Consider the following 115,343-nt stretch of genomic DNA (forward strand, 5'->3'; position numbering starts at 1 on the left):
GTGCGCCAAAGATTTTCGTAGCGAATCTGGCAATTACGCTGCGGTACAGCGCGCAACCAGGCGATGGCGAAGGACAGCGGCGCGGTCTCAACACCAACAAACTGCGCCTGCGGATAATGGCGGGCCAAGCTCAGCAGCGTACCGGCAGGACCACAGCCCAGATCAATAAAACGAAACTGCGCAGGCTGCTGATCAAGGACAGCGCGCAAATGCTGACGCGCACCGGCAGCGGTCAGGTACAAGGGCACCCGCTCGCCAAAACTGTTCCAGTTGAGCAACAGCAGCAGGACAAAACCGCCGAGAAACACCCAGGACGGCAGCGGCGCACCACTGGCCAGCAACAACGCCGGAACGAACAGCAGGTTCAAGCCGCACCACCAGCGCGACAGCCCCAGATAACGCGCCAGCGTGGCAGCCAGCAAGCCTTGCAGCAGGCCGGCCGCCATTAAGGTCGGACGCCAGGGTGACAGCTGAGCGATCAGGTACAGCGCCAAACCGACCAGCAGGGTTGCCCCCAGCTGAGCAGACAACGCCAGCAACGCCGGATAGTGGCTAACAACGCGCAACATGCAGACTCCTCAACCATCCGACCGATGATGCGCCGCAGTTTAGCTGCGCCAGCAGCTCAATAGGCAGCCCGTGCTAGACTCGCGACCGTTTATTGCGCAATTCAACTCTCGGAAGACCCATGGCCAAACGCCAACTCAACCGCCGGCAAAACTGGCGTATCGAAAAAATTCAGGGCGAGCGTGCCGCCCGCGCCGCCAAACGCGAGTCGCAGGCTGTACAGATTCTTGAAGGTGGCGATCTCGGCCCGGAACAGACCGGCCTGGTCATCGCGCACTTCGGCATACAGGTCGAAGTAGAAGCGCTGGATGGCGAATTGGCCGGCCAGGTATTCCGCTGCCACCTGCGCGCCAACCTGCCGACCATGGTCACCGGTGACCAAGTGGTATGGCGCGCCGGCAACCAGGGCATAGGCGTGATCGTGGCACAACTGCCGCGCAGCACCGAACTTTGCCGCCCGGACACTCGCGGCCAACTCAAGCCAGTGGCTGCCAACGTCGACCTGATCGTGATCGTCTTCGCCCCACTGCCCGAGCCCCACGCCAACCTGATCGATCGCTACTTGGTGGCCGCCGAGCACGCCGGCATTCGTCCATTGCTGCTGTTGAACAAGACCGACCTGCTGGACGAACAGAATGCAGTGGCCCTCAACCGCATGCTCGGCGTATACCGCGAACTCGGTTATCCACTGCTGGAAGTGTCGGCCCACGGCGGCGACGGCATGCAACAGCTGCAACAGCAACTTGATGGCCACGTGAGCGTCTTCGTCGGCCAGTCCGGCGTCGGTAAATCATCGCTGGTCAACAGCTTGCTGCCAGAAGTCGATACCCGCGTCGGGCCGCTCTCCGAACTGACCGGCAAAGGCACCCACACCACCACAACTGCGCGGTTGTTCCACTTCCCCGGCGGCGGCGAACTGATCGACTCCCCTGGGATTCGCGAGTTCGGCCTGGTGCACGTGAGTCGTGATGACGTCGAAGCCGGCTTTATCGAGTTTCACGACCTGATCGGCCAATGCCGCTTCCGCGACTGCAAGCACGACCGCGAGCCGGGTTGTGCCCTGCTCAAAGCCCTGGAAGATGGCCGCCTGCACCCGCAGCGCATGGCCAGCTACCGGCATATTTTGGCCAGCCTGCCAGAAGCCGAGTACTAAAATGCACAAGGCCGCGACAATGCGCGGCCTTGTGCCAGCGGGGCATACTCACTCAGCGGGCTGATCGAACTGCAGCACGCCTTCTTCGAAGATATTCAAACGTTCACGCAATTGCCCATCCGGCAATGGATCACCAGGTGCGGCAGGTGCAGCCGCAGCCGGTGCTACCGGCGCAGCGCCAGGCACTGCAGGCGCTTCATCTGCCGTGGCATCGCTTTGCTCACCTTCGATGGCGCGCTGCGCCTTCTTGGTCAGTACAACAATATCGATGCGCCGGTTGACCGGATTGAGCGCGTTTTCGCGGTCAAACAACGCCGAGGACGCATAGCCCACCACGCGTGCGACCTGCTCGTCGTCATAGCCACCCGCAATCAGCACACGCCGCGCCGCATTGGCACGGTCCGAAGACAGCTCCCAGTTGCCATAGCCTCCACGCCCGACGAAGGGCGCCGCATCGGTGTGACCACTGACACTGATCTTGTTCGGCACCGCGGCGATGGTGTCGGTCATGGCCAACAGAATGTCTTCAAAATACGGCTGTAAGCGTGCGCTGCCGGAGGCAAACATCGGCCGATTTTCGGCATCCATGATCTGGATGCGCAGACCGTCCTGTGTGATTTCGAAGAGGATCTGGTCCTTGAAGTTCTGCAGCTGAGGATTTTCTTCAACCTTGTTCTGCAGCTCCTGCAGCAACAACTCCAGTCGCTCGCGCTCGACTTCTTCGGCGACTGATTCGGCCTGCAATTTGTCCACGTCGGCCTGGGCATCCTCGGCTGGGCTCTGCTCTTCCTGGGGTTCAGGGTTGAGGGTGCGATCAGGCGCCGGCGTTGGCGTGCCGCCCAGGTCAATCACATACGGGCTGGCGCTTTCCGAGAACCCCACAGGGTCCTGAAAGTAGCCGGAAATCAGCTTCTTCTGCTCAGGCGTCGCCACAGTCATCAGCCACATCACCAGAAAGAACGCCATCATTGCCGTGGCAAAGTCGGCAAAGGCAATTTTCCAGGCGCCTCCGTGATGACCACCGGCAACCTTCTTTACCCGTTTGACGATAATGGGCTGATTGTTTTCCATGCTATGACTCAGCCCCCACGCATGGCCTGTTCAAGCTCGCTAAAGCTTGGACGGTGCGCAGGGAACAGCACCTTGCGGGAGAACTCCACAGCCAGCGACGGCGGCATACCGGAGGCCGAAGCCACCAAACCGGCCTTGATCGCTTCATACACATTCAGCTCTTCCTTGGCGTCGTGCTCCAAGGCAGCCGCTAGGGGGCCGAAAAAGCCATAGGACGCCAAGATCCCGAAAAAGGTACCCACCAGTGCAGTACCGACTTTTTGACCAATCTCAGCGTTATCCGCTTCGGCCAAAATCGACATGGTAATCACAATACCCAACACCGCCGCCACGATACCCATGGCCGGCATACCGTCAGCCACTTTTGCGACGGCATGCGCAGGGTGCTCGATTTCTTCCTTGAGGCTGGAAATTTCCATATCGAACAAGCCTTCCAGCTCATGCGGCGCCATGTTGCCGGATGACATGATGCGCAGGTAATCGCAGATGAACGAGGTCATCTGCTGATCTTTAAGGATGCCGGGGTACTTACTGAAAATCGGGCTGACGGCTGGGTCTTCGACGTCAGCCTCGATGGCCATCATGCCTTCACGACGACTTTTATTGAGAATTTCGTAAAGCAGCTTGAGCACGTCAAGGTAGTAGGCATGCGTGAAGCGCGAGCTGAACATGCTCAGCGACTTCTTGAACACATGCATGAATGCACTGCCTGGGTTGGCTTGCAGGAAAGCACCCAAGGCAGCACCACCGATGATCAATATCTCGTAGGGGTGGACCAACGCCATAAACTGGCCGCCCGAGAGGATAAAACCGCCCAACACACAGGCGAATACAACAATGATACCGATGATTTTTGCCATAGAAAGAGACTTGCCAGAGAGGGTAGAAAGGGGCTTTGCAAAACAACCCTTCTATTTATCGGAAGTTTTGCGCGAGACTATAGCCAGTTAAGGTCAAAAGCCAGCTTGTCTCAACCCGCATGCTAAAGCCCGCCTCTTATCCGCGCACCCTGACAGACTGGCTCAAGCAGCTAGACAGCCAGCTATTGCCTGCGTCCAGTGATAGCCAGCAAAAGCTGCGCCGCGCCTTGGCAGACAGCAATCGCTCCATGCGTGAGCTGGCTGACTTGATGCAGAGCTGCCCCGCGCTAGCGCTCAGCGTGTTGCGCGAAGCCAACCGCAAGAGCAGCGGCCTCAGTGAGCAAACCGAAAGCCTGGAGGCCGCCATCAGCCGCCTCGGCATCAAGCGCACCGAACAGCTGCTCAACGCCCTCCCGGCAATGCCCGAGCAGGAACTGCCGAAAGCGCTACGGCAAATCCTGCTAATCAGCCAACACGCCAGTCACCAGGCAAATGGTCTATTTGCAGGCCGCCTGGCAAGGCTGTGGCAGGAGATACACTGGGGCAGCCTGCTGTTTCTGGCGCCAATATGGACGTTGCTTGCAGCGCACCCTGAACTGTTCGAGGTGTGGGAGCAGCGCGTTTTGGTCAAGGGCGAAGCCGCAAGCAAGGTTGAACAAGAGCTGCTGGGCGTACCGTTACTTAAATTGTGCTTGGCACTGAGTGAGCAGTGGCATTTGCCAGAATGGGTCATCCAGGGCTATCGACTACTGGTCAGCGACCGACGCCTGCTGGTCAAAGCGCTGCACATTGCCCGCGACAACGAACACCCACTGCACCAGCAGCAAATCCTCGACGCAGACAGCAACCTGCGCCGCTGGCTGACGCAGCCAGCCAACAGCATTCTGTTGGCTAACGGCCTGGCGCTTTCCGCGCACTACGCGTGGAATAGCCCGCACAGCCTGCGCTGGCAGCGTTTGACCGGTTTATTCCTGCAACTGCCGCTCGATAACGTACAACAGCTGCTGCACCAGAATGCTGTTAGCAGCGCCCGACAGATGCCCAGCACCGACCTCTGGCACCCCGCAGAAGCGCTGCTCTGGCCATGGCAGGCGCGGCACCTGCAAGCCATAGTCGAGCAACCCAAGTCCACAGTTATCAGTGAATGGCGCCAGCAATGCGCGCAACTGCTCGCCCAACCCAGCGCATTCAGCAATGTGCTGCAGCTCACCGCCTGCGCCAATCAGGCTATCCAGGCCTGCGGCATGCAGCGGGTACTGATTTTACTGGCCGACCGCAATCACACACGCCTGATGGCCCAGCAGCAAAGCGGCCTCGACAAAGCCGCCGCCAGCCTCAGTCTGGATCCGCAGCAAAGCCAGGTGCTGCGCCGCCTGCTCAGCGCCCCCGCGCAGCTAAAACTCAGCCCAGCCAACATCGCGCAGTTTTCCGCCATGCTGCCTGGCTCGCTGAAAAGTCTGTTCCCCAGCGAGCACTTGCTGATTCGCTCGATTGCCAGCAACAACCGCGTGGTCATGCTGATCTTCGCCGACCAGGGCGGCCGGGCGCTGAGCGATGCCGGCATGCAGGGCTTCGGCAAAACCATGCAATGCATTGAGCGCGCCCTGACCAGCTTTGCCAACCGCGGGCGCTAGGCTTTCCGCTACAATCCGTCCTTTCCTGTCAAAAGAGGCCTGGCATGACCGCCTTCGCTGAGCTGCCCCTGCTGATCGAACCTGCGCACCTGGCCAGCCGCCTGGATGCACCCGAGCTGATCCTGGTCGACTTGACCAGCAGCGCCCGCTACGCCGCCGGCCACATTCCGGGCGCATATTTTGTCGACCCCAAGCGCACCCAACTGGGTCAACCGCCGGCGCCAGGCTTGCTGCCAGAGCAGGCGCAACTTGAGCAACTGTTCGGTGAGTTAGGGCATAACCCCAACGCGGTTTATGTGGTGTACGACGATGAAGGCGGCGGCTGGGCCGGACGCTTTATCTGGCTGCTGGATGTAATTGGTCACACGCGTTACCACTACCTGGACGGCGGCCTGCATGCTTGGCTGGCAGAAGACTGCGAACTCAGCACAGCAGTCCCCGCGGTTCACACACAGCCCGTTGCGCTGCAACTCGACAGCGCACCAACCGCCACGCGCGAATACCTGCAAAGTCGCCTTGGCGCTGCCGATCTGGCGATCTGGGATGCACGCGCACCAGCCGAATACCGTGGCGAGAAAGCCCTGGCCCAAAAAGCTGGGCATATTCCTGGCGCGATCAACTTTGAATGGACCGCCGGCATGGACCCTGCCCGTGCATTGCGCGTCCGCCAGGATATCCAGGCGCAACTCAGCAGCCTCGGTATCACGGCCGATAAAGAAATCATCACCCACTGCCAGACTCACCACCGCTCAGGCTTCACCTACCTGGCTGCCAAGCTCCTTGGCTATCCGCGGGTCAAAGCCTACGCAGGCTCATGGGGCGAGTGGGGCAATCATCCGGATACGCCGGTCGAGCGCTGAACACCTGCCGACCGCCAGCCACCTTTAAGGAATGTTAATGAAAGACCGCCTGTTTATCCTCAGCCAGTACCTGCTGCCGCACCACCTACTGTCGCGCCTGATTGGCTGTGCCGCCGAATGCCGCGTCGGCTGGTTCAAGAATCGTCTGATTGGCTGGTTCGCCAAGCAGTACCACGTCAACATGAAAGAAGCCCAGGTCGAAGACCTTACTGCTTTTGCTCACTTCAATGACTTTTTTACCCGCGCCCTGAAAGATGGTGCCCGCCCGCTCGACAGCAGCCCTGGCGCCGTGCTCTGCCCGGCCGATGGCGCAGTCAGCCAACTGGGTAAAATTGAACAAGGCCGGATCTTTCAGGCCAAGGGTCACAGCTTCAGCGCGATCGAACTGCTGGGCGGCGACACGGAGCGCGCAGCAGCATTTATGGGCGGTGAGTTCGCCACTATTTACCTGTCGCCCAAGGATTATCACCGCGTGCACATGCCGCTGGCCGGCACACTGAAAGAAATGGTCTACGTGCCCGGTCGACTGTTCTCGGTCAACCAGACAACCGCAGAGAACGTGCCTGAACTGTTTGCCCGCAATGAGCGCGTGGTCTGCCTGTTCGACACCGAGCGCGGCCCGATGGCCGTGGTGCTGGTCGGCGCCATGATCGTGGCGTCGATCGAAACCGTCTGGGCGGGCCTGGTGACACCGCCAAAACGCATGCTGAAAACATTCAGTTACGATGAAGCCGCTCGCGCACCGGTCGTGCTGGACAAAGGCGCAGAACTCGGACGTTTCAAACTGGGCTCTACCGCCATCGTACTGTTTGGCCCGGAGCAGGTGCAGTGGGCTGAAGAACTAGCCGCCAACAGCCCCGTCCAGATGGGCCAACGTCTCGGCGCAGCACGCGGCTAACCCTCAAAACCCGGCCCTGTCCGCGCATGCGGACAGGGCCGTGACGACCGCTCAGAGTGAACCTCTGAGCATGAAAACCAGTCACAACAAAGACTTCCAGATGATTTGTGTGTCGCGCCAGCTTGGCAACCCAGCCAAGGACATGGCTGCGAGGCATGCGAGATGCTGCTAGAGTCGAAACATAATTCCTAGACTCACCTGCCTTGCCCGTGTGCTGGAGTATCCGATTTAGATGGATAAACAGAATTCTCACTTGCTACTGCGCGTTACCACGCCGGATAAGCAAAGCCTGTCATTCTGCGACGCCAGTCCTCGTGATCTGAAGAAATGGGTCGACGGCCTACCCAAAGCCAATATCGGTGAAACCGCACGCCAGCTTTACCAAGCGCTGGTCGAACTCAATCAACTGCTGACGCCCTCGGAAAATCGCCTGCAACTGCTGGAAATTCTCCGACCGGAAATCTACTTCGTCTGCAAACAGCTGGAAAAGCACTTCCTCAACCAAGCCATCGTGCTGGATGAACGGCCACGCAAAGTCGCCAACCTTTGCCAGGCCCTGCAAAACCACCTGGCAATTGGCTATAAACTGATCGTGGCACGCCTGGCCGCACAGCCTGGCCGCGAACGGCATCAATTGCTTGCCGTTGCCCTGCAGCGTGCAACCCATAGCCTGTGCGGCCCATTGATTCGTGCCAGCCAACTTTACTGCCCGGTTCCTGAAGGCCTTTGGCTTGAGCTGCATCAGCTTTACCAGATCGCCCTGACACGCAGCCTGCACAAGACCATGATTCGTGATACTCAGGCCCTGCGCACGCAAGGCCTGAGCACCGAACAAAGCTATCTGGTAGCTCTGCTGCTCGGCTGCGCGCGCTGCAACCAGATGCGCCAAAGCGCCATCGCACGCTTGGCAGAAGTGCTTGAGCCCTGGAGCGCGCTGGCCACCCTACAGGCTGGCGATGAGCCGTCCAGCCTGTTCGCTGTAGCCACGCAACTGGACGGTCCGCCCCGCTATATTTCGCTGTTTCAGCAAACCGAGCTGCACAAAGCGCTAGGAATCGACCCCAGCCAACTGGTCGACGCCATCAAAGAACACCTGCTGCTGCCGGCCGAAAATATTGCTCAATCACGCCTGACCGTGCCCGAAGGCTTCAGTCACGACATGCTGCAGCATCTGGCCGCAGCCTGGGGCGATATAGCCGAGCGCACCTTCCAGCGCAGCCAGGGCCAAGGCGCACTGACGCTGTGTATCGGAATGAGTGCGCTGCACTTCTACTTGGCGGGCAAACGTCCGTTCAACGAGGTGCTGCAAGTTCCGGTGACAACCAATGCGGCGGTCTTCAAGGCTGATACCGGCGCACCGGATATCTGGTCAAACGCTTTCGACGCCCAGAAGAGCAACCAGTGGGAAAACGGCCTGCCCTTCGAAGAGATTCAGTACAACAAGCCACATCAGTCCAATCAGCCCGACGAAGCCAATAGCCAAGAAAGCTACCCGACCTACGAAGTGGCTATCGTCAATATCAGCCCTGGCGGCTATTGCCTGTCATGGCCGAAAGACGTGCCGAACCAGCTCCAGGCTGGCGAGCTGCTTGGCGTACAAGGCCTGCCACGGCAAGGCTGGAGCATTGCTGTAGTGCGCTGGATTCGCCAGGTGCGCGGCGGTGGCACTCAGATGGGAATTGAACTGATTGCCCCTCATGCGCAAGCCTGCGGCCTGCAACTGGTGCGCAAAGCGGAGCAAAACAGCCAGTACCTGCGCGCCCTGCTACTGCCGGAAATCAGCGCCATCTCCCGCCCCGCCAGCCTGATTACCGCACGCCTGCCGTTCCAGGAAGGCAACAAAGTCAGTATCAACCTGAATGGCAATGAACACCGCGCAGTACTGAGTCGCCGACAGACCAGCACCGGCAGTTTCAACCAGTTCGAATACCGGGGTGTCGAGCAGATCGGCAGTGAGCAAGGGAAGCCCGTCACAGCGCCGAAAAGCCGCACGCCAGGCGGGGAGGAAGACTTTGACTCACTCTGGAAGTCGCTGTAGATTGCCGACGCACTCCCTTTTGTCGCCTTTTCGCGCCCGTTCGGCGCAGATTTGATACCACACCATGGCCATTGATAAAAAAACCATTCGGCTACTGATCCTCGAAGATTCGCAGAACGAGGCTGAACGCCTGGTCAGCCTGTTCCGCAACGCCGGACGGGCAACCCGCGTGCATCGTTTGACCTCCAGCGACGATCTCGCCGAGGCCCTGCAACAGAGCTGGGACTTATTGATCTGCGCCCCCAGCAGCGAACAACTGCCCCCAAGTGAGGCGATTGGCGCGATCCGCCGCCAGGCAAAAGACATTCCGATCATTCAACTGCTTGCTGATAATGACTCAGACAGCGTCACCGAAGCCCTGATGCTCGGCGCCCAGGACGCATTGCCGCAGGGTGAAGACGAACGCCTGATACTGGTTGCCAAGCGCGAGCTGGCCAACCTGGAAGAACGCCGGGCTCGCCGCGCCTCGGAAGTCGCCCTGCGCGAGGCGGAAAAACGTTGCCAGCTGCTACTCGACAGCTCCGTAGATGCCATCACTTACGTGCACGATGGCATGCATATTTATGCCAACCGCGCCTACCTGGAACTGTTCGCCTACGAGGATGCCGATGAGCTGGAAGGCATGCCGATGATCGATTTGATCGGCAGCAGCGACCAATCCAGCTTTAAGGACTTCCTGAAGAATTATCAAAGCGTCGAAGGCAATGTGGAGCTCCACTGCGCTGGGATCAAAGCCAATGGCCAGAGTTTCCCGGCACAGATGAGCTTCTCCCCGGCAACCTACGATGGCGAACCGTGCATTCAGGTGGTGATTCGCGCCGAGACGGGTAACGCCGAACTGGAAGAGAAACTCCGCGAGATCAGCACGCAGGACCTGGTCACGGGCTTGTTCAACCGCACCCATTTCCTTGAGCTGATGGACAGTGCAGCAGAGCGTGCAGTGAATGCGGGCCAGCCATCCTGCCTGGCCTATATCAGGGTTGACCGCTACGCCAGCCTGCTGGCCGACATCGGCCTGGCCGGCATCGACATCCTGCTCACCGACCTGGCTAATCTGCTGCGCGCGCATTTTGGTGCCGACGCACAACTCGCTCGCTTTGGTGATGATGTATTTACGGTGCTGCAGCCCGGCGTCAACCCGGAAAGCACCCGGGAGCTTCTCAACAGCCTGCTGAAAAAAGTTGAAGGCCACTTGTTCGATGTCAGTGGTCGTACGGTTCAAAGCACCCTGTCGATTGGTGTGGCTGGGCTCAACGAGAAGACCGCCAAGGCTCAGGAAGTGGTCGACCGCGCTCACCGTTGCGCAGACGAGCTGAGTGATGGCAACGCAATCAAACTGTTCAACCCAGCTGATGAGCTGGCCGCAGCGGCAAGCCGTGGCAATATCGTCGCCATGATTCAACAAGCGCTGGAAAAGAACAGCTTTCGTCTGCTATTCCAGCCGATTATCAGTTTGCGCGGCGACAGCTTTGAGCACTATGAAGCGCTGCTGCGCTTGGTCGGCCCGCAGGGCGAAGAGATTCCGCCAACAGAACTGTTCAATGCCGCGAAAGACGCGGGGCTTGCTGAAAAGATTGATCGTTGGGTCATCCTTAACTCGATCAAACTGCTGGCGGACCACCGCAGCAAAGGCCACAACACCCGCTTGTTTGTGCACCTTTCAAGCGCCAGCTTGCAGGACCCAACCCTGCTGCCTTGGCTCAGCGTAGCCCTGAAAGCGGCGCGTTTGCCCTCAGACTCGCTGGTGTTCCAGTTCAGCGAGCCGGATGCGATTGCTTACCTCAAGCAGGCCAAAGCCATCACCCAAGGCCTCAACGAGCTGCACTGCAAGTCGGCGATTACCCAGTTCGGCTGCTCACTGAACCCGTTCAACACCCTCAAGCACCTGCACATCGACTTCGTAAAGGTCGACAGTTCCTTCTCTCAGGATCTGAGCAGTGCAGAAAACCAGGAAGCCCTGAAAACCCTGCTGGCCAGCCTGCACTCTCAGGCCAAGCTGACCATCGTGCCCTTTGTCGAGAGCGCCAGCGTGCTGGCTACGCTCTGGCAGGCCGGGGTCAACTATATCCAGGGGCATTACCTGCAGGGCCCAAGCCAGTCGATGGATTACGACTTCTCGGCCGGCGATGAGTAAGGCTGCGCACTGACGCACTTGATGGGCGGCTGGCCATAAATAATCAGCACTAAAAAGCCGCCCTAGGGCGGCTTTTGTTTGCCGGTGTTTACTCCAGGCCGTCGCGGTCGCGAAAACCCAGCAAGTAGAGAATGCCATCCAGCCCCAGAGTCGAAATCGCCTGCTTGGCCGATTGTTTGACCAACGGCTTAGCACGGAACGCCACGCCCAACCCGGCAATGGCCAGCATCGGCAGGTCATTGGCGCCATCACCCACTGCAATGGTCTGCTCCAGGCGCAAACCTTCCTTGGCCGCCAACTCGCGTAATAAGTCGGCTTTGCGCTGGGCATCGACAATCGGCTCGACTGCGACACCCGTGACCAAACCATCAACGATCTGCAGTTCGTTGGCGAACACATAGTCGATGCCCAGTTTGGCCTGCAGCTGCTTGGCAAAGTATGTGAAGCCACCGGAAAGGATCGCCGTCTTGTAACCCAGGCGACGAAGCTCGCTGAACAAGGTTTCAGCGCCTTCGGTAAGACGCAACGAAGCGCCGATATCGGCCAACACGGTTTCCGGCAGGCCCTTGAGCAGCGCCAGACGCTCGCGGAAGCTCGCGGCAAAATCCAGTTCGCCGCGCATCGCGCGCTCGGTAATCTCGGAAACCTGCTCACCGACGCCCGCGGCTTTGGCCAGCTCGTCGATCACTTCGGCCTCGATCAGTGTCGAATCCATGTCGAACACCGCCAGGCGGCGATTACGGCGGAACAGCGAATCGCGCTGGAAGGCGATATCGACATTCAACTCCTGCGCCACACTAAGGAACTCGGCACGCAAGGCCGCAGGATCGGCCGGCTCGCCACGCACCGAGAACTCGATGCAGCCCTTGCCCTGTTCGGCCGGCATATCCAGCGGCATACGCCCGGAAAGACGGTCGATATGGTCGATATTCAGGTCATAACGCGCGGTAATGGCACTGACGCGCTGCAGCTGTTCGGCGGTGACCTTGCGCGTCAGCAGGGTGACGATATGCCGAGCCTTGCCCTGACCGCTGACCCATTGCTGGTAATCCGCCTCGGAGACAGGGGTGAAGCGCACCTGCTGATCGAGCTTGTAGGCGGTAAAGAGAATGTCCTTGAGCACCGAGGAGGCGCGCTCGGTATCCGGGATCTCCACCAGAATGCCGAACGACAGGGTGTCATGGATCACCGCCTGGCCAATATCGAGGATATTCACCCCGCCCTGGGCCAGCACACCAGTGATGGCGGCAGTCAAACCGGGGCGATCTTCGCCGGTGATATTGATCAGGACGATTTCGCGCAAGGCTCGGTCTCCAGTACAGCGTCAGGGGCAGCAGCTTGCTGAACAGGTCACAAGCCGTGGAAAAGGCGCACATTCTACCCATTTTCAGCGGCAAACAGCCACGCACGGCGCTTTGCCCACCGCAGGGGCGCCGCTATACTGCGCGCCAACTACAGTCGACATGAGCCGAGCTCTGTGAACCGGCCCACCCCCGTAAAACCCGATAATTTCTTCCTGCTGCTGTTCCAGGCCCTGCGCCAACGGCGTATTCCCCTTGCGCTGCGCATTGTCAGCCATAGCCTGCTGCTAGTGGCCCTGGCCCTGGTGATCTACGGCTGGGTGATCGGCATGCAGTTCAAGCATGCCATGCAGCAACAGGCTGAAGCCTTGGGCACCAGCCTAATCACCCAGACGGCGGCCTCGGCGACCGAGCTGCTGGTGTCCAACGACATCCTCAGCCTCAACGTGCTGCTCAATAACCTGGTGAAAAACCCGCTGGTGGCCCATGCCGCGATCTACAGCGTAGACAACCGCATCCTCGCCGAAGCAGGTTCGCGCCCCAGCCAGAGCATGCTGGGAGAGACCGAGGGGCTGTACTCGACACCCATCACCTTCCAGGAGGTGATCGCCGGGCAGCTGCGTATCAGCCTGGATATGCAGCAGTTCCAGCAACCAATGACCATCAGCCTGCAGAGCATGGGCATCCTCAGCCTGATTTTGCTGGCCCTGACCCTGTCCCTGAGCATGCGCCTTGGCCGGCATATTTCCACGCCGCTGCTGCAGCTGCGCGTGTGGCTGCGCGACCCGGACGACCCGGCGCCCGGCGCTGGCCGTCAGGATGAAATCGGCGACCTGGCGCGCCAGCTGCAAGCACGCCTGGTACCGGAAAAGCCCGCACTGCCAGAAGCTGAAGAAGAGCCGTTCTACGACGACGAGCCGGCCGCCCAGCACGATGATGACTACCTGCCCGAGTCGTTCGATGATGAGCCGGACTTCGAAGTCCGCGACCTGCGCGATGATCGCTTCGATGCGCAAGACGAGTTAACAGAACCGCTGCATCGCGATGACCAGCCCTACGCCGAGAGCGCAGTGGACGATCCGTTTTCCGAGCTACGCGATCAACCCGAGCGTGAAGCCGCGCCAGCTCCCGCGATTCGGCAGCCACTGCCCAGCGCCGTACTGGCGATCCAGCTGGGCGCACAGGAACAGCTGCGCCGCTTGCCGCGCACCCGTTTGATGGAGCTGCTGCAGCGTTACCGTGATTGCCTGGACCAGGCGGCCAGCCTGTATCAGGGCGAACTGCACACCTTGAGCGACGGCAGTAGCCTGATGTTGTTCCATCAACTGGATATTGGTGAGGACTACCTGACCCACGCCATCTGCTGCGGCGAGCTGATGCGCGCCCTCGGCCATGCCTTGCAGATCGAGGTTGCTGACAGCGGCATTACCCTGCAATTGCAGCTGGGCCTGACCCTGGGTGAAAACCTCAGCGACCTCAGCCAAGGCGATCTACTGCTCAGTGAAACAGCACAAAATGCCTTGGCGCTGTCCCAGCACAGCCGCAACTTGCTGCTGGTTGAACGCAGCATTGCCGATGACACCCTGGTCAGCCAGCGTGCGCGTATTCGCGCTATTGCCAGCCCGCAAGGTGCATGCTGCGTAGAGCGCTTGCTGGAGCCCTACCCGTCGCTGCTTGAGCGCCAACTCGCACGCATGCACGAGAGTCACTGATCACTCAGCATAAAAAAGCCCGCCAAACAGCGGGCTTTTTTGTGGCGAATGACCTAGAAGCGGAAAACTTCCCCTTCACTGCGAATCGGCTCGGCTACGGGAATACGCGGCACATCAGGTACCGCGGGTTTGGCCGGCGCCGGACGGCGAACCGGTGCGGGGGCGACTTGCGGGGCGGGCTTGCCATGGGTTTCCACTGCAGCGGCTAATTGCGCCACCAGTTGCTGCACCACCAGGCTTTGCGCACGCACCTGATCGACGATGCTGCCGCTGTGGGCCTCCTCCAGGCGCACCAGACGCCCGTCGAGTAGCTTGCCGTCGGCACCGGCCAAACGCCACTGCGCCTCCAGTACAGCCGGGCGCTGCGGACCGGAATCCAAGCGGGTGATCGACACGCCCAGACGCACCTGCGGTACAAAGCCTGCAGTCGCCGGTGCCAGTACCAGGCGCTGGCTGTTCAAGCGCGAGGCCAGCTGGCGCAGCAGCTGCTGATCGATATCCGCCGCCAAACTGCCGGCCCAACGCGCATCTTCGGTAGCGGTTAAGCTGCCATCGGCCTGGCGTTGCAACAGGGCTTCGCGCTGCAGGTAATCGGCAACCGCCACCGGCCCGAGCAGCACAGCAATGCCTTGCTCGGCAGCAGGTACACGGATTTCGCCGCTGTCGAGTTGATACAACGGCGCTTGCTGATAACGCATACAACCCGTCAGGCCAAGCGCACCGGCCAATAGCAAAATTCCGGGGAAACGCAGTGCAGTCATCTCACTCATCCAACCGGCCAGTCTGCCGGCGTGCATACACATTAGGTGCAGGCGGTTCACTTACGTGACCCGCCTTACGGCCGCGTATCATCCTTGAAAGCCGCTCACTACTCCAGCACAGCACTGTGCCGACATGCGTCTGGCGCCGCCTACCCCTGGACTTCGACCAGTAGGCTGTCGACCCGCTGGAAGCCGCGCGGTAGCTTGTTGCCGCGCCGTCCGCGTTCGCCTTTGTAGTGTTCCAGATCATCGGCTTTCAGTGACAGCGTACGCTTACCGGCCTGCAACACCAGCGTCGCACCAGCCGGCAGCACGGCCAGATCGGTGAGGTATTCCTCACGCGAGGCAACCCGCTCACCCGGAATGCCGATGATCTTGTTGCCTTTGCCTTTGCCCAGTTGCGGCAGATCGCGCACCGGGAACAGCAGCAGGCGACCCTCGGTGGTCACCGCGGCCAACCAGTCTTCTTCGCGATTGGCCAACGGCTTCGGCGGCACAACCAGCGCGCCAGTTGGCAGGCTAAGCAAGGCCTTACCGGCCTTGTTCTTCGCTTGCAGGTCTTCACCCTTGACCACAAAACCGTAGCCCGCGTCAGAGGCGATCACGTACAGCGCACTGTCATCCGGCAACAGCACACATTCGAAGGTCGCTCCCGGCGGCGGCGTCAACCGGCCGGTAAGCGGCTCGCCCTGGCCGCGCGCCGAAGGCAAGGTATGCGCCGCCAGCGAATAACTGCGCCCGGTGGAGTCGATAAACACCGCGTACTGGTTCGAGCGTCCGGGCGCAGCAACCTTGAAACCATCGCCAGCTTTATAGGACAGTCCGGTGGCGTCGATATCATGGCCCTTGGCACAGCGCACCCAGCCCTTCTCGGACACCACCACGGTGACAGGCTCAGTCGGCAGCAGCTCAGTTTCAGACAAGGCGCGAGCTTCGGCACGGGCCACAATTGGCGAACGGCGATCATCGCCGTAGGTTTCGGCATCCTTGATGATTTCGTCACGCACCAGCTTCTTCAGCTTGACTTCACTGCCGAGCAGGGCCAGCAGCTTGGCGCGCTCCTTGGCCAGCTCGTCCTGCTCGCCACGGATCTTCATTTCCTCCAGACGCGCGAGCTGACGCAGGCGAGTATCGAGGATGTAATCGGCTTGCACATCGGTCAGGCCAAAGCGTGCCATCAGCACCGGCTTGGGTTGATCTTCGGTGCGGATGATATGAATCACTTCATCCAGGTTAAGGAAGGCCACCAGCAAACCTTCCAACAGGTGCAGACGTTTCTCCACCTTGTCCAGGCGGAACTGCAGACGCCGGCGTACGGTGCCCACGCGGTATTCCAGCCATTCGCGCAGCAGCTGACGCAGGTTCTTCACCTGCGGCTTGCCATCCAGACCAATCACGTTGGTGTTGACCCGGTAGCTGGATTCCAGCTCGGTGGTGGCAAACAGGTGGGTCATCAGTTCATCGGCATCGACGCGATTGGAGCGCGGGATAATGACGATGCGGCACGGGTGCTCGTGGTCGGACTCATCACGCAGGTCGGCGACCATCGGCAGTTTCTTGGCCTGCATCTGCGCGGCGATCTGCTCCAGCACCTTGGCCCCGGAGACCTGGTGCGGCAACGCGGTGACCACAATGTCACCGTCCTCGATGCGGTACACGGCGCGCATGCGCACCGACCCACGACCGGTTTCGTAGATTTTCAACAGGTCGCTGCGCGGGGTGATGACTTCCGCCTCAGTGGGGAAATCCGGGCCGAGCACGTGCTCGCAGAGCTGCTCAACCGTGGCATCCGGCTGATCCAGCAGGCGTACACAGGCCGCCGCCACTTCGCGCAGGTTGTGTGGCGGCACGTCAGTGGCCATGCCCACGGCGATGCCGGTGGTGCCATTGAGCAGCAGGTTGGGCAGACGCGCCGGCAGCGTGGCCGGTTCATTCAGGGTGCCGTCGAAGTTCGGCACCCAGTCCACAGTGCCCTGGCCCAGCTCGGTGAGCAGCACCTCCGAGTAACGCGACAGGCGCGCCTCGGTGTAACGCATGGCGGCGAAGGATTTCGGATCATCCGGTGCACCCCAGTTGCCCTGGCCGTCGACCAGGGTGTAGCGGTAACTGAATGGCTGCGCCATCAGTACCATGGCTTCGTAGCAAGCGCTGTCGCCGTGCGGGTGGAACTTGCCGAGCACGTCGCCGACGGTACGCGCCGATTTCTTGTGCTTGGAGTCGGCGTCCAGGCCCAGCTCACTCATGGCGTAGACAATGCGCCGCTGCACGGGCTTGAGGCCATCGCCGATATGCGGCAGGGCGCGGTCCATGATCACGTACATGGAGTAGTTGAGGTAAGCCTGCTCGGTGAAGTCGGCAAGGGAACGGCGCTCTACACCGTCCAGGCTCAAATCGAGGGGTTCGCTCATGCGTGCCTCATTGCAAGGTGGATTGGCGCAGCATCAACGTGCCGCCGCGCTGGGTAAATTCGAGTTGTTTCAGGGCACTCATGCCCAGCAATACGTCATCGCCGCCCATGCCGGGGGCAATCAAAGCCTCTACATCGGTCAATACGATATCGCCCAGCTGCAAGCGCTCAAGCCGCGTGCGATGGGCCGTAGCGCGGCCATTGGCGGTGCTGATGGTGATCGCCGCACCGGCCTGTAAGCCCAAGCGCTGCGCCACTTCGATCGGCACCGCCACTTGGGTGGCACCGGTATCGAGCAGGAAGGTCACCTCCTCGTCATTGATCTTGCCCCCGGCCATATAGTGCCCCTGACGGCTGCTGGCCAGGTGCACTTCGACATAGCCGCTGCCATGCAGCGACTCAGGCGCGCGATTGGGATTGCGCTGAGCATCTTCCCAGTCACCAAAAAACTTGGTCGCCAGCAACAGCGCTGCGCCCCAGGCCAGCACCAGCATCACCCGTCCGGCACGCTTACCCGCAGGCTGCTCGCTCACGGCTTGCTGCCCCAGCCGCCTTTTGGTGCGGCAAAACGCCAGATAATCGGCCGCGACTCACCGTCGGCGCGGCTGAAGCTGCCGTTATCGACGCCGATCCAGGCACCGTCCTGATCCACCCACAGCGCTTCCGCCAGGCCATAGGACGGCGCATAGAGTCGCTCTGGAGTCAGGGCCTCGGCGGCAAACGACCAGCACTTCTCGACCTGGCCATTGTTCAGGTCGCGCCTACAGATACGGTGCGCCTGACGCTCAAGGGTGAAGAGCTTTTCGTTATGGAAGGCCAGGCCGGAGAAATCCCGAGGCTGCGGCTTGCCGCCCAGCTGCTCGGGACCCGTTTCCGTGCCCGCCTCGCTGAACAGCACGCAGCCGACGGTGCAACGCCAGATCGCGCGCTGTTTGTGCGCCACCAACAAACCGCGACGCATACGTTCGGCCGCCAGGTACAGGCGCTCACCAGCCGGGTCAACGGCAATGCCTTCAAACAGCGAGTTGTAATGCAGCGCCATGCCACTGGCGCGCGCCTGGCGCAGCAGGCCCTGAGGCAGCTTCAACCAGTTGGGTTCGCCGACCACAGGCAACTGCAGCACAGCCGCCTTGGCCTCACTGACCAGGTAACGGTTACCGGCGGCGTCACAGCTCAGCCCTTCGAAATCCAGCTCACCACCGCGTACCAGGCCGGCGACCCAGCCACGGATGCGCAAACCCCAGGGCAAACGCACATCTGGCGCCGGCGGTGCGACAAAGGCCTCGGCCGTAGCCTGCCAGTGCGACTCGTCCGACTGCAGGCGATAAAGCTGTTGGTCGTCACGGTCGGAAACCGCCCACAGCGCGTTATCGCACCAGGCCAATCCGGACAGGTTGCCGCCACTGACGCCGCTAACCGGTTGCTCATTGAGCAGTTTCAGCTCTTCCAGTGCCGCCGCGCTCGCCAGTAACGGTGAACAGGCCAGCAAGCAGGCGGCCAGCAGCCGCTGCATCAGAGCAACACCTCGGCCAGGTTGCCCTTGGACTCCAGCCAGGATTTACGGTCGCCGGCGCGCTTCTTCGCCAGCAGCATGTCCATCATTTCCTGGGTGCCGGGGTAATCGTCCAGAGTCAGCTGTACCAGACGCCGGGTATTGGGGTCCATGGTGGTTTCGCGCAGCTGCGGCGGGTTCATTTCACCCAGGCCTTTAAAGCGAGTGACCTGCGGCTTGCCGCGGCGCTTCTCGGCCACCAGGCGGTCGAGGATGCCGTCGCGCTCGCCTTCGTCGAGGGCGTAGAAGATTTCCTTGCCCAGGTCGATGCGGTACAGCGGCGGCATGGCCACGTAGACGTGACCGGCATCCACCAGCGGACGGAAGTGGCGGACGAACAGCGCGCAGATCAGGGTGGCGATGTGCAAGCCGTCGGAGTCGGCGTCGGCGAGGATGCAGACCTTGCCGTAGCGCAGTTCGCCGAGGTCCGCCGAGCCCGGGTCGACGCCGATGGCCACGGCGATGTTGTGCACTTCCTGGCTGGCCAGCACTTCGCCGACATCGACCTCCCAGGTATTCAGAATCTTCCCGCGCAGCGGCAGGATCGCCTGAAACTCTTTATCCCGCGCCTGCTTGGCCGAACCGCCAGCGGAGTCACCTTCCACTAGAAACAGCTCGGAGCGCATCGGGTCCTGGCCGGCGCAATCAGCCAGCTTGCCCGGCAACGCCGGCCCCTGGGTGATGCGCTTGCGCTCGACCTTCTTGCCGGCTTTGAGGCGGCGGTTGGCATTGCTGATCGCCAGTTCAGCGAGCTGCTGGCCCAACTCCGGATGACCGTTAAGCCACAGGCTAAAGGCATCTTTCACCACACCGGAAACGAAGGCCGCCGCCTCACGGGACGACAGGCGCTCCTTGGTCTGCCCAGAGAACTGCGCGTCCTGCATTTTCATCGAGAGAACGAAGGCGATACGCTCCCAGATATCTTCCGGGGCCAACTTGACCCCCCGCGGCAGCAGGCTGCGGAACTCGCAGAACTCGCGCATGGCATCCAGCAGGCCCTGGCGCAGGCCGTTGACGTGGGTGCCGCCCTGAGCGGTGGGGATCAGGTTGACGTAGCTTTCCTGCACCGCGTCGCCGCCTTCCGGCAGCCACAGCAGCGCCCAATCTACCGCCTCTTTATTACCCGCCAGGCTGCCGCAGAAGGGCTCATTGGGTAGCCGTTCAAATTCGCTGACCGCATCCACCAGGTAGGAACGCAGGCCGTCTTCGTACATCCACTCGACTTTCTCACCGCTGGCTTTGTCCTCGAAGCTGACCGCGAGCCCTGGGCACAGCACAGCCTTGGCTTTCAGTACGTGCTTGAGGCGGCTGACCGAGAACTTGAAGGAGTCGAAATACTTGGCATCTGGCCAGAAATGCACGCTGGTGCCAGTGTTGCGCTTGCCCACAGTGCCGACCACGGCCAAGTCGCTGGCTTTATAGCCGTCGGCAAAACTCATCTGGTACTCGTTGCCGTCGCGTTTGACCTTAACCACCACGCTGGTCGATAGCGCGTTGACCACCGAAATGCCCACGCCGTGCAGGCCGCCGGAGAACTGGTAGTTCTTGTTGCTGAACTTACCGCCGGCATGCAGTTTGGTCAGGATCAGCTCGACCCCTGGCACGCCCTCTTCCGGGTGAATGTCCACTGGCATGCCGCGACCGTCGTCGAGCACTTCCAGGGAGTTGTCCTCATGCAGGATCACCTGAATCGATTTGGCATGCCCGGCCAGTGCTTCGTCGACGCTGTTGTCGATGACTTCCTGGGCCAAGTGGTTGGGCCGGCTGGTGTCGGTGTACATACCCGGGCGTTTGCGCACCGGGTCGAGGCCGGAAAGGACTTCGATGGCATCGGCGTTGTAAGAGCTAGAACCTTGCTGGGCCATGGGGTCTCTTATTCGTCAATTGAGAGCGGAAAAGTCGATATCCTGCCACAGATGGCGAGGAATACCGGCGAAAGCGAAAAGCATCGGCAGACGCTCGGCAAAACCCTGAAAACCATGATCGCCACCGGCCTGGATACGCAGCGCGCAGGCCCGGTAATAGCGCTGGGCATCGCGGTAATCGAGGGTTTCGTCGGCGGTCTGCAACCACACCTGATAGCGCGCCGGGTCTTGCAGCATTGCTATATCTAGTTCGGCCAAGGCCGATACGTGATCGGCCGTCAGCTCCCAGGTCTCGTCGCTGTAATAGTTCTTCTGCGGGCCCAGGTAGCCGTCGAAACGCAGGTGCGGGCGCACGGCTGGATTGATCAACAACGCCGGCAACCCATGGCGTTCGGCCAAGTGGGTCGCATAGTAGCCGCCCAGCGAGCTGCCAACCAGCACGGGCCGACCAAGCTCGGTAATCAGTGCTTCGAGCTGGGCAATCGCCTGCCGCGGATGGTGATGCAGGGCTGGCACACGCAGCTGCGCGGCCAGGCCCAGCTGCGCCATGGCGCGCTGCAACTGGCTGGCCTTGAGCGATGCCGGCGAGCTGTTAAGCCCGTGAATATAGAGAATGGATGTGGTCATGGGGCGGGAGGCTAACCGGTTGCGGCGACCGGCTGCAACCGGTTAGCCGAGCGGCTCAATAGCCCTTGATGGTGTAATCGATTTCGAACTTGATCCCGGTAACCCGCGACACACCGGTTTCCAGGCGGCCATCATCGAACAGGCGCAGCCAGCGGTAGCCCGGCGCGGTTTTATCCACCTGAAACTCCTCGCTACCCGGGGCGAACTGTACGCAGGTCGAGGGTGATGCCAGCAAACGGATCGTGCCGCGCTGCTGATCGAGCTCCTGATGGATATGCCCCCAGAGCACCGCTCGCACCTGGCTGAAACGCTCCAGCACGGCAAACAGGGCATCCGGGTTGCGCAAACCGATGGGCTCCATCCATTTACAGCCGATGGACACCGGGTGGTGGTGCAGGCAGATCAGGTGATGACGATCCGGCGCTTCGCTGAGTGCGCGTTCCAGCAAAGCCAACTGCTGATCACTGAGGTAACCAGGTACGGCACCTGGGATCGAGGAGTCGAGCAGGGTCACGCGCCAGTTGCCCAGGTCGATCACCGGTTCCAGCAGATCACTGCCGACGCAAGCGGCCTGCATAGCGGGCACTTCATCATGGTTACCGGGGAACCAGCGCGCCGGTGCAGTGATGGCGGCGGTCATCTCGCGAAAACGCTGGTAGGACTCAGCGCTGCCGTCCTGCGAGAGGTCGCCACTGGCCAGGACCAGGTCAATCTGCGGCTGTTCCTGCAGCACACGCTCGATCACCCGCTGCAAGCTGTCCTGGGTATCCATGCCCAATAGCTTGCCTGCCCCGTCGGCAAACAGGTGGCTATCGGAGAGCTGCACTAGCAGTACCGAGCGATCAACAGCAGTGGTTTGAATCGGCGCGCCCGGCAAGACCTTCTCCTTGAGCGGAATGCATGAATTATGCTGGCTAGCCCTGCGGGCGGTAAACCCGCGAAAGGGGAATAGATCACAGAACGTCCGCTGTAAATCCAACACCCACCCTTAGGCTAGCGCGTATCGGAATAATGCGCCTGCGACTGATTATCGGCTGAGCGTGGAAAAACCTAACGCACGGGTGCCAGCTCGTGACCGCAGGCCAGGCAATGGCTCAGCCACTCACCGAGAAACAGGTTGAGCTGTGTCTTCTCATCCGGCTGGTGCATGGCTGCATTGGGATAGGGATAAATGCCGTGGAAGCGCCGGGCACTTTGCGTACCTACCACCTCGGCCATGCGTGCATCGTGGTAGACCCGCACTTCCAGTCGCGGCACCGGCAGCCAGGACAGGCTGTGTTCCTGACGCACCTCGATGGTTGAGGTGTACGGGCAGGTTTCCAGTACCTCCAGGGCCAACACGCCGAGCAGGTGCTCGCCTTGGCTGAGGGCCACACGGCGAACGTGCTGACGCCCACGCGCATCGTTGCGCATGTCCGGCAACAACTGCAGCAGGCGCACATAGTTGAGTTCGCAAGCAGTCTGCAGCTCGACTAGGTCGACCCGATAGCGCTCGCGCAGCAAGTTCATGACCACAGCCCTCGCACTTCGGCGCGATTCAGCGCCAGCCATTGCAGGCCGATGATGCTGGCGGCGTTGTCGATGCGACCATCCTTCAACGCATCCAGGGCATCTTCCAGCGGCCAGACGTGCACACGAATGTCTTCACCTTCTTCCGCAAGCCCGTGCACGCCACCGGCACCTTCGCTGTCACAGCGGCCAATAAACAGATGCACACGCTCATCCGAACCACCGGGCGAGGGATAATACTGGGTGATCGGCCAAAGCGAGGTCAGCGTTAAATTGGCCTCCTCAATCGCCTCGCGGCGTGCAACCTCTTCAGGCTCTTCGTCCTTATCGATCAATCCGGCGACCAGCTCCAGCAACCAGGGGTTGGCACTTTTATCCAGCGCCCCCACGCGAAATTGCTCAATCAACACCACACAATCACGCTGCGGGTCATAGGGCAGCACACACACGGCATCGTGGCGCACGAACAATTCACGACTCAGCTCCGGGCCCATATCACCGGCAAACTGGCGATGGCGCAAACGCAGGCGATCGAGCTTGTAGAAGCCGCTAAAGCAGGCCTCACGCTCCAGCACTTGCACATCCTCTTGAGCATTCATTGCGGACTCCAACACTCCGTACAACGGTTCACAGCGGCTGACCTGAACGGTCAGCGTGTTCGCCACAGCTTACACGTTGACCACTGAGCACTGACAAGCTGTCACCACGACCGTTCGGCTAACAGGCTTGGTTTTATACCGTGAGCATGACGACCGCCCACTGCTTCAACGGATCGCCGCCGCGCGCTTACGGCTCAGCTGCCCCAGCAGTAACTGTAGCCCCGCGGCCAGCAAGAACGCTGGCAGGGTGGCACCTATTTGCGGCCAATAATGACTGAGCAGGTGATAGACCACTACACCACAGCCCCATGCCAGCAAGGTATCCACGCGCAAGTTGCAAACGGGGGCCAGCTCGGCACGCCGACGGCGCAGGATAAAGTGGTCAACCAATACCACGCCAAACAGCGGCGCAAAAACTGAACCGATCAGCAGCAGGAAATTCTGATACTCGGCCAGCGGTGCCAGCCAGGCGATCAGGGTGCACAGCACGCCTATCGCCAGGGCCAACTGCCCAACCCGAAGCGGCAAGGCAATGCCGGCCGACACCGCCGCCGAATGGATGTCCGCGAAAGCGTTTTCCGACTCATCCAGCAAAATCAGCAGCAGCGGAATACCCAGACCGGCACCCGCCAGCGCCAACAGCAGCGCATTGGCCTCAGCCCCAGTAGCAAAGGCCAGGGTGTAAGCCACGCCCAGGCTCATCAACCAGACATTACCGAGGAAGAACCCCAGCGCAGTGCCGCCAAACACCCGCGCAGCGCTGCGGCCGAAGCGCGAATAGTCAGCAATCAGCGGCAACCACGACAGCGGCATGGCAATGGCGATGTCAAACCCCAGGGCAAATGGCATCGAACCATCCCCGGCACGTGCCCAGAGGCTTGCCAGATCCGCCTTGTCGAACAGGTTCCAGGTGAGCCACACGCAGGCACCCAGCAGCAGCCAGATGCCCCATTTACGTAACACTTTGCGCACGAAGGTCAGCGGCCCGGCGACTGCCAGCAGAGTCGCCAGCGCGCCAAAGAACAGTGTCCAGATCAGCGGATTACTCCACGCGGAGCCAGCACCGAACGCACGCTCGGCCAGCACACCCGCTGCGTCACGCATCACAATGATCTCGAAGGCGCCCCAGCCAATCAATTGCAGCACATTCAGCAAGGCCGGCAGCAATGCACCTTTGCTGCCCAGGCTAAGCTTCAGGGCGGCCATACTCGAACGACCAGTATCGCTACCGATCACCGCCACCGCCCCGAGCAACAGCACACCCACGGCCGTGCCGCAGGCAATTGCCAACAGTGCGCCACTCATGCCCAGCCCGGGCGCCAGTAAAGCACCCAGCTGCAAGACCATCAGGCCAATGCCGAGGGAGAACCACAGGGAGAACATGTCCCGCGCACCCAGCACGCGCTGGTCGCTGGCCACACTCTGGTGTGGGGAATAGGTGTGGTTTGTGCTCACGGTAATAGCCACCTCAGAAAATTAAAAACCACCCAGGGCACGCATGCCGTGGGTGGTGTTCGATCAAGCCGACTCGAGGTCTTAGACCTTGTGGTACAGCTCACTGCCTTGGGATTTGAACTCAGCGGCCTTGGCCTGCATGCCCAGCTCGGCCTCATCCAGTTCCAGCGCGGCGATACGCTGCTCTTCGGCGTAGACCCGCACCTCCTGGGTGATCTTCATTGAGCAGAACTTCGGCCCGCACATCGAACAGAAATGCGCGACCTTGGCCGAGTCCTTGGGCAGTGTTTCATCGTGGTACGAGCGCGCGGTGTCGGGGTCGAGACCGAGGTTGAACTGGTCTTCCCAGCGGAATTCGAAGCGTGCCTTGGACAGTGCGTTGTCGCGAATCTGCGCGCCCGGATGGCCTTTGGCCAAGTCCGCAGCATGGGCGGCAATCTTGTAGGTGATGATGCCGGTCTTCACGTCATCCTTGTTCGGCAGGCCCAGGTGCTCCTTGGGCGTGACATAGCAAAGCATGGCGCAGCCGAACCAGCCGATCATCGCCGCACCGATGCCGCTGGTGATGTGGTCGTAACCCGGCGCGATGTCGGTGGTCAGCGGGCCGAGGGTGTAGAACGGCGCCTCATCACAGCACTCCAGCTGCTTGTCCATGTTCTCCTTGATCAGTTGCATCGGCACGTGGCCAGGGCCTTCGATCATGGTCTGTACGTCGTGCTTCCAGGCGATCTTGGTCAGCTCGCCGAGGGTTTCCAGCTCGCCAAACTGCGCTTCATCGTTGGCATCGGCAATCGAGCCCGGACGCAGGCCATCACCCAGCGAGAAGCTGACATCGTAGGCCTTCATGATTTCGCAGATGTCTTCGAAATGGGTGTAGAGGAAGTTCTCTTTATGGTGCGCCAGGCACCACTTGGCCATGATCGAACCACCGCGCGAAACGATGCCAGTGACGCGTTTGGCGGTCATTGGCACGTAACGCAGCAACACGCCGGCGTGAATGGTGAAGTAGTCCACGCCCTGCTCGGCCTGCTCGATCAGCGTGTCGCGGAACAATTCCCAGGTCAGTTCTTCGGCTGCGCCGCCGACTTTTTCCAGGGCCTGGTAGATCGGTACGGTGCCGATCGGCACTGGCGAGTTACGGATGATCCACTCGCGGGTTTCGTGAATGTGCTTGCCGGTGGACAGGTCCATCACCGTGTCCGAACCCCAGCGAATACCCCAGGTCAGCTTGGCCACTTCTTCTTCAATGCTTGAGCCCAGCGCCGAGTTGCCGATGTTGCCGTTGATCTTCACCAGGAAGTTACGGCCGATGATCATCGGTTCCAATTCGGTGTGGTTGATGTTCGCCGGGATGATCGCGCGACCGCGAGCGATCTCGTCACGCACGAATTCAGGGGTGATGATCTTCGGCACGCTGGCGCCGAAGCTGTGGCCAGGGTGCTGCTGAGTAAGCAAGCCCGCTTCGCGCGCCACTTCCAGCTTCATATTCTCGCGGATGGCGACGTATTCCATCTCAGCGGTGATGATGCCTTTGCGCGCGTAATGCATCTGGCTGACGTTGGCGCCGGCCTTGGCGCGGCGCGGGTTGTTGACGTGGGCGAAACGCAGCTTGGTTAGCTCGGCATCAGCCAGGCGCTGCTGGCCGAAGTTGGAGCTCAGGCCAGGCAGGCGTTCGGTGTCGCCGCGCGCCTCAATCCACGGCGAACGCACATCGCCCAGGCCTTTGCGCACGTCGATGATGACCTTGGGGTCGGTGTACGGGCCGGAGGTGTCATACACCATCACCGGTGCATTGATCTCGCCGCCGAAGTCAGTGGGCGTCACGTCCAGACTGATCTCGCGCATAGGCACCAAGATGTCCGGGCGCGAGCCCTGCACATAGACCTTCTGCGAACGCGGAAACGGTTGGATCGACTGCTGGTCGACCTGGGCGGATTCACTCAGGATCGGATTGAGGTTTTTTTCTTGTGTGCTCATCGGCGGCTCTCCAGGGCTATATGTCGGAGCGAACCTGGACGGATGAGCGGCGTTGAGGCGCACCTAAGGCGGTGCCAGAGGCTCGCCAGGGGAATGGCGAGCGCATCTTGTTCCCTACGCAGGCCTTAACCTGATCAGGTTCAACGGGATCCGGCAGCTGCCAATCTCAGCCCCTCAATTGGGGCACCCCGACAAGAACGCGGCCAGTCTAATCAACCCCTGCCAATAAAACCAACCCAGGAGTCAAATATTCATGACCCGCGCGTCGGGTCGTGACGAGCACCCATTCACCGACGGATTGTTGCACCCAGGCAACATAGCTTGTTGCAAACTACACTACAGCCGCCATAACTGCCCTTGACCCTACTAGGCACGGCCCCTTAGCCTTGTCGATTACCGCCAAATTCAGGATTTCCCTAATGTTGCGCAGACTCTCTCTGGCTATCGCCGTGGCCGCCGCGTCCAACGCAATGGCCTGGGCTGAACAAGCCCCGCTGTCCACCAAAACTGACCTGGTCACGGTCTACCAGGAAGCCGCCGCCAACAACGCCGATCTGGCTGCTGCACGCGCCGATTACGAGGCCCGCAGCGAAGTGGTGCCCCAGGCCCGCGCCGGCCTGCTGCCTAATTTGTCTGCTGGGGCCAACCTGAGCGACACCCGCACCCAGGTCGATTCGCCAAGCACCACCAGCTCGCGTAGCGGCACCGTTTACCAAGCCAACCTGAGCCAGCCGCTATTCCGTGCAGATCGCTGGTTCCAGTTGCAAGCGGCCAAAGCCAGCAACGAACAAGCGGTGCTGGAGCTGTCGGCCACTGAACAGAACCTGATTCTGCAGAGTGCTGAAGCCTACTTCGCGGTACTGCGTGCGCAGGACAACCTGGCGTCGACCAAAGCCGAAGAAGCCGCCTTCAAGCGCCAGCTGGACCAAGCCAACGAGCGCTTTGATGTCGGCCTGTCGGACAAGACCGACGTGCTGGAAGCCCAGGCCGGTTTCGACACCGCCCGCGCCAACCGCATCATCGCCCTGCGCCAGGTGGAAGATGCTTTCCAGGCCCTGACCACCCTGACCAATCGCGATTTCAGCGCACTGGAAGGCATCGAGCACAGCCTGCCAATCCTCGCGCCGACGCCCAATGACGCAAAAGTCTGGGTCGACACCGCTGCCGCGCAAAACCTCAACCTGCAAGCCAGTAACTACGCCGTTGACGCGGCAGAAGAGACCCTGCGCCAGCGCAAGTCGGGCCATGCACCGACCCTGGATGCCGTGGCCAGCTACCAGAAGGGCGATAACGACAGCCTCGGTTTTAGCAACAACGCCGCCAGCGTCAACCGGTTTAGCGGCGATGTTGAGCAGCGCTCGATTGGCCTGCAACTGAACATTCCGCTGTACAGCGGCGGCCTGACCAGTTCCCAAGTGCGCGAGTCCTACCAGCGCCTGAACCAAACTGAACAGCTGCGTGAAAGCCTGCGTCGCCAGGTGGTGCAGAACACCCGCAACCTGCACCGCGCGGTGAACACCGACGTGGAAACCGTGCAGGCGCGCAAGCAGTCGATCATCTCCAACCAGAGCGCCCTGGAAGCCACTGAAATCGGCTACCAGGTCGGCACGCGCAACATCGTAGACGTGCTCGACGCTCAGCGCGAGCTGTACAGCTCGGTGCGTAACTACAACAACGCGCGCTATGACTACATCCTTAACAACCTGCGACTGAAACAGGCTGCCGGCACCCTCAGCCCAGACGACCTGAACGCCCTGGAGCAGTACCTGAAATCCGATTACAACCCGGACGAAGACTTCCTGCCGCCGGACCTGGCCAAGGCCGCCGAAGCCCAGCTGCGTGGCAACTCGCAGTACTGAGTGCTCCGCAACCAAAAAGCCCGCTGAATTCAGCGGGCTTTTTTATGGCGTAAGTCGTTACGGGACCAAGTGAGTACTCAATCGCTATGGCGACTCGACCTTCAGCAGCCGCGCCAAACCCGCCAACAGCCGTGCCAGGGCACCTTGGTTAGCCCGCATTACGGCCTGCCCAGCCGTCCGCATGGCCTCTGCGGTCGCTGGTTCGCGCCATAGCTGTGCAACCCGCTGCGCCAAACCGTGCGCATCCGCCACCTCGCTCAACGCACCGGCAGTGCGCAGCTGCGCGGCAATCTCCAGAAAGTTGAACAGGTGCGGGCCGCTCAGCACCGGCTTGCCCAGTGCCGCCGGCTCCAGCAGGTTATGCCCGCCATTGGCCACCAGGCTGCCGCCGACAAAGGCGATATCGGCCAAGGCATAGAGAAACAGCAGCTCGCCCATGGTGTCGCCGAGCAGCACCTGATCGCTCGCCAGCAGCGCTTCGCCAGTGGAGCGGCGCCGCGTGTTAAAGCCTTGCCGCTGGCACAACTCGAACACCGCATTGAAACGCTCGGGATGGCGCGGCACCAAAATCAGCAGAGCATCAGGGGTCTGCTTGAGCAGCTCACGGTGGGCGGCAAGAACGATCTCGTCTTCGCCAGCATGGGTGCTCGCGGCGATCCATACCGGGCGCTGCGTGGCCTGCCATTGCTGACGCAAGGCAGCGACACGGGTCAGCAGAGCCGGATCAATGGTCAGATCAAACTTGATCGAGCCGGTGACCTCAACACACTCAGGCCGCGCACCCAGGCTGCGAAAGCGTTCGGCCTCCAGCTCCGTTTGCACCGCCAACAAATCCAGCTCGGCGAGCATCGGTGCGGTGAGGTTGGCAAAGCGCGCATAGCCACGGGCCGAGCGCTCGGACAGCCGCCCGTTGGCCAGCGCCACCGGGATGCCGCGCTTGGCGCACTGGTGGATATGGTTGGGCCACAGCTCGGTTTCCATAATCACCGCCAACTTGGGCTGCACCTGATCGAGAAAACGCGCTGCCGCCCAAGGCAGGTCATACGGCAGGTAGCAATGCTGCACCCGACCCGCGTACTCCGCACCACCGAACATCGCCTGAATGCGCTCCGAACCCGTCGGCGTCATGCAGGTAATGGTGATCGGCAACTGCGGATAACGCGCCAGCAGCTCACGCACCAACGGCGCCGCAGCAATACTCTCGCCCACCGACACGGCATGCAGCCAGATACCGCCCGGTTTGAGCGGTGGCAGGCCAAAGGCAAAGCGCTCGCCAATACGCTTGGCATAAGCCGGCGCCTGCCAGGCGCGCCAGGCCAGACGCCCGGCCACCAGCGGCAGACCGAGATGAAACAGCAGGGTGTAGAGGCTTCTATTCATGGCGCGCAGCTTAACAGAGTAGTTGGGACTGATCAGCCGATGGCCTGCAGGTGCTGGGCAAAGCACTCGGCCAGCCACAAGGCCGCCGGCCCCAGCGCCTCATCACGCCGACAGACCAGCTCGACCACCAGCGGTGGCGGCACCCAATCGCTGTTTAATTCCACCAGTTGGCCTTGATACGTCGGGTACTGCACCACATGGCGTGGCAACCAGGCCCAGCCCAGGTTACGCATCAGCAGTTCGGCCATGGCGTAGAAACTGTCGGTGCGCCAGACCGACGGGCTGAGTTGCTCGCCGCCTGGGTACTGGCTGTCCTGCGGTGCCATCAGCAATTGCCGATGGCGCGCCAGTTCACGCCGATCGACATGCCCACCCCGCGCCAGGGCATGCCCCGCCCCGCATACGGTCACCATCTCGATGGTACCCAAGCGCTGGCGCTCCAGCGCATCGGGCATGTGTTCATGGTGAAACAGCAGACCGAGATCAGCGCGGTGCTCCAGCAGCTTGCGCGCCACATCGCCCTGGGCACCGCTGGCCAACTGCACCTCCAACAGCGGGAATTGCTGAGCCAGCGCCTCCAGGCTGTCGAGCACCGGCTGATAGGGCATCGCCTCATCCTGGGCCAGACGCAGGCGCACCTCTTCACCACGCACCAGGCCCAGTGCCCGCCCTTCCAGACGCTGACACTGGCGCAGCACCTCGCGCGCCTCTTCCAGCAGAGCCGCGCCGGCATCGGTCAGACGTGGCTGGCGGCCACTGCTGCGCTCGAACAGGCGTACGCCAAGGTCGGTTTCCAGCATGGCAATTGCGTTACTCACCGCCGATTGCGCGCGCTGTATTTGCCGCCCCACAGCGGAGAACGACTGACCATCCGCAACACTGACAAACAGGCGAATCTGCTCCAGGCTCCACTGCATAACCAATCTCCATTTCAGATAGGTAATGACTTTATCCCATCCGCATGATCACTAGAATGGCGGCCAGATCACTATGGAGGCCATATCATGGGCGGCTATCTCTACCTCGCTATTGCCATCACGGCCGAAGTCATCGCCACCACCTCGATGAAGGCCCTGGATGGATTCAACAAACCTCTACCCCTGCTGCTGGTTGTAGTCGGCTACGCCATTTCGTTCTGGATGCTCAGCCTGGTGGTGAAGACTATCCCGGTCGGCGTTGCCTATGCGGTGTGGGCGGGCCTGGGTATCGTGCTGGTGAGCATCGCGGCGGTGTTTCTCTACCAGCAGCGACTGGACCTGCCGGCCATGCTTGGCATGGGCCTGATTGTCGCCGGCGTGGTGGTGATTCAGTTGTTCTCGCAAAGCGTCGGCCACTGAGCCGAGGGAGGCGCGCTAGCGCGAGCCGGTTATACTGCGCGCCTGTTTTCCCGTTGAGTCACCTGCATGTCCCAGGCATTGAGCACTGATGTTTTGATCGTGGGCGGCGGCATTGCCGGCCTTTGGCTGAATGCGCGTCTGCGCCGCCAGGGTTTCGCCACCCTGCTGGTGGACAATGCCCGCCTCGGTGGCGGCCAGAGTGTGAAATCCCAGGGCATCATCCATGGCGGCGCCAAATACGCCCTGCATGGCGCGCTGACTGGCGCCTCCGAAGCCATCGCCGATATGCCGCGGCGCTGGCGCGAAGCACTGGTGGGCACTGGCGAGCTGGACCTGAGCGGCGTGCGCCTGCTCTCCGATGCCCACTACCTGTGGTCCCCCGGCAGCCTGGCCGGCAATATCACCAGTTTCTTTGCCAGCAAGGCGGTGCGCGGCCGAGTCGATCAGGTCAAGGGCGAGCACCTGCCACCCGCCCTGCAACACCCGAAATTCAAGGGCAAGGTCTATCGTCTGGCCGAATTGGTGCTGGATGTGCCGAGCCTGATCAGCCGTCTCAGTGAACTGGCTGGCGATGGTTTGTTGGCCGCCGAGCGCATCGAACCGCTGCGGGAAAACGGCACGCTGGCCGGCCTGATCATCGACGGCCGCGAGATTCGCGCACAACGCATCATCCTCAGCGCCGGGCGTGGCAATGCCGAGCTGCTCAGCGCCCTCGACCTCAGCCAACCCGCACAGCAACTGCGCCCGCTGCATATGACCCTGGTCAAAGGCCCGACACTCAAACCGCTGTACGCCCACTGCCTGGGCGGCGGACCCAAGCCGCGCGTGACCATCACCACCCACCCGGCAGCCGACGGCCAATGGGTCTGGTACCTGGGCGGCGATCTGGCCGAAGCGGATGGCGTAGCCCGCGACGAAGCGGCGCAAATCCAGGCGGCGAAAAAAGAGCTGAGCGAGCTGCTGCCCTGGGTCGATCTGTCCGCCGCGCAGTGGGCCACGCTGCGAGTGGATCGCGCGGAGCCGGCGCAGTCCGGACTGGCGCGCCCAGACAATGCCTTCCTACACGAGCAAGGCAAACTGCTAGTGGGCTGGCCAACTAAGCTGGCGTTAGCCCCGGACTTTGCCGACCGCGTGCTAGCGGCGCTGAGCCGTGATGGCGTTCAGCCGACCACACATGCGCCACTGCCCGCGCTGCCGCGCCCGAGCGTCGCCCCACCCGTCTGGGAGGAACTGTTCTGATGCATCCCCTGCACAGTCTGCACAACCTGCATCGCCCATTGGGCGCGACCGAGCTGCGGGTTTCCCCGCTGGGCCTGGGCACGGTCAAGTTGGGCCGCGACCAGGGGGTGAAATACCCCAACGGTTTCACCATCCCCGATGACGCCGCAGCCCGCGAACTGCTGGCCCAGGCCCATGATCTGGGCATCAACCTGATCGACACCGCGCCGGCCTACGGCACCAGCGAAACCCGCCTCGGCCCGTTGTTACGCGGCCAGCGCCAACAGTGGGTGATTGTCAGCAAGGTCGGCGAAGAGTTCGACAACGGCCAATCGCACTTCGACTTCAGCACGGCGCACACCCGTTTCTCGGTGGAGCGCAGCCTCAAGCGCCTGGAAACCGACTTTATCGACCTGGTGCTGGTGCATTCCGACGGTAACGACGTGGCGATTCTGCGTGACAGCGGCGTGTACGAAACCCTCGCCGAGCTTAAACGCGAGGGCAAGATTCGCGGCTTCGGTCTCTCTGGCAAAACCGTTGCTGGCGGCCTGCTGGCCCTTGAGCAGGGTGATTGCGCAATGGTCACCTACAACCTCAACGAACAAGGCGAACAGGCCGTACTCGACTATGCCGAACTGCACGGCAAAGGCATCCTGATCAAGAAGGCCCTGGCAAGCGGTCACGCCTGCCTGGCATCCGGTGTCGATCCGGTGCGCGCCAGTTTCGAACTGATCTTCGGCCACCCAGGTGCCTGCAGCGCGATTATCGGCACCATCAACCCGCAGCACCTGGCGCACAACGTCGCCACGGCCGCCGCTGTAATTCAGGATATTGCCTGACGGGTCTCGCCCGACGATCTGTGCCAAGCTCTCAGGCCATGCCAACGCCGACACCTGCGAGGAGTTGCCATGCCGCGCACCCTGATCCGCAAAGACCCCAGCAGTTTCAAGACCCTGCAATTGTTTGTCGAAGCCAGCCCGGAAGGTCTGGTTTACCAGAGCCTGGGCATGCCACTGAACTTCGCGCAGATGCTGGAAAAACGCAAACCGGTGACGGTGGCCGACAGCCAGCGCTTTGCCGTGGAGCTGGCCAACCTGGGGGTTTCGGTGCGGCTAACACTCAGCTGGCAGGGCCGCGAATACTGGATACTGGTGCGCCAGCGTCGCGCGGATCGCGGCGATGTGGTGCTCAAGCTGATCTCCGGCTACGTGCCGGCCCATGAGCTCAACCTGCCGCTGCTCACCGCGATTCAGGAAGTGGCCGAAGAATGCCTGCTGGAGACGCCGGAAGGCTGGCTAAGCGGGCGTTTTGGCGACACCTGGCTGCCAACGCCCTACCAGAGCAGCCTGCGCTACCGGGAAACCGCTCACTTCAGCCTTAGCCCGCTGTCCGGCGCCGCGCGCCCAGTGCAATGCGGCAACCTCAAGCTACTCGAACGCCCGCGCGCCTACGTGCACCTGCCGACCGCCTCGCTGCAGCTGGTCTACGACCTGCGCCTGGATTTGCCCAAGGAAACACGTCAACTCAGTCTGCTGCATGTCGACGAACACCTGGAAGACGGCCAACTGATCGCCCGCCTCAACCGCGCACGCCCCGACTTGTTTCTGATTCCGCTAGACCAGGGCCGGCCGACCGCCGAGCTGCTGACCCTAAAGCAGGGCCAGCTCTCACCTGCTAGCACTCGCGGTCTGTGGCTGGCCGAAAGCTTTGCGCCACAGGAAGGCTGGCTGGTACGCGAAGAGCGGATTCGCTGGAAAGATTGGATGGCGCAGACACAAAAAAGCCCCACCTAAGCAGGGCAAAAAAGGGATTTAAGGCAAGTAGGCTGGATTCACCCAGCACGTGTGAACAACTACTTCAATTCGCTGGAGCTCTTGCCCAGCAAGCGCCTGGCGACGATCAGCAGTTGGATCTGCTGAGTGCCTTCAAAGATGTCGAGAATCTTCGAGTCGCGCGCCCACTTCTCCAGCAGCTCATCTTCGCCGTAACCCAACGCGCCGGCCAGTTCGACGCATTTCAACGTCACCTCGTTGGCCACGCGCCCGGCCTTGGCTTTGGCGATGGAGGCCTCCTTGGAGTTGGGCAGTTTATTGTCGGCCATCCAGGCGGCTTTCAGGGTCAGCAGGCGTGCGGCTTCCCATTCAGCCTCCAGACGATAGAGCGTCGCCTCGGCATGGCTGACGCTGAGCAGCGGCGTGCGGTAATCCAGCTTGCAGACTTTTTTCAGCAGTTCACGAGTGCGGTCCAGCGAGGCCTTGGCCACACCGACCGCCATCCCGGCGACCAGCGGGCGAGTGTTGTCGAAGGTCTCCATCACCCCGGCAAAGCCCTTCTGCACCTCGACTTCCGGGTTGCCGAGCAGGTTGGCGGCTGGCACGCGGCAATCGCTGAAGCTGATCGCGGCAGTGTCCGAGGCCTTGATGCCGAGCTTCTTTTCCAGCCGGGTGACGGTCATCCCTGGTGTACCGTGCTCCACCACAAAAGACTTGATCGCTGCACGGCCGAGACTCTTGTCCAGGGTGGCCCATACCACCACGGCATCGGCACGCTCGCCAGAGGTGACGTAGATCTTCTCGCCGTTAAGCACGTAGTGATCACCATCCTTCACCGCCGTGGTGCGGATCGCCGCCGAGTCCGAGCCGCAGCCTGGCTCGGTAATCGCCATGGCCGCCCAAATGCCGCCGAAACGCGCCAACTGCTCATCATTGGCCACCGCGGCAATCGCCGCGTTGCCCAAGCCCTGACGCGGCATGGCCAAGAGCAGGCCGACATCGCCCCAACACAGCTCCATCACCCCGAGCAGGGCCGAGAGATTACCGCCATTCTTGATGCCTTCCTGTTGTTCGCGGGCCGCGCCGCGCTTGCTCGCCGAGGTGGCACCGATGGCGTCCGGCGAGCCGGCGTTCATGCCATCGAGCAGCGCCGCGAGCAGGTCCAGCTCCTTGGGATAGGCATGCTCGGCCTTGTCGTATTTGCGTGAAATAGGGCGAAAATAATTTTCCGCCACCTGATGGGCCTGATTAACCAGGCCACGGAATTTCTTGGGGATTTCCAGATTCATGTTGAGGCGCCCTTAAAGCTGGAGACCGCCGGCCATAATCGCCAGCGCACGCAGATCGCGATACCAGCGCTCGGCTGGATGTTCTTTGGTAAAGCCATGGCCGCCGAGCAGCTGCACGGCGTCGGTGCCAATCTTCATGGCCTTTTCGCTGCACAGCAGACGCGCCAGGTAGGCTTCGCGTTGGAACGACAAGCCCTGCTCGGCGCGCGAGCACGCGCGCCAGACCATCAGGCGCATGGCATCAAGCTCCACGGCCATGTCTGCGACCATAAAGGCCACGCCCTGGCGATGGCTGATCGGCTCACCGAAGGCCACACGCTCGTTGCAATACGGCACCACATAATCCAGCGCCGCCTGCGCCGTGCCCACGGCCAATGCGCACCACGCCAGCCCGGCATAATCGAGAAAACTCTGGTAGTTAAACTGCTCGGCGGCGAGACGCGCCTCAACCGGCACCTTGACCCCATTGAGCTGCACGCGCGCCGTGCTACCGGCTTTCAGCCCCATGGCCGGTTGCGGGCTGCGCTGCAGACCTTTGGCACCGGCTTCGACGATAAACAGCGCAGGGCCGTCCGCCGCTTGCGCAGCGACAATCAGCTGGCTGGCGTCCAGCCCGCGCAGCACCAGGCTCTTCTCACCGCTGAGTACATAGTGTTTGCCGCGTTTACGCGCACGGGTCGCCAGCTTATGCGGATCAAACAGCGGCGTCGGTTCATTTACTGCAATAGCCATTACTGGCGCGGGCGCCTCGCCGACAAAGGCTGGCAGCCAGCGGGCCTGCTGCCCGGCATTGCCCCAACGGCGAATGCAGTTGGCCGCCGACAAGGGCACCAACAAAGCAGCGGCCAGGGACAAATCGCCCTTGCCCAGGGCCTCGGCAATCAATGCATTGCTCAATGTGGTGCGCTCACCGGCCATACCGCCCTGCGCCTCACTCACCGCGTAGTGCGTCAGCCCCAGCTCGTGCGCCTGATTGAGCAACGCGGCCGGCAGCGCAGCCTGTTCATCGGCATCGTGGGCGAGCGGGCGCAGTACTTCACTGGCGAAAGCCTCGAGCATCTCCACCAGCATCTGCTGCTCATCGGAGAGGGATAGATCGAACAGCGCATCCGGGTCAGCCGGACGCGGCAATTTGGCAGTTTTGCCCGCACGCTGCGCCGCCGCGCGAAAGCTCGCACGGCTGCCCGTGTAGATCAGTTTTTCGAAGGGTTTGCGCAGTTTCAAGCGGTCCGGCCAGTCAGCCTGGGCGACTCGATTCAACACTGCCAGGGCACGGCCCTGTAGGTCGGAACTCATGGCATCTCACTCCATACGGGGGATGCCAAGGATCATGCGCGCGGTCAGGACAAGCGCCTATGACCGCGCCGACGCGAATGGCTGGCAAAGCAGCCAGTCAGTGTGAGGGTTACTTGCTGCGGATCTTCTCGACGATGGCGGTGGTCGAGCTGTTTTCCACCAGCCCCAGCACGCGAACTTCGCCACCATAGGCGCGGACGATATCGCCGCCCACCACGCCCTCGATGCCGTAATCGCCACCCTTGACCAGTACATCCGGCTTGACCGCCCGCAGCAGGTTTTCAGGGGTGTCTTCGCTGAAGCTCACCACCCAATCCACCGCGCCCAGCCCCGCCAGCACGGCCATGCGGCGATCCACTGCGTTGATCGGCCGGCCCGGGCCTTTCAGGCGACTGACCGATGCATCGTCATTCACCGCCAACACCAGCCGATCCCCCTGAGCACGCGCCTGCTCCAGGTAGGTGACATGCCCGGCATGCAGGATGTCGAAGCAGCCATTGGTAAAGACAATCTTCTCGCCATGGGCGCGGGCGTCTTCGATGGCCAACAACAGTTGATCGAGGCTCAGCACACCGCGCTCGGAGCCGGCATCACGCTGGATCGCGCGGCGCAGTTCTGGAGCGCTGATCGCGGCGGTACCAAGCTTGCCAACCACGATACCGGCAGCCAGGTTGGCCAGCGCCACCGCACAAGGCAGCTCCTCGCCCGCAGCCAGGCTGGCGGCCAGGGTGGAAATCACCGTATCGCCGGCACCGGTCACATCGAACACTTCACGGGCACGCGCCGGCAGATGCAGTGCCGGATGCTCCGGGCGTAGCAAGGTCATGCCGTGTTCGCCACGAGTCACCAACAGCGCGCCCAGCTCCAGTTCCGCCATCAGGGAGGCGCCCTTGGCCACCAGTTCGGCCTCATCACGGCAATGGCCAACGATGGTTTCAAACTCGTGCAGGTTCGGTGTAATCAGGCTCGCACCGCGGTAGATGGAGAAATCCTTGCCCTTGGGATCGGCCAGCACGGTAATGCCCTTGCTGCGTGCCAACTGGACCAGTGCCTGGTGGTTCTGCAGTGCGCCTTTACCGTAATCAGAAAGAATCATCACTTTGATGCCGTCCAGTTGCGCTTCGACGCTCGCAACCAAAGCAGCGCTATCGGTACGGAACGGTTCTTCGAAATCCATGCGCAGCAACTGCTGATGACGGCTCATCACGCGTAGTTTGACGATGGTCGGCTGGTCTTTGATCGCCTGAAAGAAGGTCTTTACGCCAACTGCCTGCAGGCTGTTGCGCAGACTTGCAGCAGCTTCATCCTCACCGGTCACGCCAAGCAAGGTAGCCGGTGCACCGAGGGCGGCAATGTTCAGCGCGACGTTGGCCGCGCCGCCCGGTCGGTCTTCAATCTGCTCGACCTTAACCACGGGCACCGGCGCTTCCGGCGATATCCGCGAAGTGCCGCCATGCCAATAACGATCGAGCATGACATCGCCCACCACTAGAACGGCAGCCTGGTCGAAACGCGGCATGGACACTTTCATAAACACTCCAGAAACGGCAGAACAGATTGCCGCGGATCATAACATTGGTAGGCCACTACGCTGGCTAGCCGCCGAGCGTACGCACCCAGAACAGTTCATGGCGGCGCACCGCCTTGCGGAAGAATTCGTCTTCACCGGTGGCAGGCCAACGCCGCCCTACCAGCGCACGCTGAATCCAGCGGCGGATGCGCCGCTTAAACGGCAACGGGCCTTGTAAATCGTGCTGCATGGCCAGCGCCATGGCTTTATCCCGCTGCTGCGCGGCATCCAGGTACGGACTCCACAGGCCATCGGCCGGCAATACCTCGATAGCCGGCGGCAAGGCGATACCAAACCCGGCCGGCCCCATGGGCCAACGGTCGTTGTCGTGCAGGTGATTGGCGTACAGCAGCAGGGTTTTCGGCTTCCAACTGCTCAGCTCAATCGCCTCTAGCAGCGCCTGAGTACTGGCGACGTGGTCGCTGTGCGGGTCCAGCTGCGGGTGCGGCGTGACGACGACCTCGGGCTGGTAGTGCTCAAGCGCCGCCACCAAGTCCGCCAGCAGATTGCGCCAGCTGGGCACACCATCGGCATCACCGGGCAACGGCAGGGCATTGTTTCCCCGCACGCTACGAATATCCGCTTCACCGGACTCACGCGAACCAAATACTTGCTCAGGCTGCACCTGCATCGCCGGCAACTGCAGGCAGTAGTAGCCAAGCTGCAGGCACTGGCTTTGCGGCACACCGCCCCACAGCGGTACCGCCAGGCTGTCCCAGGCACGCAAGCGACCCTTGAGCTGAGCGGCAGTCGCTTTATCCAACCCCAGGGACTGGTAAGCCTCGGCCTCAATTTCGCCCTGAGTCAGGGTCAGGATGCTGACCTCACGCGCCAGGCTGTACAGGCCAAACGCGGCCAGTTCGGCATCGTCGGCGTGCGGCGCGATAATCATCAAACGCTGCTCGGCATAGTCCGGGTTGCGCTGTACATGGAGTGTGACAAGCGGATCCAGGCGACAAAAACGGCCACGCAGAGACAGCTTGCCTTGCGCCAATAATTCGCCCTGCCCGGACAGATTCAGATAACGCCGCCCGTTCACGCCACGCTCAAAATCCTGACGATCATTGCCAATCAGCACATAAGGATCGAGCCAACGGCCCAGCCAGCTGGCGTTTATGTGCACTTGCAGAATCAGGGTATCCGCCGCCTCCAGTTCGCCTTCCAGCCTCACGTAGCCGGCATCAATGCGACCTTTTATGGCGCGGGTCGACTCGGAAAAGGCATAGCTGTAATCATCGCAGGGCGAATAGAACAGGTGGTCGGCAAACCAGGCCTCATGCGCTACCCAGCCCACCAACATAAGAATTGGCACCCACCACCAAGCTGCCAGAATACCGATCAGGGCCAACACAACAAGGGCCAACAGCAACGCGATACGCTTTTGTCGGCGATGGCGCTTGAGCAGGATCTGTTTACGGGCAGACATGATTACACCTGATAAACCGCAACGCGGTTACACCAGCGATCTTTGTATTCGCGATCAGCCCGGCCAAAGGAATAACGCAGGGGCTTACCCAGCGCGCGCGCCTCGCTCCAGGCAGTCTGCGTATTGATAAAACTCAGCACGCTGCCAGGGCTGAATTCGCGGTTTTGCGGATCAACCCCACCGTTGATGTATTCCAGACTGACCCACTTCGGCGCCTCGACGCGATACAGCACTTGAATCGCCACCGGCTTGTCGTTCAGATAAATCAGCGAGCCGGTCATAAAGTCGCGCATCAGGCTGAACACCTCCGTCAGATGCGCCTTTCCGGTGGCCTCAAAGCCCCAGCGTCGTTGAAACAGATCGGCATAAATCAGCGCCTGCTCGGCAGCGGAAAGCTCCAGCATCGGCCGAATCACTCCGCCCGCCTCTTCCAGCAAACGCTGCTCGCGACGCTGGTTGTAGCGAAACTTCTTGCTGTATTCCTCAGGTTCACGGGCCAAGGCCAGGCCCTCGGGCTGCTCACGCAGCGTGCTGATCGCACCGGCATTCAGCATTGAGATATAGCGACCGCGATGACGCAGCGAGACCTTGGCTGACGGCGCTGCCGGAAGAATTAACTCCGCATTACCCAGGTCGAACAGGCCGCGTTTACCCTGCTGTTTGAGCACATCCTTGGACAGCGCCAGATGCCGCCCCCAAGTCGGAATCGCCGCCTGCAACTCCCCGCCCGAAAACCAGCCCAGGTAGCGCACAGCAATCCCCGCCAGGTCAGATAACCGCTCCAGCACCTGCGGATGAGTGGCAACACTGCCACCGAAATGCTTCCAGGCTTCGGCATAAGCAGCCGCATCAATCGACGCCCAGCCTCGTTCACGCCAGACACGCAGATGGTTGAGCATCAGGTGTTCGGCCCCACGCTGACATCATCAGCCTCAACAAAGTCCCGAGCATGCAACCGCGCATAGTAGCCATTCAACGCCAGCAACTCGCTGTGCGTACCACGCTCGACAATATGCCCCTGATCCATCACGAGGATCAGATCAGCCTTCTCGATGGTGCTTAGACGGTGTGCAATGACCAGAGTAGTACGCCCCTTCATAACCTCATCTAGAGCACCCTGGATATGTCGCTCAGACTCGGTATCCAGCGCAGACGTGGCCTCGTCAAGAATCAGTATCGGTGCATTCTTCAGCAGTGCGCGAGCGATCGCCAAGCGCTGACGCTGGCCACCTGAAAGCAGCACGCCGTTCTCACCAACAAGGGTGTCATAACCTTGCGGCAGCTTCTCAATAAACTCGGCAGCATAAGCGGCTTCGGCAGCCTTGCGTACCGCCTCCAGCGGAGCTCCAGCCAGATCACCATAGGCGATGTTGTTGGCCACACTGTCGTTAAACAGGGTGACATGCTGGGTCACTAAAGCAATGTGCCGGCGTAGGTTGAGCAGCCTGTAGTCCTCGACATCTACTCCATCAAGCAGGATCTGCCCCTGCTCATGGTGGTAGAAGCGCGGAATAAGGTTGGCCAACGTTGACTTTCCACTGCCTGAACGCCCTACCAGCGCCACCATCTGGCCAGGCTCGACGGCAAAGGTGATATTGCTCAGTACCGGTTTTTCCGAACCGAGGTAACTGAAACTCAGGTCACGCACCTCGAGACGACCACTGATGCACTCGCGTTCCTGGGTTCCACCATCTGTCTCGGGGGTCTCATCGAGTTGCTCGAAGATACTCTCGGCACCGGCCACACCCTTCTGGATGGTCGAGCTGACTTCCGAAAGCTGGCGAATAGGCTTGGGCAGCAGCCCGGCCAGAGTGATATAGGCGATCAGATCGCCCGCGCTGGCATCGCCGCGCAACAACAACACCAGGAACATCAGCACCGCCATGGCGCTGTAAATCACCAGCTGCAGCGAAGGGGTATAGACCGCATTGGTCTTGACCATCTTCAACTGCTTGATCTTGTTTTCCTCACTAGCCTCGGCAAAGCGCTGACGCTCGTAATCCTCGCCGCCGAAGCTACGCACCACACGATAGCCCTGTATGGTTTCCGAGGCCACATGGGTGACATCCCCCATAGACACCTGGATCTTCTTGCTCTGCTTGCGAAACTTCTTGCTGGTGCTGACTACCATCAGCCCAATGATCGGCAGAATTGCCAACATCACCAGGGTCAACTGCCAGTTCATCCACAGCAGGGTCGCAAACAGGAACACCACTGTCATGCCTTCACGCACAACTACCTTGATCGCATCGGTGGCCGCGCCAGTCACCATAGTTACGTTGTAGGTAATACGCGAAATCAGATGGCCGGAGTTATTGTTGTCAAAATAACGGTTGGGCAAGGTCAGCAGATTGCAAAACAGGGCGTTACGCAGATCCTGAACCAATCCCAGCGACACCTTGGCCAAGAAATAGTTGCCAAGAAAGGAACCTACACCCTGCCACAGTGCAATCACCACAATCAGTAACGGCACCGTCTGCAAAAGTTTTAAGTGGGCCAACCAGGGGGCATGCTCCAGCAGCCACGGCATCCCCGCAAACAAACTCGCCTCGGGATTACTCAGACCATCAACGAAGTACTTAAGTATGTAACCGAGCATCGGCTGGGTGGAGGCGAAGATCAGGAAACCCAAAATACTGATGGAAAAAAGCCCCCAATAGGGGATGACATAGCGCAGCAACCGAAAGTAAATGCCAAGGCTGGATGCTTCTGACCCGGAATCATATCGAGCTTCGTTCATAGACAACTCGCAACAGTAGGTGACATCGCAGCAGGGCTATCTTTTTCACGTCGTGCATTCAACGCCATCACCAAACCAATCGGCAGCCACACCACAAACCACTCAGCCCTGGGCGTTTCCCACTGACTGCCTGTATCGAACTGCAAAGCGACCACGGCAACCAGTAACGTGCCAAGCGCCAACTGCCCCTCTCTGGTTCGTCGCTTGGACCATGCAGAAAAAAACGCAAGAAGCCAGACCCCCACCCAGAGCAAAAAGCCCACTCCGCCCAGCTCAATACCCGTGTGAGTGAAACTATTGTGGGCATGATCGAAGCCTGCCGAAAAGTTATACGGCACGACTCGATAATCCGAGCCGACCCCCACTCCTAACACTGGGTTTTTCACGATCATATCTAGGCTCTCCAGAAAAATGTCCAGGCGATAAGATGTCCCGCGCGCCATCAGAATAGGCTCGAAAAAGATAAATCCCATACTCACACCACCTAACGCCAGAGCACAGATCAGCAAGGCATAACGGCGCTCGACACTCAGCAACGACATCGCGCAAAGGCCCACTACCAAAGCCAGTAATGCGCCTCGACTCTGCCCCATTGCAACGAACGAAACCCCCATTACCATCAACAAAGCCCAGAGCAGGCGTGCCCACCATTTTTTTGGATAAAAGCGACTTCCCCACACGACCGCCAGAGCTATCACATACCCCCCCAATATAGGATGTCCAATTTGTCCTATTCCCCATAAACGCTCGGTAAATGCGTGCATACCTACAATGTAATAGAGATAGAAACTCACAGGAAAAGCCAAAACAAGTAGAACGAAAGAAAAACCAAGTGACTTCCATATAGCCTGCTGCCTGTTCAGCCCCAGCAAGGTCATAGCGCACAAGAAAAGTCCTACATAGAATACTCGCTTCAATTCACGACCAATATCCTCAGACAGGCTCCAGAACACACTTAAGCAAGCCCATATCAGGAAAGCCCCAATTAAGAGAGAGAGCACGCGCTGCTGCAACCAAGCCTTCAGCAACTGAACGCGTAAAACAAACATGCACACAAATACCGGCAACCAAAGCAGCAAAACCAGCCCTTGCTGATAAAACTTATTACTAGGTGCCCAAGCAATACCCACAAGAAACCAGAAAAACCCAAGTACTAACATGTTCAATGCAAAATCAATACGCTTCACGTCCACCTCAAAAACTCAAAAATCACATCGAGCCGGTTCAAGCACGAACAAGAAAACGCCCTGAACCATTACGGTTCTGAATACGCCTATTCCCCAATTGATTGATCCTCGGAAGGCTTATCCATAGAAAAAATCTGCGAGAACAAGGGTACAAGTAAACGGTTACCGAACTCACTCAGATGATCGTCATCCACATAAAGCGGCGCTCCGCCCCGGGTACTTTGGCACGCACTGTCATCACAGAAATATGGCACAGGGTCGAGCAAGTGAATGCCACATTGCTTAGCTGCCTCATCCTGTAATGCCCTAACAAAAGCATGACGTTTCTCATATTGCTCGCGGCTAATCGACACCTCGACAGGTGAGCCACGCAACATTGCACGCCCAATAATCATCGGAACGTGAACAGGCATCTCTGGTACAGGCCTCAACACATAAACAGGGCGAGATTCTGCCACCTTGCAAAGGGTATCCAAGTAATGCTGGCGAAACTCTGCCTGAAACTTCGGGTCATTACCTGCACGCTGCTCGGAGAAATACACAATGGGGGTGGGAGATGGGTCGCTCAGGTCAAGGTTTTCCTCACTGAAAACATAGGCACTGGTTCGATTAATGATAATCAACGGTACGCCCGGGTAGCGCACAGCCAGTTCATCTGACACATCACGCACCAGCTTCTGACAACCGTCGTTATTACCCTTGGCCCAACTAGCCCCTTGAATAAATAAACAGCCGCTGTCTCCACGGAAATACACCCCTTCCTTGGCATTTGGTAAAGCCGCCGCAACGGCAGTGACGATGGCATCAGCATGGCTGTCACCTACGACCCAAACTCGCACGGAATCACCACCGAATATGCATTGAGCATCCATCTTGAGGCATTCGCTTTGACGCGGATTTTTGTTATCTCGCTCGAACTCCACGCGCGCAACATCCTCTGGAAGACGTTCAGGAAAGCCGCTACGCCGCACTGACATCGCAATAGCCAGAACAATCACCACAACGAACAGCAGCCAGAAAAAGCTGCGCCATGAACTGCGTTTAGCCAGCCAGCGACGTGTCGGCACCTCAACCAGAACATAAGAAATATGCCCCAATAGCAACGACCCCAGCAGACCAAGCACAACCCAGTACCAGACACTCTGATGGCTGAAGTAGACCAACCCGACAGCCAGGGGCCAGTGCCAGAGATAAATAGAATAGGAGCGAGTACCTAGCCATTGAGCCACAGCCGAGCCAGTCCAGAAAGACTCACGCTGCGCAAGTAAAATCGCCGCTGCCCCCAAAACCGGTACTAGGGCCAATACACCAGGCCAGGGCTGCGAAGCATCCACCAGAGTGATGCTCAGGATAATAAGAGCGAATCCCAAGCCCTCAACCCAACGCGCATGACGTATAGGTAACTGCCAGTGCTGCCCCAATAAAAACAAGCTACCGCCCAGCAAAAGCTCCCACGCGCGTGCTGGTAACAGATAAAAGGCCTTGTCAGGCTCAGTAAAAGTCAACCAGAGACAAGATACAAAAGAGCACAGCAACGCCAACAGGTGTATGCCGAGCAAGACTTTCGGGCCAGTGAAGAGTCGCTTCAGCCCCAACAATACCAAGGGGTAAAGCAAGTAGAATTGCCATTCAACCGAAAGCGACCAGGTGTGCAACAGCCACTTTTCGTGAGAAGCCACATCAAAATATCCGGCTTCTGACAAATACTGCATGTTAGAGGTGAACAACAAGCTCTCACGGGCGTGGCGCCCAAGGACCTTGTAATCGCTGGGCATCAGCAAAAACCAGCCAACAGCCAGCAGCACCAGTACCAACACCAGCAAGGCCGGAATTATTCGTCGCGCTCGCGCTAGATAGAAGTTGCCCAACGAGAAATTCTGCTTTTGCAAGCCACCAACCACGATTCCGGCCATCAGAAAACCGGAGATGACAAAAAACACATCAACCCCGGAAAACCCTCCTGGAAAACCCGGCACGGAGAAATGGTAGAGCACTACCGCTACTACAGCCCAGGCTCGCAAGCCATTAATATCCGAACGAAAACTACCCTGCGCCAAGACCAGCCACCTTCTTATGATTGAAAACGTCAAACCCGCTCAGTGTCATAAAGCCGCCCCCTATCCAAGCCCCCAGACAGGACAACTCAAGACGCGCTATTCTACACACCACTCAGAACCTAGTGCTTTCCCCAATGCCCCTAATACCTCAGCTAATCTACTTGGCCTTCGGCGCAGAAACCTACCAGCGCGAAGCTGTGTTCAGTATCGTTAGTGCCCTGTCACATGTCCCAACTGGCCAGACGCCTATGTTTGCCATCCAAGTTTTCACGGACGCACCGGCGCTCTATGCAAAACTGCCGGTAACCACACATGTAATCAATCCAGACTGGAGCGGCCCGCATGACTACCATTTCCGCATCAAGCATGTGGCGCTGCAAAAGATTCTGGAGGAGCACGACAAGGCCATCTTGATCGATACCGACACATTCTTCCGCAGCTCGGCTGAAAATCTATTTCAACGCGTCACAGCCGGCAGCCTATTATGCAATGCCATCGGCGCCCCCTTATCTCAAACAAAGTCCCTGAACAACGATTTGCTGACCAGCCTTAAAAGCTTGGGCTTGGCCGTCCCCGAACTACTCCAGACGAACTCCGGAGTAATCGGCCTGTGTAATACCGACAAAGCCTTACTGGATCGATCCATACAACTAATGGACGAATTACGCCCACTTGCCCCCGAACTCTATACCTTAGAAGAGTTATGTTTGGCGCTTGCAGCTCATAAACACCTCAAGCTCTGCGAATGCACCGATATCATCCATCATTACTGGAGTCGAAAAGCACAATTCCGAGCCAAAATAAACGCTTGGTATCAGAAATATCATCATGCGCCATTAAGCCTACAAGCCATGGCAGATGTACAACTGATAAATGACCGCCTGCCTCGCCCCCCACAACCTCGTCGCGCCCTGCAAAAACTGGCGACCACTCTCATTTCCAGCACATATCGTCAGTTCTTCCGCGAACTACTTTACGGTTGCCAGCGGTATGAAAATGAATTTGACCAGGCGTGCTCAGCCGTCTGGTGGGATAAAGCACTGGAGAATCTAAAAAGCCGGCAAACCCTGAGCATCCACGAGATCCGTAAGGCACTGGCTAACCCTATGCTCAAATGGCTTGCCGGAGAATATTATCTTTCCATGCACACCTACTTACTGAAAAAACTGAACAGGCCGATCTCGGCCGATGCCGCCAATTATGCTGAATAAACTGACTGACGCAGAGTTCGCCAAACTAATCGATAATGCCAGAGTCCTCGAGGGTGATAGCTTCGGCCCCAAGGTCTACCGTCTTGCAGATGGCAACATCCTGAAGCTTTTCCGCCGTAAACGTCTTTTATCCTCGGCGCTGCTACAGCCTTATTCCGTACGTTTTCTCGCCAATGCAAAAAGCCTGCACAAGCTCGGCATCCCGACATTAACCCCCCTCAGCAGCTTTCAACTGCAAAGGCCGGGCATGACTGCCGTGCTATATCAGCCGCTACCTGGAGAAACACTCAAGGACATCTACCTGGCAGAGCCTGAACGCCTGCGCAGCCTACTTCCAGAACTGGCGGCTTTTATCCGCAAACTCCACTGCCTGGGCGTCTATTTCCGCTCGCTGCACCTAGGAAATATCGTCCTCACCCCGAAAGGATCGCTGGGCCTTATTGACATCGCCGACCTACGCATTCAGCGGCGCGCACTTTCCAAGGCAAAAAGGAAGAGAAACCTGGCGCATTTCGAACGCCTGCTGAAAACCCTAGAAAATGCTGGGGACTTCCCTTTTATGGAGCTATCGACAGCCGTTTTGAACGATCACCCGGCAAGCAAATGACGATAGAACTGGGAAAACCGCTCCCAGGAAACCTCAGGAGACAACTGCTGGTACTGAGACGCTGCCAGCGCACTCAAATCCCCTCTCAAGGCCTTATCAATGGCCTTGCTCCACACCATAGGCTGGGCAACCGGCAACAGGGGCACATCACCCGGCAACTGCTCCCGAAAAACGGCCAGGTCACTGGCCAGCACCGGAACCCCGGCAATAACCGCCTCGGAGAGCACCAAGCCGAACCCCTCCTGCTCAGAAGGCAGACACACGAGATCGAATGCCAAAAGCAAACGCGAAGCCTGCGGATGATGACCGACTAGGTGCACCTGCCCCGAAATACCAAGCTCTCGCGCCAACGCCAATAACCGCGCATGCTCATCACCTTCGCCAACGATGACCAGACAATCGTCTGGGTGCTCCCGTAACCAGAGCGCACCGGCCTCAAGCAACAAGGCGAAGCCCTTTTCCGGCACCAGACGCCCAATAGCACCAATGACCCGCCCCACCTGCTCGGGAAGCCCGAGAACCCGCCGCGCAGTTGCGCAACTCTCCAATGAACCGCGCAAGCCATCGGGGTCCAGAGCCAAACGCCCGTTATGAACGTGACGGCCAATCTGCCCCTGAACCTCATTGGCCAGCGTTTGCGATACCGCGACCAGGGTTAATAGCTCGCTGGAATAGTTGCGAAGCATGGCGGCTTCTGCCGGTTTAAAGGTCTTGCTGCCATGGAAAACCACGATGACCTGCGTTCCAGCCAACCCATGTAGAAAGGGCAGAAGATAACCGGCGACCCCCATACCATCGAGAATCAAGAATCGAGGCTGCATCCGCTCAATGCGCTTGGCCAAAGCACGGCGATCGAAATAGCGGCAACACGCATAACGACCCTTGCCTTTCAAACGTCGAGAGGCGAGTCCAAGAGCGGTAACGTCCCCCACCTCAGCCAATACCCCTGCATCCCCCTCTGCCAGCACGAGGGTTGCAATCCTGGAATCCGCAGCAGAGAACCCTAGAATGGAGCGATGAACCATATGAATGGAGCTGAATGCAGGGCCACCGCTCCATACAACATTCAAAATATCCATTCCACCTGCCATCCAACTAAGCCTCGGAAAATCTAAGAGTTCTCACGCGAGGCCAAACCAGCGCAGCCAGCTAGCGCCCTGCTGCGGCTCTCGCAATGGTGCACGCATCGCTTGCGCCACTTTATGGCCAACCGCACGAAAGCTGAACTCCTGTTCGGCCAAATGGCGGCCATTATCGGCAATACGTTGAACCAACTGCTGATCAGCCCGCAATAGGGCAAGCTTCTCACGCAATTCGGCAACAGAACGATAGAGAACGAGGTTGTGCATATCCTTGAAACCCAGGCTGCAGTTCTCCACCTCACCCTGGTCGTATGCCAACAGCACACAACCACAGGCCATCGCCTCGAAGTTCTTGATCATGTACTCACCCATGCCCACATCCGCACTGACAAAGAAACGAATGCGATTGAGCATGTCGCAATAGTCCTGACCGGAGTTGGTTTTGGTCACCAACAGGTTTTCGACTTGCCCCAACTCATCCAGTAGCGCCTTGCGCCCACTATAGGCAACGCTCTTGGTGCTTCCGACAAAGGCCAGCTCGATATCGCGCTCGCGCCCCTGATGCTGTAGCAGTACTTGGTCATAGCCCTTGGGCACGAAGTGGGCGTCGAAGCCCTCATCGCAAAGCCGCCGAGCTACCTCGGCCCCCGAACTGATAATCCGCGCCCAAGGCATACGCCGATAATGAGCACTGAACGCTCCGGTGTATTTGCAAGGAATGTAATTCTGATAGGCATCATGCTCAAGAATGACCAAATTAGGCACGCTGCGAATGAACCGCCACTGACGCATTTCTTTCTTGAAGCGCAGGAAGAACAGAATCCGCTCATAACGCGTAACATCAACGTGATCACGGAAATAGCGCCGCAGATTCGCCTGCTCCTTGCTGCTCAACCAGCGCACTTCACAACTGTCACAGCCTTCGACGATACCGTCGTAGAAGCGATCCAAAATGGCTCGTTGCTCTGCCTGAACCAGAAAAAGAACCTTCATACGCCTTAAAAACCTCTACGCAAAAGGGTCTTCAGCAAGCCGCGCAATGCTTCCTGATACTGGCGTCGCCAGTTAGCCTCCCAGAAAGCCTCATCACACCCCTTACCACCGCCGCGAAACTGACGCAGGTCACTGGCGCAAGCACCTTCCGGCTGCTGCTGAGCAATCATCGGGAAACAACAGAAGCCTGCGAACATCTTGGAATAATAGTTATCTATACCTCGTCCGGAATAGTCGCCCAGCGCAATAACCTTACGGCACGCCTCGGTGGAAAGAATATAAGCATGCCCACCCTGGGCCCGCACCCTTGCGATGCCCGGCGTCCAGGTCAGCCAAAGCCGTCCAAGGTTGACTCCAAGGTAGAAAATATCGGGATTACGCTTGTTCAGAAAGCTGTTAATACGCGAAACCATGCGAGGAGCGAAGAACTCCAGGGTGGCATCGTCCTCAAGAATGAGCACACGCCGATAACCCCTCTGCAAAGCCAGCTCGGCACAACGCAGATGCGAGTTATAGCAACCTCGTTCCGGGTTCTCGTTGTCTCGCGTTACCAAAACATATTCGACATGGAGCCCAGAGCCGGCAAACTCCTTATCGAGCAAGGCGCGCCGATCTTCGCGCTCACGAACGCTGATACATAACACACCATCGACATCCAGCGCCGAAAGCTCCTTGGTTTTCCCCTCGCTACGCATAGGCACTCCTGAAAGATTCGCGCAACCCACAAGAGCCTGTACGGCCCCTCATGATATAGAGCCGGAAACCTGCCAGCAGGACGAAGTCAGACGTACAGACGCATACCCCCCTCCTTCTGGCTCGATAGCTGATACCTGCTCAAGGAACAATGTTGGCTGCTCAATGGGGAGTGCCAACAACTTCTCAATCGGCAAACACCACCACTGACTATCCAATAGCCTCTGGATTACTTCTTCAGAGTGACGATAACGAATGATTTTCGCCGGTGATCCCGCCACGATTGCATAGGGCGGAACATCCCTGGTGACGACAGAGCGTGTAGCAATCACGGCCCCCGTACCGACCTCAACACCTTCCAGAATCATGGCGTCACGACCAATCCAGACGTCATGACCAATTTTTGCCGGTTCGAACCTGGAGGAATAACTCAGGTGCGTACCCGAATGCGAGAAGGGGTGAGTGCTAACCCAATCCAGCGGATGCCCCGCACGATCGTGACCAATCACCGCACCGTTGCCGATAGAGCAGAAGCGACCAATCTCACTAACATTCCATAGCTCGCCGTCGCCACGCATGTAGGTCATGGCTCCGATTTTCAGGTTGCGGAAACCCATCTGCACATTGCGCAGTACAACGCCCTCCTCCAGAACCAGCTCTGCCCCCTTCTTAATATCCAGCAAGGAAGGAGAGAACTTAATTGCGCGTCGGCGCAGCCAGCGCCGACACTGGGAGTCCTTGAGCCGTTGAAACAGCTTCATTTTCCACCCCGTAAACATGATGCGAGCAATGGCAACTCGGTAAAACGTCGTTTGGCGGCATCATCGGAAAAACGGGAACGCAATGAGTCCCACACCCGCTCGTCCAAACCGCTCCCAACCCCATGCTGAAGTGCAGCAGCCAATGCTTGCGCATCCCGCAAGGGAAAGACCCTCCCCGCAGCCCCAATCACCTCGGGCGCTCCCCCGCAATCACTGGCGACCACCGGCACACCTGCTGCCATAGCCTCCAACAACACCATACCGAAAGGTTCATGGTCGGAAGTCAGAGCAAAAACGTCGAAGGCTTTAAAGTAACGACGCCCATTGGCAACCTGCCCGAGAAAACGCACCTGTTCCCGAACGCCCAACTCAATGGACAAAGCCTTCAATGCGGCTTCCAGCCGTCCACTGCCCATGATCGCCAGCAGGCTGCCGGCAGGTAGATGTGGCAGGGCCAGAGCAAAACCTCGGATTAGTGTGGCTTGATCCTTGTCCGGATGCAGGCGACCGACATTGCCGACCACCCACGCATCTTGTGGCAGGCCCAGATGCTCGCGGGCGTCCTCGCGGGATACCTGTTCAGCCTGCAGAGCTTCGACATCGATGCGGTTGTATAGCGCCTCGATACGCTCGGCTGGCCATGCAGGCAGGCAGGCACGCATATCGTCGCGCACAGCATTGGAAACCCCAAGCAACGCCAGACGCTTGCGAAAGAAGTTGGCAAAGAGTTGGCGGGAACGGCGTTTGTAATCACCGAAGGCATGATGGACGCCAATCACAGGCAGGTTGCTTCCGAGCAATGCAACGTAGATCGGTTTGAAGCGGTGCGCGATACATAGGGCAAAGTCACGCGAGGCGGCGATCCGCTTGAGATCACGAATGGCCGAGAGCTTCAGGCCGCGCACCTGGCGACTGGAATAATTGAGAAAGATCACCTCGTCAGAGGCGGAACCGGCCTCGACCTCTGTGCTAGGAGCACCGGTCAGATAGACTGTACAGACCTTATAGGGAGTACCGGCAAACAGCACGGCGTACTGCCGCGCGCAATCGAGAAAGGGGCCGTCATAACCGTGGCAGAACTGCAGTATCCAGCGTTGCCCGCCCCCTGTCGCCTCAGACGTTGTCATACCAATCCTTGCCGTCCTTGACCACCAAGATGTCTTCCATGATCAAGTACTGCAGATCCGAGCCGTAGAACATGTTCAATGCATCGGTCGGCGAGCAGATCATCGGTTCGCCACGGCGGTTGAGCGAGGTGTTCAGCGACACGCCGTTGCCGGTGAGTTTTTCCAGCTCCAGCATCATGTCGTAGTAGCGCGGGTTGTATTCGCGCTTGAGCACCTGGGCGCGCGAGGTGCCGTCTTCGTGCACCACTTCGCCGACACGGGTCTTCCACTCTTCGTTGACTTCGAAGGTGAAGGTCATGAACGGGCTCGGGTGATCGACCTTGAGCATCTGCGGGCCGACGGTGTCGAGCATCGACGGGCAGAACGGCCTCCAGCGCTCGCGGAACTTGATCTGCTCGTTGATGCGATCCGCCACACCGGCCACGCTTGGGCAGCCGATGATCGAACGACCTCCGAGAGCGCGCGGACCGAACTCCATGCGGCCCTGGAACCAGGCCACCGGATTCGCGTCGACCATTATCTTGGCGATGCGCTGCGGCATGTTGTCGATGCGCTTGAACACCGGCTTGCTGGGGTGACGGGCGCACGCGGCGATCACGTCTTCGTTGGAGTACGACGGCCCGAGGTAGACGTGCTCCATCTTCTCCACCGGCACGCCGCGCTGGTGCGAAATGTAGGCAGCCGCACCGACCGAAGTACCGGCATCACCGGACGCCGGCTGGACGAACAGCTCTTTGACGTCGTCGCGGGCAATGATCTTCTGGTTCAGCTTGACGTTCAGCGCGCAACCGCCGGCGAAAGCGATCTTGCCGGTCTCGCGGATGATGTCGCCGAGGTAGTACTCCATCATCTCCAGCGCCAGCTTCTCGAACAGCGCCTGCATGCTGGCCGCGTAATGGATGTACGGATCGTCGGCGATGTCACCCTGGCGTTTCGGGCCGAGCCACTCGATCAGCTTGGGCGAGAAGTAGTAGCCCTTGCCGTTTTCCTTGTAGCGGCGGAAGCCGATGACGTTGGCGTAGTCGGTGTTGATAATCAGCTCGCCGTTCTCGAACTTGGCCAGGCGCGAGAAGTCGTACTTGGCCGCGTCACCGTAGGGCGCCATGCCCATGACCTTGAACTCGCCGTCGAGCATCTCGAAACCGAGGAATTCGGTGATCGCGCCGTACAGGCCGCCGAGGGAATCCGGGTCGTAGAACTCCTTGATCTTGTGGATCTTGCCGTTCTCGCCGTAGCCGAAGAAGGTGGTGGCGTACTCGCCCTTGCCGTCGATGCCGAGGATCGCGGTCTTCTCGGTGAAACCCGAACAGTGGTAGGCGCTGGCAGCGTGGGCCAGGTGGTGCTCGACTGGCTCGATCTTGATCTTCTTCAGGTCGAAACCGAGCTGCTCCAGGCACCACTGAATCTTCTTGTGGTAACGCTTGTAGCGACGATTGCCCATCAGGATCGCGTCGAGGGCGCGGTCCGGTGCGTACCAGTAGCGTTTGGCGTACTGCCAACGGGCCTTCTCGAAGATGCTGATCGGGGCAAACGGAATGGCCACCACATCAACGTCAGACGGTTTGATCCCCGCCTGCTCCAGGCAGAACTTGGCCGACTCGTAGGGCATGCGGTTCTTCGCGTGCTTGTCGCGCACAAAGCGCTCTTCTTCGGCGGCCGCGATCAACTTGCCGTCGATATACAGGGCGGCGGATGGATCATGGCTGAGGGCGCCGGAAAGGCCGAGAATCGTCAATGCCACTGGTTGTGCCTCTTTTAGTCTGCTGAGCCGACGACGGGCGTCAGCGGTAAACGTTGGTCGAGCAGTTTGAACAGCTGAGAATCCGCCGGCCAGTTGCGCAAGAAACGGGCGCGGTCGCGGGCATAGGCCCTGGCGAAACTGCGCGCGCTGCGATGCTGTTGCATGGCGTCGAGGTCGATCAGCGACCAACACGCCAGTCGGTCATCCCAGAACAGGTTGTGCCCCTTGAAATCACCGTGGCTGATGCGTTCGCGCAGCAGCGCGGCGAACAGTCGATCAAGCGCCAACAGATCGCTTTCCGGGGGCGATCCGTCGTGGAACGCCTGAAAACGCGCGATTATATCCTGCCCGCCGCAGTATTCGGTAATCAGGTAGGCACGCCCGCGCAGCCAGCACCAGCGCCGCTCTAAGACGGCCAGTGGCTGTGGTGTGGCGATGCCCAGCAACTGCAGGCGATTGCCTTCGACCCAACTGTGCCAGGCGCGGCTGGGCCGCCAGAAGCGCTTGAGCCAATGCGCCAGGCTCTTCACGTTATAGCGCTTGACCACCAGCGGCCGACCTTGCAGTTGCACTTGCGCCACGGTGGCCGCACCACCGGTTTTGTAGATATGGCCCTGCTCGGTGAGCTGATCCAGATTACTCAATAGCGGCTGCAGCTCAGCCTGCTTATCGCGGCGAACCACCTGAAGACCGAACGCACCGACTTTTGCGGCGAACAGGCTGCAATCGCGGGCGATTTTCTTCAAATAATCGCGCAAACGCCATTGGCGAACTTTTTCCACTTCTTTTAGCAACGCTTCCAGCGGCAAGGCATGTTCGCCGTTAGCCAGCAGGTAATGCACCAGCAGTTCTTCGATAAACGGCGTCAATTCGGCGGGTAGCTGGGCGAAGAACACCCCAAGGTTTTCTAGCACCTTGGCGCGCGACAGCGGTTTACCTGCCGTTTCAACCTGCACACCGCCGCCGTCGATAACAAACAGCTGGCCGTTATGCCGCAACAGGTTGTCCAGATGCAGGTCCGCCTGCCACACCCCCTTGAGGTGCATTTGCGCGATACTGACCAACGCCTCGGCCAGCACCGACTGCTGATCGGCACTCAGCAGCGGCTGATGCTCCACCGCGCGCCAAGCCTCCCACAGGCTTTCGGCACCTTGCAGATACTCGAACAGCAGCCAGCCGCCCTCACCGTCACGCAGCCCATCCGCCAACAGCTGCGGCGTATTCAGCCCTTGCTCCGCGAGCAGAAGAGCACCGTCACGCTCGCGCTGAAAATGTCGCGCAGCCTTGTTACCCACCAGCAGCTTGGCCAGCACTGGCTGGCCGCACCATTCGGCCACGCCGACATAGCGTTGGCCTGGAAGTACACGCAACCAACGCTGCACACTCAGACCAGTCAGGCCACCCGCCCCCGTCACGTCAACAGTTAGTGGCAAGGCCGGCGTACGACCGGCCTGCGCGAGACTCGCCAGACTCATCAGCGTGACTCCTTATTACGCCGACGCGCCCCGACTCGTGCGCTCCAGCGCTCGAGATCCGCATCAGGACCAAGGTAGGCCGCCAGCAGGATCTGAATATCCGCCGCCCCCCAGACATTCGCTCGGCGCAGCAATGGCTCCAAGTCTTTAATCCGATCGCGCTCGCCAAACAACAGCGGCCGGGTTTTCTCCAGGTCGATCAACTGCGCGTCGAAACCAACCGGTGTTTCGCGCAGGAAAATATGCTTGGGGTAAAAACAACCATGCATCTGCCCAGCCTGGTGCAGACGCCGCGCCAGTTCACCACACGCCTTGAGAATGGCCACACGACGGGCCTCTGCCAGCGCTGGCCAACTGGGCAACCAAGTATCCAGATCCTGCCAACCATCCAACGCGCGGGTCAGCAGCACTGCGCGCTGCTCGCCAGGCAATTTACGCTCGGCAAAAAATGCTGCCTGCAATGCGGGAATCCCCAGCGTCGTGTAGCGCTGAATATTGCGGAACTCGCGGGCAAAAGTTGGCTCACCAAACGGATGACGCAGGGTTCGGGTCAGGTGATTGCTCTGGCGCTTAAGGTAGAACGCCGCATCGCCCAGTTCGAGCCGGTAGACGCTGCTCCAGCCGCCACGCTCCGTATTGGGCTCATCAACGGCTTCAAGTTTTAGCGCCCACAGCGCCTCAAAACTGGCAAGACCGTGGTGCTCCAGCAGGGCACGGTCCTGGGCGGCAATAAAAGCACTCATTCCCGGCCCTCAAAAAACGCAACGACCTGACGAATGCGCTTCTTGTCGGAAGCATTCAAGCGCTGACGACCACGGTACTGAAGGTAAAAACGCAACCGCTGGGAACGTGAAAGCACCTTGTGGGCGACTTTATCCAGGCATGCCAGATCCTTGATGATGCGGTAACGCAGCAAAGGCCCCCACCAAAAGGTTCCAGTCGGGCAATCAATGAAGAACAGCTCACCGCGCTCATTGACCAGCAGGTTGCGCCACTTCAAGTCATTGTGGGTGAAATGGTGATCGTGCAGCGCACGGGTGCCCTTGGCTAACTGCTGACTGACCTGCATAACCCAACGGGGGTCGCTCAACCGCGCATCCTGCCGATTGGCAATTTCGGCCAAATCAAGCGTGCCCTCAAGCTCGCGGGTAATGAGCGCCCCGCGGACAAAAGCCCCCATCTGGCGCTCAAGCCCATAGGCCACAATCGGCGCAGTGGGGATGCCCCACTTGGCGAACAACTTGAGGTTTTGCCACTCCGCTTTAACCCGAGGACGACCAAGGTAACGCCGTAGGCCTTTGCCAGCGCCCCAGTAGCGTTTGACGTAATAACGCACCCCGCCAAACTCCACACGAATGACCTCAGACAAGGGGTCAGAGGTCAAACGCTCACCTTCAAGTGCAAATACGGCCTCAAGGGTTCCGAAAGCGCCGAGCAAAATCGGATCGTGCAGGTCATGTTTCCACGCTGTCATGCCTGCGTCCTGTTTAAGTCAGGCAGCGCACTGACGATGCGGCGCAACGGAATGAACGGGCGCCAGACTGTTTTGCCCAGCCATTTGAAGCTCAGAACCGGATTGATCACGCTATTGAGTTCATTGAAGCCGGGCCGCCAAGTGAAATCGGTACGCCGGCGCGTAATGGTGAATGTCCGCAACCCCAGCAGTGAACCAAGATGCCCGCCACCCGAATCATTACTAATGACGATGGCGCATGTCAGCAAGAAGTCGACAAGCCCTTTCAAATCAGTGAACGCATGCACATGATGGCCTGGGTACTGTGCCTTTAAGGCTTGCTGCTCAGCCGGAATACCGACGAACTCGACCTGCCAGCCCCTGGCAACCAAATGGCGAGCAAGGCGGCGAAACCCAGACGTTGAGAAATTCTTACTGGCATGCGGCGTGGTCGGGAAAATGGCCACACGCCGCACCTCCGCGCCGGTTTCACGGGGCGGAACCTGTAACCCCGCTATAGGCGTGGATAGATCAAGCCCCAAGACCTCTTCGGCGTACAGATCGATCCACTGCACCATGGTCTTGCCGGCTTTCGGGTCGCGACAAATCACGTTGTGCGCCCCGTCAATGCGGCAATCATCAAGCCATACAGGCGGCGGCTCGGACCTGAGCTTGACGGGAAGCTTCTTACCGGCGAGGTACGCCACATTGCTGAGAGGAGCATCAACGTACCAATCAATCGCACAGATAACAAAATCGTTACAACCCGCCAGTGCAGGCACATCCGGCGTGCCCCCTAGAATGTCCAGCCCAGGCAGGTACTCGCTCACTGATGACAACGATACTGAAGCTAAGGTGACCTTCGCACCCGCAGCCTGGAGACGCCAGGCAAGGCGCAAGAACAGCGTGGTATCGCCCAACGCAGGACATGGAACCAGTGCAACCCTCACTCCCGGGCCGATCAACGCCTTCTTCTCCGACATCTACAGTCGATCTCCATAACGCTGTTTGCGGCCGTACAATTTAGCCGCCTTGGATTCCAGCCAAGCGAGCAGACGACCTTCTTCCTGAAGGATTTGCCGCAAGGGTTGTTGAAAATAACCACGCAGAAAACGCAGCTTGTCACGCCGGGTCAGGCCGATATCCAGCACGGAGAAATACAGCGCAGCCAGGTCTTTGTTGCGCCAGCGCAAGGGCAGCTGATTGCGCACCTGAGCGCGGTGCAGGTCGATTACTGACAGGCGGAAATCGTCGGCGGTTACCGGCTTGTCGGTGTGCAGCAGAAAGTGACAGATATAGCAGTCGCGGTGGTTAACACCGGCGCGATGCATATTACCGACCATGCTCGCCACGTCCTTGATCAGCGCCCACTTGAGGCGTGGCTCGGGCGGTTGTTGCGCCCAGTTCAAGCTGAGTTGCTCGAGGTCGGTAGTCGGCGCCAGTTCTTCGGTGACGATAAACGAATGCTGCGCCGCTGGGTTGCTGCCGCGTTCGCCGTAGGCCACGGCGGTCATGGTCGCCACACCGACTTCGGTCAGACGCTGAATGGCGTCCCACTCCTGACGCGCACCAAGCACCGGCAGCTTGGCGGTGAGCAGGTTCTTGACGATCTCGCCCCAGCCGATGCCGCGGTGGATTTTGACGAAGTAACCGCGCCCGTCGACTTCGGTGCGCAGCGTGCGGCGGCCTTCCAACTCACGGTACACCTGCCCCTGCAGAGCCTCGACGGCGACAAACGCATCGCGCCCGGCCCACAGGCTTTTAAAGGGTTCAGCCAGTACCAGCTTCATGGACGTGTCGCCAGAATGATGTCGGCCGCATGCTGCGGCATGGAATACAGATCGGCGCTATCGGCGTAAGCCAAGCCATTGCGCGACCAGAACGCGCGACGCTGATCATCGGCCAGCATATCGGCGAGCAGATGATTGAGGCGTTCCTGCTCGAACGGACTGGCCAGCACCCGCCCGGCATCCGCTTCGGCAATGTAGTGGGCATAGCCGCAGACATCCGTTACCAGCACTGGCAGGCCGGAGACCAGCGCCTCCAGCAGCACGGTGCCGGTGTTCTCGTTGTAGGCCGGGTGGATCAGCAGATCGGCACCCAGCAGGAAACGCGGAATATCGCTGCGCCCCTTGAGAATCTGCACCTGATCGGACACACCCAGCGCCTTGGCCTGCAGCTGGAACGAGCGCGGATCGTCCTGACCGATGGCGATCAGTCGGGTGCGTTGCTTCAGCTCGCGCGGCAAGGCGGCAAGGGCTTTGAGGCTGCGATCCAGCCCCTTGGTCTTGAAGCCGGAGCCGATCTGCACCAGCAGCAGGTCGCTATCCGACAGTTTGAACTCGGCGCGGAATTCGGCACGAATTTCGGCGGCATTGGCCGGCGCGCGGCGGTCTGCAGCGATGCCCGGCGGCAGCAGGTGAAAGCGCTGCAGCGGGGTGTGGTAATGCTTGATAAACAGCGGTTGCTGCACTTCGGAGATCATCAGAATCTCGGTCTTCGATTCGGGGGCGAATACCGCACGCTCGTAATCGGCAAAGTGCTTGTAACGCCCCCAGCGCTTGTAAAGCGGGTTGCGCAGAGTCTGCGCCTTGTCTTCATAGCAACCATCGGCGGCGTAGTAGACGTCCAGGCCGGGCATCTTGTTAAAGCCGATCACCCGATCCACCGGACGCTTGGCCAGGTCCGCCTCGACCCAGGCGGTGAGCTTCTCATTGCGTTTGTGGTTGAACAGCGCCTTGACCGGCACCACCACCACCTCGAAGCCCGCCGGCACTTCACCTTCCCAGATCGGTGTGTAGACGCGAATGGCATGGCCACGCGCCTGGCACTCCAGGGCGATGCGCATAAAGTCGCGCTGCAGGCCGCCGAACGGGAAGTACTTGTAGAGAATAAACGCGAGCTGCATCAGACAACGTCCTCGGCCAGCAACAGGGCCTGCAATTGTGTGGCGACACGCTCGGCATCCAGACCGTCGAAACAGGCTTTGTGTCGATCACCCGAACCAGCATTCGGCCCTGTGGCGCACAGGTGCACCTGACCACGCCCATAGGCACCTACGCGCCCCGGCAGGGTCGGGCCGTATAGGGAAATACTCGGCACATCCAACGCAGCGGCCAGGTGGCCGAGGCCGGTATCCACCGCCACGCAAGCACTGGCTCCGGCGATTACCTTGGCCACACCTGCAAGATTTAATTTGGGCAACACTGCAGCGTTTTCAATGCCGGCGGCGATCCGTTCGGCACGCGCCTTCTCGATTTCATTGCCCCAGGGCAGGCGCACCGCCCACCCCTGAGCGCTCATCTGCTCGGCCAGCGCACGCCAATCGGCTTCCGGCCAGTGCTTGCTTGGCCAGGTGGTGCCGTGCAGAAACAGCAAGTAAGGCTGCGATACGGAGTCGGCCAGCTGAGCGCGGTTCAGGCCGTAGTCGCCGACGCCTGCTGGCAGCGCATAGCCCAACGCCTGGGCGAATAGCTGACGAGTGCGCTCAAGAGCATGCTGCTCGCGCGATACTGCATAGCCTCGGTCATAGAAGCGACTGGCCAGCGGCTCACGCGCGGAATCGCGGTCCAGACCAGCGACTGGCGCCTTGACGTAACGGGTCAGCCAGGCGCTTTTCAGCAGGCCTTGGGCATCAATCACCAGGTCGTATTGGGTTTCACCAAGCCGCTGCTTAAAGCGCTTCCACTCGCCATTTTTCAGGGTCTGCCAGAGGTTTTTGCGCCAGCGGCGAATCGCCACCGGGATAACCTGTGCCACGGCTGGGTGCCAGGCGGGAATCTCGGCAAACCCCTCTTCCACCACCCAGTCGAACTGGATGCCGGGAATCGCCCGCGCAGCATCGGTGAGCGCCGGCAAGGTGTGCACCACATCGCCCAGCGAGGAGGTCTTGATCAACAGTACCCGCAAGCTATTCAACCTCGACCGGGTCGCTGACCAGGCGATCCAGCGCCTCGATCACCGGGCGCGGCTTGAGCTGACCCAGGCAGTTGTAGTGACCGAAGCGGCAGGTGCGGTCGAAGCACGGACTGCATTCCAGGCCCAGGCGGACGATTTCCACCTGCTCGGCCAGCGGCGGGGTAAAGCCCGGCGAGGTCGAGCCGTAGACTGCCACCAGTGGGCGATTCAGCGCCGCCGCCACATGCATCAGGCCGGAGTCGTTGGACACCACGGCGCCGGGGCAGGACAGCAGGTCAATCGCTTCAGCCAGGCTGGTTTCGCCAGCCAGGTTCACCGCTTCCTCGCGCAAGCCAGGAATCAGCCGACTGCGGATGTCTTCGCCGACCGGGTGATCGTTTTTCGAGCCGAATATCCACACCTGCCAGCCGGCGCGGATCTTCAGTTCGGCGACCTTGGCGTAATGCTCGCTCGGCCAGCGCTTGGCTTCACCAAACTCAGCCCCTGGGCACAGCGCCAATACCGGGCGATCCATGCTCAGGCCGAACTTGCCCAGGGCAGCATCACGGCTCTGCGCATCGATCTGCAAGACGGGGCGTGGATAAGGCTGCGGCAGCGCGGCGCCGGGCTCGAAGGCCAGTGCCATAAAGCGCTCGATCATCAGCGGGTAGCGCTCTTTGTCCAGCGTGCGGATATCGTTGAGCAGGCCGTAGCGCAGCTCACCCTTCCAGCCCGTACGTTTGGGGATGCCAGCGAAAAACGGCACCAGGGCCGACTTAAGTGAGTTAGGCAACAAAATCGCCTGATCGTACTGGCCAACCAGCGATTTACCGATCTTGCGCCGCGTGGCCAGCTCCAGCACGCCGTGGCCGAGCGGAAAGCTCAGGGCCTGCCGAACTTCGGGCATGCGCTCAAGAATCGGCCGGCTCCACTCGGGCGCCAGCACATCGATTGCGCAACCGGGATGACGCTGTTGCAGGCACTGAAACAGCGTCTGCGCCATCACCATGTCACCCACCCAGCTGGGGCCTACGATCAGTATTTTCATGCCACTTCCAGAAACGACCAAGGAGGCTTTCGCCTCCCGGACAGACTAAACGCTCGACTATCAGCCTAGCCTGCGGGCCGAATGCAGCAGCATCCAGCCCATGCGAGGCAGTTATTTGACCAGCGTGCGCCACTCAGCGTGGGCATCGGTTTTCCCCGTCACCAGATCAAAATAAGCGGTTTGCAGCTTCTCGGTGATCGGCCCGCGACGACCTGCACCGATCTGCCGGCCATCGACTTCACGGATCGGCGTCACTTCGGCGGCGGTGCCGGTAAAGAAGGCTTCATCGGCGATATACACCTCATCGCGGGTAATGCGCTTCTCGACCACTTCAAGGCCGTGTTCGGCTGCCAGGGTCAGAATGGTGTTACGGGTGATGCCATTGAGGCAGGAAGTCACTTCCGGGGTGTAGATCACACCGTTTTTGACCAGGAAGATATTCTCGCCCGAGCCCTCGGCCACGTATCCTTCCGGGTCCAGCAGCATGGCCTCGTCGGCACCACCGGAGATGGCTTCCTGCAGGGCCAGCATCGAGTTGATGTAGTTGCCGTTGGCCTTGGCACGGGTCATCGAGATGTTCACGTGGTGGCGGGTGAAGGAGCTGGTACGCACCTTAATGCCAACCTGCAGGGCTTCGTCACCCATATAGGCGCCCCAGCTCCAGGCTGCGACGATCACCTGGGTTTTCAGACCACTGGCGCGCAGGCCCATGGCTTCAGATCCGTAGAACACCATCGGGCGGATGTAGGCGCTTTCCAGGTTGTTCTCACGCACGGCGGCGCGGGTGGCTTCGTTGATTTCGTCTTTGCTGAACGGAATCTTCATGCCCATGATGTGGGCCGAGTCGAACAGGCGGTCGGTGTGCGCTTGCAGGCGGAAGATCGCCGTGCCTTGCGGGGTGTTGTAGGCGCGTACGCCTTCAAACACACCCATGCCGTAGTGCAGGGTATGGGTCAGCACGTGGGTGGTCGCGTTGCGCCACGGCACCAGCTCGCCGTCATACCAGATCACGCCATCACGATCGGCCATCGACATAGTTGCCTGCTCCTCACATTCGATTGGTACAACATTTGGCCGGCCACCTTAAGCGCCCGACCTCTTCAAATTCAGTTCAAACCCAGTTCCTGCCAAATGCGCATCACCGTGCGTCGCTCATCGGCAAACTGATCACCGCCGACCACCCCAGGTTGCTTTTGCAGGGCCTGACGGTGGGCCGCCGAGCGGTAGGCCTTGTAGATATCCTGCAGCAAGCGGGCATCTTCGCCCGGTAGCAAGCCGACCCGCTCCAGCCCTTCCAGAATGCGAATATTGTCAGTGAACTCAAGCAATTCCGGGTACTGGCGCGACCAGGCCAGGGCCGCGTATTGCACCATAAATTCAATATCGACGATACCTCCGGCGTCCTGCTTGAGGTCGAACGGCGTGGTGGCTTCGAAGGCATTCGCCGCGGTGCCAGCCGCCGTGGCCTTGCTGCCGAGGTTATCGCGCATCTTCGCGCGCATTTCGCTGACTTCTGTGCGCAGGGTGGCCAGATCACGTTCGCGCCCCAACACCCCGGCGCGCACCGCCTCAAACGCCTTGCCAACCCGAGCACAACCGACCAGCACCCGTGCCCGCACCAGCGCCTGATGCTCCCAGGTCCAGGCTTCGCCCTGCTGGTAACGCTCGAAGGCGCCCAGCGAGCTGACCAGCAGGCCCGCCGCGCCCGACGGCCGCAGGCGCATGTCGACTTCGTAGAGCTGGCCGGAGTTGGTCTGCGTGGTCAGCAGGTGAATGATGCGCTGGCCCAGGCGATTGAAGAACTGCGCGCCGTCGATAGACTTTTCGCCATCGGTTTCCGCATGCGGGTCGCCGTCGTGGATAAACACCAGATCGAGGTCCGAACCGTGGCCCAGCTCAATGCCGCCGACCTTGCCGTAGCCGACGATGACAAAATCCGGGTCGCAGATACTGCCGTCGGCGCGGCGCGGCGCGCCGTATTTGCTCACCGTATGGCGCCAGGCCAGTGCCAGCACCTGGTCGAGAATCGCCTCGGCCAGCCAGGTCAGGTAGTCGCTGACCTTCATCAACGGCAGAGTGCCGGCAATTTCCGAGGCGGCAACACGCAGCCGATGCGCCAGCTTGAAGTGACGCAGCGCCTCCATCTGCTGCTCCAGGTCTTCCTCGGGAATGCGCATCAGCCGCTCGCGCAGCTCGGCGGCCAGCTCGGGCGCCAGCGGCGGCTTGAACAGCCGCCCCTCATTAAGTAGCTCATCAAGCAACAGCGGGAAGCGGGTGATCTGCTCGGCGATCCACGGGCTGGCCGCGCACAGGGTCAGCAGGCGCTGCAAGGCGCTGGGATTTTCCGTGAGCAGCACCAGGTAGGCCGAACGCCGCGCCACGGCTTCGATCAGCGGCAGTACGCGTTCCAGCACCAGGTCCGGGTTTTCATGTTCCACCGCTTGTGCCAGCAGGCGCGGGATAAAGGCATCCAGACGCTCGCGACCAAGGCGCTGCATGGCGCGCACCTGATTGCCGTTGCGCAGGCCTGCCAGGCGCTGCCAAGCCGATTGCGGCTCGGCAAAGCCGGCCTCGGCCAGCTGTCGGCACGCAGCCTCTTCGTCCTGCACATCATCCCAGAGCGGCAACCACTCGCAGCCCACGGCCTCTTCGACCGGCTCGCCACCTTCCTCTTCATCAGGGTCGGCGATCACCTGGCGGAAGTGCCAGTCAACCCGGCCGCGCCAGTGCATCAGCCGCTCGTGGAACGCCTGCCAGTTGTCGAAGCCCATAATAAAGGCCACCCGCGCACGGTCCTGATCGTTGTCCGGGAGCATCTGCGTCTGCCGGTCATCGATGGCCTGCAGCGCGTGCTCGGCATAACGCAGGAAGGCATAACCATCGCGCAACTCATCAGTCACCGCCGGCGGCAGATAGCCCTGATCGCGAAGGGTATTCAGTACGGCAAACAGCGAGCGCTGCTGCAGGCTAAGATCGCGACCGCCGTGAATCAGCTGGAAAGCCTGGGCGATAAACTCCACTTCGCGAATGCCACCAGAGCCCAACTTAATGTTCTCAGCCATGCCTTTGCGCCGCACTTCCTGCTGGATCAGCTGCTTCATCGCACGCAGCGCTTCAATCGCCGAGAAATCCAGATAACGCCGATAAACGAAGGGCCGCAGCATCTCCAGCAGCTGCGCGCCAGCAGCCTGGTCGCCACCGACCACCCGCGCCTTGATCATCGCGTAGCGTTCCCAGTCGCGGCCCTGGTCCTGGTAGTACTGCTCCAGCGCGTTAAAGCTGAACACCAGCGATCCGGAAGAGCCGTATGGGCGCAGACGCATATCGGTGCGGAAGACGAAGCCCTCCACCGTGATCACATCCAGCGCCTTGATCAACTTCTGGCCGAGACGGATAAAGAACTCCTGATTATCCAGCGGGCGCTTCACCCCTTCGGTTTCGCCGCCTTCGGGGTAGCCGAAGATCAGGTCGATATCCGACGACAGGTTCAGCTCATGGGCGCCCAGCTTGCCCATGCCGAGGATGACCATATGCTGCGCCTGGCCGCTGCGCCGGCCGATGGGCGTGCCGAACTGCGCGCAATGGCGTGGATACAGCCACTGATAAGCCAGATCGATACAGGCATCGGCCAGATCGGAAAGGTCGCGGCAGGTTTCGATCAAATCCGCCTGGCGGCTGATATCACGCCAGATAATCCGCAACTGCTGACGGTTACGGTAACGCCGCAAGCGCCGCCCCAGTTCGTCGTCATCGGCGCACGCCTCCAACGCCCGCGCCAATTGCCCGCGCAATTCGCCCGCCCCGAGGCTGCGTTCCAGCTCACCACTGGCTGCCAGATCGAGCAGCATCTGCGGATCGCGCAGGCCCTGCTGCACCACGAAATCACTGGCAGCGCCCACACGCTGCAACACCTCCACTCGCGCGCGCGGCCAACCTGCGAAAGCCGCTGCCGCCTCACTGGAAAGCTCAGCAAATGCGTGCTGTAGAGACTGTTCGCCACGCAGTGCTAGGGGGGACAAGGCAGGAGGCAAAGAGGCCAGCGCGGGCAGGCTCATGGTCTATCCTTTTTAGCGGTCTGCCAGTGCAGCGACCATGGATGGCACACCCAGCGCTAGAGCGGGTCGAATCACTGGCAGAAAAATAATTGTAGTTTTACTACCAAAGATTGTATCCAAAAGGCTGAAATCGGCGTCGGAATGTAGTAAAACTACACGCAGCCGGTCCTACCCCCGGTCAATCCAAGAATTCACGCGGCCACTCACGAAGTCGGCCACGAAACCTGGCCTCCGATTCTGGAAGCCTTTCCGCCCTGGAGCAAGCCATGCAAGACCTCGATCCCGTCGAAACCCAGGAATGGCTGGACGCCCTTGAGTCCGTCCTCGATAACGAGGGTGAAGACCGCGCACATTACCTGATGACCCGTATGGGCGAGCTGGCCACCCGCAGTGGTTCACAGCTGCCGTATGCGATCACCACGCCCTACCGCAACACCATCCCGCTGACCCACGAAGCACGCATGCCTGGCGACCTGTTTATGGAACGCCGCATTCGCTCGCTGGTACGCTGGAACGCGTTGGCCATGGTCATGCGCACCAACCTGAAAGATTCGGACCTGGGCGGCCACATCTCCAGCTTCGCGTCCTCGGCGACCCTGTATGACATCGGTTTCAACTACTTCTTCCAGGCCCCTACCGAGGAGCACGGCGGCGACCTGATCTTCTTCCAGGGCCACGCATCGCCTGGCGTTTATGCCCGCGCCTTTATGGAAGGCCGCATAACCGAAGACCAGATGAACAACTTCCGCCAGGAAGTCGATGGCCAAGGCCTGTCGTCCTATCCGCACCCCTGGCTGATGCCGGACTTCTGGCAGTTCCCGACCGTATCCATGGGTCTGGGCCCGATCCAGGCGATTTACCAGGCACGCTTTATGAAGTACCTGGAAGCCCGCGGCTTTATCCCTGCAGGCAAGCAGAAGGTCTGGTGCTTTATGGGTGACGGCGAGTGCGACGAGCCGGAATCCCTCGGCGCGATATCCCTGGCTGGCCGCGAGAAGCTCGACAACCTGATCTTCGTTATCAACTGCAACCTGCAGCGCCTCGACGGCCCGGTACGCGGTAACGGCAAGATCATCCAGGAACTCGAAGGCGTATTCCGTGGCGGTGGCTGGAACGTCAACAAAGTCGTGTGGGGCCGTTTCTGGGACCCACTGCTGGCCAAGGACGTCGACGGCATCCTGCAGCGCCGCATGGACGAAGTCATCGACGGCGAATACCAGAACTACAAGGCCAAGGACGGCGCGTTCGTCCGTGAGCACTTCTTCAACTCGCCGGAACTCAAGGCGATGGTTGCCGATCTGTCCGACGACGAGATCTGGAAGCTCAACCGTGGCGGCCACGACCCGTACAAGGTCTATGCGGCCTATCACCAGGCGGTCAACCACAAAGAGCAGCCGACCGTAATTCTGGCCAAGACCGTCAAGGGTTATGGCACCGGTGCCGGTGAAGCCAAGAACACCGCGCACAACACCAAGAAGGTCGATGTCGACAGCCTCAAGCAGTTCCGCGACCGCTTCGACATCCCGGTTAAAGACGACGAGCTGGAAAACCTGCCGTTCCTCAAACCGGAAGAAGGCAGCGCCGAAGCCCGTTACCTGAGCGAACGCCGCGCCGCCCTCGGTGGTTTCGTGCCACAGCGCCGCGCCAAGAGTTTCAGCATCCCGACGCCGCCACTGGACACCCTCAAGGCCATCCTCGATGGCTCGGGCGACCGTGAAATCTCCACCACCATGGCTTTCGTGCGTATCCTCGCGCAGTTGGTCAAGGACAAGGACATCGGCTCGCGCATCGTCCCGATCATCCCGGACGAAGCCCGTACCTTCGGCATGGAAGGCATGTTCCGCCAGCTCGGTATCTACTCCTCGGTCGGCCAGCTCTATGAGCCGGTCGATAAAGACCAAGTGATGTTCTACCGCGAAGACAAGAAGGGCCAGATCCTCGAGGAAGGCATCAACGAAGCTGGCGCCATGAGCTCGTTTATTGCGGCCGGTACGTCGTACTCCAGCCATAACCAGCCGATGCTGCCGTTCTACATCTTCTATTCGATGTTCGGTTTCCAGCGTATTGGTGACCTGGCCTGGGCCGCTGGCGACAGCCGCACCCGTGGTTTCCTAATCGGCGGCACCGCCGGCCGTACCACGCTGAACGGCGAAGGCCTGCAGCACGAGGACGGTCACAGCCACATGCTGGCAGCGACCATCCCCAACTGCCGCACCTATGATCCGACCTACGGCTACGAGCTGGCGGTGATCATCCAGGACGGCATGAAGAAGATGACCGAGCAGCAACAGGACGTCTTCTACTACATCACCGTGATGAACGAATCCTACCAGCAGCCCGCCATGCCGGCCGGTATCGAGGAAGGCATCATCAAGGGCATGTACCTGCTCGAAGAGGACAAGAAGGAAGCCGCGCACCACGTGCAGCTCCTCGGCTCCGGCACCATCCTGCGTGAAGTGCGCGAGGCAGCGAAGATTCTGCGTGACGAGTTCAACGTCGCTGCAGATGTATGGAGCGTGACCAGCTTCAACGAACTACGCCGTGATGGCCTGGCCGTGGAACGCAGCAACCGCCTGCACCCGGGCCAGAAACCCAAGCAGACCTACGTGGAAGAGTGCCTGAGCGGCCGCAAAGGCCCAGTAATTGCCTCCACCGACTATATGAAACTGTTCGCCGAACAGATTCGTCAGTGGGTGCCGAGCAAGGAATTCAAAGTGCTGGGCACCGACGGCTTCGGCCGCAGCGACAGCCGCAAGAAGCTGCGCCACTTCTTTGAAGTGGACCGCAACTGGGTTGTCCTCGCTGCCCTGGAAGCACTCGCCGACCGTGGTGATATCGAACCGAAGGTGGTGGCCGAGGCCATCGTCAAGTTCGGCATCAACCCGGAAAAACTCAACCCACTGGACTGCTAAGGAGCGAAACGATGAGTGAATTGATTCGCGTACCCGACATCGGTGGTGGTGAGGGTGAAGTAATCGAACTGATGGTCAAGGTCGGTGATCGCATCGAGGCCGATCAGAGCGTGCTGACCCTGGAATCGGACAAGGCCAGCATGGAAATCCCCGCGCCGAAAGGCGGCGTGGTGAAAAGTCTGAAAGTAAAGCTGGGCGACCGCCTGAAAGAAGGCGACGAACTGTTTGAGCTGGAAGTCGAGGGAGCTGCCGAAGCACCCGCGGCGCCTGCCGCTGTAGCGGCTGAAGCGCCCAAAGCGGCTGCAGCTGCAGCTACTGCACCAGCCGCCGCACCTGCACCTGTCGCGCAGGCCAGCAGCAGCGTGCAGGACGTACATGTGCCGGATATCGGCTCGGACGGCAAAGCCAAAGTCATCGAGATTCTGATCAAGGTCGGCGATACGGTCGAAGCCGACCAGTCGCTGATCACCCTGGAGTCGGACAAGGCCAGCATGGAAATCCCCTCGCCGGCTGCCGGTGTGGTGGAAAGCATCAGCGTCAAACTGGAAGACGAAGTTGGCACCGGTGATTTTATCCTCAAGCTGAAAGTGGCCGGCGCCGCTGCGGCTCCAGCAGCCGCAGCGCCAGCACCGGCCGCCGCACCCGCAAGTGACGTGCACAAAGTTCCGGCCGGTGCGCATCCGGCGGTCGCTGCCGAAGTTGGTGCAATTGCCTCGCTGGCAGCCGCTGCTGCCAACGTTGCCGCCGCCCCTAAGCGTGACGGCGCCAAGGTGCATGCGGGCCCGGCAGTGCGTCAGCTCGCTCGCGAGTTCGGCGTCGAGCTGTCCGCCGTAGCGGGTACCGGGCCGAAAGGTCGTGTGCTCAAAGAGGACGTGCAGGCTTACGTCAAAACCATGATGCAGAAGGCCAAGGAAGCCCCAGCTGCCGGTGCAACCGGTGGTGCCGGTATCCCGCCGATCCCGGTGGTGGACTTCAGCAAGTTTGGTGAAATCGAAGAAGTGGCGATGACCCGCCTGATGCAGGTCGGCGCCAACAACCTGCATCGCAGCTGGCTCAACGTGCCGCACGTGACCCAGTTCGATTCGGCCGATATCACCGAGCTGGAAGCCTTCCGCGTCGCGCAGAAAGCCGTAGCGGAAAAGGCTGGGGTCAAACTCACCGTGCTGCCACTGCTGCTCAAGGCCTGCGCCTTCCTGCTCAAGGAACTGCCGGACTTCAACAGCTCACTGGCGCCGAGCGGCAAAGCCATCATCCGCAAGAAATACGTGCACATCGGCTTTGCCGTCGATACACCGGATGGCCTGCTGGTACCGGTGATCAAGAACGTCGATCAGAAGAGCCTGCTGCAGCTCGCTGCTGAAGCCGCCGCACTGGCGGAAAAGGCGCGCACCAAGAAGCTGTCAGCCGACGATATGCAGGGCGCCTGCTTCACCATCTCCAGCCTCGGCCACATTGGCGGCACCGGCTTCACGCCGATCGTCAACGCGCCGGAAGTGGCGATCCTCGGTGTGAGCAAGGCCACCATTCAGCCGGTCTGGGATGGCAAAGCCTTCCAGCCCAAGCTGATGCTGCCGCTGTCGCTGTCCTACGACCACCGTGTGATCAACGGCGCCGCTGCGGCGCGCTTCACCAAGCGCCTGGGTGACGTACTGGCGGACATCCGCACCATGCTGCTGTAACGCATCAACTTTCGAGCAGCCACGCTCGTACCCTCGACCCCGCCCTGTTGGCGGGGTTTTTTTTAGATTTAAGCCAGCGGTGGAACTATGGGAGGCGATCAGCCTTTCTGCAGATTACGGATCAGAAAGCTCAGGGCCTTGGCCAGTTCGGCAGCGCCCTTGTGATCGCGCACGATGGTCAGCATTGGGCTGCCGTCGTTGGGGTTGTGCAGCACGCAGCTGATGCCGCTGCTCGGGCATTCGTACCGAACGAAAGGGTCGACGCCAAACAGCGGCACCCGCTGGTTGCGCACGGCAATATCGGTGCCCTGCTGGCCACGGGTTTCTTCACGTAGCAGCAGCTCGCCGGACTCGCCCTGACGCAGCTGATACAACAGGTCCTGACGCTGCGCCTGGCCGACCTGATAAGCGGCGCGCAGGGCGTAGGTTTTAAGCAGATCATTGCAATGCGCCAGCAGCGCTTGGCGGTCATTCTCGGTCAGATAAAGGCGTTTCAATTCGAGCAGATAATTGCCCTGTTCGGCACTGCTCAAACCCGTGTCAGGCTCAGCGGCGAACGCTGTCGAGGTGACCATACAGCTGCTCAGCAGCACTGCGGATATTAGTTTTCTTGTCAGTCGCAATTGCATGATGCACCCTTACCCGACGCTATAAATGAAGTGAGTCGATTACCGCTTCGATCAGCATACTGGAAGCCAGCCACCGAATGAAAAGCCATCCCGATGCCGCAAGTCGTTTAGCGGCCGAGGTTGTGACGCAGTTGCCAGTGCCTTCGCGCCTCGGCCTACTGCGTTTCGAGCGCTTGAATGAAGCCAGCTGGGCCCTGCTGTACCTCGATTCAGGCTGCGAACAACAGTTCGGTTTGCCGGCCCATGAACTCTGCTCCCTGCTCGATGCGCCCTACGCCAGCCTGATGGAACCTGCGGCTCGCCACCAACTGCATGACAACATTGCGCAGCAGCTGGCCGCCCGCCACCACTACAGCGTGCAGTACTGCCTGCACACCCCGCGCGGTAGCCTGACGCTGATGGAAGTGGGCGAAGCCTTCAAGCAACGCGGCCGACACCTGCTACGCGGCTACCTGCTGGTGATGAACGAGCAGAGCGCTCCGTCGCCACAAACCCTCGAGCTGTACCAGCGCAGCCAGGCCGAGCTGCAGGCGCAACAGCAACGTACACAAGCCCAGCAACAGTTGATCGTCACCCTAGCGCGCCATCATTACGGCGACAGCAACCCCTTGCGTGAAGCCGCCGAACTGATCAGTAAAAGCGCCTGTGAGTTGTATGGCGTCAGCCGCGTCGGCATCTGGAACCTCAATCAGCACATGCTGCAAGCGGTGGCCCTGTATCAACAGGATCAGGGCCGGCATGTCGAGCAACCCGACATCGACGCCAGCCCCTACCCCGCCTACCTGCAGGCGCTGCACAGCGGCCGGGCGCTCGACGCCCATGATGCCTACCAGGACCCACGTACCCGCGAGCTGAGCAACAGCTACCTGAAACCCATGGGCATCGCGGCGATGCTCGATGCCAGCATCCGCATCGCCGGTGAAGTGGTGGGCGTGCTGTGCCTGGAACATAGCGGCTCGCCACGCACTTGGCAGGCTGACGAAATCGCCTTTGCTGGCGAACTGGCCGATCAATACGCTCAGGTGCTGACCAACCAGCAACGCCGTTCTGCAACCAACGCGTTGTACCTGTTTCAACGCGCCGTCGAGCAAAGCTCAAGCGCCTTTATCCTGCTCGACCGTGATGGCCTGGTGGAGTACGTAAACCCGAGCTTTACCGCCATTACCCTGTACAGCGCCAGCGAAGTCCAGGGGCGCCGCCTGTCCGAAATACCGGCATTGGAAAACCTCAGCGACCTGCTGTTTGACGCCCGCTCCAGCCTGGCCGAACAGAACAGCTGGCTGGGTGAATTCAAGAGCCGCCGGAAAAACCTCGACCCCTACTGGGGGCAACTGTCGTTGTCCAAAGTCTATGCCGACGATGGCAGCCTGACCCACTACATCGGCATCTACGAAGACGTGACGGCGAGCAAGCAGGCGCAGCAGCATATTGAGCGCCTGGCCTTTCGCGACAACCTCACCGGGCTCGGCAACCGCTACGCCTTTATCCGCTCGCTGGAAGATCACTTCAGCGCGCACCCCGGCAAACCGATCAGCCTGCTGCTGGTGGATATCGACAATTTCAAACGGATCAACGATAGCCTCGGCCACCAGACGGGCGACAAACTGCTGGTCAGCCTGGCGCGCCGCTTGCGTAACACCCTGCACCCCAGCAGCGTATTGGCCCGCTTTGCCAGCAACGAATTTGCCGTATTACTCGACCTCAACCAGGCCGACAGTCAACTGGTGGCGCAAAAGCTGCTGCAGACGTTGGACAAGCCACTGTTCGTCGACAACCAGCTGATCAACGTCACCGGCTCCATCGGTCTGGGCTGCGCGCCCGAACACGGTGATGACCCGCAAACCCTGATGAAGCACACCGGCTTGGCGCTGCATAAAGCCAAAGCCAACGGCAAAAATCAGCTGCAGGTCTTTACCGATGCACTGAATGCCGAAGCGCACGACAAGCTGTTCGTAGAGAGCAACCTGCGCCGTGCGCTGATGCAGAACGAGCTGGAGGTGTTCTACCAACCCAAGCTGTGCCTGAAGCGGGGTCGACTGCTGGGCTTGGAAGCGCTGCTGCGCTGGAATCACCCAGACAAGGGCATGATCAGACCGGACCGATTTATCAGCGTGGCGGAAGAAACCGGCCTGATCATCCCCATCGGCAAATGGGTCACGCGCCAGGCGTGCCGCATGAGCAAACAGCTGATCGCCGTCGGCCATACGCCGCTGCAGATGGCCATCAACCTGTCGCCCAAACAGTTCTCCGACCCGGACCTGGTGGGTGAGATCGCCGCCATCCTGCATGAAGAACAACTCGACCCAGCCCTGCTCGAACTGGAGTTGACCGAGAGCCTGCTGCTGGAAGCCACTGACGACACCCGCCATCAGCTCAGTCGCCTGAAAAGCCTGGGCCTGACCCTGGCCATGGACGACTTCGGCACCGGTTATTCTTCACTCAGCTACCTGAAGAAATTCCCCATTGATGTGATCAAGATTGATCGCAGCTTTATCAAGGACATCCCGGAGAATCAGGACGACATGGAAATCACCTCAGCGGTGATCGCCATGGCGCATAACCTGAAACTCAAAGTGGTAGCCGAGGGCATTGAAACACCTGCGCAGCTGAACTTTCTGCGTCGCCAGCAGTGCGACATCGGCCAAGGCTACCTGTTCGACAAACCCATCGCCGGTCGCGACCTGCTGGAAAGGCTCAAGCGCTATCCAAACAAAGGCTAGCCGGCTGTAACAAGCCCGCCTTATAACGGTCTATGACACACATGCTTCTGCTGAGGAAATGGCTCATGGTTCTGCGTTCGCAAATTCTCGCCCACAAACTCGAACTGCCCACCGCCGAACAGGCCCTGCCGGGCCGGACAGACGCGATGAAGGTGCCGACTGCGCATTTCGTCAATGGCAATGCGCTGCAGGGGCCATTTCCTGATGGCCTTGAGCAAGCGGTATTCGCCATGGGCTGTTTCTGGGGCGCGGAACGGCGCTTCTGGCAGCAGCCGGGGGTGTGGAGCACGGCAGTCGGCTATGCCGGCGGCCATACGCCGAACCCAACCTATGACGAAACCTGCTCAGGCCTGACCGGCCATACCGAAGTCGTGCTGGTGGTATTCGATCCGCAGGTCACCAGCTACGCCGCATTGCTGAAAGTGTTCTGGGAGGCACACAACCCGACCCAAGGCATGCGCCAGGGTAACGACACGGGCAGCCAGTACCGTTCGGCGATCTACTGCTACGGCGCCGAACAACTGGCCGCAGCGCAAAGCAGCCAGGCCAAATTCCAGGCGGAATTAAGCAAAAATGGTTACGGCGCTATCACCACCGAAGTACGCGAGGCGCCACCGTTCTACTACGCTGAGGCCTATCACCAGCAGTACCTGGCGAAGAATCCCGGCGGCTATTGCGGCCTGGGTGGCACGGGCACTTGCCTGCTAGACTGAAGACACCTGACGCAGAAGGAACCCCCATGGAACTCAGCAGCCTGACCAACCAGGTGGCGTCCCAGGCCTCGGCTCAAGCCTCCGCCATGGCCTCGCTGCTGTTACTGCGCAAGACCCTGGAACTGCAGGCCGCCAGCATCGGCGGCCTGATTGAGGCCGCCACGCCAGCCAGCCTGCCGAGCAACCCGCCCAATCTGGGCAATAGTGTCGACGTCGTGGTTTAGCCCGCTGCATCCGCCGTCGCACTGGCGGCGGTAGGCGCTTGTGCCTTCCAGCTTTTCAACAACTTGCCCACCCTGTAACCGCGCCAGCCGAGCATGCGCGAGGCGGTCATGACCCCGGCCATCAACGCGCCGCCCACGCCAGCCGTCACCGTATCCGCCCCGGTCAGGTACAGGCCCTTGATCGGCGTCTGGGTGTGAATCCAGTGCTGCTCGAAACGCGCGACCGTGTGATCAATCCCATAGATTTCACCCTGTTCGTTCCACTGGTACCACTCGGTGGACAGCGGCGTGCCCAGCTCGCAGAAATCCAACGCACCGCGCAGTTGCGGCTGATGCTGGTAGAGGGTTTCCAGCAATTGCTCGGTGAGCTGCGCCTTGAACGCTTCGTACTCGGCACCGCGCTTGCCCCAGGTGGTGCCCTTCCACTGGGCGAACCACTGCGGCTGGGTCGGCGCGACGATTTCCACCGTGGCCTTGTTCGGGTAATGCGCATCCCAGGCCGGGTCTTTGGCCGAGGGGAAGCTGATGTAGATCAGCGGCATCGTCGGGTTTTGTCCAGCCATGAAGCTGCTGACGTTGTGGTCGTGATCATGACTCGGGTAGACCCAGTAGTTGGTCTTCGGCAGCTTCAACTCGGCGGCGCTGCCCTTAAACCCGGCGTACAGGCACAGGGTGGCGGCGGAGAGCTTAACCTTGGGTAGGTGCTCCAGCAGACCATGGTCGCTGGCCACCTGTGGCTCTAGCAGGCGTGTATAAGTCGGCACCAGGCCGGCGCAGCTGACGATCTGCGGCGCGCGAATCTCGACGCCGTCTTTCTGCAAACGCACACCGACCGCACGGCCCTTTTCGACCAGGATCTTGTCGACCCCGGCATAGGTGAAGACATGACCGCCTGCCGCCTCGATCACCGGGATGATGGTCTCGGAAATCTTCGTCGCGCCGCCCACCGGGTAGTTGCCGCCGGTGATGTAGTGCTTGGCGACCATAGCGTGCATCACAAAGGCGGCCTCGGCCGGCGGCAGGCCATAATCACCCCACTGCGCGGTGAGCACGCCAATCAACTCCTGATTGTCGGTCAGACCTTCAAGCACTTCACGGGTGGTTTTGAAGAAGTAATCCGGCAGCCACAGACGACGCAATTTGCCGTAGAGCATACCCAGTGAGCGCGGCAGCGCCTGACCCGCAAAAAAGCGCGGCACCTTGGCACTGACCTCGCTGAGCAGATCGACATAACGGTCGAGCACTGCGGCCTCTGCGGGGAAGTGGCGCTTCATCTCCGCCTTGAATTCATCACGCCCGGCCACGTAGTCATAGGTCTGTTCGCCCATCACGATGCGGTCGTAATGGGCGTCCATTGGCGCCCATTCGAGGTGGCCGTCGCTGATCACATCGAACACCCGTCGGATCGCCGACCAGGGCTTGTGCACCTCACCGATGTAATGCACGCCCACGTCCCACTCGTAGCCTTCGCGTTCATAGCTGTGGGTGTAGCCGCCGGCGGTGTAATGCTGCTCCAGCACACACACGCGCTTGCCGAGCTTGGCCAGCAGCGCGGCGGTGGTCAGGCCACCGATGCCGGAGCCGATGATGATGGCGTCGTAATCGTTGCGCGCCAGACGCGAACGAAAGCGGGTTCCTGTGCGTTTCATGGGCAGCTCCGTGGTTATTTTTGTTATGCAAGTTTTTGCATAATAGGCAAGCATTCACCACCCATGCAACTTTTTGCATATCCCGTATACTGCGGCGCATCTCAGGCAGCAGCCGTTAAAGTCCGCCCATGTCACTCAAGCACGCCATTTTGATTCTGCTCGAAAGCGAGCCCGGCAGCGGTTACGACCTGTTCAAGCGCTTCAAGGATGGCCTGGGTTACTTCTGGAACGCCAAACACCAGCAGGTGTACCTGGAGCTGAAAAAGCTCAGCGAAGCCGGCTGGCTGGCGTTTGAAGCACAAACACAAGATACCCGTCCGGACAAAAAGAACTACCGCCTGACCCCAGCCGGCCATGCCGAACTGCTGCGCTGGCTGGGCGAGCCAGTGCAGCCGAATACCATCAACGATGCGCTGCTGGTGAAGCTGTATGCCGGCGCACACACCTCACCCGACAACCTGCGTGAAGAAATGCAGCGGCATATCGCCGTGCACCGCAAAACGTTGGACAGCCTGCTGAGCATTGAGCGCGACTACCACGGCTTACCCGCCGAGCAGCGCCAGGCTTTGCGCATGCCTTACCTAACGCTGCGGCGCGGCATTCTGGGTGAACAGTCCTGGCTGCAATGGGCAGAGGAAGTCGAGCATGCGCTGCAGGACACAACGCCAGCCAGCACGCCAGCCGGTAAATAGTGCAGAAGCCGCTGTCGCCTGCTGCCACGAGGTAGGCAAACCGCTAGACTGCAAGCCATTAGCCATCATCCCCGACACCCGCATGCCCGCACCCTCAGCCTACATATCCCCCGACCAGCTGTGTGTCGGCCTGTATATCCAGCTTGAACTGGCCTGGTGGGAACACAACTTTGCCTTCAGCAACTTCAAGATCAAGGATGAAAACCAGATCAAGGCCCTGCGCGCCTTGGGGGTTACACGCCTGCGCTATGACCCCGAGCGCAGTGATTGTGAGCCCCTGAGCGCGACCGAACCCACAGCAACGGTCGTCACCCCAATACCGGCAGCACCGCCCTCGCCACAGCAGCAGGCCAGCCTGGCCCGTGCGGAAAAACTCAAGGCCCTGCGCAAACGCCTGGCCGAAGTGGACCGCAAATTCGTTCAGGCCAGCCAACAGGTCAAAACCCTCAACCAGACGCTGCGCAGCCGCCCAGAAGAAGCCTGCAAGCAGGCTGGCGAGGTGGTCGGCGCGATGGTCGATACGCTGCTGGGGGGCAGCGGCGCCGTGCTGCACACCATCAACAGCAAGGCCGCCGAAGACAATTACCTGCACTCCCTGAACGTCACCGTACTGAGCCTGATGCTGGGTCGCCAACTCGGCCTGGACAGCGAGGACTGCCATGTCCTCGGCATGGGGGCGCTGCTGCACGATGTCGGCAAACTGGAGGTGCCCAGCAAGGTCCTGCTGAAAAGTGAGCCGCTGACCCGTCCGGAACAGCAGCTACTGCAGCTGCACTGTGAATTCGGCCTGCGCATGGGCCACAAGCTGATGCTGGATGATGAAGTGCTGCGCGTCATCAACGAGCACCATGAATACTGCGACGGCAGCGGTTACCCGCGTCAGCTGCGTGAAGCAGCCATCGGCCGACTAAGCCGTCTGGTGTGCATCACCAACCAGTTCGATAACCTGTGCAACCCGCTCAACCCGCGCGATGGCCTCAGTCCGCACGAAGCGCTGGCGCTGATGTTCAAGCAATACAATGCGCGCTTCGATGCGGTGGCGCTGAAAGCCTTTATCCGCTGCATGGGGGTGTATCCACCGGGCTGCCTGGTGCAGCTGGATGATCAGCGTTACGGCCTGGTCTTGGGCATGAACCCAAGCCTGCCGCTGAAACCGACGCTGGTGGTCTACGATGCCGAAGTGCCCAAAAACGAGGCGCTGATCATCGACCTGGAACAGGAAACACGCCTCGGCATCGCCAGCAGCCTGCGCCCGGCGCAGCTGCCGCGCGAAGCGCTGGAGTACCTCAACCCGCGCCAGCAGCTGAGCTACTTTGTCGAACCGAGCAAAGGTCGCTAGCCCGCGCTGCCTTCCTCAATCAGCCAATCCAGTCGCCAGCCGCCCTGGCTTTGCCCGAGCAGCTGAGCGAGCCATGGCAGGATCTGCTTGAGTTCGTCTTCCAAACCCCATGGTGGGTTGCTGATCACCAGGCCGGAGCCATTCAAGCGCGCTGCTTCGTCGGTGGGGTGTACGTAGAGTTCGATGCGCAGCAGCTTGGGCGCCTTGCTCTTTTGCAGGTCACTGTAGAAACGCCGCAGCTGGCGCAGGTCCTTGATCGGGTACCAGATCGCCACCACAGCCTGGCGCATGCGGCTGATGGCTTCGCTCAACGACTGGGCGCAGCGTTCCATCTCATCGACCTGCTCGAACGGCGGATCGATCAACAGCAGGGCGCGCTTCTCGCGGGTTGGCAGCAGGGCACGTGGCACATACCAACCCTCGCCCAGGTGCACGGCCACGCGGCGGTCGCCGTGCATGTTTTCCTTGAGCAGACGACCGTCTTCCGGGTGCTTCTCGTTCAAGTGCAAGCGATCTTGCTCGCGGGTCAGCAGGCGCGCCAGCTCCGGCGAGCCGGGGTAATGACGCAGCTCGCCATCCGGGTTCATCGCCCGAATCACTTCCAGATAATCCAGCAGCGGGTCCGGTACATCGGTGGCCTGCCACAGCCGGGCAATGCCTTCCAGCCACTCGCCCGTGCGGCTGGCTTGATCACCGCGCAGATCATACAGACCGATACCCGCATGGCTGTCGAGGTAGGCGAACGGCGCCTCCTTGCGTGACAGCAGGGCAATCAGGCGAGTGAGGACATAGTGTTTCAGCACATCGGCATGGTTGCCGGCATGAAAGGCGTGGCGGTAGTTCATTGGGCGGACTCCTGTGGCCGGGCAGTTTACCAGTTTGCCAAGCGCCGGATGGATCAGTACGGTGGCCACTGATCCATCCGGCAAAAGAGAACCCACATGTCATTGCAAGACCTATTGGGCATTGAGCTACCGCTGATCCAGGCCCCCATGGCTGGCGTGCAGCTGCATGGTTTAGCCGCTGCCGTATCCAACGCCGGCGCGCTGGGTTCGCTGCCCTGCGCCATGCTTGATGCGGCCGGCCTGCGCAAGGAGCTGCAGGCGCTCAGTGAGAAAACGTACAGGCCCTATAACCTGAATTTCTTTTGCCACACCCCGCCAAACACCGACGACACACGCGAAGCCGCCTGGCGTGAGGCGCTGAGTCCGTACTACCGCGAGTTCGGCATTGATCGCGCGACGATTGCCAGCGGTCCCGGCCGCCTGCCGTTCAGTGCCGAGATGGCCGATCTGCTCGATGAATTCCGGCCGGCCGTGGTGAGCTTTCACTTCGGCCTGCCCTCGGCTGAACTGTTGGCGCACGTAAAAGCGTGCGGGGCCAAGGTGCTCAGCTCGGCGACTACGGTTGAAGAGGCGTTGTGGCTCGAAGCCAATGGCGCAGATGCGATCATCGCCCAGGGCCTGGAAGCCGGCGGCCATCGCGGCATGTTCCTTACCGATGAGCTGAGCAGCCAGCTCGGCACCTTCGCCCTGCTGCCGCAGATCGTCCAGGCAGTGCGCTTACCGGTGATTGCCGCTGGCGGCATCGCCGATGCCCAAGGCGTGCGCGCGGCCATGGCGCTTGGCGCGGCCGGGGTGCAAATCGGCACCGCCTACCTGTGCTGTGATGAAGCCAGCACCAGCGCCATTCACCGCGCCGCCCTGAACAGCCCGGCAGCACAGCACACGGCCCTGACCAACCTGTTCAGCGGCCGCCCGGCGCGTGGCATCGTCAACCGGGTGATGCGCGAGTTGGGCCCAATCAGCCCGATGGCACCCGCCTTCCCACTGGCGACGCCAGCCATTGCGCCGTTGCGCAGCAAAGCTGAAAGCCTGGGCAGCGGTGATTTCTCTCCGCTCTGGGCGGGGCAGAATGTCAGCGGCTGCAAGAATATCGGCGCCGCTGAGCTAACCCGCGAGCTGGCGCAGGGTTTTGTCCAATAAGCACACCCTTTGCTGCAAAGCCCCGCCCGGGTGGATGACGTCTTTTCATCCACCTTGGCGATCTGCTGGATGGAGAAAGCGTCACCCACCCTACCCGACCGCTCCGGCCCAACGCCCCGTTATCACGCTTATTAATAGTGCTGGGAGCCGCACGTGCAGCTGCTTAGACTCGGCTCATCGCAACCGGAGGTACACCCATGTCCGAGTCTCTGCTCAGTTCCCGCAACCTGGCCTTTGAGCTGTATGAAGTGCTGGACGCCGAAGGCCTGACCCAGCGTGAACGTTTCGCTGAACACAGCCGCGAAACCTTTGACGCGGCCATCGACACCGCCCGCAGCATCGCGGAAAACCTGTTCGCCCCGCACAACCGCAAGAATGACGAACACGAGCCGGAGTACGTCGACGGCGCAGCGGTGCTGATCCCCGAAGTGAAACCGGCGGTGGATGCCTTCCTCGAGGCCGGCTTCCTCAACGCCACCCGCGAATTCGACGTCGGCGGCATGCAGCTGCCCAACCTGTTGTCGCAGGCCTGCTTCGCCCACTTCCAGTCGGCCAACGCGGCGACCACTTCGTACCCGTTCCTGACCATGGGCGCGGCCAACCTGATCGAGAACTTCGGCACGACCGAGCAGAAGCAGCGCTTTCTGCAGCCGATGATCGACGGCCGCTTCTTCGGCACCATGGCCCTGACCGAACCGCATGCCGGCTCCTCGCTGTCGGACATCCGCACCCGCGCCGAACCAGCCGAAGACGGCACCTACCGGCTCAAGGGCAACAAGATCTTTATCTCCGGTGGCGACCACCCACTGTCGGAAAACATCGTGCACATGGTGCTGGCCAAGCTGCCGGATGCCCCGGCGGGCGTTAAAGGCATCAGCCTGTTTATCGTGCCGAAGTTTCTGGTCAACGATGACGGCAGCCTGGGCAAGCGCAACGACGTGGTCCTGGCCGGGCTGTTCCACAAGATGGGCTGGCGCGGCACCACCTCTACCGCGCTGAACTTTGGTGATAACGGCGACTGCGTCGGCTACCTGGTGGGCAAACCGCACCATGGCCTGAGCTACATGTTCCAGATGATGAACGAGGCGCGTATCGGCGTCGGTATGGGTGCCGTGATGCTGGGTTACGCCGGTTACCTGTACTCGCTGGACTACGCCCGCCAGCGCCCGCAAGGCCGCTTGCCCGATGGCAAGGACCCGACCTCCAGCCAGGTGGCGATCATCGAGCACGCTGACGTGCGGCGCATGCTGCTGACGCAGAAAGCCTACGTGGAAGGTTCCTTCGACCTCGGTCTGTACGCCGCGCGGCTGTTCGACGACACCCTGACCCTGGAGACCGAGGAAGAACGGCGCATCGCCCTTGAGCTGCTCGACTTGCTCACCCCGATCGTCAAATCCTGGCCGTCGGAGTTCTGCCTCAAAGCCAACGAGCTGGCCATCCAGATTCTCGGCGGTCACGGCTACACCCGCGATTACCCGGTGGAGCAGTACTACCGCGATAACCGCCTCAATCCGATCCATGAAGGCACCCACGGCATCCAGTCCCTCGACCTGCTCGGCCGCAAGGTCTCGATGAACGGCGGTGCAGCACTTAAGCAGCTGCTCAAGCTGATCCACGGCACCTGCCAACGCGCCGAAGCCCACGCCTCGCTGACCGCCCTGCGCCAGCCGCTGGAGCAACTGCTGGCACGCCTGCAAACCGTGACCCTGGCGCTGCTGGGTGACCTGATGAGCGGCAAGGTCAACGAAGGCCTGGCCAACTCGGCGCTGTACCTGAAGGTGTTCGGCCATACCGTGATCGGCTGGCGCTGGCTGGAACAGGCAATCCGCGCTGAGGAAGGCTTGGCGAAAGGCAATGCCAGCGATGTCGACTTCTACCAGGGCAAGCTGCAGGCCGCGCGTTACTTCCTGACCTGGGAAGTGCCGAGCTGCCACCACGACCTGGCGATTCTCGAAGCCCGCGACGACACCTGCCTGGGCATGCAGGACGCCTGGTTCTGAATCAAGCGAAACGCTGTTGAAGCTGACGCCCCGCTGAACACGGGGCGTTTTTTTTGAGCGCAGCTTAAAGGCAGCGGTTAGAATCTCTGGCACGCGCCATGCATAGTGGCACGCTCACCAACCCGCACGGAGTACGCGCCTTGGATGCCAGCACCATCAACAACCTGTTTTTGATCGGTGGCTTACTGGTAGCAATGAGCATTCTGGTGAGCGCATTCGGCTCACGCTTCGGCATCCCCATTCTGGTGATCTTTCTCGGCGTCGGCATGCTCGCCGGCACCGATGGCCCTGGCGGTATTGTCTTCAACAATTACTCCACCGCTTACCTGGTCGGCAACCTGGCGCTGGCGATCATTCTGCTCGATGGCGGCATGCGCACGCGAGTCTCCAGCTTTCGCGTGGCCTTGTGGCCGTCTCTCTCCCTGGCCACCGCCGGCGTACTGATCACTGCCGGGCTGACCGGAGTAGCCGCAGCCTGGCTGTTCAACCTGAGCCTGCTAGAGGGTCTGCTGATCGGCGCCATCGTCGGCTCCACGGATGCTGCAGCGGTATTCAGCCTGCTCGGCGGGCGCGGCCTCAATGAGCGGGTCAGCGCCACTTTGGAGATCGAATCCGGCAGCAACGATCCAATGGCGGTGTTTCTCACCGTCACCCTGATCGAGATGCTTGCCAGCGGCGAATCCGGCTTTAGCTGGATCTTCGTCGTGCACCTGCTCGAGCAATTCGGCATCGGCGGCCTGCTCGGCCTCGGTGGCGGCTGGCTGCTGCTGCAGGTGGTCAACCGCATCAGCCTGGCCAACGGTCTTTATCCGTTGCTGGTGGTCAGCGGGGGGATCATGATCTTCGCCATCACCACCGCCGTCGGTGGCAGCGGTATCCTCGCCATCTACCTGTGCGGCCTGCTGCTTGGCAACCGGCCAATCCGCTCGCGCCACGGCATTTTGCATATGCTCGATGGCCTGACCTGGTTGGCACAGATCGCGATGTTTCTGGTCCTCGGCCTGCTGGTCACGCCACACGAACTGCTGCCGATCATCTTGCCGGCCCTCGGCTTGGCGTTGTGGATGATTCTGTTCGCCAGGCCGCTTTCAGTGTTTATCGGCCTGTTGCCGTTTCGCGCCTTCCACGACCGCGAGAAAGCCTTTATCGCCTGGGTGGGCCTGCGCGGTGCGGTGCCTATCATTCTCGCGGTATTCCCACTGATGGCCGGCTTGCCGAATGCCCAACTGTTCTTCAACGTGGCGTTCTTTATCGTCTTGGTGTCGCTGGTACTGCAGGGCACCAGCCTGCCATTTGCCGCCAAGTTGTTGCGCGTCACCGTCCCACCAGAGCCCGCACCGGTATCGCGCGCCGGCCTGGAAGTGCACCCAACCAGCCAGTGGGAGCTGTTTATCTACCGCCTCGGTGCGGAAAAATGGTGCATCGGCGCGCCGTTGCGTGAACTGAAGATGCCCGAAGGCACGCGTATCGCCGCGCTGTTCCGTGGCAAGGAGCTGCTGCACCCATCAGGCAGCACGACTCTGGATGCCGGCGATCTGCTCTGCGTGGTTGGCCACGAACACGACTTACCCGGCCTAGGCAAGCTGTTCAGCCAGGCGCCCACCCGTGGCCAGGATCTGCGTTTCTTCGGTGATTTCGTACTGGAAGGCGATGCCGAGCTGGCCGCCATCGCCGCACTCTACGGCCTGCAACTGGAAGGCGCAGAAGGCCAGCTACATCTGGGCCGCTTTATCGCCCACAAGATTGGCGGCTCGCCGGTAATCGGCGACCAGGTGGAATGGCAAGGCCTGACCTGGACAGTGGCCGCCATGGAAGGGAACAAGATCCGCAAGGTAGGCGTCAGATTCCCCGAAGGCAGTCGCCCAGTCCCTGGGCTCTTCCTTTAAACGCCGGGTTACGCGCCAGCGCTGTTGCGTTAAAAAGCGCAGCACAAGAGCGTAATCTAGCGCCCAAGAGCCGTTATATGCGGCACAGGCGCTTAGCCAGGCGCCTGTTAAACTCAGCCTCTTTTCGAGCCAACGATCGTCACTATGCCCTCTCTTCGCACTTATCTTGCCGTCGCACTGCTCGGGCTGTGCCTGAGCGCCCCGCTGCTCCAGGCCGCCGAGCCACCTAGCCGGGCTGACGTACAAAGCAGCCTGGACAACCTGGCCGACCGCAAGCTGCCGGAAGCCGAGCAGCTGGCCGTCAAGCAGACCCTGGAGAAAACCCTGGCGCTGCTGGATGAAAAAGCCGACAGCGAGCAGCGCCGCGCCGACCTCGAGAAACAGCTGCAGCAAGCCCCACGTCTGATTGGCGAGGCGCAGCGCGATTACGAGCGACTGAAAAACAGCACGCCCACCCAGGTCAATCTGCGCTACGGCAAAAGCACACTGCCGCAGCTCGAACAATTGCTCGCCGATCGCAACGCACAACTCAACGAGTGGCAGAAGCAGATCATCGAGGCCAATAGCCTGGTGATCACCGCGCAGACTCGCCCGGAACGCGCCCAGGCAGAAATCAGCGGCAACCAGACCCGCAGCCAGGAAATCAACAGCATTCTGAAAAGCGGCCGCGATGCCAGCAAACCGCTGAGCAACGAGCGGCGTAACCAGCTGAATGCCGAACTGGCCAAGCTTGATGCGCAAACGCAGCTGCGCCGCCAGGAACTGGCCGGCAACAGCCTGCTGCAGGACCTCGGTAACAGCCGCCGCAGCCTGCTGGAAGAGCGCATAAAACGCCTCGAACAGGAACTGCTCGACCTGCAGAACCTGATCAATGAAAAGCGCCGCGACGTCTCCGAACAAACCCTCGCCGAACAGTCACGTGAGGTCGAAAAGGCCGGCACCGACAGCCTGCTGGCACAGGAAAGCGCAATCAACCTGAAGCTCTCCGATTACCTGCTGCGCGCCACCGATCGGCTCAATGAACTGACCCGCCTGAATCTGCAGACCAAACAGCAACTCGACAGCCTGAGCCAGAGCGACCAGGCCCTGGAAGAGCAGATCAGCGTGCTGCAAGGCAGCCTGCTGCTCTCGCGCATCCTCTATAAGCAGCAGCAAGCCCTGCCGACGCTGAAGATCGACAGCAACCTGCCCGACCAGATCGCCGACCTGCGCCTGTACCAGTTCGAGCTCAACCAACAGCGCGAAGCCATCAACAACCCCAGCGTGTATGTCGACAACTTGCTCAGCGCCCAGCCTAACGAGGCCGACAACCAGGCCCTGCGCACCGACCTGCTGGCCATCGCCGATACCCGCCGCGAGCTGATCGACCGTCTTAACCGTGAGCTGAACGCCCTGCTCAACGAGTCGATCACCCTGCAGCTGAATCAGAAGCAGCTGAAAACCACAGCAGAAACTCTGCGCGCCACCCTCGACGAGCAGATGTTCTGGATCCCCAGCAACAAACCGCTGGATCTGGAGTGGATCAAGTCCGTGCCGCGCCTGCTCGAACGGCAGATTGCTGAACTGCCCTGGGGCTCCAACCTGCGCCAGCTGGGTGCAGGCCTGACCGAACGGCCGCTGCTGTTTCTACCGTTGCTGCTGCTGATTGGCGTGCTGCTGTGGCGCCGCGGCTACCTGTACCGCAAGCTCGCCGAGCTGCATCAGGACATCGGCCACTTCAAACGCGACAGCCAATTGCACACGCCGATGGCGATCATGCTCAACGTATTGCTGGCCCTGCCCGGCACGCTGTTTCTGGCGCTGTGCGGCTTCGCCCTGCAAATGGATGCCCGCGGACAGAACGCCAACCTGGGTGAGGCGCTGTTCCAGATGGCCCAAGCCTGGCTGGTGTTCTACACCCTGTACCGCATCCTCGCCGATGGTGGCGTGGCCGAGCTGCACTTCCGCTGGGGCCGCTCACAGGTGGCGTTCCTGCATCGCCAGGTACGCCGTCTGGGTCTGGTGGTCATGGCCATGGTCGCCGTGGTCACGGTGGCCAAGCACCAACCGGCCGGCCTGGGCGATGACGTGATCGGCCTGACCGTGGTGCTGACCTGCTACGCACTGATGGTCTGGCTGCTGCACAAACTGCTACTCACCGGCCCGGCCCGCGAGCATGCCTCAGCCTTCCGCATGCTGATCGGCATCGGCTTAAGCCTGCTGCCATTGGCGCTGATCATCGCGGTCGGCCTCGGCTACTACTACACCGCACTGAAACTCAGTGACCGCCTGATCAACACCCTGTATCTGCTGGTGATCTGGCTGGTCATCGAGGCCACCTTCGTGCGCGGCCTGGGCGTGGCAGCACGTCGCCTGGCGTACCAGCGCGCCACGGCCAAACGCCAGGCACAGAGCAAGGACAGCGGCGAAGGCACGGAAACCGTGGTCGAGGAGCCGACCCTGGATATCGAACAGGTCAACCAGCAGTCGCTGCGCCTGATTCGCCTGGCCCTGCTCGGCACCTTTATCGCGGGCCTGTACTGGGTCTGGGCGGACCTGATCTCGGTGTTTGCCTACCTCGACAACATCGCCCTCTACCAATACAGCAGCGGCAGCGGTGATGCCGCCACCCTGGTGCCGATCAGCCTCAGTGATGTGCTCGGCGCCTTGGTAATCGTCGGTATCACCATCGCCCTGGGCCGCAACCTACCCGGCCTGCTCGAAGTGCTGGTGCTGTCCAGGCTGAACCTGGCCCAGGGCAGCGCCTACGCCACCACCACCCTGCTGTCCTACCTGATCGTAGCCATCGGCTTTGTTACCACCCTGTCGACCCTCGGCGTCAGCTGGGACAAATTGCAGTGGCTGGTCGCCGCCCTGTCGGTAGGCCTGGGCTTTGGCTTGCAGGAAATCTTCGCCAACTTTATTTCCGGCCTGATCATCCTGTTCGAACGTCCGGTGCGCATCGGCGACGTGGTGACCATCGGCAACCTGTCCGGCACCGTGAGCAAAATCCGCATCCGCGCCACCACCATCACCGATTTCGACCGCAAAGAAATCATCGTGCCGAACAAGACCTTCGTCACCGACCAGCTGATCAACTGGTCGCTCAACGACACAGTTACCCGGGTGATCATCAAGGTCGGCGTAGCCTACGAAACTGACCTGCCACTGGCGCGTAAGCTGATGATGCAGGCCGCAGAGGAAAACCCGCGGGTACTGCGCGATCCAGCGCCGCTGCTGTTCTTCCTGACCATTAGCGCCAGCACCTTCGACTACGAGCTGCGCTTCCATGTGCGCGAGCTGGGCGACCGCAACGCCGCCACCGATGAAATCCTCACGCGTATCGCCCTGAGCTTCCGTGAGCACAACGTGGAAATGGCCTTCAACCAGGTCGAGGTGATGATCAAGAACCTGCACGGCCAGGAACTCAACCTGACCACCGGACAAATGGTGGCCGCCACGGCGGCCGCCGATGCGCAGCAGGGACAATTACCACCACCGACACCTGCAATCGACCCGCAGTAGCTTGCCGCCAGGCCCGCCAGCGCGGGCTGCCACCTCATCACTGCCGGGCCGTATGTGCCCGGCTGGAGCCTGACCGTGAAGCCGCTTATCGAGCTGCAGTTCGACAATCGTTTTGCCCGCCTCGGCGACGTATTTTCCACCCATGTGTTGCCCGAGCCGATTGCCGAGCCGCGCCTGGTCGTTGCCAGCCCGGCCGCCATGGCCTTGCTTGATCTGGACCCGAGTGAAGCCGAGAGCGAAGTGTTTGCGCAGATCTTCGCCGGGCACAAGCTGTGGAGCACCGCCGAGCCACGCGCCATGGTCTATTCCGGGCATCAGTTCGGCGGCTACAACCCGCGCCTGGGCGATGGCCGTGGCCTGCTGCTGGGTGAGGTCATCAACGACGCCGGCGAGTACTGGGACCTGCATCTGAAAGGTGCCGGACAAACGCCCTACTCGCGCATGGGCGACGGCCGCGCCGTGCTGCGTTCATCGATCCGCGAGTTTCTCGCCAGTGAACACCTGCACGCCCTCGGCATCCCCAGCTCGCGGGCACTGTGCGTGACCGGCTCCAGCACGCCGGTGTGGCGGGAGAAGCAGGAACGCGCGGCGATGGTGTTGCGCTTGGCGCCCAGTCATATCCGCTTCGGTCACTTCGAGTACTTCTATTACACCCAGCAACATGAGCAACTCAAACAGCTGGCCGAGCATGTGCTGCACTGCCACTACGCCGACTGTTTGCAGCAGGAACAGCCGTATCTGGCAATGTTCCGCGAAGTCATCGAACGCAACGCCACGATGATCGCCTACTGGCAGGCCTATGGTTTCTGTCACGGGGTGATGAACACCGACAACATGTCGATCCTCGGCATCACCTTCGATTACGGCCCCTACGCCTTTCTCGATGATTTCGATGCCCAGCACATCTGCAACCATTCCGATGACACCGGCCGTTACTCGTTCAGCAATCAGGTGCCCATTGCCCAGTGGAACCTCGCCGCCCTCGGCCAGGCCCTGGTACCGCTGGTCGATGTCGACGCGCTACGGGAAACCCTCGGTCTGTTCCTGCCGTTGTACCAGGCGCATTACCTCGACCTGATGCGCAAGCGCCTGGGCCTGCTCAGTGCAGATGAGGGCGATGAAGCCCTGGTGCAGCGCCTGCTGCAACTGATGCAGAGCAGCGCGGTGGATTACACCCTGTTCTTCCGCGAGCTCGGCGACAGCCCGGCCGCGCAAGCCTTAGCGCGTCTGCGCGACGATTTCACCGACCTGGCTGGTTTCGATGCCTGGGCCGCTGACTACCTCGCGCGCAGTGCACGCGATGGTGACGACACGGAGCAACGCCGCATGCGCATGCACGCGGTCAACCCTAAGTACATCTTGCGCAACTACCTGGCGCAGCAAGTGATCGAGGCCGCCGAGCAAGGCAACTACGCCCCGGTGCGCGAACTGCATCAAGTGCTATCGCAGCCCTTCGACGAGCAGCCCGGCTTCGAACGCTACGCCCAGCGCCCGCCGGAATGGGGCAAACACCTGGAAATCAGCTGCTCGTCTTGAGCAGCGCTCAAGCCCCCAACATCCATTCCAACCCCATGGCTACATGCAGCTCAGTGCTGTCGAGCAGCGGCAGTGAGGCGTCCAGGCCATCGAGCAGCAAACCGATCTCGGTGCAGCCGAGGATGGCCACCTCGGCGCCCTGGGTTTGCAGCGTGCGCAAGCAGTCCAGATAGAACGCCCGCGCCTGCGGCAGAAACTGGCCCTGGCACAGCTCGGCAAAGATCACCCGGTCGATTTCCGTCATCTGCGCCGCGTCCGGCGTAATCACCTCAATCGCAAAGCGCTGGGCCAGACGCTGGCGGTAGAAGTCCTCCTGCATGGTAAAACGCGTGCCGAGCAAAGCCGCGCGGCGCACACCCTGGCGCTGCAGCGCCTGGCCAACCGCATCACCAATATGCAGCAGAGGTATCTGCACCGCCGCCTCAATGGCCGGCGCCACCTTGTGCATGGTGTTAGTGGCCAACAGCAGGGCCGTGGCTCCAGCCGGCTCAAGGCCCTGAGCCGCCTGCGCCAGCATCTGCCCAGCCGCCTGCCAGTCGCCACACCGCTGCAGCTCGGCGATCTCGGCAAAGTCCACTGAATGCAGCAGCAAGGGCGCCGAATGCAAACCACCGAGGCGCTCACGCACGCCCTGGTTGAGCAAACGGTAATAGCTGGCCGTCGACTCCCAACTCATGCCACCCAGAATGCCTAACTGCCGCATATCACCTCCTGCTCGATAAAGCCTTGAGCCTAATCCGCCACCGCTCCAGCGCACAGGCACAGTGCGCGGCAGAGCGGTCGGTACAGCCTTATCTATTAAATCGAAAAGGCATATAAACCTTTCCAAACATTCTTAGACTCTCTAAGCAGCAACCCTTATCTTCTCCGCCTTGCGTGGCCGCCCCGTCTGGATTGGCGTGCCCGATACCTCACACGAGATTCAACGCTAAGGATGTTCATGTTCTGGGACTCTCTTCCCCTGCCCCTGCTGTTTGTCGGTGCCCTGCTGATCTGGGTGCTGTACGCCTTTGTGCGCGAGAAGTGGAGCCCGGACATCGTCGCGGCCATCGCCGTGGCTGCGCTGCTGATTACCCAACTGCTGACGCCTGGGGAAGTACTCAGCGTACTGAGCAACTCGGCGCCAGTGACCATCGCCTGCATGTTCGTGCTCTCCGCCGCGCTGGAGCGCACCGGCTGCATCGATGCTCTGGGCAACTGGCTGGGCGACCTAGTCGGCACCAGCCCGATCCGCGTGCTTACCGGCCTGACCGTCACCGCCCTGGTGATCTCAGCCTTCCTGAATAACACCCCGGTGGTGGCCATTCTCACTCCGGTGGCGATTTCCCTGGCACGCAGAGCCGGCACCTTCCCCTCGAAGCTGCTGATTCCTCTGTCCTACGCCACCATCCTCGGCGGCACCCTGACCATGATCGGCACCTCGACCAACATTCTGGTCGATGGCGTGGCGCGCAAAGCCGGCCTTGAGCCTTTTGGCATGTTTGAAATTACCGGTGCCGGGCTGATCATGGCCGCCTTCGGCATGGCCTACCTGCTGACCATCGGCCATCGCCTGTTGCCTGAGCGCGAAACCCTGTCCAAGCAGCTGCGTCCGAACCTCGACCGCACCTTTATGACCGAGCTGCTGGTGCCACACAACTCACCGGTAATCGGCAAAACCCTGCACGAAGCCAACCTCAACGGTGGCAGTGGCCTGCAGGTGCTGAAAATCTTCCGTGACGAGCAAGAGCTCACCGAACCGGCCCACGACACCCTGCTGGTGGCGGGCGACCAGCTGGTGCTGCACGGCCAGGTCAAGGATGTGGTGGAGCTGCGCGAAAGTGGCCACCTGACGTTCAACCGCAGCGATGCCTTCGAAACCATCAGCAGCCACGACGTAATCCTCGCCGAGGCGATAGTCGGGCGTAACTCGCGCTACAGCCACCGGCCGATGCGCGACCTCGACCTGACCGCGCGCTACGGCATCGCCGTGCTCGCCGTGCACCGTCAGGATGAGAACATCCAGGGCAACCTGGATGACTTCGAACTGCAGTTCGGCGACGTAATGCTGGTGGAAGGTACGCCGACGCAGATCAAGCGTTTTGCCGATAACGGCGAGCTGATCAGCCTCAACGCCGTGCAAGAGCGTGCGTTCCGCCGCGACAAGGCACCAATTGCGATCATCGCCACCCTGGCGGTGATGATCCTCGCCGCGTTTGGCGTAATGCCCATCGAGGGCCTGGCGATCATCGGCGCGGTGACCGTACTGGCGACCCGCTGCCTGGACGTGGAAGACGCCTACAAGGCCGTCGACTGGAAGATCCTCAGCCTGATTTTCGGCATGCTGGCCATCAGCATCGCCATGGACAAGGTCGGCCTGGTCAGCCTGATGGTCAGCAATGTCATGGGCCTGATGCCCTGGGCCGGCCCGCTGCTGATGCTGTCGTTTATCTACCTGTTCACTTCGATCCTGACCGAAGTGCTGTCAAACAATGCGGTGGCGGTACTGGTCACGCCGATTGCCATCGGCATGGCCCAGCACCTGGGTGTCGACCCACGCGCCTTTGTGGTCGCGGTGATGTTCGCCGCCAGCGCCAGCTTCGCCACGCCCATCGGCTATCAGACCAACACATTTGTGTACAACGCCGGCGGCTACCGCTTTACCGACTTTATGAAGATCGGCATTCCACTCAATCTGCTGCTGTGGGTTGTGGCCAGTTTTGTAATCCCCTGGTTCTTCCCGCTGACGCCGGTTTGACGGCATAAGCGGCGAACACATCGATCTAACCCAAGGCCCGATTCATTGCTCCAGCGCATTGACCGGGCCTTCTTGCTTTGGCCATGCTGCGGGTCTTTCAAACTGCCCTGAAGGAACGCGCGCATGAAATTGGAAACCCTGGCCATCCACGCCGGTTACAGCCCTGACCCGACCACCAAGGCGGTGGCGGTGCCGATCTACCAAACCAGCTCCTTTGCCTTCGACGACACCCAGCACGGTGCCGATCTGTTCGACCTGAAGGTCGCCGGCAACATCTACTCGCGGATCATGAACCCGACCAACGCCGTGCTCGAAGAGCGCGTGGCTGCGCTGGAAGGCGGCGTCGGCGCGCTGGCCGTGGCCTCGGGCATGGCCGCGATCACCTACGCGATCCAGACCGTCGCCGAAGCCGGTGACAACATCGTCTCGGTGGCCAAGCTCTACGGCGGCACCTACAACCTGCTGGCCCACACCCTGCCGCGCTTCGGCATCCAGACCCGCTTTGCCGCCCACGATGACATCGCCGCCCTCGAAGCGCTGATCGACGACAAAACCAAAGCCGTGTTCTGCGAGTCCATCGGCAACCCGGCCGGCAATATCGTCGATCTGGCCGCACTGGCCGCCGCTGCGCACCGCCATGGCGTGCCGCTGATCGTCGACAACACCGTGGCCACGCCGATTCTCTGCCGCCCGTTCGAGCATGGCGCCGATATCGTCGTGCATTCGCTGACCAAGTACATCGGCGGCCACGGCACCAGCATCGGCGGCATCGTGGTGGATTCCGGCAAATTCCCCTGGGCCGACAACAAGGCGCGCTTCCCGCTGCTCAACACCCCGGATCCTTCCTATCACGGCGTGACCTACACCGAAGCCTTCGGCCCGGCGGCCTTTATCGGCCGCTGCCGCGTGGTGCCGTTGCGCAACACCGGCGCGGCGCTGTCGCCGTTCAATGCCTTCCTGATTCTACAAGGCCTGGAAACCCTGGCCTTGCGCATGGAGCGCCACTGCGAGAATGCGCTGAAGGTCGCCCATTACCTGCAAAATCATCCACAGGTGGCGTGGGTGAAATACGCTGGCCTGCCCGATCACCCCGAGCACGCCCTGGCGCAGCGTTTCTGCGGCGGTAAACCGGCCTCGATCCTGTCCTTTGGCATTGTTGGCGGCCAGGCCGCAGGCGCGCGCTTTATCGATGCACTGCAGTTAGTGGTGCGTTTGGTGAATATCGGCGATGCCAAATCGTTGGCCTGCCACCCGGCCTCGACCACTCACCGCCAGCTGAATGATGAAGAGCTGGAGCGCGCCGGCGTACCGCGCGACATGGTGCGCCTGTCGATCGGTATCGAGCACAGCGACGACATCCTCGCCGACCTGGCCCAGGCTCTGGACGCCGCGGCGGGCTGATCGCCCTTGATATCCGCACAAGCGACTCCAGATAAGGGATAACCGCCTCTGGAGTCGCCCATGTCCAACCCTCTGCTGATCCCTTGTCCACACTGCAACGGCCTTAACCGCATTCCCGCCGAGCGCCTGGGCGATGCGCCGCGCTGCGGCCGTTGCAAATCGGAGGTGCTACCCAGCACACCGTTCGAACTGACCCAGGCCAACTTTGATGCGCAGAACAAAGGCGACCTGCCGTTGCTGATTGATGTCTGGGCCAGTTGGTGCGGCCCTTGCCGCAGCTTTGCTCCGATCTATGAGCAGGCCGCCGCGCAGCTGCAAGGCCACTGCCGTCTGAGCAAGCTGGACAGCGAAGCCAACCCTCAGCTGTCGGCTGAAATGGGCATTCGCTCGATCCCTACGCTGATCCTGCTCAAGGGCGGCATCGAAGTGGCTCGCCAGAGTGGCGCGCTGCCCTTGCCGCAATTGCTCGGCTGGTTGCGTCAGCAGGGCATCTGAGCGGATTGGTCAATCGACCGGCAGCCTTGCGGTCATTACCCTGCCATCGACCAACCCTTAGGCTGGCTGCACAACAATAATTGTGGAGCCAAGCATGACGATGCCTATCGAACTGGTGCGCCAGCTCACCGAAGAACAGATTGCCTTTGTCCAGCGCAGCGGGCTCAAGGCCGAAGTGCTGGAAGTCGGCCACGTGCGCCTGCTGATGCCGCTGGCGGGCAACCAGAACCATATCGGCAGCATGTACGCCGGCGCGCTGTTCACCCTGGCAGAAATTCCCGGCGGTGCGCTGTTCCTCACCAGCTTCGATGCCCAGCGCTTTTACCCCATCATCAAGGAAATGAACCTGCGCTTTCGCCGCCCGGCAACCGGCGATATTCGAGTCGAGGCACACCTTGCAGCAGAGGAAATCCAGCAGCTGCAAAAACAGGCAACAGAACTGGGCAAAGCCGAGTATGTTTTACAGTTGCAGCTAACCGATGAGAGTGGTGAAGTAGTGGCCGAGAGTCGCGGCCTTTACCAATTGCGCGCACGCTGACACCTGACCTTGCCCTAGGTCAAAAGTCCAGCTATGACTCGAGGTCACAATAAATGTGCCGACATGCATCGGCAGGAGAACGCCGACCATGCCCAGCCACATCCTTATTGCCCACGACCTGCGCGACACTGCCGACATGGCGCTGTGCCGCGCCACCCAGCTGGCCAAGCAATTCAACGCCAAACTGACCATCCTGCATGTGCTCGACCCGAGCAAAAGTAGCCAAGAACATGAGCAGGCCAAGCAGGCGCTTGACCGCAGCCTGACCCAATACGCACCACCCGGCAGCCAACTGCTGATCCGCACAGGCATCAAACCGTCGGAAGTGGTGCTGCAACAGCTTAATGAGCTGGGTTGCGACTTGCTGGTACTCGGCGGCCATCACCAGCGCCACGACTTCTTCTCCGGCACCAGCCTCGACCGCATTGCCCGCAACTGTCCGGTGCCACTGCTGCTGGTAGCGCGTAACGATTTCAAGCCATACCAGCGTGCACTGGCGGCCATCGATTTCTCACTCTGCGCCTGCAGCGCCCTCGGCCAGGCCTACCGCCTGCTACCGGAAACGGCCGAACTGCATGCCCTGCACGTCTTCGAGCCAGACAAGGGCACGCCCAAGCAGGTTGAAGCGCAACTGACCACGCAAAAAGCCCTGATCAATCAGCTGCTGGAAGATGAAGCGCAGAACCTGCCAGAGAAAGGCCCGACCTTGACTCACTCGGTGGAGCAAGGCGGCATCCTGCGCTGCCTGCAAGCACGCCTGAAGAGCACCAATACCGAACTGCTGGTACTCGGCAGCCACGGCCGCAGCGCACTGTCGCAAGCATTGCTCGGCAGCCTGGCGCAGCACTTCCTGCACAAGGCGCCCTGCGACATCTACGTCGTCAGGTAGGTAGGTTTTCTACGCCCAACAAAAAAGCTGCCTAGGCAGCTTTTTTGCTATCCAGACTCAACTCAATCAGCGCTGTTAAGCAGGTCATGCAGCTCGACAAACTGCTGAGTCAACTTGTGATTGCGATCCAGGTAGATCAGCGGCGTGCAGGCCTGGTGCGATTCGCGCATCTTCACCGAACTCATCAGGTTGACCGGCAGCACCGGCAGACCCTCGGCAATCAGCTCATCGAGTAGCTGCTGCGGCAGGCTGGCGCGCGGCTGGAACTGGTTGACCACGATGCCTTCGACTTCCAGGCCCTCGTTGTGGTCTTCCTTGAGTTCTTCGATTTCGCGCAGCAGGCCATACAGCGCCTGGCGCGAGAAGCTGTCGCAGTCAAACGGAATCAACACGCGGTCAGCCGCGATCAACGCGGAGACGGTGTAGAAATTCAGCGCAGGTGGGGTATCGAGGTAGATGCGCTCGTAGTCTTCACTGAGGTCTTCGAGCAGTTTGCGCAGCTTGTTGATCTTGTGTTTTTGCTCAAGCTTCGGCTGCAGGTCGGCCAACTCGGCGGTGGCGGTGACCACATGCAGGTTGTCGAACGGCGTCTCGTAGATATCCACGCTGCCCTTCTTGCCGAACGGTGCCGATGACAGCGTGCCTTTAAAGAACTCGGCAATGCCCATGGGGATGTCCTCACCGGTCAGGCCGGTGAGGTAATGGGTGGAGTTGGCCTGGGCGTCCAGGTCGATCAGCAGCGTGCGATAGCCCTGGGAAGCACTGACCGCGGCCAGGTTGCAGGCAATACTGGACTTCCCCACACCGCCCTTCTGATTGAAGATCACGCGCCGCATGAAATACCCCCTGAATCCCGCATAAACCCCGAAATGGTCCCGGATTCTATGCAAACTACGTGACAAGGGCGAGATTTTCGGCAAAACCCCGCCGCCTCCGGTCAGAACAGCAGGCCATAGATTTGCGCACGGCCCGTACGGTCTGGATAATGCCAGCACTTCGCCATACCTGCTGCCAAGCCCTCCGCTGGTTGCGGCTGGCGGCAGCCGACATGGATGCCCACCGCGTGACACATTTCAGGATCGAACAATGGCGTGCCTGGGCTCCTGGCCTGGACAGCACGGCTGACTGGTGCGCCTGGCATCAGGCACCGTCGCGCCTGGTGGATGCGGGCCAGCAACCGGATGTCAGCGCGCTGCCGGCCATGCAGCGCCGCCGCCTGAGCCGCCTGGCGCGGATGGCCTTCCACGTCGCCTGGCCGCTGGCCGAAACGCACCCGCAATTACCGATGGTGTTCGCCAGCCGGCATGGCGAAACCCCGCGTACCCTGACCATTCTCAGTGATCTGGCGCACAACCAGCCGCTGTCGCCGACCCAGTTCAGCCTCTCGGTGCACAACGCGATCATCGGTCTATGGTCGATCCAGCGCGGCGATCACAGCGAAATGACGGCCATTGCCGGCGCCGGCGACGGCCTGGAAAACGCCATATTGGAAGCCTGCGGCATGCTCCACGACGGCGCACCAGCAGTGCTAGTGGTGATTGCCGAAGAAACTCCGCCCGAGCTTTACGCGCCATTTATCGACGACGTCCCGTTCCCCTATGCCGTTGGCCTACTGCTGACGCCGGGCGATGACTGGCAGCTGCACCTGAGCCGGGGCGATGGCGCCGGCAGCGAATGGCCCCACGCTCTCAACCTGGTCCGCGCCCTGTGCAGCGACCAGCCGACCCTGCAGCACCACTGGAAGAGCCGACAATGGACCTGGTCACGCAACAAGGCCTGAGCCGCTACAGCCCGCCTTATGTCTGGCGGCTGGTGGCCACGGCCCTGAGTTTCAGCCTGTTCGGCATCGGCGGTGTGCTGCTGCGCGTGCTGATCTTCCCGCTGCTGGCCCTGCTGCCAGGCGATGCCCTGAGCCGGCGCACCCGCGCCCGCGCGGTGGTGAGCAAAACCTTCTACCTGTTCGTGCGTTTTATGTACCGCAGCGGCGTACTGACCTACGAAGTCGAAGGCATCGAACGCCTCGGTCAACCAGGGCAGATGGTCATCGCCAACCACCCCTCGCTGATCGATGTGGTGGTGCTGATCGCCTTTATTCGTGATGCCAACTGCGTGGTCAAGCAAACCCTGTGGGACAACCCGAGCATGCGCGGCCCCTTGCGCGCGGCCCACTTCATCAGCAACAGCGGCAGCATGGACATGCTCGACGAAGCAGCCGGCGCCCTGCAAAGCGGCCAGACCCTGGTGATATTCCCCGAAGGCACGCGCACCACGCCGGGGCAGGCCCCGGAGTTTCACCGTGGTGCAGCGGCCATCGCGATTCGCGGCGCACGCATCGTCACCCCAGTGGTGATTAGCGTCAGCCCCACCACCCTGACCAAAGCCGAGCCCTGGTACAGCATTCCGTCGCGCCGTTTTCACATTCGCCTACGCGTAGGCGAGGATATTGACCCACAGCAGTTCAATGCCATGGGGGCGCCGCCGATAGCCTCGCGCAAACTCAACGATTTTCTGCACCAACACTTTATGAAGGAGCTCGCCAAAGATGAGCGATTTACAGCTGGAAATTAAGAACCTGATTATCGATGCCCTGGGCCTTGAAGACATGGCGGCCGAAGACATTGCCGCCGACCTGACGCTGTTCGGTGAAGGCCTCGGCCTGGACTCGGTCGACGCCCTGGAGCTCGGCCTGGCGATCCAGAAGCGCTTTGGCATCAAGATCGACGCTGAAGCCAAAGACACCCGCAAGCACTTTGCCAACGTAGCCAGCCTGGCGGCATTCGTGTCATCGCAACAGACCGCCTGAGGGAGCCGCCGATGCAAACCCGTGAAGAGATTTTCGACACCCTGCGTGACGCGCTGGTCGAGCTGTTCGAGTTGGACGCCGAACGTATTACGCCGCAAGCCAACCTCTATCAGGACCTGGAGATCGATAGCATCGATGCCGTGGACCTGATCGACCACATCAAGCGCCAGACCGGCAAGAAGCTTGCGGCCGAAGAGTTCAAGGCAGTGCGCACGGTGGGTGACGTGGTCGAGGCGGTGCTGCAGCTGGTTAACGCTCCAGCCAGCGAATAATGAGTCGTCTATTTGGCCTGCTCCTGCTGCTGGCCGGACTGCTCTACCCCTTTGCTGTGTACTACGGCATGGAGCACCTGTCGCCACGCCTGTTCGCCCTGCTGCTTGGAGGCCTGTGGCTGGCCCGCGCGCTGACGCAATGGGGCAAGCCCGGCAACCGCTGGATGACCGCCATGGCCCTGAGCTTCTGCCTGCTGCTCGGCCTGGCCGACGAGCCGGCACTGCTGCGCTGGTATCCGGTGCTGCTCAACGGCCTGTTGTTGGCGCTGTTCGGCCTTAGCCTGAAGTTCGGCCCGCCGCTGATCGAGCGCCTGGCGCGCCTGACCGAGCCGCAGTTGCCGGAAGTTGCCGTGCGCTATACGCGGACTGTTACCCAGGTCTGGGCCGGGTTCTTCCTGGCCAACGGTCTGGTGGTGGTGGCGCTGAATATCTGGGCACCGCTGAGCTGGTGGACGCTGTATACCGGGCTGATTGCCTACGGCCTGATGGGCCTGCTGTTTGCGGGTGAGTGGCTGGTGCGCCAGCGTGTTAGGAGACATGAATGAACTGGCTGTCCCTCGAGCACCTGCTGCTCGACGCCCACCCCGGTCGCGCAGCAAGCGCGGACTTGGATCACCCCCAGCTGCGCCAGCACGCCCTGCAATTGGCGGCTGAGCTGCAAGGCCGTGGCGTAAAACGCCTGGCGCTGTACCTCGACGATGCCGGTGAACTGGCCATCGCCCTGCTGGCCGCCTGGCGCGCCGGGATTGCTGTGCTGTTGCCAGCCGATGCGCAGCCGCACACCCGCCAACGTATGAGTACACAGTGCGACCTGTGGTTGGATAATCTTGATGGCCTTCTTAACGCCGACAGCGCTGCGCTGCCGCCGGCCCCGCTCGATCTCGACCAGTGCCAGCTGACCCTGTGCACCTCCGGCTCCAGCGGCGAAGCCAAGCTGATCGACAAATCCTTGCGCCAGCTGGCCAATGAAGTGACCGCCCTGGAGCTACTATGGGGCGAGCAACTGGGCAACGCGACCATTCTTGGCAGCGTCGCCACCCAGCATATCTACGGCCTGCTGTTTCGCGTGCTCTGGCCACTGTGCGCCGGCCGCGTGTTTCTGCGCCGCGCCCAGCCTTTTCCCGAGGATTTGCAACGCGAAAGCCTGGCCAGCGGTACTGATTTTGCCTGGGTCGCCAGCCCGGCTCTGTTGAAGAGAATGGGCGACAACCTCGACTGGAATGCCCTGAGTGCAGTGCGCCAGGTGTTCTCCTCCGGTGGCGCGCTACCAGCGGAAACCGCTGCCGAACTGCAGCACCTGCTTGGCCAATGGCCTACGGAAATCTACGGCAGCTCGGAAACCGGCGGCATCGCCTGGCGTAAGGGTGGCGAGCTGTGGACGCCATTCGCCGGCGTCGAACTGGGCCAGAACGCCGAAGGTGCGCTGCACCTGACCTCCCCCTACCTGCCCGTCGACCATCGCGAACAGACCGCCGATGCGGTGGAGCTGCAGGCCGATGGCCGCTTTGCCCTGCGCGGCCGCCTAGATCGGATTATCAAACTGGAAGAAAAGCGTATCTCCCTGCCCATGCTCGAACAGGCACTGAGCAGCCACGAATGGCTCAGCGATGCGCGCCTCGGCGTATTGCTGGAAGGCCGTGCCTACCTCGGCGCCCTGGTAGCCTTGAGCCCAGCCGGCCTGCATGTGCTGCGCAATGAAGGGCGCAAGACCGTCACCGAAACCCTGCGTCGCCACCTGGCCGGTCATTGCGAAGCCATCGCCCTGCCCCGCCGTTGGCGCCTGCTCGCGCAGCTGCCCTATAACAGCCAGGGCAAGCTGGCCCAGGCCACCGTCGAAGCGATGCTGGCCGAGCCACGGCCAACCCAGGTGGAACCACTGTCGGCCGTGGAGCAGGACGGTGAATGGCAATTGGAGCTGGTGGTGCCACTGGACCTGGCGCACTTCAGCGGTCACTTCCCGAAAACGCCAGTACTGCCAGGCGTGGTGCAAGTCGATTGGGCGCAGCAACTGGCGCGTCAGTTGATCAAGGACCTGCCACCACGCTTCAGCGGCATGGAAGTGCTGAAATTTCAGCAACTGGTGCGCCCCGGCGATCAGCTGCAGCTGGCCCTGCGTTTCGACGCCGCGCGCGGCAAGCTGTACTTCGCCTTCCGCAACGGCGAGGCCGCCTGCTCCTCAGGGCGAATTCTGCTGGAGGCCGCCAGTGTCTAAAGAACCCCTGGAAAGCGTTGGCGAGGCAGCCAGCGCAAGGCAAGAGCAGGCGAAGAAGCGGAGTTTACAAGCGCTAAATGAGCATTCTGAGCCTGCTCTTAACGCAGCGATGGCAACGCAGGTAGCTTTCTATAAGCCCTGCGCGGTGATCCCTGTGTATAACCACGAACACGCGCTGCCCGTGGTGGTCGCCGCGCTGCACGCGGCCGGCCTGCCCTGCGTGCTGGTGGACGATGCCTCCAGCCCAGCCTGCGCGGCGGTGATAGATCAGCTGGCCGTTCAGCCTGACACCCACCTGGTGCGGCTGGCGGTGAATCAGGGCAAGGGCGGCGCGGTAATGGCCGGCCTGCGTGAAGCGGCGCGACTGGATTTCAGTCATGCACTGCAGGTGGATGCTGACGGCCAGCATGACCTCAGTGATCTGCCGCGCTTCATCGATGCCTCGCAAGCCGCTCCTGCGGCGCTGATCTGCGGTTACCCGCAGTACGACGAGAGCGTGCCAAAAGGCCGCCTCTACGCGCGCTACCTGACCCACATCTGGGTGTGGATCAACACCCTGTCGCTAAGCATCCGCGACTCCATGTGCGGCTTTCGCGTGTACCCGCTGCCGGCCACCTTGGCCCTGATTGATTCGGTAACCCTGGGCAAGCGCATGGACTTTGACACCGAAGTACTGGTACGCCTGGCCTGGCGCAATCAGCCGATGCAGTGGTTGCCGACCCAGGTGCATTACCCGCTGGACGGCCTTTCGCACTTTCGCCTGTGGCACGACAACGCGCTGATCTCGAAGATGCACGCCAAGCTGTTCTTCGGCATGTTGCTGCGCGCCCCGCAGATCCTCTGGCACAGGTGGCGCGGATGAGCCAGCCACACTGGGCCGGGCAACGTGAGCGCGGCAGCTTTATCCTGATGAAATTCACCGCTTGGCTGGCGCGCCTGCTCGGCCGCCGGCTGATTAGCCCACTGCTGTACCTGATCGTGCTGTATTTCTACCTGTTCGGCGCCGAAGCGCGACGCAGCATTTATCAATACCAGCGCAACCTGGCCACCTGGAGCGGACGCCGCGAACTGCAGCCCAGCCGCCTGTCGGTGCTGCGCCACTTTATGAGTTTCACCGACACACTGCTGGACAAGCTCGACGTGTGGAACGGCAAGCTCGGCCTGGAGCAGGTGACCCTGATCGACCCAAGCAACGCCTGCACCCAGCTGCGCCAGGAAGGCCGTGGACAAATGCTGGTGGCCGCACACCTGGGCAACCTCGAAGTCTGCCGCGCCCTGGCCGAACTCGGCGAGCAGGTGACGATGAACGTGTTGGTGCACACCAAACATGCCGAACAGTTCAACCGCCTGCTAGGTGAGGCCGGAGCCACGCACTTGCGGCTGATTCAGGTCAGCGAGCTGGATGCGGCGATCATGCTGCAATTGTCCGAGCGCCTGGAGCGCGGCGAATGGCTGGCAATTGCCGGTGACCGCGTACCGCTCACCGGGAGCCGTACGGTTAACGTGAACTTCCTCGGCAAGCCCGCCGCGTTCCCACAAGGCCCGTGGCTGCTGGCCGGGCTGCTGCAATGCCCAGTCAATCTGATTCACTGCCTGAAAATCGATAGCCGTTACCAGGTGATCATTGAGCCCTTCGCTGAGCGTCTGCACTGGAAGCGCAGCGAGCGGGACGCGGTGATCCGCCACTGGACCCAGCGCTACGCCGACCAGCTCGCGCAACGCTGTCTGGATGCGCCCCTGCAATGGTTCAATTTCTACCCGTTCTGGAATGAAGATGACGACACATCAGCCTGATCCCATCGTGTTTGGCGAGCGCCCCCTGAGCATCGAACAGGTTGTCGCCCTGGCCAGCCGCAGCGCACCGGCGCAGCTGCAAAGCGATGCCGCCTACCGCGACAAAATCGCCAAGGGCGCGCGTTTCCTCGACAGCCTGCTGGACAAGGAAGGCGTGATTTACGGCGTCACCACCGGCTACGGCGACTCCTGCGTAGTGGCCGTGCCGCTGCACCAAGTCGAAGCGTTGCCACGTCACCTCTACACCTTCCACGGCTGTGGCCTGGGCAAGCTGCTCGATGAGCCTGCCACCCGTGCCGTACTGGCCGCGCGTTTGCAGTCGCTGTGCCAGGGCGTTTCCGGCGTGCGCGTGGAGCTGCTCGAACGCCTGCAGGCGTTTCTCGAATTTGATGTGCTGCCGCTGATTCCTGAAGAAGGCTCAGTGGGCGCCAGCGGCGACCTCACACCGCTGTCATACGTCGCCGCCACCCTCAGCGGTGAACGCGAAGTGATGTTCAAAGGCGAACGCCGCAGCGCCGCCGATGTGCATAAGAAACTCGGCTGGACGCCGCTGACCCTGCGCCCAAAAGAAGCCCTGGCGCTGATGAACGGCACCGCCGTGATGACCGCCCTGGCCTGCCAGGCGTTCTCCCGTGCCGATTACCTGCTCAAGCTGGCCACCCGCATCACCGCGCTTAACGTGGTGGCGCTGGAAGGCAATCCGGAACACTTCGACGAGCGCCTGTTCGCCGCCAAGCCACACCCGGGGCAGATGCAAGTCGCCGCCTGGCTGCGCCAGGATCTGGCCATCGACGCCCCGACCGCGCCACTGCACCGCTTGCAGGATCGCTACTCGCTGCGCTGTGCGCCGCACGTACTGGGTGTGCTGGCCGACAGCCTGGGCCTGCTGCGCCAGTTCATCGAGATCGAACTGAACAGCGCCAACGACAACCCGCTGATCGACGCCGAAGCAGAGCGCGTTCTGCACGGCGGGCACTTCTACGGTGGGCATATCGCTTTCGCCATGGACAGCCTGAAAAACCTGGTGGGCAACGTCGCCGACCTGCTTGATCGGCAGCTCGCGCTGCTGGTCGACACTCGCTACAACCACGGCCTGCCGAGCAACCTGTCCGGCGCACCAAGCGTCAGCGCAATGATCAACCACGGCTTCAAGGCCGTGCAGATCGGCACCAGCGCCTGGACCGCCGAAGCCCTGAAAAACACCATGCCGGCCAGCGTGTTCTCGCGCTCCACCGAATGCCACAACCAGGACAAGGTGAGCATGGGCACCATCGCCGCCCGCGACGCCCTGCGCAGCCTGGAGCTGACCGAGCAGGTCGCCGCCGCCACCTTGCTGGCCGCCAACCAAGGCGTGTGGCTGCGCCAGCGCGACGGCAAGAACGACATCCCCGCGCCGATCGCCGCCATGCGCGAGCAGCTGGCCGTGGATTTCCATCCGGTGATCGAAGACCGCGCCCTGGAAGCCGAGCTGCGCCTGTGCCTGGTGCGCATCCGCGCACAGCATTGGAGGCTCTATGCGTAGCAAAGGCGTATTGCAGGCGGAAATCGAACTGCAGGTGCCGTTCTTCGACGTCGACATGATGGAAGTGGTCTGGCACGGCCACTACGTCAAATACTTCGAAGAAGCGCGCTGCGCCCTGCTCGACAAGCTCGGCCACAACTACATACAGATGCGCGCCGCCGGCTACGCTTGGCCGGTGATCGACCTGCAGCTGCGCTATATCCGTGGCGCGCAGTTCGGCCAGAAGATCATCGTGCGTGCCGATCTGGTGGAGTGGGAAAACCGCCTGAAGATCAACTACCTGATCACCGATGCCGCAACCGGCGAGCGCATGACCCGTGGCAGCAGCGTGCAGGTGGCGGTGGAAATCGCCACCCGCGAGATGCAGTTCGCTTCGCCCAAGGTGCTGATCGAAGCCGTTGCAAAGGTGCTGGCGTGAAACGCCTGCTAGCAGGCCTCGGCTTCTGGCTGCTGAGCCAGAATGCGCTGGCCTTCGACCTCGACCAGCTCAGCGCCCAGCTGGCCAAACCTGACGTGGTACGCGGCCCGCTGATTCAGGAAAAGCACCTGCGCGCCCTGCCGCAGCCACTGACCAGTCGCGGTCAGTTTGTGTTGAGCCGTGACCTCGGCCTGCTCTGGCAGCTGCAAAGCCCGCTTAAGCAGGATTACCGCATCGACAGCCAGGGCATCGCCAAACGCACGCCCAGCGGCTGGCAACAGCAGCCCGACCAGGATGTCGCCGCCCAGCAGAGCCGGCTGTTTCTTGCCGTACTCAAAGGTGACCACAGTGGCCTGGCCCGGGATTTCGAGTTGCAGTTGAGCGGTACGGCCGAGGCATGGCAACTGCGTCTGGTGCCGAACTCGGTGTTGCTCAAACAAATTTTCAGCCGCATCCAGATCGACGGCGGCGCACTGGTACAGCGTATCGAGCTGCATGAAACCCAGGGCGACCACAGCGTGCTGCGCTTGCCGGACAGCCAGGCTGGCGATGCCTTGACGGAACAGGAGCGGCACGACTTTGCACAGTGAACGCTGGCTGCCGCGCGGCTTTCTGCTGCTGCTCGCCGCCCTGCTGGCGCTCGCCGCGTGGCAATGGCGCAACGGCCCGCCGGTAGCGGCGGATATGCTCGCGCTGTTACCGGCCGGCAGTGGCGACGCCCTGGTGCAGCAGGCGGAGCAACGTATGCAGGAGCCGCTCAACCGCGATCTGTTGCTATTGATTGGCCACCCGCAGCGCGACCAGGCGATTGCCCTGGCGCAGCAGGTGGGCGAGCAGTGGCGCGACAGCGGGCGCTTCGCCCAGGTGCAATGGAACGTCGACAGCGACCTCGCAGCGCTGCGCGACTACCTGCATAGCAACCGCCTGGCCCTGCTGCCGACGGCGGATCGCCAGCTGTTGATGGAACAACCGCAGCAGTTGATCGAACAACGCGCCGCCCAGCTATTCGACACCTTCGCCGGTTTTAGCCTGCTGCCCATCGAGCAGGATTGGCTGGGCCTGGGCTTACGCGCGCAACAGGCGCTCAATCCGGGTAGCCGTATCCAGGCCGACCTGAGCAGCGGCGCACTGCTGCTGGAAGAGCCGGGGATGACCTGGGCCCTGCTGCGTGCCAGCGCCAAAGGCAGCGCCTTCGATATGCAGGAGCCGCCGCTGATAGCCGCCCAGGTCGCCGCTACCCGCACCCAGATCGAAACCGCTGGCGGCCAACTGCTGGCGGCCGGTGGCGTGTTGTACGCGGCCGCCGGGCAAGCCAAGGCCACCCGCGAAATCAGCCTGATTGGCGGCGGCGCCACGCTCGGTACCCTGCTTTTGCTGCTTCTGGCCTTCCGCCGTGTGCGCGTACTGGTCAGCCTGTTGCCGATTGGTATGGCGCTGTTGGCCGGCTGCACCGCCTGCGTGCTGGTGTTTGGCCAGATCAATGCCCTGACCCTGGTACTCGGTGCCAGCCTGGTCGGGGTCGCCGCCGACTATCCGCAACACTACTTAAGCAAGAGCTGGAGCAACGCCGAGGGCAGCGAAGGCTGGAGCAGCTGGGGCGCCCTGCGCGCCACCCTGCCGGGCCTGAGCCTGAGCCTGGGCACCAACCTGATCGGCTATCTGGCGCTGGCCTTTACCCCATTTCCGGCGCTAACCCAGGTCGCGCTGTTCTCCGCCGCCGGGCTGATCGCCGCTTATCTGTGCTCGGTATGCCTGCTGCCGGCCTGGCTGCGTGGCCTGCGGCTAAGCCCATCGCCGCAACTGCTGAGCTTTAGCCAACGCCTGCTGGCCGGTCGGGCACGCCTGCTGGCCAAGATCGGCAGCGCGCCGCTGCTGGTGCTGTTGCTGCTGTTTTGCGCCGGCGGCCTGTGGCAGCTGCATACACAGAATGACCTGCGCCAATGGCTAGGCCAGGAACCGGAATTGTTGGCCGAGGCCCAGCGTATCGCCGAGCTGACCGGCCAGCAGCCCACCAGCCAGTTCTTTCTGGTACGCGCCGCTAACCCGCAGCAATTGCTGGAACGCCAGGCCGCCTTGAGTCAGCGTCTGGATCAGGCAGTGCAAAACGGCCAGCTGCGTGACTACCGCGCCCTGAGCCAACTGGTCGCTCCCGACAACCAGCTGCAGGAGTTGCGCTCGGCGCTGAGCGAACTACCGCCGCACTGGCAGCCGCTACTCGACCTAGGCATCCCGCCGGCCGCGCTGCAAGACGAACTGCTGGAACTGCAACAGAACAACCAAGCCAGCCTTGAACAAGCCCTGGCCAGCCCCCTAGGTGAGGCCTGGCGACCGCTATGGCTGGGCGCTCATGCAGACGGCGTAGCCGGGCTGGTCAGCCTGCAAGGGCTTAGTAACAGCAGCGAACTCAAACCGCTTATCGAGGGCCTGCCCGGGGTGCAGCTGGTGGATCGAATCAGCGAACTCAATGCGCTGTTTAGCGCCACCCAACTTAGCGCCGCCGAACTGAAACTGCTGTCCTCGATCGCCATCCTGTTATTGCTGTGCCTGCCGTTCGGCCTCGGCGGCGCTCTGCGGGTGGTCTGTCTACCACTGCTGGCTGCTCTGGCGGCGCTGGCCTGCCTGGGGTGGCTGGGCCAGCCACTGACGCTGTTCAGCCTGTTCGGCCTGCTGTTGATCACCGCCATCGGCGTCGATTACGCCATTCTGATGCGCGAGAACATCGGCGGGCCGGCGGTCAGCCTGCTCGGCACCCTGCTCTCGGCGCTGACCAGCTGGCTGTCGTTCGGCCTGCTGCTGATCAGCGACACCCCGGCGATTGCCAACTTCGGCCTGGCAATCAGCCTTGGCCTGCTGTTCTGCTTTCTGCTGGCACCCTGGGCCGGCACCCGGCAAAGCACAGCTAACCAGGCGCAGACGCTATGAGCATCGCCCTGGCCTGGCTGGCATTGCTCGCGCTATTTGCCTTGGTGACCTGGCTGGGCAAACGCCTGCGCCTGATTCCGATTGTCAGCCAGTTGCTGCTGGCCACCCTGGGCCTGCCGCTGCTGATGCTGTGGACTACGCCGCTGGGCTTCGGCGCCCGCGAGCTGCTCGCGCCAGTGTGGCTGGAGCCCTTATATGGCGTGGCCTTCTGCCTGTTGCTGGGGCATATCCTGAGTGATGTGGTTGATCTGCAACTGGAGCCGGGCAGCCTGCAGATCGCCTTGCCGAGTTTCTTTGTGCCGTTCTTCTGCGGCCTGGCCTGCGCCTTCTGGCTGCTGCCAGAGCAAAGCGGCCTGGCCGATATTGCTGTGGGCCTGTTGTTTGCCCTGACCGCCATTCCGGTGCTGTTTCTCTACCTGCAGCATCTCGGCTACCCGGTGGCCAAGATCCGCCAGCTGCTGCAGGCGGCAATCATCATGGATTTGCTGTGCTGGCTGATCTTCGGCCTGGCCCAGGGCAGCAGCGACCCGGCCACCCTGCTCTGGCCCCTGCTGGCCGCCGGCCTGCCGCTGCTGTTAAAGCTGCTGCCGCTGCGCTCGGCGCGGCTCAATGGCAGCTGCTTTCTCGCCCTGCTGCTGGTGATGCAGCAGCTGCACCTGAATGCCCTGGTGTTCGGCATCGCCTACCTGTTGCTGCTCACCGCCCTGCGCTTGCCTTTGCGCCTGCCGCTACCCGCCGGGCTGCTGCGCTGGCTGCAAACCTGGCTGGCGGTGCCGCTGATTTTGGCCTTTGGCCTGCTGCAGATCGACTGGCACGACGCCTGGCTGGGGTATTCTGCCTGGCAGTTTGCGGCGCTGTTGTTACTGCCGATCATCAGCAAACTGGCCGGTAACTGGCTCGGCCTGAGCTGGGCCGCCGGACAGCTGCGCGCCTATGCGGGGCAGTGGCGCGAAAGCCTGCTGTTGAATACCCGTGGCCTGACTGAAATCATCTTTCTCAATCTGCTGCTGCAACAGCAGATAATCAGCCCAGCACTGTATTTCGCCCTGATGCTGATGGGCCTGATCTCGACCCTGTTACCGGCCCTGGCCGGTGCTTACCCACACGCCGCCACGCATGAGGCCAGAAGCCGCTATGAAGTCTCTTGAAGTCGAACAACGCCAAGTCGTAGTGATAGGTGCCGGCCCGTCCGGGGCGATTGCCGGTGCGCTGCTCAAGCGCAATGGCCATGACGTGCTGGTGCTGGAGCGCCAGCGCTTCCCGCGCTTCTCAATTGGCGAGAGCCTACTGTCGCACTGCCTGGATTTTGTTGAAGAAGCCGGGATGCTCGACGCGGTGCGTGCGGCGGGCTTCCAGACCAAGCATGGCGCGGCCTTTGGCTGGGGCGAGCGCTATACCGAATTCGATTTCCGCGACACCTTTACTCCGGGGCAGGGTTCGACCTATCAGGTGCTGCGTGCCGATTTCGACAAGCTACTGGCCGATCAGGCCGAGCTGCAGGGTGTGGAAATTCGTTATGAAGAAGAAATCTTCGCCGTTGATTTCAGCGCCGACCGCCCACGCTTGAGTGTGCGCCGATTGGCCGATGGCCATGAATACCAGGTCGAGTGCGCCTTCGTCCTCGATGGCAGCGGCTACGGCCGCGTGCTGCCGCGCCTGCTCGACCTCGACACGCCGTCGAACTTCCCCGTACGCCAGGCTGTGTTTACCCACGTCGAAGACCGCAGCGATGGCACCGGTTTCGACCGCGAGAAGATCCTCATCACCACCCACCCGACCCTGCGCGATGTGTGGTTCTGGACCATCCCGTTCAGCAACGGCCGCTGCTCAGTCGGTGTAGTGGCCGATGCCACCCGCTATCAAGGTCGTCCGGAAGATCTCGACGCCTGCTTGAAGCAATTTATCGAAGAGACGCCCAGCCTGCACAAGGTGCTGAAAAACGCCGTGTGGGACACCCCGGCGCGCACCATTGGCGGCTACTCAGCCAACGTCAAAGCCCTGCACGGCCCAGGCTTTGCTCTGCTCGGCAATGCGGCGGAGTTCCTCGACCCGGTGTTCAGCTCCGGGGTGACCATCGCCATGCGTTCTGCGAGCATGGCCGCTGGCCTGCTGCACCGCCAACTCAGTGGCGAGACGGTAGACTGGGAGCAGGACTTTGCCATCCCACTCAAGCGCGGCGTCGACACCTTCCGCGTGTATGTCGAGGGCTGGTATGACGGCAGCTTCCAAGACGTGATCTATTACGAGAAGGCCCAGCCGGAAATCCGCCGGATGATCAGCTCGATCCTCGCGGGCTATGCCTGGGACGCGAAGAACCCCTATGTGGCGGAGCCCAGGCGCCGCCTGCGCGTACTCGCCGAAGTCTGCGCTAGCCAATAAATAAGGATGTTTATGAACAACCCGGCCGCCACCTACGTCGAGGAAACCCGCTTCGGCTTCTGGTTCTTGCAGAGCCACGTCTGGCAGCACCATGTGCTGCGCGTGGCAATCAATGACCTGCGCGGCCTGTTCGCCGGCCCGCAGCCAGAAGCACCGGTGCTGCTGGATGCCGGCTGCGGCCAGGGCAAGTCCTTCGGCCTGCTCGCCGAGGCGTTTGCGCCTGCGCGGATAATCGGTCTGGATGCCGACCCGCACAGCCTCGACTGCTCGCGTGCCGAGGCGGAGCGCCTGGGCCTGGATGTGCAGCTGATCGCCAGCGACTGTGCCGCCATCGACCTGCCGGATGCCAGCGTCGACCTGCTGTTCTGTCACCAGACCTTCCATCACCTGGTCGAGCAGGAACAGGCCCTGGCCGAGTTCTGGCGCGTGCTCAAGCCGGGCGGGCGCTTGCTGTTCGCCGAGTCGACCCAGTACTACATCGACACCTGGGTGATCCGCTGGCTGTTCCGCCACCCAATGCATGTGCAGAAAAGCGCCGAAGGCTATCTGGCTATGTTGCGCGACCAGGGCTTCGAATTTGTCGCCGACAACATCTCCTACCCCTATCTATGGTGGAGCCGTTCCAAGGACTTCGGCCTGCTGGAGCGCTGGGGGCTGATGAAACCCAAGCCGGCGGGCCAACGCAATGAAACCCTGGTCAATGTGGTGGCGCGCAAGCCGCTGGAGGCAACTCCGGCATGAGGCGCCTCGTCCTGCTCGGCCTGGGCCTGCTACTTAGCGCCTGCGCCGCTCACACGCCGCTGCCGCTAAGCGCGCCGACCTTTGGTGCGCCACTGCCCGCCGCGCTGCGCGTCGAACGCCAGCAAGGCGCGGATCAGCAGACCTGGTGGCTGGTGGTGCAGGCCGAACAATCGGCATTGCGCTGGTCGCTGTTCGATCCACTCGGCGTGCCCCTGGCGCGGCAGTTGCTGGAGAATGGCCAGTGGGGCGCCGATGGCCTGCTGCCGCCCAATAGCGAAGCCCAGGAGCTGTTCGCCGCCCTGTTGTTCGCCCTCACCCCGACCGACAAACTGCCCGCCAGCTATGCGCCAAACACCTGGCAGCAACTGGCCGACGGTCAGCGCCGGCTTAATCCGCACTGGCTGATCGACTACCACGCGCCGCTGGATTTCACCCTGAGCCAGGGCCAGGTACTGAGTTACCGGGTCTATGCCCTCGCCGACGAAGAGATTCCCTGATGCCGGTCTACCTCAACGCACTGGGCCTTAACTGCGCCCTCGGCCAAGGCAAGCAGGCGGTGGCAACCGCGCTGTTTGCCGGCGATAGCAGCGGTATGCAGGCGCAAACCGGTTGGGTGGCCGAGCGCGCGCTGACCGTCGGTGCTGTGCCTGGCAGCCTGCCGGAGTTACCCGATCTGCCGGACCATCCGCCGAGCCGCAATAACCAGCTGCTGCTGGCTGCCGCGCTGGAAATCGAGCCAGAACTGCGCGCCGCTATCAGCCGTTTCGGCGCCGAGCGTATCGCCGTGGTACTCGGCACCAGCACCTCGGGCATTGAGGAAGCCAGCCAGAGCATCGCCACCTATCTCAACGAGGGCGAGTTGCCGGCGCATTATCACTACGCGCAGCAGGAGCTGGCTGAACCGGCGAATTTTCTCAGTGACTGGCTGGGCCTGAGCGGGCCGTGCTTTAGCATTTCCACCGCCTGCACCTCGGGCGCGCGGGCGCTGCTGAGCGCTCAGCGTCTGCTGAACCTCGGGGTGTGCGATGCGGTGATCTGCGGCGGCGTGGACAGCTTGTGTCGCCTGACCCTGAATGGTTTTACCGCCCTGGAAGCCGTCTCGGCAGAGCGCTGCAATCCGTTTTCCGTCAATCGCCATGGCATTAATATCGGCGAAGCGGCGGCGCTGTTCTTAATAACCAGAGAGCCGCTAAGCGGCGCAGCCCAGAGTGCTGTACCAATCACCCTGCTTGGCGGCGGCGCCGGCTCAGATGCTCACCATATTTCCGCACCGCAGCCCGATGGCCTTGGTGCCCAGGCGGCCATGCGCAAAGCACTGGCGGCAGCCGGGATCCGCGCTGATCAGGTCGATTACCTGAACCTGCATGGCACCGCCACCACACACAATGACGCCATGGAAAGCCAGGCGGTGCAGGCTATCTTCCCCCATGGTGTGCCCTGTTCATCGAGCAAGTCCATGGTCGGCCACACCCTTGGCGCGGCTGGGGCACTGGAAGCGGCTTTCTGCTGGCTGACCCTGAGCGAATACAACCCGGATCAGCTACTCCCCCCGCACCTGTGGGATGGCCAAGCTGACCCGGCCTTGCCGGCACTGAATCTGGTTCAGCCCGGAACCCGCCTGAGCAACACCCGCCCACGCCGACTGATGAGCAACTCCTTCGCCTTTGGCGGCAACAATATCAGCCTGCTCTTGGGTGAAGAGCCCAGTGAAGAGCAGGTTCAAGAGCACGGCGAAACGTCAGGAGAACATCCATGAGCCAATGGCCAATCGCCGAACTGATTCCCCACGCCGCGGATATGATCCTGATCGATCAGGTGCTGCGCTTTGGCGATGAGGACATCGAAACCCAGCTGACCATCCGCAACGGCGGCCTGTTCAACCTGGAGGACGGCAGCCTGCCGGCCTGGGTTGGCATCGAGCTGATGGCACAGAGCGTCGCCGCCTACGCTGGCTGCCAGGCGCGCCTGCGCGGCGAGCCGGTGGAGCTGGGCTTTCTGCTTGGCACGCGCAAGTACGAGTGCAATGTCGAACGTTTCCCGGCTGGAGCCGAGCTGCATATCCATGCCAGCCGCTCGCTGCAGGATGACAACGGCATGGGCGTGTTCGAATGCCAGCTGCGCGGTCCCGGCATCGAGGCCCTGGCGCGGCTTAACGTATTCCGGCCACCTCAGGTGGCCAGCTATCTTCAGGAAGAATTTCAGGAACCTCAGCAATGAGCGAAACAGCAGCCCTGCGCGAAACCATTCTGGTAACCGGCTCCAGCCGTGGCATCGGCCGGGCGATTGCCTTGCGCCTGGCCAAAAGCGGCTATGACATCGTGCTGCATTGCCGCGCCCGCCGCGATGAAGCCGAAGCGGTGCAGGCACAGATTGAAGCGCTGGGTCAGCAGGCGCGCATCCTGCAATTCGATGTTTCCGACCGCGCCGCCTGCCGCACGGCGCTGGAGGCCGATGTCGAACAGCACGGCGCGTATTACGGCGTGGTGTGTAATGCAGGGTTGACCCGCGACGGCGCTTTCCCAGCGCTGAGCGAGGACGACTGGGACATCGTCATGCGCACCAACCTGGACGGTTTCTATAACGTGCTGCACCCGCTGACCATGCCCATGGTGCGGCGGCGCAAGGCCGGGCGTATCGTCTGCATCACCTCAGTGTCCGGGCTGATTGGCAACCGCGGCCAGGTCAATTACAGCGCCTCCAAGGCCGGCATCATCGGCGCGGCCAAGGCCTTGGCCATCGAGCTGGGCAAGCGCAAGATCACGGTCAACTGCGTCGCACCCGGGCTGATCGATACCGAAATCCTCGATGCCGATGTGCCAATCGAGGAAATCCTCAAGATGGTCCCCGCGCAGCGCATGGGCACCCCGGAAGAAGTGGCCGGCGCGGTGAATTTTCTGATGTCCGAGGAGGCGGCCTACATTACCCGCCAGGTCCTCGCGGTGAATGGTGGGTTGTGCTGATGAGCGGATGCAAACGGGTGGTAGTCACCGGTATGGCCGGCGTGACCTCGCTGGGCAGCGACTGGCCGACGATTGAGGCGAACTTCAAGGCCGGTAAGAGCGGTATCCGCTATATGCACGAGTGGGACAGGTTCAGTGAGCTGAACACCCGCCTCGGCGGCCCGGTGGATGATTTCGTGCAACCCAAGCACTGGAACCGCAAGCAGACCCGCAGCATGGGCCGCGTCTCCAAACTGGTGGTATACGCCGCCGAACGTGCACTGGAGCATGCCGGCCTGCTCGGCGACGAACGCATTCAAGACGGTCGGATGGGCGTGGCCTGCGGCTCCTCCACCGGCAGCACCGACGAGATCAAGGCATTCGGCAATATGCTGCTCAACTCGGTGGCCGACGGCCTGAATGCCAACTCCTACATCCGTATGATGCCGCACACCACGGCGGCCAATATCAGCATCTTCTTCGGCCTCAAGGGTCGCCTGATCCCGACGTCCAGCGCGTGCACCAGCGGCAGCCAGGGCATCGGCTACGCCTATGAAGCGATCAAGTTTGGCCGCCTGCCGATGATGCTCGCCGGCGGCGCCGAGGAACTCTGCCCCACCGAAGCCATGGTCTTCGATGCGCTTTATGCCACCAGCCTGAAAAACGATGCCCCGCACACTTCGCCGCGTCCCTACGACAGCGGCCGCGATGGTCTGGTGATCGGTGAAGGCGCCGGCATTCTGGTACTCGAAGAACTGGAGCACGCCTTGGCCCGTGGTGCGACCATCCATGCAGAAATCGTCGGCTTTGGCTGCAACTCAGACGGCCAGCACGCTACCAAACCGGTGCAGGCGACTATGCGCGGAGCAATGGAGCTGGCGCTGCAGGATGCCGGTTTACAACCCTCCGCCATCGGTTACGTCAACGGCCACGGCACTGCCACCGACCAGGGTGATGTCGCGGAAACCCTGGCGACCCAGGAACTGTTCGGCAGCCAGATGCCGATCAGCTCGCAGAAGAGCTACTTCGGCCACACCCTGGGCGCCTGTGGCGCGCTGGAGTCCTGGTTCAGTATCGAAATGATGAACTCAGACAGCTATGTGCCGACCCTGAATCTGGATGCGGTCGATCCGGCCTGCGGCGAACTGGACTACCTGCGCGGTGAATTCCGCCAGATGAGCCACCAGTACGTGATGAACAACAACTTCGCTTTTGGCGGAGTGAATACGTCGCTGATCTTCAAACGCTGGAGCTAAAAAGCAGCTGGATTACACTGGCTACGGCAGCAACCTCTTTTTGCGCAACACAAAGCAGTTCCCAGAAAAACCTCATAAAAAGGAGCGACCCATGAACGCCAAAACCTGGATTCTCGCAGCAGCCTGCATCAGCCTGTTCCCTGCCGTCAGCCAAGCCCGTGACACCACCCACTTTCTGCCATTCGAGACTGTCGTGCAGGAAGCCCTCAACGCTGGCCGCCTAGACGGCAGCGTGAAGTTCTACCTGGCTGGCAACAAACCAGCTGGCGCGGTCAGCGTGGTCAAGTCTGGCGTCACCACCAG

The 115,343-nt window shown here is 61.1% G+C and carries 98 protein-coding genes and 1 riboswitch (2 of these 99 running past the window's edge); of the genes, 52 read left to right on the forward strand and 46 right to left on the reverse strand.

Annotated features, from left to right (window positions below; translation table 11 throughout):
• Positions 1-569, reverse strand: the 5' portion of a protein-coding gene (locus BLO50_RS05820) for a class I SAM-dependent methyltransferase (protein ID WP_090249698.1). 211 nt of this gene lie to the left of the window's left edge; 569 of the gene's 780 nt are visible here — the first part of the coding sequence; its start codon is at positions 567-569; its stop codon lies off the left edge, out of view.
• A gap of 119 nt (positions 570-688) precedes the next feature.
• Here BLO50_RS05820 and rsgA point away from each other — a divergent pair, with 119 nt between their 5' ends.
• Positions 689-1,720, forward strand: coding sequence for a small ribosomal subunit biogenesis GTPase RsgA (rsgA, locus tag BLO50_RS05825; protein ID WP_090249700.1), 1,032 nt, complete (start codon positions 689-691; stop codon positions 1,718-1,720).
• A gap of 48 nt (positions 1,721-1,768) precedes the next feature.
• Here rsgA and motB read toward each other — a convergent pair whose 3' ends face one another.
• Positions 1,769-2,791 (reverse strand): flagellar motor protein MotB, encoded by a 1,023-nt coding sequence (gene motB / locus BLO50_RS05830; protein ID WP_090249703.1) that lies wholly within the window; start codon positions 2,789-2,791, stop codon positions 1,769-1,771.
• Between the two features lie 8 nt (positions 2,792-2,799).
• Complete coding sequence (motA, locus tag BLO50_RS05835; protein ID WP_090249705.1) at positions 2,800-3,651, reverse strand: flagellar motor stator protein MotA; 852 nt, start codon at positions 3,649-3,651, stop codon at positions 2,800-2,802.
• Positions 3,652-3,770: 119 nt separating this feature from the next.
• Between motA and BLO50_RS05840 the strand changes: the two genes are divergently transcribed.
• From BLO50_RS05840 to BLO50_RS05860, 5 genes are all read left to right on the forward strand, one after another.
• Positions 3,771-5,285: an HDOD domain-containing protein gene (locus tag BLO50_RS05840; protein ID WP_090249707.1), complete on the forward strand. Its 1,515-nt coding sequence runs from the start codon at positions 3,771-3,773 to the stop codon at positions 5,283-5,285.
• Positions 5,286-5,329: 44 nt separating this feature from the next.
• Positions 5,330-6,145 (forward strand): rhodanese-like domain-containing protein, encoded by an 816-nt coding sequence (locus BLO50_RS05845; protein ID WP_090249710.1) that lies wholly within the window; start codon positions 5,330-5,332, stop codon positions 6,143-6,145.
• A gap of 31 nt (positions 6,146-6,176) precedes the next feature.
• Positions 6,177-7,043, forward strand: coding sequence for an archaetidylserine decarboxylase (asd, locus tag BLO50_RS05850; RefSeq protein ID WP_090249713.1), 867 nt, complete (start codon positions 6,177-6,179; stop codon positions 7,041-7,043).
• Positions 7,044-7,275: 232 nt separating this feature from the next.
• The gene (locus BLO50_RS05855; RefSeq protein WP_090249715.1) at positions 7,276-9,081 is read left to right on the forward strand and encodes a molecular chaperone; all 1,806 of its coding nucleotides are present in this window, start codon (positions 7,276-7,278) and stop codon (positions 9,079-9,081) included.
• Between the two features lie 64 nt (positions 9,082-9,145).
• On the forward strand, positions 9,146-11,215 hold the full coding sequence (locus tag BLO50_RS05860; RefSeq protein ID WP_090249718.1) for an EAL domain-containing response regulator: 2,070 nt from the start codon (positions 9,146-9,148) through the stop codon (positions 11,213-11,215).
• A gap of 88 nt (positions 11,216-11,303) precedes the next feature.
• Here BLO50_RS05860 and serB read toward each other — a convergent pair whose 3' ends face one another.
• The gene (gene serB / locus BLO50_RS05865) at positions 11,304-12,518 is read right to left on the reverse strand and encodes a phosphoserine phosphatase SerB (protein WP_090249722.1); all 1,215 of its coding nucleotides are present in this window, start codon (positions 12,516-12,518) and stop codon (positions 11,304-11,306) included.
• Between the two features lie 174 nt (positions 12,519-12,692).
• Here serB and BLO50_RS05870 point away from each other — a divergent pair, with 174 nt between their 5' ends.
• Positions 12,693-14,228 (forward strand): AhpA/YtjB family protein, encoded by a 1,536-nt coding sequence (locus BLO50_RS05870; RefSeq protein WP_090249725.1) that lies wholly within the window; start codon positions 12,693-12,695, stop codon positions 14,226-14,228.
• A gap of 53 nt (positions 14,229-14,281) precedes the next feature.
• Here the strand turns inward: BLO50_RS05870 and BLO50_RS05875 are convergent, their stop codons facing one another.
• The 11 genes from BLO50_RS05875 to thiC all read right to left on the reverse strand — a co-directional run bounded on the left by BLO50_RS05875 (position 14,282) and on the right by thiC (position 26,980).
• The gene (locus BLO50_RS05875; RefSeq protein WP_090249727.1) at positions 14,282-14,989 is read right to left on the reverse strand and encodes a PqiC family protein; all 708 of its coding nucleotides are present in this window, start codon (positions 14,987-14,989) and stop codon (positions 14,282-14,284) included.
• A gap of 149 nt (positions 14,990-15,138) precedes the next feature.
• Positions 15,139-17,397 (reverse strand): DNA topoisomerase IV subunit A, encoded by a 2,259-nt coding sequence (gene parC, locus BLO50_RS05880; RefSeq protein WP_090249730.1) that lies wholly within the window; start codon positions 17,395-17,397, stop codon positions 15,139-15,141.
• 7 nt (positions 17,398-17,404) lie between these two features.
• Entirely contained in the window at positions 17,405-17,929 is a 525-nt protein-coding gene (locus tag BLO50_RS05885) for a retropepsin-like aspartic protease family protein (RefSeq protein WP_090249734.1), read from the reverse strand.
• A complete protein-coding gene (locus BLO50_RS05890; protein WP_090249737.1) occupies positions 17,926-18,909 on the reverse strand; it encodes an esterase-like activity of phytase family protein in 984 nt (327 codons plus the stop codon). The genes BLO50_RS05885 and BLO50_RS05890 overlap by 4 nt, the downstream gene beginning before the upstream one ends.
• Positions 18,909-20,813 (reverse strand): DNA topoisomerase IV subunit B, encoded by a 1,905-nt coding sequence (gene parE / locus BLO50_RS05895; RefSeq protein WP_090249739.1) that lies wholly within the window; start codon positions 20,811-20,813, stop codon positions 18,909-18,911. The genes BLO50_RS05890 and parE overlap by 1 nt, the downstream gene beginning before the upstream one ends.
• Before the next feature lie 15 nt (positions 20,814-20,828).
• Positions 20,829-21,440, reverse strand: coding sequence for a YqiA/YcfP family alpha/beta fold hydrolase (locus tag BLO50_RS05900; protein WP_090249742.1), 612 nt, complete (start codon positions 21,438-21,440; stop codon positions 20,829-20,831).
• A 55-nt stretch (positions 21,441-21,495) separates the two neighbouring features.
• Complete coding sequence (gene cpdA, locus BLO50_RS05905) at positions 21,496-22,317, reverse strand: 3',5'-cyclic-AMP phosphodiesterase (protein ID WP_090249744.1); 822 nt, start codon at positions 22,315-22,317, stop codon at positions 21,496-21,498.
• Between the two features lie 173 nt (positions 22,318-22,490).
• On the reverse strand, positions 22,491-22,955 hold the full coding sequence (locus BLO50_RS05910) for a DUF1249 domain-containing protein (protein ID WP_090249747.1): 465 nt from the start codon (positions 22,953-22,955) through the stop codon (positions 22,491-22,493).
• Entirely contained in the window at positions 22,946-23,548 is a 603-nt protein-coding gene (locus tag BLO50_RS05915; RefSeq protein ID WP_090249750.1) for an NUDIX domain-containing protein, read from the reverse strand. The genes BLO50_RS05910 and BLO50_RS05915 overlap by 10 nt, the downstream gene beginning before the upstream one ends.
• A 165-nt stretch (positions 23,549-23,713) precedes the next feature.
• Positions 23,714-25,003, reverse strand: coding sequence for a putative hydroxymethylpyrimidine transporter CytX (cytX, locus tag BLO50_RS05920; protein ID WP_420875445.1), 1,290 nt, complete (start codon positions 25,001-25,003; stop codon positions 23,714-23,716).
• An 81-nt stretch (positions 25,004-25,084) separates the two neighbouring features.
• Positions 25,085-26,980 (reverse strand): phosphomethylpyrimidine synthase ThiC, encoded by a 1,896-nt coding sequence (thiC, locus tag BLO50_RS05925; protein ID WP_090249753.1) that lies wholly within the window; start codon positions 26,978-26,980, stop codon positions 25,085-25,087.
• A gap of 94 nt (positions 26,981-27,074) precedes the next feature.
• Positions 27,075-27,181: riboswitch (TPP riboswitch) on the reverse strand.
• Between the two features lie 218 nt (positions 27,182-27,399).
• Between thiC and BLO50_RS05930 the strand changes: the two genes are divergently transcribed.
• The gene (locus BLO50_RS05930) at positions 27,400-28,839 is read left to right on the forward strand and encodes a TolC family outer membrane protein (RefSeq protein ID WP_090249755.1); all 1,440 of its coding nucleotides are present in this window, start codon (positions 27,400-27,402) and stop codon (positions 28,837-28,839) included.
• 84 nt (positions 28,840-28,923) lie between these two features.
• Here the strand turns inward: BLO50_RS05930 and waaA are convergent, their stop codons facing one another.
• Both waaA and BLO50_RS05940 read right to left on the reverse strand, forming a co-directional pair.
• Positions 28,924-30,219 carry a lipid IV(A) 3-deoxy-D-manno-octulosonic acid transferase gene (gene waaA, locus BLO50_RS05935; RefSeq protein ID WP_090249758.1) on the reverse strand — a complete coding sequence of 432 codons (1,296 nt, stop codon included), beginning with the start codon at positions 30,217-30,219 and terminating at the stop codon, positions 28,924-28,926.
• Between the two features lie 32 nt (positions 30,220-30,251).
• A complete protein-coding gene (locus BLO50_RS05940; protein ID WP_090249761.1) occupies positions 30,252-31,136 on the reverse strand; it encodes a LysR family transcriptional regulator in 885 nt (294 codons plus the stop codon).
• 87 nt (positions 31,137-31,223) lie between these two features.
• On the opposite strand from BLO50_RS05940, the gene BLO50_RS05945 reads away from it, so the two are divergent.
• From BLO50_RS05945 to BLO50_RS05960, 4 genes are all read left to right on the forward strand, one after another.
• Positions 31,224-31,556 carry a DMT family transporter gene (locus BLO50_RS05945; RefSeq protein ID WP_090249763.1) on the forward strand — a complete coding sequence of 111 codons (333 nt, stop codon included), beginning with the start codon at positions 31,224-31,226 and terminating at the stop codon, positions 31,554-31,556.
• A gap of 66 nt (positions 31,557-31,622) precedes the next feature.
• Entirely contained in the window at positions 31,623-32,795 is a 1,173-nt protein-coding gene (locus BLO50_RS05950) for an FAD-dependent oxidoreductase (protein WP_090249766.1), read from the forward strand.
• Positions 32,795-33,613, forward strand: a complete 819-nt coding sequence (locus BLO50_RS05955) for an aldo/keto reductase (RefSeq protein WP_090249770.1) — start codon at positions 32,795-32,797, stop codon at positions 33,611-33,613. Before BLO50_RS05950 ends, BLO50_RS05955 begins: the two co-directional genes overlap by 1 nt.
• 69 nt (positions 33,614-33,682) lie before the next feature.
• Positions 33,683-34,567: a metal ABC transporter ATPase gene (locus BLO50_RS05960; RefSeq protein ID WP_090249773.1), complete on the forward strand. Its 885-nt coding sequence runs from the start codon at positions 33,683-33,685 to the stop codon at positions 34,565-34,567.
• 59 nt (positions 34,568-34,626) lie between these two features.
• Here the strand turns inward: BLO50_RS05960 and BLO50_RS05965 are convergent, their stop codons facing one another.
• From BLO50_RS05965 to BLO50_RS06000, 8 genes are all read right to left on the reverse strand, one after another.
• Positions 34,627-35,835 carry an acyl-CoA dehydrogenase family protein gene (locus BLO50_RS05965; protein ID WP_090249775.1) on the reverse strand — a complete coding sequence of 403 codons (1,209 nt, stop codon included), beginning with the start codon at positions 35,833-35,835 and terminating at the stop codon, positions 34,627-34,629.
• Between the two features lie 12 nt (positions 35,836-35,847).
• Positions 35,848-37,131, reverse strand: a complete 1,284-nt coding sequence (locus tag BLO50_RS05970; RefSeq protein WP_090249778.1) for an acyl-CoA dehydrogenase family protein — start codon at positions 37,129-37,131, stop codon at positions 35,848-35,850.
• Positions 37,132-37,240: 109 nt separating this feature from the next.
• A complete protein-coding gene (hldE, locus tag BLO50_RS05975) occupies positions 37,241-38,662 on the reverse strand; it encodes a bifunctional D-glycero-beta-D-manno-heptose-7-phosphate kinase/D-glycero-beta-D-manno-heptose 1-phosphate adenylyltransferase HldE (protein WP_090249781.1) in 1,422 nt (473 codons plus the stop codon).
• A 64-nt stretch (positions 38,663-38,726) separates the two neighbouring features.
• Complete coding sequence (locus BLO50_RS05980; RefSeq protein ID WP_090249784.1) at positions 38,727-40,127, reverse strand: PIG-L deacetylase family protein; 1,401 nt, start codon at positions 40,125-40,127, stop codon at positions 38,727-38,729.
• Between the two features lie 2 nt (positions 40,128-40,129).
• Positions 40,130-41,026, reverse strand: a complete 897-nt coding sequence (locus tag BLO50_RS05985) for a GNAT family N-acetyltransferase (RefSeq protein WP_090249786.1) — start codon at positions 41,024-41,026, stop codon at positions 40,130-40,132.
• Complete coding sequence (gene msbA / locus BLO50_RS05990) at positions 41,026-42,867, reverse strand: lipid A export permease/ATP-binding protein MsbA (RefSeq protein WP_090249789.1); 1,842 nt, start codon at positions 42,865-42,867, stop codon at positions 41,026-41,028. Before msbA ends, BLO50_RS05985 begins: the two co-directional genes overlap by 1 nt.
• Positions 42,864-44,054: an O-antigen ligase family protein gene (locus BLO50_RS05995; protein ID WP_143003804.1), complete on the reverse strand. Its 1,191-nt coding sequence runs from the start codon at positions 44,052-44,054 to the stop codon at positions 42,864-42,866. Before BLO50_RS05995 ends, msbA begins: the two co-directional genes overlap by 4 nt.
• Positions 44,055-44,140: 86 nt before the next feature.
• Positions 44,141-46,111: an acyltransferase family protein gene (locus tag BLO50_RS06000; RefSeq protein WP_244152841.1), complete on the reverse strand. Its 1,971-nt coding sequence runs from the start codon at positions 46,109-46,111 to the stop codon at positions 44,141-44,143.
• Between the two features lie 134 nt (positions 46,112-46,245).
• On the opposite strand from BLO50_RS06000, the gene BLO50_RS06005 reads away from it, so the two are divergent.
• A complete protein-coding gene (locus tag BLO50_RS06005; protein ID WP_090249794.1) occupies positions 46,246-47,322 on the forward strand; it encodes a hypothetical protein in 1,077 nt (358 codons plus the stop codon).
• Positions 47,312-47,929, forward strand: a complete 618-nt coding sequence (locus BLO50_RS06010) for a lipopolysaccharide kinase InaA family protein (RefSeq protein ID WP_090251296.1) — start codon at positions 47,312-47,314, stop codon at positions 47,927-47,929. The genes BLO50_RS06005 and BLO50_RS06010 overlap by 11 nt, the downstream gene beginning before the upstream one ends.
• Here the strand turns inward: BLO50_RS06010 and BLO50_RS06015 are convergent.
• From BLO50_RS06015 to glnE, 16 genes are all read right to left on the reverse strand, one after another.
• Positions 47,911-49,008, reverse strand: a complete 1,098-nt coding sequence (locus BLO50_RS06015; protein ID WP_167354434.1) for a glycosyltransferase — start codon at positions 49,006-49,008, stop codon at positions 47,911-47,913. The two genes, BLO50_RS06010 and BLO50_RS06015, sit on opposite strands and share 19 nt — an antisense overlap.
• 42 nt (positions 49,009-49,050) lie before the next feature.
• A complete protein-coding gene (locus BLO50_RS06020; RefSeq protein ID WP_090249799.1) occupies positions 49,051-50,004 on the reverse strand; it encodes a glycosyltransferase family protein in 954 nt (317 codons plus the stop codon).
• Between the two features lie 5 nt (positions 50,005-50,009).
• Positions 50,010-50,699 carry a glycosyltransferase family 25 protein gene (locus BLO50_RS06025; RefSeq protein WP_090249801.1) on the reverse strand — a complete coding sequence of 230 codons (690 nt, stop codon included), beginning with the start codon at positions 50,697-50,699 and terminating at the stop codon, positions 50,010-50,012.
• A gap of 48 nt (positions 50,700-50,747) precedes the next feature.
• Positions 50,748-51,458: a CatB-related O-acetyltransferase gene (locus tag BLO50_RS06030; protein WP_167354435.1), complete on the reverse strand. Its 711-nt coding sequence runs from the start codon at positions 51,456-51,458 to the stop codon at positions 50,748-50,750.
• The gene (locus tag BLO50_RS06035) at positions 51,455-52,585 is read right to left on the reverse strand and encodes a glycosyltransferase (protein WP_090249807.1); all 1,131 of its coding nucleotides are present in this window, start codon (positions 52,583-52,585) and stop codon (positions 51,455-51,457) included. The genes BLO50_RS06030 and BLO50_RS06035 overlap by 4 nt, the downstream gene beginning before the upstream one ends.
• On the reverse strand, positions 52,572-54,326 hold the full coding sequence (locus BLO50_RS06040; protein ID WP_090249810.1) for a carbamoyltransferase family protein: 1,755 nt from the start codon (positions 54,324-54,326) through the stop codon (positions 52,572-52,574). Before BLO50_RS06040 ends, BLO50_RS06035 begins: the two co-directional genes overlap by 14 nt.
• Before the next feature lie 14 nt (positions 54,327-54,340).
• On the reverse strand, positions 54,341-55,801 hold the full coding sequence (locus BLO50_RS06045; RefSeq protein WP_090249813.1) for a lipopolysaccharide kinase InaA family protein: 1,461 nt from the start codon (positions 55,799-55,801) through the stop codon (positions 54,341-54,343).
• On the reverse strand, positions 55,801-56,544 hold the full coding sequence (locus BLO50_RS06050; protein ID WP_090249815.1) for a lipopolysaccharide kinase InaA family protein: 744 nt from the start codon (positions 56,542-56,544) through the stop codon (positions 55,801-55,803). The genes BLO50_RS06045 and BLO50_RS06050 overlap by 1 nt, the downstream gene beginning before the upstream one ends.
• Entirely contained in the window at positions 56,541-57,275 is a 735-nt protein-coding gene (locus tag BLO50_RS06055) for a lipopolysaccharide kinase InaA family protein (RefSeq protein ID WP_090249818.1), read from the reverse strand. The genes BLO50_RS06050 and BLO50_RS06055 overlap by 4 nt, the downstream gene beginning before the upstream one ends.
• Positions 57,272-58,237, reverse strand: a complete 966-nt coding sequence (locus tag BLO50_RS06060; RefSeq protein WP_090249822.1) for a glycosyltransferase family 9 protein — start codon at positions 58,235-58,237, stop codon at positions 57,272-57,274. The genes BLO50_RS06055 and BLO50_RS06060 overlap by 4 nt, the downstream gene beginning before the upstream one ends.
• A complete protein-coding gene (gene rfaP / locus BLO50_RS06065) occupies positions 58,238-59,044 on the reverse strand; it encodes a lipopolysaccharide core heptose(I) kinase RfaP (protein ID WP_090249823.1) in 807 nt (268 codons plus the stop codon).
• The gene (locus BLO50_RS06070; RefSeq protein ID WP_090249826.1) at positions 59,041-60,162 is read right to left on the reverse strand and encodes a glycosyltransferase family 4 protein; all 1,122 of its coding nucleotides are present in this window, start codon (positions 60,160-60,162) and stop codon (positions 59,041-59,043) included. The genes rfaP and BLO50_RS06070 overlap by 4 nt, the downstream gene beginning before the upstream one ends.
• The gene (gene waaC, locus BLO50_RS06075) at positions 60,162-61,163 is read right to left on the reverse strand and encodes a lipopolysaccharide heptosyltransferase I (RefSeq protein WP_090249828.1); all 1,002 of its coding nucleotides are present in this window, start codon (positions 61,161-61,163) and stop codon (positions 60,162-60,164) included. Before waaC ends, BLO50_RS06070 begins: the two co-directional genes overlap by 1 nt.
• A 1-nt stretch (position 61,164) precedes the next feature.
• Positions 61,165-62,199, reverse strand: a complete 1,035-nt coding sequence (gene waaF, locus BLO50_RS06080) for a lipopolysaccharide heptosyltransferase II (RefSeq protein WP_090249831.1) — start codon at positions 62,197-62,199, stop codon at positions 61,165-61,167.
• A 111-nt stretch (positions 62,200-62,310) separates the two neighbouring features.
• Positions 62,311-63,234, reverse strand: a complete 924-nt coding sequence (gene ilvE, locus BLO50_RS06085; protein WP_090249834.1) for a branched-chain-amino-acid transaminase — start codon at positions 63,232-63,234, stop codon at positions 62,311-62,313.
• Positions 63,235-63,305: 71 nt separating this feature from the next.
• Positions 63,306-66,254, reverse strand: a complete 2,949-nt coding sequence (gene glnE, locus BLO50_RS06090) for a bifunctional [glutamate--ammonia ligase]-adenylyl-L-tyrosine phosphorylase/[glutamate--ammonia-ligase] adenylyltransferase (protein WP_090249837.1) — start codon at positions 66,252-66,254, stop codon at positions 63,306-63,308.
• A gap of 266 nt (positions 66,255-66,520) precedes the next feature.
• Here glnE and aceE point away from each other — a divergent pair, with 266 nt between their 5' ends.
• A complete protein-coding gene (gene aceE, locus BLO50_RS06095) occupies positions 66,521-69,166 on the forward strand; it encodes a pyruvate dehydrogenase (acetyl-transferring), homodimeric type (RefSeq protein ID WP_090249839.1) in 2,646 nt (881 codons plus the stop codon).
• A gap of 11 nt (positions 69,167-69,177) precedes the next feature.
• On the forward strand, positions 69,178-70,845 hold the full coding sequence (gene aceF, locus BLO50_RS06100) for a dihydrolipoyllysine-residue acetyltransferase (RefSeq protein WP_090249842.1): 1,668 nt from the start codon (positions 69,178-69,180) through the stop codon (positions 70,843-70,845).
• Between the two features lie 98 nt (positions 70,846-70,943).
• Here the strand turns inward: aceF and BLO50_RS06105 are convergent, their stop codons facing one another.
• The gene (locus tag BLO50_RS06105) at positions 70,944-71,420 is read right to left on the reverse strand and encodes a hypothetical protein (RefSeq protein WP_244152843.1); all 477 of its coding nucleotides are present in this window, start codon (positions 71,418-71,420) and stop codon (positions 70,944-70,946) included.
• A 131-nt stretch (positions 71,421-71,551) separates the two neighbouring features.
• Here BLO50_RS06105 and BLO50_RS06110 point away from each other — a divergent pair, with 131 nt between their 5' ends.
• The 3 genes from BLO50_RS06110 (at position 71,552) to BLO50_RS06120 (ending at position 75,131) form a co-directional block, all read left to right on the forward strand.
• On the forward strand, positions 71,552-74,194 hold the full coding sequence (locus BLO50_RS06110) for a putative bifunctional diguanylate cyclase/phosphodiesterase (RefSeq protein WP_090249847.1): 2,643 nt from the start codon (positions 71,552-71,554) through the stop codon (positions 74,192-74,194).
• Between the two features lie 65 nt (positions 74,195-74,259).
• Positions 74,260-74,907, forward strand: coding sequence for a peptide-methionine (S)-S-oxide reductase MsrA (gene msrA / locus BLO50_RS06115; protein WP_090249849.1), 648 nt, complete (start codon positions 74,260-74,262; stop codon positions 74,905-74,907).
• A 26-nt stretch (positions 74,908-74,933) separates the two neighbouring features.
• The gene (locus BLO50_RS06120) at positions 74,934-75,131 is read left to right on the forward strand and encodes a putative motility protein (RefSeq protein ID WP_090249852.1); all 198 of its coding nucleotides are present in this window, start codon (positions 74,934-74,936) and stop codon (positions 75,129-75,131) included.
• On the opposite strand, the gene BLO50_RS06125 is transcribed toward BLO50_RS06120, so the two are convergent.
• Positions 75,128-76,780, reverse strand: coding sequence for a phytoene desaturase family protein (locus BLO50_RS06125; RefSeq protein WP_090249854.1), 1,653 nt, complete (start codon positions 76,778-76,780; stop codon positions 75,128-75,130). The two genes, BLO50_RS06120 and BLO50_RS06125, sit on opposite strands and share 4 nt — an antisense overlap.
• 128 nt (positions 76,781-76,908) lie before the next feature.
• On the opposite strand from BLO50_RS06125, the gene BLO50_RS06130 reads away from it, so the two are divergent.
• Together BLO50_RS06130 and BLO50_RS06135 are read left to right on the forward strand one after the other, a co-directional pair.
• Entirely contained in the window at positions 76,909-77,472 is a 564-nt protein-coding gene (locus BLO50_RS06130; protein WP_090249857.1) for a PadR family transcriptional regulator, read from the forward strand.
• Positions 77,473-77,554: 82 nt separating this feature from the next.
• Positions 77,555-78,811 (forward strand): cyclic di-GMP phosphodiesterase, encoded by a 1,257-nt coding sequence (locus BLO50_RS06135; RefSeq protein WP_090249860.1) that lies wholly within the window; start codon positions 77,555-77,557, stop codon positions 78,809-78,811.
• Here BLO50_RS06135 and BLO50_RS06140 read toward each other — a convergent pair.
• On the reverse strand, positions 78,808-79,656 hold the full coding sequence (locus BLO50_RS06140; RefSeq protein ID WP_090249862.1) for a 23S rRNA (adenine(2030)-N(6))-methyltransferase RlmJ: 849 nt from the start codon (positions 79,654-79,656) through the stop codon (positions 78,808-78,810). The two genes, BLO50_RS06135 and BLO50_RS06140, sit on opposite strands and share 4 nt — an antisense overlap.
• Positions 79,657-79,752: 96 nt before the next feature.
• Here BLO50_RS06140 and BLO50_RS06145 point away from each other — a divergent pair, with 96 nt between their 5' ends.
• The 5 genes from BLO50_RS06145 to selO all read left to right on the forward strand — a co-directional run bounded on the left by BLO50_RS06145 (position 79,753) and on the right by selO (position 89,722).
• Positions 79,753-80,796: an NAD(P)H-dependent flavin oxidoreductase gene (locus tag BLO50_RS06145; protein WP_090249865.1), complete on the forward strand. Its 1,044-nt coding sequence runs from the start codon at positions 79,753-79,755 to the stop codon at positions 80,794-80,796.
• A gap of 197 nt (positions 80,797-80,993) precedes the next feature.
• Positions 80,994-82,796 (forward strand): acyl-CoA dehydrogenase, encoded by a 1,803-nt coding sequence (locus BLO50_RS06150; protein WP_090249870.1) that lies wholly within the window; start codon positions 80,994-80,996, stop codon positions 82,794-82,796.
• Positions 82,797-82,936: 140 nt separating this feature from the next.
• On the forward strand, positions 82,937-84,682 hold the full coding sequence (locus BLO50_RS06155; protein WP_090251299.1) for a potassium/proton antiporter: 1,746 nt from the start codon (positions 82,937-82,939) through the stop codon (positions 84,680-84,682).
• A 144-nt stretch (positions 84,683-84,826) separates the two neighbouring features.
• Positions 84,827-88,186 carry a mechanosensitive channel MscK gene (mscK, locus tag BLO50_RS06160; protein WP_090249872.1) on the forward strand — a complete coding sequence of 1,120 codons (3,360 nt, stop codon included), beginning with the start codon at positions 84,827-84,829 and terminating at the stop codon, positions 88,184-88,186.
• 75 nt (positions 88,187-88,261) lie between these two features.
• Positions 88,262-89,722 (forward strand): protein adenylyltransferase SelO, encoded by a 1,461-nt coding sequence (selO, locus tag BLO50_RS06165; protein ID WP_090249875.1) that lies wholly within the window; start codon positions 88,262-88,264, stop codon positions 89,720-89,722.
• Between the two features lie 7 nt (positions 89,723-89,729).
• On the opposite strand, the gene BLO50_RS06170 is transcribed toward selO, so the two are convergent.
• On the reverse strand, positions 89,730-90,425 hold the full coding sequence (locus BLO50_RS06170; RefSeq protein ID WP_090249878.1) for an aspartate/glutamate racemase family protein: 696 nt from the start codon (positions 90,423-90,425) through the stop codon (positions 89,730-89,732).
• Positions 90,426-90,662: 237 nt separating this feature from the next.
• On the opposite strand from BLO50_RS06170, the gene BLO50_RS06175 reads away from it, so the two are divergent.
• From BLO50_RS06175 to BLO50_RS06195, 5 genes are all read left to right on the forward strand, one after another.
• Entirely contained in the window at positions 90,663-92,459 is a 1,797-nt protein-coding gene (locus BLO50_RS06175; RefSeq protein WP_090249880.1) for an SLC13 family permease, read from the forward strand.
• A 123-nt stretch (positions 92,460-92,582) separates the two neighbouring features.
• Positions 92,583-93,860: a bifunctional O-acetylhomoserine aminocarboxypropyltransferase/cysteine synthase gene (locus BLO50_RS06180; RefSeq protein WP_090249883.1), complete on the forward strand. Its 1,278-nt coding sequence runs from the start codon at positions 92,583-92,585 to the stop codon at positions 93,858-93,860.
• A gap of 60 nt (positions 93,861-93,920) precedes the next feature.
• Positions 93,921-94,355 (forward strand): thioredoxin TrxC, encoded by a 435-nt coding sequence (gene trxC, locus BLO50_RS06185; protein WP_090249885.1) that lies wholly within the window; start codon positions 93,921-93,923, stop codon positions 94,353-94,355.
• 94 nt (positions 94,356-94,449) lie between these two features.
• Complete coding sequence (locus tag BLO50_RS06190) at positions 94,450-94,893, forward strand: YiiD C-terminal domain-containing protein (RefSeq protein WP_090249887.1); 444 nt, start codon at positions 94,450-94,452, stop codon at positions 94,891-94,893.
• Between the two features lie 88 nt (positions 94,894-94,981).
• Positions 94,982-95,782, forward strand: a complete 801-nt coding sequence (locus BLO50_RS06195) for a universal stress protein (RefSeq protein WP_090249890.1) — start codon at positions 94,982-94,984, stop codon at positions 95,780-95,782.
• A 62-nt stretch (positions 95,783-95,844) separates the two neighbouring features.
• On the opposite strand, the gene BLO50_RS06200 is transcribed toward BLO50_RS06195, so the two are convergent.
• Entirely contained in the window at positions 95,845-96,618 is a 774-nt protein-coding gene (locus BLO50_RS06200; protein ID WP_090249893.1) for a ParA family protein, read from the reverse strand.
• Between the two features lie 227 nt (positions 96,619-96,845).
• Here BLO50_RS06200 and BLO50_RS06205 point away from each other — a divergent pair, with 227 nt between their 5' ends.
• The 21 genes from BLO50_RS06205 to BLO50_RS06305 form a co-directional block, all read left to right on the forward strand.
• Positions 96,846-97,562 carry a beta-ketoacyl synthase chain length factor gene (locus tag BLO50_RS06205; protein WP_090251301.1) on the forward strand — a complete coding sequence of 239 codons (717 nt, stop codon included), beginning with the start codon at positions 96,846-96,848 and terminating at the stop codon, positions 97,560-97,562.
• Positions 97,535-98,350 carry a lysophospholipid acyltransferase family protein gene (locus BLO50_RS06210; protein ID WP_167354436.1) on the forward strand — a complete coding sequence of 272 codons (816 nt, stop codon included), beginning with the start codon at positions 97,535-97,537 and terminating at the stop codon, positions 98,348-98,350. Before BLO50_RS06205 ends, BLO50_RS06210 begins: the two co-directional genes overlap by 28 nt.
• Positions 98,325-98,585: a phosphopantetheine-binding protein gene (locus BLO50_RS06215; RefSeq protein WP_090249897.1), complete on the forward strand. Its 261-nt coding sequence runs from the start codon at positions 98,325-98,327 to the stop codon at positions 98,583-98,585. Before BLO50_RS06210 ends, BLO50_RS06215 begins: the two co-directional genes overlap by 26 nt.
• An 11-nt stretch (positions 98,586-98,596) precedes the next feature.
• Positions 98,597-98,857, forward strand: coding sequence for an acyl carrier protein (locus BLO50_RS06220; protein WP_090249899.1), 261 nt, complete (start codon positions 98,597-98,599; stop codon positions 98,855-98,857).
• Positions 98,857-99,402 carry a COG4648 family protein gene (locus tag BLO50_RS06225; protein WP_090249902.1) on the forward strand — a complete coding sequence of 182 codons (546 nt, stop codon included), beginning with the start codon at positions 98,857-98,859 and terminating at the stop codon, positions 99,400-99,402. Before BLO50_RS06220 ends, BLO50_RS06225 begins: the two co-directional genes overlap by 1 nt.
• Positions 99,399-101,069, forward strand: coding sequence for an acyl-CoA synthetase family protein (locus BLO50_RS06230; RefSeq protein WP_090249905.1), 1,671 nt, complete (start codon positions 99,399-99,401; stop codon positions 101,067-101,069). Before BLO50_RS06225 ends, BLO50_RS06230 begins: the two co-directional genes overlap by 4 nt.
• Before the next feature lie 109 nt (positions 101,070-101,178).
• On the forward strand, positions 101,179-101,931 hold the full coding sequence (locus BLO50_RS06235) for a glycosyltransferase family 2 protein (RefSeq protein WP_090249908.1): 753 nt from the start codon (positions 101,179-101,181) through the stop codon (positions 101,929-101,931).
• Positions 101,928-102,863: an LpxL/LpxP family acyltransferase gene (locus BLO50_RS06240; RefSeq protein WP_090249912.1), complete on the forward strand. Its 936-nt coding sequence runs from the start codon at positions 101,928-101,930 to the stop codon at positions 102,861-102,863. The genes BLO50_RS06235 and BLO50_RS06240 overlap by 4 nt, the downstream gene beginning before the upstream one ends.
• Positions 102,844-104,385 carry an HAL/PAL/TAL family ammonia-lyase gene (locus BLO50_RS06245; protein WP_090249914.1) on the forward strand — a complete coding sequence of 514 codons (1,542 nt, stop codon included), beginning with the start codon at positions 102,844-102,846 and terminating at the stop codon, positions 104,383-104,385. The genes BLO50_RS06240 and BLO50_RS06245 overlap by 20 nt, the downstream gene beginning before the upstream one ends.
• Positions 104,378-104,803, forward strand: coding sequence for an acyl-CoA thioesterase (locus BLO50_RS06250; protein ID WP_090249916.1), 426 nt, complete (start codon positions 104,378-104,380; stop codon positions 104,801-104,803). The genes BLO50_RS06245 and BLO50_RS06250 overlap by 8 nt, the downstream gene beginning before the upstream one ends.
• Positions 104,800-105,393, forward strand: coding sequence for an outer membrane lipoprotein carrier protein LolA (locus BLO50_RS06255; protein WP_090249919.1), 594 nt, complete (start codon positions 104,800-104,802; stop codon positions 105,391-105,393). The genes BLO50_RS06250 and BLO50_RS06255 overlap by 4 nt, the downstream gene beginning before the upstream one ends.
• On the forward strand, positions 105,383-107,725 hold the full coding sequence (locus BLO50_RS06260; RefSeq protein ID WP_090249921.1) for an MMPL family transporter: 2,343 nt from the start codon (positions 105,383-105,385) through the stop codon (positions 107,723-107,725). Before BLO50_RS06255 ends, BLO50_RS06260 begins: the two co-directional genes overlap by 11 nt.
• A complete protein-coding gene (locus BLO50_RS06265; protein WP_090249924.1) occupies positions 107,722-108,873 on the forward strand; it encodes a cation:proton antiporter in 1,152 nt (383 codons plus the stop codon). The genes BLO50_RS06260 and BLO50_RS06265 overlap by 4 nt, the downstream gene beginning before the upstream one ends.
• Positions 108,860-110,104 (forward strand): NAD(P)/FAD-dependent oxidoreductase, encoded by a 1,245-nt coding sequence (locus tag BLO50_RS06270; RefSeq protein WP_090249926.1) that lies wholly within the window; start codon positions 108,860-108,862, stop codon positions 110,102-110,104. The genes BLO50_RS06265 and BLO50_RS06270 overlap by 14 nt, the downstream gene beginning before the upstream one ends.
• 12 nt (positions 110,105-110,116) lie before the next feature.
• Positions 110,117-110,845: a class I SAM-dependent methyltransferase gene (locus BLO50_RS06275; RefSeq protein ID WP_090249929.1), complete on the forward strand. Its 729-nt coding sequence runs from the start codon at positions 110,117-110,119 to the stop codon at positions 110,843-110,845.
• A complete protein-coding gene (locus BLO50_RS06280; RefSeq protein ID WP_090249932.1) occupies positions 110,842-111,342 on the forward strand; it encodes a hypothetical protein in 501 nt (166 codons plus the stop codon). The genes BLO50_RS06275 and BLO50_RS06280 overlap by 4 nt, the downstream gene beginning before the upstream one ends.
• A complete protein-coding gene (locus BLO50_RS06285; protein ID WP_090249935.1) occupies positions 111,342-112,601 on the forward strand; it encodes a beta-ketoacyl-[acyl-carrier-protein] synthase family protein in 1,260 nt (419 codons plus the stop codon). The genes BLO50_RS06280 and BLO50_RS06285 overlap by 1 nt, the downstream gene beginning before the upstream one ends.
• Positions 112,598-113,062 carry a hotdog family protein gene (locus BLO50_RS06290; protein WP_090249937.1) on the forward strand — a complete coding sequence of 155 codons (465 nt, stop codon included), beginning with the start codon at positions 112,598-112,600 and terminating at the stop codon, positions 113,060-113,062. The genes BLO50_RS06285 and BLO50_RS06290 overlap by 4 nt, the downstream gene beginning before the upstream one ends.
• Positions 113,063-113,076: 14 nt before the next feature.
• Entirely contained in the window at positions 113,077-113,805 is a 729-nt protein-coding gene (gene fabG / locus BLO50_RS06295; protein WP_090251308.1) for a 3-oxoacyl-ACP reductase FabG, read from the forward strand.
• Complete coding sequence (locus BLO50_RS06300) at positions 113,805-115,040, forward strand: beta-ketoacyl-ACP synthase (protein WP_090249939.1); 1,236 nt, start codon at positions 113,805-113,807, stop codon at positions 115,038-115,040. The genes fabG and BLO50_RS06300 overlap by 1 nt, the downstream gene beginning before the upstream one ends.
• A gap of 91 nt (positions 115,041-115,131) precedes the next feature.
• Positions 115,132-115,343 carry the start of an excinuclease gene (locus BLO50_RS06305; protein WP_090249943.1) on the forward strand. The gene runs 232 nt beyond the window's last position, so only the first 212 of its 444 coding nucleotides appear in the window; its start codon is at positions 115,132-115,134; the stop codon falls past the right edge of the window.

It is taken from the genome of Pseudomonas peli (assembly GCF_900099645.1).
Classification (GTDB): domain Bacteria; phylum Pseudomonadota; class Gammaproteobacteria; order Pseudomonadales; family Pseudomonadaceae; genus Aquipseudomonas; species Aquipseudomonas peli.

What these genes read in the sequence shown, in the direction of transcription:
- rsgA (WP_090249700.1), top strand. Translation starts at nt 689, where the DNA reads ATGGCCAAACGCCAACTCAACCGCCGGCAAAACTGGCGTATCGAAAAA.
- motB (WP_090249703.1), bottom strand. Translation starts at nt 2,791, where the DNA reads ATGGAAAACAATCAGCCCATTATCGTCAAACGGGTAAAGAAGGTTGCC.
- motA (WP_090249705.1), bottom strand. Translation starts at nt 3,651, where the DNA reads ATGGCAAAAATCATCGGTATCATTGTTGTATTCGCCTGTGTGTTGGGC.
- BLO50_RS05840 (WP_090249707.1), top strand. Translation starts at nt 3,771, where the DNA reads ATGCTAAAGCCCGCCTCTTATCCGCGCACCCTGACAGACTGGCTCAAG.
- BLO50_RS05845 (WP_090249710.1), top strand. Translation starts at nt 5,330, where the DNA reads ATGACCGCCTTCGCTGAGCTGCCCCTGCTGATCGAACCTGCGCACCTG.
- asd (WP_090249713.1), top strand. Translation starts at nt 6,177, where the DNA reads ATGTTAATGAAAGACCGCCTGTTTATCCTCAGCCAGTACCTGCTGCCG.
- BLO50_RS05855 (WP_090249715.1), top strand. Translation starts at nt 7,276, where the DNA reads ATGGATAAACAGAATTCTCACTTGCTACTGCGCGTTACCACGCCGGAT.
- BLO50_RS05860 (WP_090249718.1), top strand. Translation starts at nt 9,146, where the DNA reads ATGGCCATTGATAAAAAAACCATTCGGCTACTGATCCTCGAAGATTCG.
- BLO50_RS05875 (WP_090249727.1), bottom strand. Translation starts at nt 14,989, where the DNA reads ATGACTGCACTGCGTTTCCCCGGAATTTTGCTATTGGCCGGTGCGCTT.
- parC (WP_090249730.1), bottom strand. Translation starts at nt 17,397, where the DNA reads ATGAGCGAACCCCTCGATTTGAGCCTGGACGGTGTAGAGCGCCGTTCC.
- BLO50_RS05890 (WP_090249737.1), bottom strand. Translation starts at nt 18,909, where the DNA reads ATGCAGCGGCTGCTGGCCGCCTGCTTGCTGGCCTGTTCACCGTTACTG.
- parE (WP_090249739.1), bottom strand. Translation starts at nt 20,813, where the DNA reads ATGGCCCAGCAAGGTTCTAGCTCTTACAACGCCGATGCCATCGAAGTC.
- BLO50_RS05900 (WP_090249742.1), bottom strand. Translation starts at nt 21,440, where the DNA reads ATGACCACATCCATTCTCTATATTCACGGGCTTAACAGCTCGCCGGCA.
- BLO50_RS05915 (WP_090249750.1), bottom strand. Translation starts at nt 23,548, where the DNA reads ATGAATGCTCAAGAGGATGTGCAAGTGCTGGAGCGTGAGGCCTGCTTT.
- thiC (WP_090249753.1), bottom strand. Translation starts at nt 26,980, where the DNA reads ATGAGCACACAAGAAAAAAACCTCAATCCGATCCTGAGTGAATCCGCC.
- BLO50_RS05930 (WP_090249755.1), top strand. Translation starts at nt 27,400, where the DNA reads ATGTTGCGCAGACTCTCTCTGGCTATCGCCGTGGCCGCCGCGTCCAAC.
- waaA (WP_090249758.1), bottom strand. Translation starts at nt 30,219, where the DNA reads ATGAATAGAAGCCTCTACACCCTGCTGTTTCATCTCGGTCTGCCGCTG.
- BLO50_RS05940 (WP_090249761.1), bottom strand. Translation starts at nt 31,136, where the DNA reads ATGCAGTGGAGCCTGGAGCAGATTCGCCTGTTTGTCAGTGTTGCGGAT.
- BLO50_RS05945 (WP_090249763.1), top strand. Translation starts at nt 31,224, where the DNA reads ATGGGCGGCTATCTCTACCTCGCTATTGCCATCACGGCCGAAGTCATC.
- BLO50_RS05950 (WP_090249766.1), top strand. Translation starts at nt 31,623, where the DNA reads ATGTCCCAGGCATTGAGCACTGATGTTTTGATCGTGGGCGGCGGCATT.
- BLO50_RS05955 (WP_090249770.1), top strand. Translation starts at nt 32,795, where the DNA reads ATGCATCCCCTGCACAGTCTGCACAACCTGCATCGCCCATTGGGCGCG.
- BLO50_RS05960 (WP_090249773.1), top strand. Translation starts at nt 33,683, where the DNA reads ATGCCGCGCACCCTGATCCGCAAAGACCCCAGCAGTTTCAAGACCCTG.
- BLO50_RS05965 (WP_090249775.1), bottom strand. Translation starts at nt 35,835, where the DNA reads ATGAATCTGGAAATCCCCAAGAAATTCCGTGGCCTGGTTAATCAGGCC.
- BLO50_RS05970 (WP_090249778.1), bottom strand. Translation starts at nt 37,131, where the DNA reads ATGAGTTCCGACCTACAGGGCCGTGCCCTGGCAGTGTTGAATCGAGTC.
- hldE (WP_090249781.1), bottom strand. Translation starts at nt 38,662, where the DNA reads ATGAAAGTGTCCATGCCGCGTTTCGACCAGGCTGCCGTTCTAGTGGTG.
- BLO50_RS05980 (WP_090249784.1), bottom strand. Translation starts at nt 40,127, where the DNA reads ATGTCTGCCCGTAAACAGATCCTGCTCAAGCGCCATCGCCGACAAAAG.
- BLO50_RS05985 (WP_090249786.1), bottom strand. Translation starts at nt 41,026, where the DNA reads ATGCTCAACCATCTGCGTGTCTGGCGTGAACGAGGCTGGGCGTCGATT.
- msbA (WP_090249789.1), bottom strand. Translation starts at nt 42,867, where the DNA reads ATGAACGAAGCTCGATATGATTCCGGGTCAGAAGCATCCAGCCTTGGC.
- BLO50_RS06005 (WP_090249794.1), top strand. Translation starts at nt 46,246, where the DNA reads ATGCCCCTAATACCTCAGCTAATCTACTTGGCCTTCGGCGCAGAAACC.
- BLO50_RS06010 (WP_090251296.1), top strand. Translation starts at nt 47,312, where the DNA reads ATGCTGAATAAACTGACTGACGCAGAGTTCGCCAAACTAATCGATAAT.
- BLO50_RS06015 (WP_167354434.1), bottom strand. Translation starts at nt 49,008, where the DNA reads ATGGATATTTTGAATGTTGTATGGAGCGGTGGCCCTGCATTCAGCTCC.
- BLO50_RS06020 (WP_090249799.1), bottom strand. Translation starts at nt 50,004, where the DNA reads ATGAAGGTTCTTTTTCTGGTTCAGGCAGAGCAACGAGCCATTTTGGAT.
- BLO50_RS06025 (WP_090249801.1), bottom strand. Translation starts at nt 50,699, where the DNA reads ATGCGTAGCGAGGGGAAAACCAAGGAGCTTTCGGCGCTGGATGTCGAT.
- BLO50_RS06030 (WP_167354435.1), bottom strand. Translation starts at nt 51,458, where the DNA reads ATGAAGCTGTTTCAACGGCTCAAGGACTCCCAGTGTCGGCGCTGGCTG.
- BLO50_RS06035 (WP_090249807.1), bottom strand. Translation starts at nt 52,585, where the DNA reads ATGACAACGTCTGAGGCGACAGGGGGCGGGCAACGCTGGATACTGCAG.
- BLO50_RS06045 (WP_090249813.1), bottom strand. Translation starts at nt 55,801, where the DNA reads ATGAGTCTGGCGAGTCTCGCGCAGGCCGGTCGTACGCCGGCCTTGCCA.
- BLO50_RS06050 (WP_090249815.1), bottom strand. Translation starts at nt 56,544, where the DNA reads ATGAGTGCTTTTATTGCCGCCCAGGACCGTGCCCTGCTGGAGCACCAC.
- BLO50_RS06055 (WP_090249818.1), bottom strand. Translation starts at nt 57,275, where the DNA reads ATGACAGCGTGGAAACATGACCTGCACGATCCGATTTTGCTCGGCGCT.
- BLO50_RS06060 (WP_090249822.1), bottom strand. Translation starts at nt 58,237, where the DNA reads ATGTCGGAGAAGAAGGCGTTGATCGGCCCGGGAGTGAGGGTTGCACTG.
- rfaP (WP_090249823.1), bottom strand. Translation starts at nt 59,044, where the DNA reads ATGAAGCTGGTACTGGCTGAACCCTTTAAAAGCCTGTGGGCCGGGCGC.
- BLO50_RS06070 (WP_090249826.1), bottom strand. Translation starts at nt 60,162, where the DNA reads ATGCAGCTCGCGTTTATTCTCTACAAGTACTTCCCGTTCGGCGGCCTG.
- waaF (WP_090249831.1), bottom strand. Translation starts at nt 62,199, where the DNA reads ATGAAAATACTGATCGTAGGCCCCAGCTGGGTGGGTGACATGGTGATG.
- ilvE (WP_090249834.1), bottom strand. Translation starts at nt 63,234, where the DNA reads ATGTCGATGGCCGATCGTGATGGCGTGATCTGGTATGACGGCGAGCTG.
- glnE (WP_090249837.1), bottom strand. Translation starts at nt 66,254, where the DNA reads ATGAGCCTGCCCGCGCTGGCCTCTTTGCCTCCTGCCTTGTCCCCCCTA.
- aceE (WP_090249839.1), top strand. Translation starts at nt 66,521, where the DNA reads ATGCAAGACCTCGATCCCGTCGAAACCCAGGAATGGCTGGACGCCCTT.
- aceF (WP_090249842.1), top strand. Translation starts at nt 69,178, where the DNA reads ATGAGTGAATTGATTCGCGTACCCGACATCGGTGGTGGTGAGGGTGAA.
- BLO50_RS06105 (WP_244152843.1), bottom strand. Translation starts at nt 71,420, where the DNA reads ATGGTCACCTCGACAGCGTTCGCCGCTGAGCCTGACACGGGTTTGAGC.
- BLO50_RS06110 (WP_090249847.1), top strand. Translation starts at nt 71,552, where the DNA reads ATGAAAAGCCATCCCGATGCCGCAAGTCGTTTAGCGGCCGAGGTTGTG.
- msrA (WP_090249849.1), top strand. Translation starts at nt 74,260, where the DNA reads ATGGTTCTGCGTTCGCAAATTCTCGCCCACAAACTCGAACTGCCCACC.
- BLO50_RS06120 (WP_090249852.1), top strand. Translation starts at nt 74,934, where the DNA reads ATGGAACTCAGCAGCCTGACCAACCAGGTGGCGTCCCAGGCCTCGGCT.
- BLO50_RS06125 (WP_090249854.1), bottom strand. Translation starts at nt 76,780, where the DNA reads ATGAAACGCACAGGAACCCGCTTTCGTTCGCGTCTGGCGCGCAACGAT.
- BLO50_RS06130 (WP_090249857.1), top strand. Translation starts at nt 76,909, where the DNA reads ATGTCACTCAAGCACGCCATTTTGATTCTGCTCGAAAGCGAGCCCGGC.
- BLO50_RS06135 (WP_090249860.1), top strand. Translation starts at nt 77,555, where the DNA reads ATGCCCGCACCCTCAGCCTACATATCCCCCGACCAGCTGTGTGTCGGC.
- BLO50_RS06140 (WP_090249862.1), bottom strand. Translation starts at nt 79,656, where the DNA reads ATGAACTACCGCCACGCCTTTCATGCCGGCAACCATGCCGATGTGCTG.
- BLO50_RS06145 (WP_090249865.1), top strand. Translation starts at nt 79,753, where the DNA reads ATGTCATTGCAAGACCTATTGGGCATTGAGCTACCGCTGATCCAGGCC.
- BLO50_RS06150 (WP_090249870.1), top strand. Translation starts at nt 80,994, where the DNA reads ATGTCCGAGTCTCTGCTCAGTTCCCGCAACCTGGCCTTTGAGCTGTAT.
- mscK (WP_090249872.1), top strand. Translation starts at nt 84,827, where the DNA reads ATGCCCTCTCTTCGCACTTATCTTGCCGTCGCACTGCTCGGGCTGTGC.
- BLO50_RS06170 (WP_090249878.1), bottom strand. Translation starts at nt 90,425, where the DNA reads ATGCGGCAGTTAGGCATTCTGGGTGGCATGAGTTGGGAGTCGACGGCC.
- BLO50_RS06175 (WP_090249880.1), top strand. Translation starts at nt 90,663, where the DNA reads ATGTTCTGGGACTCTCTTCCCCTGCCCCTGCTGTTTGTCGGTGCCCTG.
- BLO50_RS06180 (WP_090249883.1), top strand. Translation starts at nt 92,583, where the DNA reads ATGAAATTGGAAACCCTGGCCATCCACGCCGGTTACAGCCCTGACCCG.
- trxC (WP_090249885.1), top strand. Translation starts at nt 93,921, where the DNA reads ATGTCCAACCCTCTGCTGATCCCTTGTCCACACTGCAACGGCCTTAAC.
- BLO50_RS06190 (WP_090249887.1), top strand. Translation starts at nt 94,450, where the DNA reads ATGACGATGCCTATCGAACTGGTGCGCCAGCTCACCGAAGAACAGATT.
- BLO50_RS06195 (WP_090249890.1), top strand. Translation starts at nt 94,982, where the DNA reads ATGCCCAGCCACATCCTTATTGCCCACGACCTGCGCGACACTGCCGAC.
- BLO50_RS06200 (WP_090249893.1), bottom strand. Translation starts at nt 96,618, where the DNA reads ATGCGGCGCGTGATCTTCAATCAGAAGGGCGGTGTGGGGAAGTCCAGT.
- BLO50_RS06210 (WP_167354436.1), top strand. Translation starts at nt 97,535, where the DNA reads ATGGACCTGGTCACGCAACAAGGCCTGAGCCGCTACAGCCCGCCTTAT.
- BLO50_RS06215 (WP_090249897.1), top strand. Translation starts at nt 98,325, where the DNA reads ATGAGCGATTTACAGCTGGAAATTAAGAACCTGATTATCGATGCCCTG.
- BLO50_RS06220 (WP_090249899.1), top strand. Translation starts at nt 98,597, where the DNA reads ATGCAAACCCGTGAAGAGATTTTCGACACCCTGCGTGACGCGCTGGTC.
- BLO50_RS06225 (WP_090249902.1), top strand. Translation starts at nt 98,857, where the DNA reads ATGAGTCGTCTATTTGGCCTGCTCCTGCTGCTGGCCGGACTGCTCTAC.
- BLO50_RS06230 (WP_090249905.1), top strand. Translation starts at nt 99,399, where the DNA reads ATGAACTGGCTGTCCCTCGAGCACCTGCTGCTCGACGCCCACCCCGGT.
- BLO50_RS06235 (WP_090249908.1), top strand. Translation starts at nt 101,179, where the DNA reads ATGGCAACGCAGGTAGCTTTCTATAAGCCCTGCGCGGTGATCCCTGTG.
- BLO50_RS06240 (WP_090249912.1), top strand. Translation starts at nt 101,928, where the DNA reads ATGAGCCAGCCACACTGGGCCGGGCAACGTGAGCGCGGCAGCTTTATC.
- BLO50_RS06245 (WP_090249914.1), top strand. Translation starts at nt 102,844, where the DNA reads ATGACGACACATCAGCCTGATCCCATCGTGTTTGGCGAGCGCCCCCTG.
- BLO50_RS06250 (WP_090249916.1), top strand. Translation starts at nt 104,378, where the DNA reads ATGCGTAGCAAAGGCGTATTGCAGGCGGAAATCGAACTGCAGGTGCCG.
- BLO50_RS06265 (WP_090249924.1), top strand. Translation starts at nt 107,722, where the DNA reads ATGAGCATCGCCCTGGCCTGGCTGGCATTGCTCGCGCTATTTGCCTTG.
- BLO50_RS06270 (WP_090249926.1), top strand. Translation starts at nt 108,860, where the DNA reads ATGAAGTCTCTTGAAGTCGAACAACGCCAAGTCGTAGTGATAGGTGCC.
- BLO50_RS06275 (WP_090249929.1), top strand. Translation starts at nt 110,117, where the DNA reads ATGAACAACCCGGCCGCCACCTACGTCGAGGAAACCCGCTTCGGCTTC.
- BLO50_RS06280 (WP_090249932.1), top strand. Translation starts at nt 110,842, where the DNA reads ATGAGGCGCCTCGTCCTGCTCGGCCTGGGCCTGCTACTTAGCGCCTGC.
- BLO50_RS06285 (WP_090249935.1), top strand. Translation starts at nt 111,342, where the DNA reads ATGCCGGTCTACCTCAACGCACTGGGCCTTAACTGCGCCCTCGGCCAA.
- BLO50_RS06290 (WP_090249937.1), top strand. Translation starts at nt 112,598, where the DNA reads ATGAGCCAATGGCCAATCGCCGAACTGATTCCCCACGCCGCGGATATG.
- BLO50_RS06300 (WP_090249939.1), top strand. Translation starts at nt 113,805, where the DNA reads ATGAGCGGATGCAAACGGGTGGTAGTCACCGGTATGGCCGGCGTGACC.